Origin of the sequence: Staphylococcus sp. Marseille-Q1834 (genome assembly GCF_916858875.1) — a bacterium.
Classification (GTDB): domain Bacteria; phylum Bacillota; class Bacilli; order Staphylococcales; family Staphylococcaceae; genus Staphylococcus; species Staphylococcus pragensis.
This window is the reverse complement of record NZ_CAKASN010000001.1, coordinates 1,211,101-1,326,443: the sequence shown is the minus strand read 5'-3', so window position 1 is coordinate 1,326,443 and position 115,343 is coordinate 1,211,101. Positions and strand designations below refer to the sequence as shown.

Sequence of the window (115,343 nt, the reverse complement as noted above, 5' to 3'; positions counted from 1 at the left end):
AATGAAAATAATTTCTGCGTAGGAGATAAAATGTGCTGTTCTAATTGGTCATTGTTTGGTAGTGGAATGCCATGCTTGTGTAAGGTTGTCTGTAATGCCTCATAATCTAATTCATTAATGTAGGCAAACGTTCTTAAATGATTACGCCAAACACTTTCATAAAGTTCTTGCTTATTGATTAACATATCATTCATCCTTTCGTAGTTGGAACATATTCATGATGTCTTAAAGGATTATATTTTATAGTGATATTAAACGCTTATTTTATATTTTTGTCAATATAAAATAAGCGTTTAAAATAGAAATTTTTATTTATAAATTATTCCTATCCATTTGCCTCAAAAATTTATTTTACAAATATTTATTTTCTGTAGATAAAATCATTCTAAATTTAATATTTTGAATAGCGGACTTTCAAGTATCAAAAAAGAGAAACGAACTTTATCATCAAGCTCGTTTCTCTTTTGATATTAATTTAGATTTTATTCTTCAATTTTTAATAAGTCCTCTGTTAATTGATGCGTTTGTTGATAAATTTGTTGGTAGATTTGATAATATGCTTCGTATTGACGGTGACGTTCTTCGTTTGGTTCGAAGGTACGCTCGATATCGATAAATTGTTCGACACATTCATCAAATGAGTTAAACCACTCTAAACCGTATGCTGCAATCATTGCAGCTCCCATGCTCGGTCCTTCTTCATGTTTTAATTTTCGAATAGTAGCATTAAATATATCAGCCTGCATTTGTAACCAAAATGCACTCTTCGCGCCGCCACCAATAGAGGTTACGTGTGTAATTTCTTTACCCGCTTCTCGTATCAACTGAATAGAGTCATATAATGAATACGTAATACCTTCAAGTACGGCACGCGCAAAGTCAGCTTTTGTGTGGCTACCACTAATTCCAATGAAACTGCCACGAATAAATGGATCGCCATGAGGTATACGCTCTCCAGCTAAGTAAGGTGCAAATAAGAGACGGTTAGCCCCAACAGATGAAGTGCTAGCTTGTGCCACAATATCATCGAATGACTCATTCTCGAAGAATGTCTTCTTCAACCAACTAAGGCTATAACCTGCTGCTAATGTTACACCCATCGCATAAAAAGTTTGAGGCACACTATGGTCGAAGAAATGAATATTATTACGATATTCAGTGTAGCTATTTTTTTCAACATTAAGAACGACACCAGAAGTTCCAATACTGCATAGTGTATCGTTATCATTAATAATACCAGCACCGATAGCACCACATGCATTATCTCCACCGCCCGCAAAGACCTTCACTTGTTCAGTGAAACCAAGCTCTTGCGCTAATTCAGGACGCACATCTCCAACATAGCCTGTTGAACGAACTAAAGGAGGATAAATGTCCCCAAGACCGAAGTGATCTCCAACGTCGCGTGTCCAATCATGCGTTTGCGGACTAAGTAGTGATGTGCTTGCTGCATCTGAATATTCCATGTGCACTTGGCCAGTTAAACAATAGCGCACATAATCTTTCGGTAATACAAAGACATCTACTTGCTTCCAAATATCAGGTTCGTGTTGTTTCATCCATAACATTTTAGGCAAAGTGAAGCCTTCAAGAATAGGATTACCGTTTAAACGTTCTCCGTAGACTTCTTTGATTTGTCGACATTGTTCAGAGTTACGTGTATCATTCCATAATATGGCATGACGTACTGGCGCATGATTGGCATCCAGTGCGACTAGCCCATGCATTTGGCCTGAGAATGAAATACCTTTCACCACATAATCCGACATGTTTGATGCTTCATTGAGGTGCTTAATACCTTGTTTAACCGCTTCAAACCATTCATTAGGGTCTTGTTCACTGTACCCTGGACGCGTTTGAATCAATGTAAGTGGTTCACTTGTTGATGCAACCACCTCTCCTTGTCGAGTCACTGCAATAATTTTTACTGCACTTGTACCTAAATCTATACCTAACACAACTTCTTTCATGACTGCCCACCCTTTACTTACTTTGTTTATCAATTCGTTATATACTTCTATTCAATCAATACATTTTGTTTTCACTTTTTATAAAAATAAAATTAATTCCTTTAACCTACCCTTTTATCATATCGGTTTTATCTATAATTTCAATAGTTGCTACTACATTGATTACTTTTGATCCTAAAAAATTAATACCTAACGTACGTAAACAAAGGCTGAGACAATTTAGTTTGTCCCAGCCTCATGTACTGATTCTACATTAAATTTTTAAAATTATCTGTTACCAACGTCATGACCAATTTCTACAGTGTGATCATTTTTATTGTAAATCGCCCCTTGGACACTACCAAAGTTAGGGTCATTACGTTTTTCTTCAACGCCGTAACCAAGATTTTTAAATTCATTGATATCTTGTTCTTCCATGGCATTTTCATAAAAGATAGTACCACCATCATTATAAAAACGTGGTTTATCAATGGATTCTTGTAACGTGCCATTTCCTCTTAAATAATCGATAAGAACTTCATTAATCAACGTCGGGATTTTATTTCCTCCTGGCGTACCAATACCCATGTAGAAGTCAGGACCGACTACGATGGTTGGTGCTGTATAAGAACGTGGTGCCTTATGCTTATCACCGACGTTAGGACTATTAGGGTCATTAGAAAAGTTGGTTAATGAGTTGTTCATGTAGAATCCTTCTTTAACAAACTTACCTGAACCAAAGAAACTAGACAATGTATTCGTTGTACTTGCGAGTTTACCGCTCTTATCGATGACTACAAAGTGCGTCGTACTCGTGTTATTGATTTGTTGTGTATTGAAGTCACTTCCATTGTTAACATTTGAACTAGAATTAATACTATTCAAGCGACTCAATAGATAATCATCAGATAGATGTGTATCACTACTTGCTTCTTGACCATTAACGATATCCCTATTACGATACATCACATCACGTGATTTGATAATACCTGAAATAAAGTTAGCACGATCATTTTGAGTATCTAAACTTTCATCAATTTTAAGTCCTTGTAACATCAATGTTCCACCGAGTGGATTTGATGCTGAGTACACAGTATTATTTAAATATTTCGTACTGACTGGTTTCTTTTCTTCTGTTTTAAATGCTTTGAAGTCATCTTCATTTAGTTCACCATCAATTTGTTTCGAAATGCTTTTCCCGATATCTTTATAGAAATAGTCAGTGCCTTTATCTCGAATTTTTCTTAACGTTTTAGCTAAGGCTTCTTGTTTTACAACATCACCTTCTCTTACAGTACGTTTACCTTTAAAGAAGGGAGAGTCGCGATCAATATCAGAACCAAATAATTTTAAACTACGTTCTAATTCCGCATCAACTTCAAAACCATCTTCTGCTAATGGGATGACATAATTAAGGATTTTCTTTTCATCCATTTTACCTTCGCGTTCATGCATATCATGTAACCCTTGCACAAAGCCAGGTGTTCCTATTTCATCACCCTTTTTATAATTAAATGAAGACATGGTCTTATATTCATAAATTCTTGGTTCTTCGCCATCATTACCATTATAGGTTAAAGTAGCACCACCGCCACCTAAACCTGATGAATGGGGTTCTGTCACTGCAAGTGCATATGAAACACCTATGGCAGCGTCAACAGCGTTACCTCCGTCTTCAATAATCTTATTACCTACACTTGTTGCAATGGCATTATTAGATGCTACGCCATAAGTCTTATTATCGCCAGAGGATTTATGATTTGCAATTTTATTCTCAAATAAAGTGTCTTTATCAGGCTTATCTTCTTTTTTAAAATAATAAAATGTAAATGAAATCAGAATTGTCACTATTAAAATAATAGTGAGCATCACTTTATTATAGATATTCATACTAACTGGCCCCTTTAGATAAATATTGCTCCGTTATATTTTTTAAATCATTCTTCTCAAATTGATCAAGGCCTTCATTCGCTTTCGCAAAAGTAACCATCAATAAGATCACTACGATGATGATGGTCGTTAAGATACCTACCCAATGCTTTTTAATATTCATAGGTATATCCTCCATTCTCCTGTTTCAGTTGAATTGTTTTATCCTTGATGTTGTTGTAATAACGTTGTTCTTCTATTCTATTCATCTTATCTTTAGTAATTTTACCGTCTGCGCCTCGAACAGGTGTAAGATGGAACTTATTATGTTGTCCATCCCAATCATGTTGAACAACCATACCTTTTTGATTTTTTGACAAGAATGAATCTGATGTTAGGTTTCCTAGGCTATAAAAGATACTTGCATTTTTATATTTTTCTACTTTTTGTACTACTGTATTATGACCAACAATGACGTCTGCTCCTGCATCGACTAAAGCATGTCCATAGACCTTTTGACGGTCAGTTACATTTCGCTCATTTGGAATACCCCAGTCCACATTGACGATGACTAAATCATTGCTTTCCTTTAAATTTTTAATCAACGGAACAAAGATTTTAGGATCTAAACTAATTGATGTCGTATTTTTTAATGGATTTTCATAATTTGACTCCACATCTGTAAAGGAAACGTTAGCTATCTTTTTCCCTTTAACATTTTGTTGCACCGTTTTACTATTGATTAAATTAGAGCCATTTCCAGTTAAGAAGTTATAATCTGTTTGTGCTTCTACTTTTTTACTCAAATCTTGTGCTTGCACATTATCAATCGTATTGTTAATTAAATTCACACTCTTAATATTCTGCTTTTTCAAAAACATAATATTGTCTAAATTTTTATTTAGATTATCTGTGGCATTTTTTGAAAAGGGACTAACAATAAGTGATGCGGTCGAAAAATCACTATTACGAAGTGGTTCATTCAAGCTAGCAAATACATCGTTAAGGTTCATCTTTCTAATATGTCGATTTAATGTGATGTTTCCTAAATATGTACTGCGAATGACATTAGGATTAGACTTTGGCATTACTTCTACTGGCTCAACCTTTACAGCACGAATAGCAAAGACTAAAAGAACGACTGCAATGATTAAAACAATAAGTGTATAAATAAAGTTACGACGTTTATGACGTTTAGTTTGCTTAAGTAACCATTCGCTCGCTGTTAACCGTTTTTTCTTTTTCATTACTTTACGCTCCTTGCTCGCGATTAATTAATAAAGCTGTATAAGAATAAGATGACATATGTAATACATGTTAATAGCATTGTTGAAGCTAATGTAATTACGACACCTTGTTTTTGAATTGTGTTAGCAATAATCCCAGGAATAACGACACCAATACCTGAAACTTCAACTGTTTCAAATGGTGTTAATGGATAAACTAAGTCAAAGATAAATTTTAATACCATTCCTGTGAGTATCATGGCTGCAAATTTACGTCGTCCGTATAAAATCACCCATCTGCTAATACCATATGTAACAATAAAGAACGTTAAACAACTAATAACGAGCACAGATAATAACATAACAGGTTGATCAAATATAAGTGCTAAATAACCAGGTACTACGAGTCCTGCTGGGTTTATTCCAAATTTCTCTGCAAAGATTAAACTTAATACAATGCCAACAAATAAGGAGAAGTATAATTCTGAACCTATCATTTTATTCTATCCCTTCTATAAATTCTGCTATTCTTCCACCTGGACCATGAATATTACCTACGCAGAAAATAAGCGCATTTTGTGATTCTTGCATAATAGCTTTTTCGATATCACGAAATTCATGATTTTCAAAATTAAGATATTTCTTTTCTGGCAAACGTTGCATGACTTCTGTCACCATCTGCGTACTTTTACCTGTACAAATCAATGTGTCAAAGTCGACTTCTTCAATAAAGTCTTCAGCAAATTGTCGTGTGCGGTCTACCCTATCTGAACGACAATTTAAGATAACTACTTTTTTCGTATAAGGATAGTTATAAGACTCCACCTTATCTAAAATGGCTTTCGTAGATTGTGGTTCATTTGCTGCAAATGCATTAACAAATACATTTTGTGTGTTATTTGCATTAAAATATTTAATTTCAACGGCACCTGGATCAGGTGGGGCATTTAACATACCTCTTAAAGCCACATCTTTATCTATACCTACTGCTTGTGCTACCCCTAATACAATAGCCACATTGTCAGGAAAGACTAAATAGTCGAATTTTCTTAAATATGATTCAGGAATCTTATCTTTATCTACTACTATTAATTCCGTTTTACGTTTTTTAGCTTCTTTCGCAAAAAAATCAGTATAATCATCTTTCATGACAACCAATTTCCCTTTACGAGGAATGGTTGCAGTAAAAGCTTGCGCAACATCTTGAAGCGTTGGCCCTAATACATCCATATGGTCTTCCATTACATTGACGATAGCGCCAATATTCGCTTTAACTAAATCTTCTTGAAAGACAATCTGATAATCAGGATTAACTGCCATACATTCATTAACTAAAGCCTCTGCATCTTGTTTAACTACTTTACGAATAATATCTCGTTGCTCACCAATATTTGCGCCTTGAGGTTTCCTAATTACTGGATATTCCTTCTCTGTAAACCAATACAACATTCGAGCGTCTGTTCCTGTAGTTTTACCTATAACGCGATAACGATCCTCTCTTAATACGCTATAAATCATCCTTGTAATCGTTGACTTACCTCGAATACCGTTAATGTTGATTCGTATAGGAATCTTCTTTAATCGATTACTATGGCGTTTCTTTTCTTTAATACCTAGCCATAATATTAATACGATACAAATTATAATAAGAATCAAAATAGTGCCCTCTCTTTGATTGATTTTATATTAAGTTGTGTTTAAACCATTTTAAACATTTATGTATTTTGAAAATGAAGAAAATAAATTTATTAATATAGATTAAATTAATAGTTTCTTTTTAATTTCATTCTTAGTAATCGCTTATTAAAAAAGATAATAAGCTATGACTACTAATAAAAGTATGATAACACGTACATATATTGTCAGTTTTAAAAATGTAAATTTATTGTTAAAAGTTTTTAATGTTTGTAAATATCTTTATACTTTTTGAATATTGAATTAATTAAAATGATAATATATTTTTTTAATTTATGACAGAGATAATTTCATTTTGACAAGTAAACAAATATTTACGCTCTATTTACACTAAATTAAAATTTTGATGTTACCTTAAACATGAATAAAGCTATGATTTCAGGAGGAACTCAATGAGCAAACCGATGACTAAACCCGTTAAAATCGCTGTCAGCATTTATTTAGCATTCATATTGCTAGCGTGTTCTAGTTATTTAATCTTTATTCTTGTTGGTAGTTTACAAGGTAACGATATGAGTCGTTCTGTATTAGATACTGATCCTCATCATATTGATAACGTAACTAAAACCTCAAATGAAGATATCCGTGAATTAAATATGAACAAAGCTAATGAACTACCTAAAGATGAAATAGCTAATAATACACAATCTAAGCATTTAGATATTTATAATAAAAAAGCAAATGCACAATCATCAGAATGATAAATGATCAGCATTTGCTTTTATTTTATTTAAAATTTTTAGCATATTGAGTTTGAAATTGTTTAGGCGTAAGTTCATACTTTTGTTTAAACATTTGAATAAAATAACTCGTTGTTGAGAAACCACACGCCATCGCTACTTCTGTGACACTATGCTTCATATACATTAATTGCTTAGCGCTTTGTCCTAAACGATAATTTTGAAGATAGTTGAACGGCGTATCGCCCACAAATCGTTTAAATAATTTAATTGTTTCCGCTTCACTTATCTGTATCAATTGACTGAGCTCTTGTAACGTAATTTTTTGTGATAATGCGATTGTAAATATTCAATATATTGTTTAACTCTTGGATCAAAAAAGTAATGATTTGATTTATTATATTTTCCAAAAATTAATAATAAATAATTAAGACATCGATAAAATTCACTGAGCACTTCAAGTTGATAATATCCTTTTTGTGCAATGTAAGTCTGTCCTACTTTTTCAATACTATCCAGTAAACACACATCTTCTTCATTATGACGTTCTAATTTGATATATGGAACCACAGGTGCTTGATCAATAATATAACTCATATATTTAAAATTAATATAGTCTGTTACATCAGGTAATCCTATATTCCAGCAATAAAAACGCGAATTAGACCGAACCTCACGAATTTCATGAACAATATTTGAATTAATAAATAGCCCTTCTCCTTGTTCAATCACTATCTCATTATCTGCTATCTTAACCTTAATCATTCCCTCTGTCACATACATAAACTGTAAAGCGTAGTGCCAATGTAGCGGTATGTAACCTAGTAAAGTTTCATTTAACTTAGTATGTAAAATAACGTGAGGCCAACGTCCATCTGGATATTTAATCTTTTCTTCTAAATCATCAGTGATAATCATATATTTACTCATTCTTAAACACCTCAATATCTTGATAGTTTTTAACACTATTTGAGTATTATATTATTTAAAAACATTATATTATGAGATTTATAATTTAACAAAATAGATGGAGGTGCATTGAATGGCTCACTCACAACATAGATTAAAAGGTGTGCTCTTCGCTATTATTGGGGCTACGTTATGGGGATTGGGTGGCACCGTTTCTGACTTATTATTTAACCAACGTGGTATAGATGTAGATTGGTATGTGACTGCACGTCTTATTGTTAGCGGTATCTTCCTTCTGGGCGTTTACAAAGTATTATATCCAAAGCGTTCTATATTAGTTGTTTTTAAAAATTTAAAAACATTCATCAGTTTACTTATTTATAGTTTATTAGGCATGCTATTTGTACAATACGCCTACATGTCTTCGATTGCTACGGGGAATGTAGCCGTCGCTACTTTACTACAATACATAGCACCCGTTTACATTATTATTTGGTTTGTCATTCGCGGGTTAGATGTGTTTCGTCCTTTTGATATTTTAGCCATTGCGATGACATTAATCGGCACATTTTTATTACTCACAAATGGGTCTATTTCACATCTAGTTGTCTCCCCTACCAGCCTAATGTGGGGGATTATTTCAGGCATTGCACTAGCCTTTTATACAATTTATGCTACTGGCTTAATTGAAAAGTTTCCTTCTATCTTAGTCGTAGGTTGGGCAATGATTATTTCAGGTATTGCAATGAATTTTAAGCATCCGATTTGGCAAGTGCCCTTAACTCAAATGGCACCGTCTACGATAGGATATCTCATTTTTGGGATTATCGCTGGAACAGCTTTAGCATTCTATCTCTTTATCGATAGTTTGAAATACCTTTCTCCTAAAGAAACGACACTACTGGGTACAATTGAACCCGTTATTGCCGTGGTTACAAGTGCGTTGTGGCTTGATGTCTCATTTAAGTCTATTCAAATTATTGGTATCGTGTTGATACTGCTACTCATACTCGTCTTATCATTGAAAAAGCAACCAGAAATGTAAATATGTTAAATATAAAAGCGTGGAAATGACCTATATTAAATCATTCTCACGCCTTATTTTTTCCATGATGTATATTTAAAAATTATGAGTTTTTCCCGCCTTTTTCTCCGATTTCTTGATAAAATTCTTTATCTTGATTTTCTGCTGTTGTTTCTCCGCCCTTTTTACCCGCTTCTTCACAACTCATTTTCTTCTCTTCTGCCATGATTAATAATGCCTCCCCTAAATTAAATTTTAGATACTTTATGTATCTATAAAGCAAATTCCCACTAAACAATTAAAAAAACGGTTTTTACTTACTTTTAATAACTACACACATACAGTTTATATTTACATTAATTTCATTTGTTATGAAAATACTATTCAAATTCATAAAATAAAGGTATAAAAATAACTGCTCTCTAATTATCAATTTTTAAAGAGCAGTTAAATGTAAATATTTATTTAATAATTTTTTTAATTTGCGAGAAGAATTTTTGTTGTTCAGGTAATGGAAAGACTGGATAAATATGGAACAAATTATAGCCTGGCGTAAAATCATGGTCTATGCCTTTTTCACTTAACATTTTAGATAATTTTAATGCATCAGGATATAACGATTCTTTAGTACCAATAAAGATTGATATACGACCTAATCCTTCAAGCGTACCGTTTATTGGTGAAATTCTATAGTCTTCGATAGGTAGGTCGCCTGCCCATAATTCAATAAAGTATTTACTACCATCAATACCAAGCATTGGATCAATCTTTTCATATTCTTTTGTTTCTGGATTACTAAATGTGCCGTCTAATACTGGAGATACTAAGACAAGATGACCAGGTTGTTGTAACTGAGTCGTTTCTTTTAAATATTGTGCAAATGATAAGGTAATTTGTCCACCAGCAGAATCACCCATAATTGTAAGTTGACTCGCACTCTCTACTAACATAAGTTGTTTTTCATAAAGTTCTTTTAATAATTGGAATGTAGTACGATAATCGCGATGAGGCACCTTAGGATAGATTGGCATTACGATTTTAGCATTTAACTCTCCAGCTAATTTATCAATAAATTGGAAATGTTCTTCCAATGGATCTTGGAACCAAGCACCACCATGGACGTATAGCACTACTTTTTGTTGACGATCACGTTTGTCATTTAAGATGTAAGTTAAAGAACCATGCCAGTCTTTGATTCTAACACCGTGTTCAAACTCATAACTCGTGCCATCATATTTGCCTGCAGTCATCTCCTTAGTTGCTTCGAGTGCTTTTTTCGCATCGTCTATATTCTCGAAAGTTTTTTTCATACCTGATAGGCGAATAAATTTCTCTCTTAAATAACTTTGATAACTGCGTTTTTCTTTAATTTTAATATAAGCAAGCCAGCCTAATACACCTGAAGTCATGACTGATAATAATCTTTTTTTCATTTTTTAATGCCCTCCTATACATTAATTAATTATAAACCTTTATATTGCATTATTTTAGTAAAAAACATTTCATAATAACGAACGATTCATGGGTTTTCTTTTGTTAACAAAATGGTATTCTTATACTAAATTATAAGAATTTTCAAAATATAAGAAGGAAGTAGGTTCTTGATTGTGACACGAAATAAAATTGTGCTTATTGGTAGTGGATACGTAGGCTCTGCGTTTGCACACGCTTTAGTAGCAAAAGGATTAGTTGACGAACTCGCCATTATTGATATTGATGAAGATAAAGCCAAAGCTGATGTATGGGATTTAAATCATGCTACACCTTTTAGTGACAGCTTTGTCGATGTTCATCTAGGAACATACTCTGATTGTGCAGATGCTGATATTGTAGTTATTTGTGCTAGCGCTAAACTAGACAAAGGAGAAACACGCCTTAAACTTCTTGAAGATAACGTGAATATCTTTGTACCTATGGTTCAACAAATTATCGATAACGGCTTTGATGGTTATTTTGTATTACCTTCAAATCCAGTTGATATTATGAGCTATGTCATTAAAAATGTATCTAACTTCCCTAAAAACCGAGTCATTGGTTCAGGTACATCTCTTGACACTGCTCGCTTCGAATTCTTCTTAAGCCGTACTTTTGATGTAGCTCCTCATAACGTATATGCTCCGGTTATAGGTGAACATGGTGATTCGCAAGTTCATGTTTGGTCACACGCTCAAATAGCAGGTGAACCAGTATTAAAATTGCTTGGCAATGACACAGATATCACATCATTCAAGAATTCAATTTCATCACAAACTACTCAAGTAGGTTACGATATTTATGTGCGAAAAGGAACAACCAATTTTGGTATTTCTTTAAGTTTAGTTCGCATAGTAGAAGCAATTCTTTTTAATAAAAATATTATTATGAATGTATCAAGTTATGTTGAAGGAGAATACGGTTTAAACAATATATATTGGCACTCCTACAATTATAAATGGAGCCGATCGAATTATCGAATTAGCACTATCAAAAGAAGAATTGTCAAAACTAAAAAAATCTGGCGAAATTATTACAGAATACCAACAACGTGCTGATGGAATTATAGATAATCTCATGTAAAAAGAAAGGGAGCGGGACAGACATTAAAATAATTTGGTTGTATCCCCAGCTTGCTTTGTTTGTAGACTTTCTTTGCGAAAATCTCTATGTTAGGGCCCCGCCCGCCAGGCAAGGATGACTAGGTTTGAAAAAAGCTTGATTTACGCGCATTTTCAAAACAGTCAGCTACTGTCAAATATTAACGAAGGCTGAGACATTTTATTATTGTCCCAGCAATGGCTTCTACTTCAGATTGATTAATGACGCCAAACGCAGCATGATTATATTCGTTTACGATATCTTGAATTTGAGGTAGCACAGCATGACATACTGAACAGTGGTCACGCATAACATGAATGACAGCTAACGGATGCGTCTCTATAAATTGTTGATATTGTTCTATATTGTTAAGTTGTTCTATCATTATGTTCACCTCTGATTCAAGTATTTAATCTTTTTTAAGAATATTTTGGAATACTTCTGGCATTTTAGTAATCTTTTGCTGTTCTAAATCAAAGAAGCCGCCTGTTTGATAACCTACACAGTGTACTTTATCTCCAGATGCAATTTCAAATTTAAAGACCCATTTTAAACGACTACCTTTAACATACCAACAGCGTCCTACAGGTTTGTCGTGAATTGTAATAGGCACTTTATAGTCTATTTCAGTTCTCATTAATATTGGAGAAATGTGCTGTTTCATCATTTCAGAGAATGTCATATATTCATTAATGAATATTGTACGTAAATCCTCGAACCAACGCACATATACAATATTGCTTACTATACCCATCGCATCAATATCATAATTATTCACTTCTATTTCTGTTTCAGCTACTAATAAGCCTTCATGTTCCATAAATATAATCTCCTTTAAGTCATTATTCAATCTTATTATATATTATTTCCCTTAAATAAATAAACTTACAGGATGTATTAGTTGGCGGCACAACTGCTAATTTAGATGAATATGATTTCAGTGCATTTGGTATTGATAAATGATAAGTCATAGAATACACTTTCAATTATCAGAATTATCTAATTTTTGTTACATTTATATATTCAATAGTGCTAGAATAGTCCTATTCACTATTTTTGAGAGGAGAAATGCGGATTGTTCTCTTACTTACTTTTTATTACTACAATGTCATTCACACCTGGTCCAAATACTATCATGGCAATGTCTGAAGGTCAGCGTAAAGGTTTTATACGATCATTACCTTTTAATTTAGGTGTTTTTATAGGTATTTTATTTACATTGACTATTGCTTTAATATTCTCCGAACCTTTAAAACATAATCATAATTTTATTTTTATTATGAAAATAATCGGTACGCTTTACCTACTTTATCTTGCATACCATGTTTTGATCTCAAAGCCTGATAGCGCTAAAGAAGCATTAAAACGTCCTGTACTTAAAGGAATACTTATTCAAGCTACTAATGTCAAAGCGATGTTATATTTTTTAACTGGTTTGACCACGTTCACATTACCTAATGCTTGGAATTCTACATACATACGCTCTATTTTACTTATTATCATCGGTATTGCTGGTGCAATCGTATGGAGTCTTTTAGGACAAATGATGAATCGAATCTATCAACTACATTATAAAGTGATCAATGTAATTATCACGATTCTATTACTCTATAGTGCTATAGAACTTTGGTAAATTATTTTTCACAAAAATAAACCTCCTGCCATTATTGCTGACAAGAGGTTTATCTATAAATTATTTAACTTTCATGATTGCTTTACCAGGATCAACTGACTTCACATCTTCAACTGTTAATGTTTTATCGCCTAAATTTGTAATAATCACTGGTGTTACGATGCTAGGTGCATGTTCTTGTAAGTACGCTAAGTTAATCTTCATTAACGGTTGACCTTGTGTTACAGGCTCATCCGCATTAACTAAACTTTCGAAACCTTCACCGTTTAATTTCACTGTATCAATTCCAATGTGAATTAATACTTCTACGCCAGTATCTGACTCTAATCCAATGGCATGTTTAGTTGGGAAAATGGTCTTAACCGTACCATCAAATGGTGCTACGATTTCTCCTTTTTCTGGAACAAATCCAACGCCATCACCCATCATTTTTTCAGAGAACACTTTATCAGGCACTTCTGATAATGGAATAATGTGACCCGTACCTGGTGCATAAATTTCTGTTTCTTTCACGTCTTCAAGATGAACTGGTTCATCTGAAACTTCTTCAGTCACAGTTGTCTCACTAGGTTTAGTGATTTCACCCTTCATGATTAACGCCATATCGTGTTTAATCTGGTCAGATTTAGGACCAAAGATAGCTTGCATATTATTTCCAACTTCAAGTACACCTGAAGCACCTAATGCTTTTAATCCTTGAACATCTACTTTAGATTTATCATTTACTTCAACACGTAAACGTGTGATACATGCGTCTAAATGTTTGATGTTTTCTTTACCACCCATTGCGTCTAAAACGTCGAATGGTAATTTCGCAACACTTGAGTTACGGATTTCTTGTTCTTGGTCTTCACGACCTGGTGTTTTAAGATTAAATTTCTTAATTGCAAAGCTAAATAAGAAGTAGTAAACAACCGCATAAACTAAACCTACTGGAATGACTAATAATGCGTATGTTCGATCCCAGTTTAATAAACCATAAAGGATATAATCGATAAATCCACCAGAGAATGTCATACCAATCTTCACATCTAGAAGGTGCATGACTAAGAATGATGTACCCGCTAACAATACGTGAATGACATATAATAATGGTGCCACAAATAAGAATGAGAATTCTAATGGCTCAGTGATACCAGTTAAGAATGATGTTAAAGCTGCTGATAACATTAAACCACCAACAACTTTTTTACGTTCTGGACGTGCATTTCTGTAGATTGCGAAAGCTGCAGCTGGAAGACCGAACATCATAAATGGATATTTACCAGTTGTGAATGCCCCTGCTGTAAATGGTACGCCATCTTTTAATTGTGCCATCCAAATACGTTGGTCACCACGAATTAAGTCACCTGCATGATCTTTATATTGACCAAATTCAAACCAGAATGGTGCATAGAAGATGTGGTGTAAACCAAATGGAATTAATGAACGTTCAATAATACCAAAGATAAATGTTGTTAATGTTAAGTTCTTATTTAATAAGAACTTAGATAAACCGTTTAAACCATCTTGGATTGGTGGCCAAACGAAACTTAATACGATACCTGTGATGATTGCTACGACTGACGTAACAATTGGTACGAAACGTTTACCTGCAAAGAAGCCTAAGAATGCTGGTAACGTAATATTGTAATATTTATTGTAACACCATGCTGCAAGTGCCCCCATGATGATACCACCAAACACACCTGTTTGAAGTGTTGGAATACCTAAGATTAAAGCGTTCGCTGGTAATTTATTAGCTTGGCTTAATTCTTTTGCGCCATTTGCGTAGCTATAAATATCATCAATTGTGATATTCATTACTTTACCCATTGTCGCATTCATAATTAAGTAACCTACTAAAGCAGCTAAAGCGGCAACCCCGTCACCACCAGCTAGTCCAAGTGCTGTACCGACTGCAAATAGCAACGGCAAGTTATCAAAGATAATTTGTCCAGCTGCTTCCATGACAGATGAAATCATGACGAAGACATCCATTTTTAACCATGGCGCTAGTTTAACTAATTGTTCGTTATGCATTGCATTACCGAACGCAAGTAAAATACCAGCAGCTGGTAAAATCGCAACTGGTAACATTAACGCTTTACCAATACGTTGCAATTGACCGAAAAACTTCTTAAACATAAGCCCTATTCCCTTCTAAACTAATTTTACGAACTTTATGACAACAAAGAAGACATAAGCAAATAGAGGAAAGTATGTTTAAGACAACGCAATCGCAATTCATACTCATTTTAATGAGCGTAAATCTCTCCCGTCATCTTTTCTACTTTCAAGGATACAAATTACAGAGCCTTATAATTAACCTATTACTAATATGTAAAGTAATCATCATAGCTATTTTGTATCCTAATTAAGACGTTTAATATATCTTAATCTCTAATTTGCTTATGCCTAATTTAATAGTAACACGCAGTTCTTTTTTTAATTATTTTTTATTATATACACATAGTAAAACGTTTTCAATACTTTTTTCCCACTTTATCGTTTTTTAAAATTATTTCTACAAAACTTAAATATTACATAAAAACTATCGTTATATTAATTCCTCATTAGAAAAGAAGTCTTAAAAATTAAGTTCTTACATACTAAAAAATAATCTTACGATAAATTACGAACAGAAGTTGTGAAATTGCATTTATTATTAATTTAATACCTCTAAACGCTAAAGTTTCTTATGTAAGTAGTTCTAAGATAGAAAATGAAACGTAGTTGAGTGACGCCTGAGGGATTTAAGTTTATTAACAAACGTAAGTGTTCAAACACTTACGTAAGTAGTTCTAAGGTAGATTACGAAGTGTAGTTGTGAAGACTCCTGTATTGATTATTAATGAACATAAGTGCTATGGCACTTATGTAAGAAATTCTAAAGATGAACTACGAATGACGTTGTGTGACGCCTGAGGGAGCAGGATGAGTGTCGAGACCAAGGCTCGACCCAGCCCCCTAGGCAAGCATCTCAACTTAAGTGAGTGAGTATCTATCTTAGAACTACTTTAATTATGTACACATAAAAAAGAAGCTTACCTGTTAAGGTAAGCTTCCCTAAAGAATTGATATTATAAGAAACGTTTAGCTGCTACTGAAATTGGTGGAATTTCATCGAAGTCTAATTTTTTATCTTCAGTGATTGATCTGTAAGCCCATTTACCATAGTTGATTGCTTCTTCATTAACAATTTTACCTGGTAATGGCGCAGCATTTGGATCAACATGTACGTCAACGATAGTTGGTACATTTTCATTTAATGCAGCTTCTACAACTTCATCGATACGGTTAGGGTCTTTTAAGACATAACCTTTACCGCCTGCAGCTTCAGCGAATTTAGCGTGATCCATATCAGAGAAATCAATCGCATATTCTAATTCACCGGCAGCTTGTTGTTCATATTTAATGAATGATAATTGTTTGTTGTTCATAACAAAGATTGTCATTGGTAAATCATATTGAACAGCAGTTGCAAAGTCTTGCATTACCATTTGGAAGGCACCGTCACCAGTGATTGAAATTGCTTGACGTTTAGGGTAAGCAATTTTAGAAGCGATAGCACCTGGAAGACCGCAACCCATTGTACCTAACCATGATGAAATAATGAATTTATTATTTACAGATAAGTTTAAGTAACGAGTTGACCAAACTGTTGAAGTACCAACGTCAATTGAGAATACAGCATCGTCAGTGCTGAATTTACTAATTGATTTCATTAAGCGTTCTGGACGAATTGGAGAACTTTCGTTGCTCATATCTTGTTCCATCCATTTATCCCAAACAGCTTTACGTTGTAAAGTTTTCTCTAAGAATGGGCGATTTGGAACGTGTCTAATGCTTTCAGTTAATTGATGGAAAGCAACTTTAGTGTCACCAACGATACCAACGTTAATATTGAAACGTTTACCAATTACATCTGGGTTAGTATCGATTTGAATTGCTTTGATATTTTTCTTAGGTAGGTAATCTACGTAAGGGTAGTTTGTACCTGCCATGATTAATAAGTCAGCATCTTGAATTGTTTGGTAAGATGTTTTCGTACCGATTTTACCTAAGTTACCAATGCTGTATGGGTGGTCATCAGGTAAAATTGTTTTAGCTGGTAATGTGTGAATTACTGGAATTTTTGCCGCTTCGATAAATTCACGTAATTCTTCTTTAGCATTTTGAGCACCTACACCGATAAGCATAACTGGTTTTTTACTTTTATCGATTAATTTAGTTGCTTTTTTAATACTACGGAATGTTGGTGATGGTGCTTTAGGTTTGATTGTATCTACTGGGCGATTCGTTGTATCTTTGATTTTTTGAGTTAATAAGTCGTTAGGACAGATAACTACAGCAACACCGCGTTTTTCATAAGCAGTACGGATTGCATCATTAACAACGTCGAATACGTTATCGCCTTTTTGAATTTGGTGATGGAATACTGCTACGTCATCAACCATTTTAGAAATATTTGTTTCTTGGAATGCTTTAGTACCTAATAATGTGCTGTTAGTTTGACCAGCAATAATAAGTTGAGGTACACGGTCCATTTTAGCGTCATACATACCGTTTAATAAGTGAACAACACCAGGACCACCGATACTTAATGCTACACCAATTTTCCCTGTAATTTTAGTGTATGAAGCAGCTGCTAAACTTGCTACTTCTTCGTGACGTACGTGATAGAATTTAAATGAATCTCTTACTGTACGTAAGCTATCTACTACTGCGTCAACAGAGTCCCCTGGGATACCATATAGGTGATCAATTTTCCATGCTTCTAATGCTTTGACTAATGCTTCATTTGCTTTAATTTTCGCCATTTTAACAAATAGCTCCTTTCCTAACTTGTACGAGTACTTATTTCATATTCCCATTAATAAAATAAAATAATCATAATTGGAATAAGTATTGAACTAATTACAGCTGTTAATATCATTCCAATTGAACTAAACGCGCCAGATTCAATATCATGTTCTAACGCTTTTGCCGTGCCAAACGCATGTGATGCGTTACCGTATGTTAAGCCTCTTGCGATCGATGTTTTGAAATTACCTACTTTCAATAACATTGAACCCATCATACTCCCTATTAGCCCTGTAGTAATAATGAATAATACGGTAATCGTATCTGTACCACCTAATTCATGAGATACTTCGATGCCTACAGCAGCTGTGATGGAACGAGGTAATATTGTCACAATCGTTTTTTCAGAGTAACCTAACAACTTTAACGAACTAAACACTAACACAAAATTAAGAATGACTCCAGCCATTACGCTTGAAAATATGATACTCATATTCTCAATGATTTTATGTCGATTCTTATAAAGTGGATACGCTAAACACACAACAGTCGCGTTTAGTAAATGATTAATCCATTTACCACCAGCCATATAATCATGATAATTTTGATGTGTAGCTAATAAAACGATAATCACACCAATAGAACCGATTAAGGCAGGGTTTAACAATGGATTGTTATATTTAAATTGTAACCTTTTTGCCAATAGGTACATTACGACGGTTAACAATATCATAAAAATTGCTTTTAATATCATCTTAACTCATTACCTTTCTTGGTATTAGGTTCTTTTACCATTTTTTCAGCGATATAACCTGAAACAAGGGCAACACAACTTGTACCTACTATAATTAATAAGAAGAAGATGATATAGCTCTTAGTAATATTAGAAAAAACATCCATAATACCGACAACTGATGGGATAAAGAAGAACACCATCGTCGATAATAAAAATTCTGCACCTTCTGATATCCAGTTAATGCGAAGGATTTTAAATTCTAATAAAAGATATAGCAAAATCATACCTACAATACTGCCAGCAAGTGGAATGTGTAAGAGATCTTGCAGCAAACTTCCTATATAACTAATGACTATAATAATGGCAACTTGAACGATAATTTGTGCAATTATGAGCGCTTTTTTCAAGGTGACTGAACCTCCACTAAAATATGTCTAAATTGTTACAGCTAAATTTAAAACTATATTCATAATTGTAATTTATGTTGAAAAACTATAAAAATACTCATTTTAAATGTTATCTATAGTTTTTTTCTATGTAACCGTTTTATTTTAGAAAAAGTCAGTTTTGTTTGCGCTATGCCATATTGTTTTCATTTTCAAATAAAAGAAAAGCAGGCCAATGAAATCTACTGTAATTAGAAGATTTCACTTTCCCGCTTCTCAGCGAATGATTCAAATAATCAGTCGTATTTTAAGCGTTCACTCATAAATTCAATCCACTTTGAAGTGGCATGACTTAGTAATTTATCTTTCTTCCATATTGCGCCAAGTTCCCAACGCATACCTGGATCTTCAATCTTGATGCTTTTAATATTATCTTTTAACATGCTCGCAATATGTTCCGGTAAAATACTTACCCCTAACTGCGCCAACAATAGATACTCTATAAAATTCCATTGCGACACATTTGAAACTGTATTGGGTATGAAGCCAGAATTCTTAGCAGCCGCAATAATCTTATCGTTAAGATAGAAATCTTCATTGAACATGATGAAGTCTTCATTCTTCAAATCAGCCATCGTCACTGAATCGCGCATCGCCAACTCATGTTCACCGCTGACTACTAATCTTAAATCCTCACTATATAATGACAAATAGTCAAAGACATTCTCATTAATAGGAATTGTCGTAATACCGATATCGATTTGGTCGTTAATCAAACGCGTTTCAATTGACTTACCGCCACTTTCATTCAAATTGTATGTCACGTTCGGATAGAGTTTATGGAACTCACCTAGAATATATATAAAGTGTTGCATGTCCATCACGGCAGACATACCAATATTAATATGACCTGTTTCAAGCCCAAGTAGCCCATTGATTTCATAAGGAATATTATCATATAATGCGATAATTTCTTCACACTTTTTATAGAATACCTTACCTGCATCAGTAAGCACTAAATAACGTTTTTGACGATCAAATAACGTCATCTTGAGCTCATTTTCTATATCTTTAATCGCTTTACTGATTGTCGGTTGGGCGATATATAAAGACTTTGAAGCATTTGTCATACCACCTTGATTTACAACTTCCATAAAGTACTTCATATGTTTGATATCCAAATGCTCACCCTCTTTGCTTTTACTTCTACTAATATTATACACAAATTTATTTTTTGGAAAATTAAAATCCATTACGGTACGCTTACATAAAATGATAAATATAAAAAATATGACTTTGATAACATATACACGCACACGCTATACGTTATACAAAATCATATTTTCATTACTATAAAATACTCAATTAATCTAAAATAATATATTTGTATTCAATTTAAATTAAACTCATTGGTATTTTTATTTTGCAAAAAATGTTGTAATCGTAACGGCTTAAATTGAATATCGAGGTGAGGCATTGAGCTTTTACGAATTTATGCAAAATTTTGTTGGTGATGACACACCATTAGGTGAATTGGTAAATTGGATTAATCAAGATAACAATTTCCCTAGAGACGTGAAGAGCCAAATCGAAATATTGACATACTTTCGACATAATCCGTGTCTAGAAAACATACCGGTGACTATTGTTAAAAGAGCTTTGTCTGTTTTTAACCAATTCACAAATGTATGATTTCTAATAATGTAGTTATACATTCATGGAAGTATCATCTCAGATGACGGACGCCTTTCGGGGCGTTCGTTTTCTTTTTCTTTTTACAACATACCCCTTTTACTTTACTAAAATCACAAATTTGTAAAATTAGTTACAAAACTTAATGGAATATTTCATACATATTACATTTACTTGTATAATTGATTTCTTATATTGTATTACACCTTTTTAGCGAATATGATAAATACAGTTTTTAAGTATTTTATATTTTGGGGAGAACAAAATGAAATTCAAAAAATTATTATCACGTCTTTTATTAGCTACTGGAATCATGTTCGCTGGAACTTTCACATATCAAAATATTGAACACACGCACGTTTCTCACGCTGCATCATATAACTATTACAATAGAGGGCAATGTACTTGGTGGGCATACTAACGTCGCGCTCAATTAGGTAAACCTGTTTCAAATAGATGGGGCAACGCAAAGAACTGGTATTACAATGCACAACGTTCAAGATATAGAACAGGCCACGTTCCTCGTCGCTACGCAGTAATGCAATCAACTGCAGGATATTATGGCCACGTAGCCGTTGTAGAACGCGTTTATAATAATGGAAGCATTTTAGTATCAGAATATAACTATAACGTACCACTTGGATACGGCACACGTTACTTAAGCAGAAGTGCTGCACGCAGTTATAACTACATTTACTAAATTTAATGATCTTTAAATATATAAGAATCCCTTAATGAGATAAGTACCAATGTCTTACTTACCTCATTAAGGGATTTTTTCTTTTCATTAAAAAAGTAGGCTTAACATTCGCATGCTAAACCTACATTCTATTCATACTTTATTATTAATTTCTTAATTCTTCTAAAATACGTTGTGCAGCAGCAGTATTGGCTTTAGGTTCTTGTTTTAAAGCGTCTGCTACTTTAGCAATTTCATCACCTTGAGCACCTACAACAATCGCTAATGATTTATATTGTAAGCTCATATGGCCTTTTTGAATACCTTCAGAGACTAAGGCTCTGCATGCTGAAAAGTTTTGTGCTAATCCTACGGCAGCAACGACTTGTCCAAGTTCTTGTGCCGTTTCTACATTTAATAGATCTAATGAAGCCTTAGCGATTGGCAATACTTTCGTGCCACCACCGACAATCGCTAAAGTCATCGGTACTTCAATGGTACCCACAAGACGACCGCGGTCTTCATCATATTTCCATGTAGCAATACCTCGGTATTGACCATCACGACCCGCATACGCATGTGCACTTGCTTCTGCACCACGTGTATCATTACCTGTGGCTAATACTACTGCATGAATACCGTTCATGACACCTTTATTATGTGTCGCTGCACGATGAATATCTACTTGTGCAAGTACTGAAGCACGTTCCATACGTTTAGCTACTTTTTCACCTGAACGTTCTCCTCTATTTAGATCTTCGACTTTGATTTCACCTTGTACACGTACAACAGACGCTGTAGCATGATTTGATAAAATACTCATTAACACGTCGCGGTTGGGGAACTCATTTTTCAAATGAGCTGTAATCGCTTCTAAAATTGTGTTAAGCATATTGGCGCCCATCGCATCTTTCGTATCTACAAAGACCTTTAGAGATAGCAATTGTTGCTCAGGGAATGTATCAATATCAATACGACGATAACCGCCACCGCGTTCAATGATAGATGGATACGCTTCATCAGCGATTTGTTTAATTTGAGGCTCAATATTTTTAATATCCTGCGCTAAGGCCTCTGTATCTTCTACTGCATCAAAGACGATTTGTCCAATCATCAAACGCTCACTCTTAACCGTTTTGAAACCGCCAGTATTGTTAACTAGTTTCGCACCATAACTTGCTGCTGCAACCACAGAAGGTTCTTCCACCATCATTGGCACAACATATTCTTTGTCATCAACAATAATTTTAGGTAATAACCCTACTGGTAATGTGCCTTGTCCAATCACATTTTCGATTAAACTATTGGCTACTTCTTCATTAATCATCGGATTGTTGCGTAATACCCCATAATTATCGTCATTTAACCAACCGTATTCGACTAATTGTTTCAACTTATCTTCACGTGATAAATGACGAAACGCTTTGTCTAAACTCTTCATTTTACTGTGCCCCTTTTTCAACCATTAATGCGATACCTAAACCGCCACCGATACAAGCAGTTGCGATACCTGTTTGTTTGTCTTCTTGTTCAAGCGCGTTCACTAATGTTGTTACTAAGCGTGCACCACTTGCGCCAATTGGATGACCTAAAGCAATCGCTCCACCGTAGATGTTCAACTTCTCATCAGTAATATGTAAATTGTCTTTAACTGGAATACTTTGAGCTGCAAATGCTTCCGTCATTTCTACGATATCAACGTTGTCGATTTTGCTATTCGTTTTTTCTAATAACTTTTCAACTGCGTAGAATGGTGCATATCCCATGAATTGTGGATCACAACCAACTTCTGCGTAATCGCCAATAATACCAAGAATTTCGAAACCATGTTCTTTCGCATATGATTCTTCCATTAAGATTAACGCAGATGAACCATCATTAATGCTTGAAGCATTCCCACCAGTCACTGTACCGTTCTCTTTGAAAATGGTCTTTAACGTCGCAAGTTTCTCTACACTTGTATTTGGACGCACACCTTCATCTGATGTCATCGCTTCGCCTTCAGCGTCTTTCATCGTGATAATTTCGTTATCAAACTTACCTGCTTCTGTCGCTTTAGCAGCTTTAAGTTGTGAATTATTCGCAAATTCATCTTGCATTTCACGCGTGATGTCATATTTCTCAGCAATATTTTCAGCAGTCACGCCCATTGGTACGTAATGGAAAGCATCTGTTAAGCCGTCATGCATGAAGCTCTCAACAGGTTCTTCGCCTTCTTTTAAAATAAGTTGTGGTGCATTTGTCATACTTTCTACACCACCAACTGCTACTACGTCCGCTTCACCTAATTGAATCAATTGTTTACCTAAGATAATGGCTTTTAATCCTGAGCCACATACTTCATTGATTGTCATTGCTGGCGTCGCATCTGGAATACCTGCTTTAATAGCGATTTGACGCGCTGGGTTTTGTCCAACACCACTTTGTAACACATTACCAAAGATGACTTGTTGGATTGTGCTAGGGTCGATATCAATGGCATCGATTGCACCTTTTAATGCAGTCGTACCTAGTTCTACTGCTGAATAGTTTCTCAATTTCCCTTTATATCTGCCAATTGGTGTTCTTTTGGCACTTACAATAGCGATTTTTTTCATTCTTTATCTCCTTGTATGTAGTTTATATATAATTGTATTTTAGTTATTGATTTTGGTAAAATGATTACTAATATGATTGTTAATAATAGCAATGAAATAAACGTTTCATTCAATGTTGGTTCAAGCATTACTATTACATTTAATAGCATTAAACAATATTTAATTATGCATTTCAACACTTTGAATGAAAACGCTTCCCGAAATTTTATAATATTTTGATTATTTATATAACGTTTCTATTATTAATATGATTAATACTACTATTTTGAAAGGATGTAATGCCCGTGAGTATAGGTATCGATAAAATTAATTTTTACGTCCCTAAATACTATGTAGACATGGCTAAACTTGCAGAAGCACGCCAAGTTGATCCAAATAAATTTTTAATAGGTATTGGACAAACCCAAATGGCTGTAAGTCCAGTATCACAAGATATCGTATCTATGGGAGCTAATGCTGCTAAGGATATTATAACAGAAGATGATAAAAAACATATCGGAATGGTTATCGTCGCTACTGAATCAGCAATTGATAATGCAAAAGCAGCTACTGTTCAAATTCACAACTTATTAGATATTCAACCATTTGCTCGTTGTTTCGAAATGAAAGAAGCATGTTACGCGGCAACACCAGCGATTCAACTTGCAAAAGATTATCTTGAGAAACGTCCTAACGAGAAAGTGTTAGTCATCGCGAGCGATACAGCACGTTATGGTATCCAATCAGGCGGTGAACCCACTCAAGGTGCCGGTGCAGTTGCAATGGTGATTTCTCATAATCCTAGCATTTTAGAATTAAATGATGATGCTGTGGCATACACTGAAGATGTGTATGATTTCTGGCGACCAACAGGCCATAAATATCCACTTGTAGCTGGTGCATTATCTAAAGATGCTTATATTAAATCTTTCCAAGAAAGTTGGGGAGAATATGCACGTCGTGAAGGTAAATCATTATCTGATTTCGAATCATTATGTTTCCATGTTCCATTCACTAAGATGGGTAAAAAAGCATTAGATTCAATTATTAATGATGCGGACGAAACGACACAAGAGCGTTTAACTGCTGGTTATGAAGATGCTGTATACTATAACCGTTATGTAGGTAACATTTATACTGGTTCTTTATATTTAAGTTTAATTTCTTTACTTGAAAATAGAGACTTAAAAGCTGGACAAACGATTGGTTTATTCAGTTATGGTTCTGGTTCAGTTGGCGAATTCTTTAGTGCTACGTTAGTTGATGGCTTTGAAAATCATTTAGATAAAGAAGGTCATAAAGCATTATTGAATCATCGTGAAGAAGTTTCAGTGGAAACGTATGAAGCATACTTTAACCGTTTTGATGAGTTAGAGTTTGATCATGTTGCTGAGAAATCTGAAGACGACAAGGATATCTTCTATTTAGAAAGTATTGAAGAAGATATTAGACAATATCATCGTCCTGAATAATCTATAAATGGATTTTCATTGCGCTCTAGTTGTTAAGAAATTCTTAGATGGACAGCCACTAGTTTCGTTGTGATGCTTGCCTAGGGGGCTGGGTCGAGCCTTGGTCTCGACACTCATCCTGCTCCCTCAGGCGTCACACAACGTCATTCGTAGTTCATCTTTAGAATATCTTACATAAGTGCCATAGCACTTATGTTCATTAATAATCAATACAGGAGTCTTCACAACTACACTTCGTAATCTATCTTAGAACTACTTACTTAAGTGTGTAAGCACTTAAGTCCATTAAATCGCTGCTCCCTCGGGCGTCACACAACGTCACTTGTTGTTCATCTCTCGAATTTCTTTCCTAAGTGGTGTAGTCCTGAGGCTCATAATGATTATGTTTTATTAAGCTTCAAACAAAGTCATTTTATGATTTATGTTTTAATTTATAGTCAAAATAATATGTTAAATGGAAGTCGTGTTAGTACGGCTTCTTTTTTATGGTTTTGTGGAATGGGATGGTCTGTATAGGTTTGTCATATCGGCTTTTTCGATTTCTAATAATTTAATTTTGTTATCAATTGTACCTCCATACCCTGTTAAACTTCCGTCTTTTCCTACTACACGGTGACATGGAATGATAATTGAAATTGGATTTTTACCTACTGCGCCCCCTACTGCTTGGGCTGACATTTTAGGCTTATTTAGTGTTTTACCTACTTGTTTAGCAACATCTCCATACGTTACAAACTCACCGTATTCAATACCTTGTAAAACTTTCCAAACGAGTCGTTGAAATTCAGTTCCTTGAGGTTTTAATGGAAAATCAATTGTAGGGTTATTTCCTAAGAAATAGTCGTCCAACCATTGCTTTACTTTTCCGAAAATAGCTAAATTCGAATGTGTCGGATACTCTAAATCTGAAGAATTATATTTGTACAATACGTGTGTAATTGCAGTACCATCACTAATAATTTCTAAATTCTGCACGGGCGATGTATATAGCATTGAATAAGGCATGACTCTCACTCCTTTGTGGTTATTATGACGAAGTTTGGAATGAATGTACAACGGGAAACTTCAATTATTAAAGTAATGGAGGAATTGCTGATGGCAGGTTTGAATAAAGATGACGTTGATTTACATTTCAATACGAATAAATTTAATGAAGATGACCACGCTAAACAAATATCATTCTTTTATAAAGCTTTATATCAAATTAATGATATTGTATTAGGTTTAATCTTTTTAGTGGGAAGTTTTTTTTTAGTGACAATACTGTATTTGCAGGGACAGTGCTTTTTGTAATTGGAAGTATCCAAATGATGATTAGACCGCTGATTTCATTTATTCACGATTTGAAACTTTCAAGCTATTATAAACATAAATACAGAAATACTAAAAAAGAAACTAAACATCTTTAACATAAAAAGAGAGTGCACTATAACTTAATATAGTGCACTCCCTTGTTTATTATATTAGAAATTATATAATTCATAACCTTTGTCTTTAGCATATTCTAAAGCTAAAATTTCTAAAACGTTAATAAATGCTGGTTCATCTTTGACGTTTACATATTGGAATTTTAATCCATATTCTTCAGCAGTAATATTTTTAATATCATCTTCGCTTACGCCTTTTTCTTGAGCTAAAGCTTTTTTGAACTTAGTAGTTCCAACGCCAGATTTTAAATTATATTGTCCTAATTTATTGAATAAATCTTTAGTAATTGGTTGGTATCCTGTAGAAAAACCACCAGTTTGTCCGACAAAGATTGGTGTTTTTTTATCGAAAATCACATATACACCGTATTTGTCTTGAACTTTTTCACGGTCTTCTTTACTAAATGATAATGCGTTACTTTTATCATATTTAAATAATTTTTTTAGTTGTTTTTTGTTATCTTCTTTAATTTGATCTAATCTTTTACTACCTTTCATCGTACTTAATCCTCCCATATAGAGTATTTTTATAAAAACCATAGATAATATTGAAAAATTTTATAAAAAATACTATATTACTAAAATTTGTTAAATAATTTTTCATATTTATAATGATTATTTTAAATAATATACCCTTTGTGACAATTTTGAAACCCACGTTTCTTTCGCACACTTATATATTATTTTAATAAATGAATTATTTATATTTTATTATTAATTCACAAAATATTTGGTATCATTGGTTTATTTGTGTATAAATATAACTTATAATTATATAATATGTATTACTTCTATTTTTTATATTGTGTACATGTTTGGGGAATATAACATGAACGATATAGATTTAAGAGTGATTAAAACTAAAAAGGCATTAACTCGAAGCTTGTATCTTTTACTTGAAAAAGAAATGTTCTCTAACATTTCTGTTAATAAAATTTGCGAAAATGCACAAATACATCGTACGACGTTTTATAAGCATTTTTATGATAAATATGAATTATTAAATTACTTATTAAAGTTAACGCATAATGCTTATTTTTCTGTAGATATTAAAGAGCGCTTAAATAATCCTTTTTATACCTTAGCCACTACTTTCAATAGAGAGGAAATTTCTCGTATTGAAGTGAAACAACAAGAAGATAAAGAATTTGAGAAGGCTCGAAATAATTATTTAATTGAATTTTTAAAAAATGAATTTAAAGATAATATGCACCGAATGCTATAGATAATTCAATACCATCAAGTTTAGTGTTTTATGTCTTTGGCGCAGTATTAACTAGCTTTCTAGAATGGGAACGAAATGAAAATTCGACGTTTAGTCCTAAAGAGATGGATGAGATGTTTCACAAGCTCGTTAATATAAAAGTTAAGTAGTCAGTAAATCATCGACTTTCACGTTGGAATTTTATAAAATTGTACTTGTAAGCCATTAATTTTAAAAGGGGAAGTAAAATGACTGAATTACATCCATATTTGTCTTTTGAAAAAGCTAAAGATGCACTTGAGTATTATGAAAATGTGTTTGGTGCCACTAAAATCAATCGATTAAAAGTAGGAGAAAACCAAGCAGAAGATTTCGGAATGACTAAAGAACAAGTTGAAGATTCTACTATGCATGCTGAATTCGAAGTTCTAGGCGTTAAAATTCTGTGTTCTGACTCATTTGGACGCGTAGCAAATATTAATAACGGCATTTCTCTATTAATTGATTTCGACGTTAATGATCAAGAAGATGCAGAAAAAGTTCAACAATTCTACAATAAGATTAAAGATCATGAATCACTTAATATCGAATTACCATTTGCAGAACAATTTTGGGGTGGTAAAATGGGCGTATTTACTGACAAATACGGTGTACGTTGGATGTTGAATGGCCAAGATTATTCTAAAATGTCATAACATATAGCAAATGGGAGCACTCTACTACGAGAGGCTCCCATTTAAATTTATAATTTAGAACATTTCTGAAACGACTTTTTGTTCTAAGAAGTTTAATAAGTAGTCTGGGCTACCAGTTTTAGCATCTGTACCTGACATTTTGAAACCACCGAATGGATGGTAACCTACAACTGCTGCAGTACAACCACGATTTAAGTATAAGTTACCTACATCGAATTCATTTACTGCTTTAATCCAGTTTTCACGGTTATTAGTGATGACTGCACCTGTTAAACCGTAATCTGTATCGTTAGCAATTTCGATTGCTTCTTCAAAGTTATCAAATTTAGTAAAGCCAACGACTGGACCGAAGATTTCTTCTTGCATCACTTGGTCAGAAGATTTTAAGCCTGAAATAATGGTTGGTTTAATGAAGTAACCTGTTGAATCGTCAGCTTCGCCACCGATTTCAATTTTACCTTCTTCACCACCAATTTCGATATATTTTTTAATTTTATCAAATTGTTTTTTATTAATAACTGGACCCATAAAAGTATTATCTACAGTATTACCTACTGTAAGGTCTTTTGTTAATTCAATTGCTTTTTCTAATACTTCATCATATACAGAGCTGTGTACGATGGCACGTGAACATGCTGAACATTTTTGACCTGAGAAGCCAAATGCAGATGTTACGATTGATTGTGCTGCTAAGTCAGTATCAATATTCTCATCTACAACAATCGCATCTTTACCGCCCATTTCAGCGATGACACGTTTTAAGAATGTTTGGCCTTCTTGAACAACAGCACTGCGTTCATAGATGCGTGTACCAGTTGCACGTGAACCAGTAAATGTTACAAAGTGTGTATGCACTGAATCTACTAAGTAATCACCGATTTCTTTAGGATCACCAGGTACAAAGTTTACTACCCCTTTAGGAAGACCTGCTTCTTCTAAGATTTCGATTAATTTGTAAGCTGTTAAAACTGTATCTTCAGCTGGTTTTAATAATACTGTGTTACCTGCAACTACAGGTGCCATTGTTGTACCAGCCATAATTGCGAATGGGAAGTTCCATGGCGGAATCGTTACACCAGTACCAATAGGTTTGTAGAAATATCTATTATGTTCGCCTTCACGGTCTAATACTGGTTTACCTTCAGCTAAATCCATCATTGAACGTGCATAATATTCAAGGAAATCAATACCTTCTGCAGCGTCACCAACCGCTTCATCCCATGGTTTACCTGCTTCATATACCATAACAGCAGAAATTTCTTCTTTACGACGACGAATGATTGCTGCTACACGTAATAATAATTCTGCACGATCTCTGTGTGACCATTTACGCCACTCTTTATAGGCTTTATTTGAAGATTCAAATGCTTTGTCCACGTCTTCTTTAGTTGCTTTTGAAACTTTAGCAATCACTTCAGAAGTATTCGCTGGATTAATTGAATCGAATGTATCATCTTTAGTAATATGCTCCCCATCAATAACAATTGGAAGTGTTTGACCTAACTCACTTTTTACTTGTTCTAATGTTTTTTGAAATCTTTCCACATTTTCTTGTACTGAAAAATCAATCCCAGGTTCATTTTTGAAAGGTACTACCATTCTTAATTACCCCCTATGTATTTGTAAGAATTTAAAACACTTGATTTAAAACTTGCCTTACATGAAATGATAATTCGTATCATTACCTTCATTTTACTATGTAGTTACTCCATTTTGCAATCGCTTACACTCAGTTTTCTGAAAAGTTTTACTTGTCTAAATAATGGACACTTTTCTTTCACATTTACATTTTGTAAAATAATATTATTTTATATTCAATTCATAATTTTATAAAAATGCAGTATAATATAATCAGCACAAATTACCGACATCTAGAGAAAAGGAAGTATATTTATGAAAGTATTAATTACAGGGGGAGCAGGTTTTATTGGCTCTCATGTAGTAGAAAAATTTATTAATGAAAACATCGACGTTCATGTTATAGATAATCTTAGCACTGGCTTTTTGGAAAATATCCCTTTTGTTAAAAAAGAAAATATTTATATAAAAGATATCACTGATTTCAACTTTGTAACGCATTTAATCAAAAAAGAACAATTTGATTATATTATTCATCTAGCAGCTATGGTAAGCGTCGTTGAAACGATAGAAAAACCTCAACTTTCTAATGAAGTAAACATTAAAGCGACAGTCAATTTATTAGAAGCGACACGTAAATGGAATCCAAATATTAAAAAATTAATATTTGCTTCTTCAGCAGCAGTTTATGGTAATCTACCTGGTTTGCCAAAGTCAGTTTCTGAATCAAAAGTTTTCCCACTTTCTCCGTACGCGATACAGAAATTTTCAGGAGAACAATATGCTAAAATTTATAATAATCTCTATCAAATTCCTTGTGCTTGTTTAAGATTCTTTAATGTTTATGGTCCTAGACAAAACCCAAATTCTGATTATTCGGGTGTTTTATCAATTATGAATAATAAATTCATCCATCAATCCGAGTTTACTTTCTATGGAGATGGCGAACAAACGCGTGATTTTGTTTATATTGATGATTTAATTTCTGCATTATGGTTAGCCGTTCAATCTTCTGAAACAAACGGTCAAATTTATAACGTAGGCACTGGATCACAAACCAATTTGAAAGCGGTCTTTAGTGCTTTTGAAAAGGGCTTCGGATATAGCATTCCATATACATTTAAAGCACCACGACTTGGCGATATTAAGCATTCTTGTGCTGACATTACGCCACTTCAAGCCTTAGGATATGCACCTCAATATACTATTGATGAAGGTATTAAAGCCTATCTAGCTTATAATAATAAAAATTGTATATATAATTAAATTAACAATTTAAAACCTCTAAGTTGTATTTATATCATACGCTTAGAGGTTTTATAGTTATCACAAGTCACTTATTTTAGGTGTATCGTCTTCAGTAATTGTTCGTATCACTTTGGCTGGAACGCCAGCGACTAAACTATTCTCTGGTACATCTTTTGTTACTACACTCCCAGCTGCAATAACTGAACCATCACCAATAGTGACCCCAGGCGTCACTACGACATTTCCGCCAAACCAAATATTATTACCAATTGTAATAGGCTGTGCTAGTTCAAGACCTTTATTACGTTCTTTGTATGTAAGTGGATGATGCGCGGTATAAAAACCACATGAAGGACCAATAAAGACGTCATTACCAATAGTGATACCTCCGCCATCCATAAAGTAGCAATTGCTATTTACAAATACATTTCGTCCTAGTTTCACATTCCAACCATAATCCGTATCAAATGGACTCATTAGCGCTAAGTTCTCCGCTTCGTATCCAAATAATTCGGTTAGTATTTCTTTTCTTTTTTCTTTATTGCTTGGGTGCGTATGATTGAGTTCAAAGCATAAGTCTTTTGCACGAACACGATCCGCGTCTAATGCTTCATCGAAATTAGCATCATACCATTGATGCGCTAACATTTTATCTTTTTCAGTCATATGTCTCACCTACTTTTATATTTAGTTAAAGTTTAAACAATCTTTGCTCATTTAGCACGAAAAGTCCATTACTTATTAATAGTAAAAAATTAAAAAGCCCCTAGAAGCAAATTCACTTCCAGGGACTTTAATCTTTATAATTATGTCATATTATGACGTAATATAATCTCCACCATTTACATGGATAATTTGACCTGTAATATAAGAGCTATCTGCATTAGTAGCTAAGAATACATAGGCAGGTGCAAGTTCTGCTGGTTGGCCACGTCTACCCATTGGTGTGTCGCCACCTTGATTTTCCACTTTATCTTCATCAAATGTAGATGGAATAAGTGGTGTATAAATTGGACCAGGAGCGACGCCGTTTACACGAATATTTTTCTCCATTAATGTAGTCGCTAATGAACGAGTGAATGATACAATCGCACCTTTAGTTGAAGAATAATCAATTAAGTGACCTGAACCACGATAAGCCGTAACACTTGTTGTGTTAATGATTGTATCATTTTCATGTAAGTGAGGCACAGCTGCTTGTGATAAGAAGAACATACCAAAGATATTTGTATCAAATGTTTCTTTGAATTGTTCTGGCGTAATATCTAAGAAATCATCTTGTGGAAATTGAACTGCACCGTTATTAACTAAGATATTTAAACCGCCAAAGTCATTAACTACATTTTCCACTAAATCTTTAGATTGTTGTTCATCTTTTAAATCATGTGCGTAAGCTTTCGCTTCTACGCCGATGTCTTTAAGATGATTAACTGTTTCTTCAGCATCTTCATGTTCATTATAATAACCGATAGCAACATTTGCGCCTTCTTTCGCAAATAAGATTGCTACTGAGCGACCAATACCTGAGTCACCACCAGTAATAAGTGCTACTTTACCTTTTAATTTACCTGCAGCTTTATATTCATCTAATTCTGATACTGGTCTTGGATCCATATCCTTCTCACTGCCAGGTTGTTTCGATTGAGTATAGCCTTTTATTTTTTTATGAAATTCTAATAAATTCATTCATGCTCACTCCTTTGTTATTTACTTAACCGTTCCCATTTATTGAAGTTTTAAAACAATTACCGAGAGTAAGACAGAAATTAAAATATTTTAGTTTTCACATCCAATTTGAGTTAGATATCATCAATTTTGAACATAAGAAATTTGTCTCATCTCATTCAATTTATTTACAACTTTTGAATGATAGTAAATCCGTACTAAGGACGCATGAAATTTATTCAATAACCTTATATAATAAAGTTAAATTAAAGAGAAAATGAATTATCCTCAGTAATTTGTCCTAAAAGAGAGAAAGACAAGGAGTGCGATAACACATGAAAGGTATATTCAAAGGCATTATTACTTTGCTAATTATCTTGGGCATTGTAAAAACGTTCCAAGATCACGATATTATTAACGAAGCCAATCACTATTACGATGAAGTCAGAAATGGTCAATTTGTGCAAACAATTTCAAATTACGATTTCAATAATTTAAAAGATTTACATTTAGAACACTTCAATCCTTCAGATTTTTTCTAAAATGAATACTGTGTAAGTGAGCGCACGCATGTTAGATTCCCTTCTGACATGTGTGCTTTTTTAATGTGTAAACAGAGTCATTGACTGAAATACCCTTAGGGGGTATATTAAACATGAACATCCGAGGAGGTGCAAAAAATGAGTCAAGATAGTAAAACCACGTTAGCCATTACTGGTATGACGTGTGCTGCATGCTCTAATAGAATAGAGAAACGTCTTAATAAAATGGATCATGTTGATGCTCAAGTTAATTTAACGACTGAACAAGCCAACATTAAGTATGATTCCAGTGAATATAAAGTGGATGATTTTGTCGAGATTGTTCAAAAGTTAGGCTATGATGTAGCCACTGATAAAGCAGAATTAGATATTACTGGGATGACCTGCGTTGCGTGTTCTAACCGTATTGAAAAGGTGCTAAATAAAACGGCAGGTGTGAAACAAGCTACTGTCAATTTAACAACTGAACAAGCATCCATTGATTATTATCCTGGACAAACAGATGTTGATTCATTGATGGGTCGTATTCAAAAGTTGGGTTATGATGCTGAACCAAAACAAACCGAGGAAGAACAAACCTCACGTAAAGAACGAGAATTAAAGCATAAACGTAACAAATTAATGATTTCTGCAATCCTTTCTTTTCCGCTCTTAATGACCATGTTCGTTCATTTATTCAATATGTACTTGCCTGATATTTTAATGAATCCTTGGTTTCAATTTATTTTAGCGACGCCTATCCAATTTATTATCGGTTGGCAATTCTATGTAGGCGCATATAAGAACTTGCGTAATGGGGGCGCCAATATGGATGTGTTAGTCGCTTTGGGTACAAGTGCTGCTTACTTTTATAGCATTTATGAAATGATTAAGTGGCTAGTTGGCACTACTACCACGCCTCATCTATATTTCGAAACGAGTGCCGTATTAATTACGCTAATTCTGTTCGGAAAATATTTAGAAGCACGTGCGAAATCACAAACAACCAATGCATTAAGTGAGTTATTAAACTTACAAGCGAAAGAAGCACGTATTGTTAATGATGATGGTACACAGCGGATGGTGCCTTTAGATCAAGTCAATGTGAACGATACATTGTTGATTAAACCTGGTGAAAAAATACCGGTAGATGGTCAAATTATTAAAGGCGAAACGGCTATAGACGAATCGATGTTAACTGGTGAATCAATGCCAATTGACAAGCAAGTCGATGATACGGTCATCGGTTCGACAATGAATACAAATGGTGTTATTACGATTAAAGCGACTAAAGTGGGTAAAGACACTGCGTTGTCTAACATTATTAAAGTTGTCGAAGATGCACAAAGTTCTAAAGCCCCTATTCAACGTTTAGCTGATATTATTTCTGGCTATTTTGTGCCAATTGTTATTGGTATTGCTGCCCTTACATTTTTAATTTGGATTGTATTTGTTCATCCTGGGCAATTTGAAGATGCCTTAGTCGCAGCCATCTCTGTGTTGGTCATTGCTTGCCCATGTGCGCTGGGTCTTGCTACACCTACGTCTATCATGGTCGGGACTGGACGCACTGCTGAACATGGTATTTTATTTAAAGGTGGCGAATATGTAGAACGTACTCACCAGGTTGATACAGTGGTGTTTGATAAAACGGGTACGTTAACACATGGGAAACCTGAGGTAACCTATTTTCAAGGAGCAAAAGACATATTGTCATTTATGGCGTCTGTTGAAAGTAATTCAGAGCACCCGTTGGCTTATGCGATTGTTAGTTATGCGCGTGAACAAGGCGCGGTGACTTCTGAGGTTACTGATTACCGCACGTTACCTGGTCATGGGGTGCAAGCAGAGGTTGAAGGTAAAACGTTATATGTGGGCAATCGTAAATTAATGACAGACAATAATATTGATATGAGTGATGTGCGTTCTGAGATGGCATCGCTTGAGGCGCGAGGTCAAACGGTTATGTTAGCTGCTTATGACAATGAGTTGAAAGGCATGATTGCTGTCGCGGATACGGTGAAGGCTTCTGCGAAAGAAGCGATTCAACAGTTTAATGAGATGCATATTCGTACGGTGATGCTGACTGGGGATAATGAACGTACGGCGCGTGCGATTGCTGATGAGGTTGGTATTGACCAAGTCATCGCGAATGTCTTACCGGAAGATAAAGCGCAACACATTGCCAACTTACAAGCAGACCATCATAAAGTGGCGATGGTTGGTGATGGTATTAATGATGCGCCTGCATTAGTGAAAGCGGATATTGGTATAGCGATGGGCACAGGAACAGAAGTGGCGATTGAAGCGGCTGACATTACTATTTTAGGTGGCGACATTCATTTAGTTCCTAAAGCGATTCATGCGAGTGATAAGACGATTCGTAATATTAAGCAGAATCTATTCTGGGCGTTTGGATATAATGTCGCAGGTATTCCGATTGCAGCTATGGGCTTATTAGCACCGTGGATTGCTGGTGCCGCAATGGCGTTAAGTTCTGTGAGTGTTGTAAGTAATGCCTTACGTTTGAAACGCATGAAATTATAAATGTAATTCGTTAACATCATTCTATTTTATTTTGTTTCATTTAATGAAAAGGAGTAAAATGTGGGTATATATAGAGTAAGTTCTTGGAGGTGACGTGACATGATTAATGATGTAATCAAAGTAGATGGTATGAGTTGTGACCATTGCAGAAATGCTATTGAATCAGCATTAGCCAAAATTAATGGTGTAAGAACTGCTGAAGTAGATTTAGATAAAAATGAAGTTAGAGTTGATTACGATGACAATAAAGTTTCAATGCAAGAAATGAAAGATGCCATCGAAGATCAAGGTTATGATGTAAAATAATTTATAACTTCAATCATTTGAGTATGAAACTCCTAGAGAGCGCTATAGTGTTCCTCTCTAGGAGTTTTTTATTAGTTCACTCTTAATTTAGTGGTGCCTGTCGTTAATACATCTATAGTAGCGTCTAATGCGTCTACAATTAAGTTTTTCACCGCTGCGTCAGTGTAAAAGGCAATGTGTGGTGTGAGAATAATATCTTCTCTTGCAATGAGCTCATCTAGTAGCGCATCATTATAAGCTTTTTCGCGATAATCTCCAGGGAATACTCCTCTTTCATGTTCATAAGTATCTAGTGCTGCGCCTTTAATATGACCTTCGTTAATGGCGCTAAGCAATGCTTTAGTATCCACGATTGAACCTCTTGCTGCATTAACAAAGACAGCCCCTTGCTTGAATTGTGCGAAGCGGGACGCATCAAATAAGTGATGATTGTATTTAGTCGCAGGCATATGTACCGTAACGATATCAGCTTCTTTTATTGCGTCTTCTAACGTATTTTTATATTCTACATCATGTGCGACCTGTTCATTTGGAAAAGGATCATATGCAACGACACGACTGTTATATCCTTTCGTAAATATCTTTGCAGTAATTGAACCAATACGACCAGTACCAATCACCGCCACAGTTAATTCGCTAATTGAACGAGATAATATTGAAGGCTCCCATCTAAAATCATGTGCACGTACTTTACGCTGAATGTCATTTTGATTTCTCACAATATTAATGGCTTGCGTTACTGCAAATTCAGCAATTGAACTTGGTGAATACGATGGAACATTAGAAACAATGATGTTATATTTCGAAGCTAAAGTTAAATCGTACGTATCAAATCCTGCGCTACGTTGTGCGATTTGTTTGATACCATATTGTTGTAATTTCGCAAACACTTCTTCTGACAGAGGATGTTGTTGTGATAAAGATAATCCATCAAAACCTTGAACACTATCAACGTTTTCTTCCGTTAAGAAGTCTTTATTCAATTCTACTTCAACTTTATTTTCTGTTGCCCATTCTTCAATAAATGGAATATCTTCTTCTCGAACACTCATTATTTTGATTTTAGTCATGATATCTCATCTCTTTTCTTCTTAGTTATTAATCTTGATATAAATGTGATAAAGAGGCCAATCTATCAGCCGCTTCGGCTAATTGTTTATCATCAAGTGCTAATGATATACGGACGTAATGGCGTCCATTCTCCCCAAAAGGAATACCTGGTGCTACTAATATAGATTGTTCTTGTAATAAATATTGTTCGAACGTTTCACTGTCATAACCAGGTGGTGTTTGAAGCCATGAATAAATACCACCTTTAGAATGTACAAGTGGTAACTTTACTTCACTTAAACGTTGTTCAAAGGCATCACGGCGACGTTTAAATGTTTCATTTTGTTGATCTAAAAAGTCATCATAATGATTTAATGCATAGGTTGCGGCATCTTGTAAGGCACCAAACATTCCTGCATTAGTATGCGTTTGATATTTTTTAAGGGCTTGAATCATCTCTTTATTGCCAACTGCAAATCCTACACGGAAACCTGACATATTATATCCTTTTGATAATGAGAAGATTTCGATAGCAACGTCTTTGCCATTTTCAGAAGCAAGAATACTCGGATTCTTAGCATCAAATCCGAAAGCACTATAAGCAAAGTCATGAACAATCTTAGTGCGTGTACCTTTAAATTTCTGAATTGCTTCGTCAAATACTTCTTTCGTCGCTGTAGAACCTGTAGGATTGTTCGGATACGTTAAATAAATGAGGGTAGTATTCTCTAATGTGGCTTGGTCTACTTTATCCCAATCTGGCAAATAATCGGGAGGATCTAAATGAAGCGGTACTGGATGAGCATCTGCAAGCATGACGCCTGCTAAATAATCTGTGTAACCTGGATCAGGCAATAAGACATTCTCTCCAGGATTGACGATACATGTAGGTAAGGCGACTAATCCATTCTTTGTACCATAAAGAATACAAACTTCGTCATCTTTATCTAGCGTGACATTGTACTGACGTTGATAAAAATTAACAATCGCTTCTTTGAAAGATTCTTTACCATGGAAGGCACCGTATTTCTGATTCTCCGGTATACGTATAGCCTCTGCGAAGTGGTCGACAATGCCTTGAGGTGTTTCTCCGTCTGGAATACCTACTGCCATATTTATCAGTGGAAGGGGACCATGTTCAACTTTACGCCCCATCGTTTTACCAAAGTAACTTTCCGGTATCGCTGCTAATCGTTTTGACATTACCATTTACGTCCATCCCCCTTTTAAAAATAAAAAAGCTATATGTCATTCTTAGTTAAAAGTGACATATAGCCAAAAAATCATATATGACACTACCGTTTCTCTAAATAAGTTCTATCGAATTAATTTTATTCTATCAGTTCGATAAGTATTGTCAATATTGAGAATTTTCTGAATTATTGTTTGTATTAAAAATTAATGGCCACGTGCGATATCGTCTAACATTGCTTCTGCTGTAATCTTCGCGCTTGTAAGGACAATCGGCACGCCGGCACCTGGATGAGTACTTGCGCCAGCGAAATATAAATCTTTATAATCTCTAGATACATTAGGTGGACGATAATAATTACTTTGCGCTAATGTTGGCATTAAGCCAAATGCTGTACCAAATTTAGCATTATAGCGACTCTCGAAATCTAATGGTGTAAAGATGGTTTCTGAAATCACATCTTCTCGTACATCTTTTAATGCTTCAATCGTTTGGATTTTATTGTAAACGACGTCTTTAGCTCGTTCTATTGTCGCTGGGTCGCGCCAATCGATATTCCCTGTTTTCAATTCAGGGACAGGCATCAAGACATACATTCCTGTTTGTCCTTCTGGTGCTAATGAATCATTTTCTACAGCCGGGAATACAGATATAGTGATGGATCGTTAGGCATTTTACCGCTAAATATATCATCAATATTACCTCTAAAGTCTTCAGCGAACACCACATTGTGTACATGAACTTTATCACGTAAGTCGCGATTTATGCCGGCATAGATTAGAAACGCAGAACATGAATAATCCATGTTATCTACCTTTTCAGAAGAATATTTTTTAAGTGGCGAATGAGATGGCATCAAATGTTGTGCAGCATATGGGAAATCAGCCGTACAAAGTACTTTATCGAAGCGATGAATTTCATCATTCACGCGTAAACCGTCTGCGCGTTTAAATTTAGGGTCGATAATAATTTCTTGAACGTCTGAATTCAAACGTACTTCTACGCCAAGATCTTGACCTAGTTTCAATAATCCTTTAGCCAAACTATACATGCCGCCTTTAATGTAATACACGCCATGTACCATTTCAATCATCGGAATAATCGAATAAATTGAAGGGCCCTGTTTTGGATCAATGCCTATGTATAACGTTTGAAAAGCTAACAATTTACGAATTTTATCATTAGATACATAATTATCAATGAGTTGATCCGCTTTGCTAATGGTACGTAATTTCAAGCCTCGATATAAAGAGAGCGGATTATAGAACTCACTCGGTTTGCGGAAAGTACGTTCCAAGAAGTACTTACGCGCCACTACATAGCGTTTATATACATCAGTAAGAAATGACATAAATCCTTGTGTCGAACCTGGTTCAATCGCTTCTAATGCTTGACTAAGCTGTGGCAAATCAGTAGAGACACTTACTTTATCCTTATCTGAGAAATAGATGTCAAAGATGTGCGTTAACTGTCTCATATCTATATAATCTTCTTAACGTTTACCACTTTCTTCAAATACTGCTTTATATACATCGGGAACCATGACAATCGTTGGTCCCATATCAAATGTGAAACCATCTTTTTTGAATTGACTCATGCGTCCGCCAACTTGTTCATTTTTCTCAAATATGGTGACCTGATGGCCATGTGCGGCCAACCTTGCAGCCGCTGCTAATCCTGTTACGCCTGCACCTACTACGGCTATTTTCATACCATTACCACCTAAGCTTTATATTTTTTCTTTAAACTACGGTAAATTTTGTTCTTCTTCCAAGTTGACACGTAGACACGTTTATCAAGTGTATAATCTGCTTTTCTCACTTCATTTAGAATGCCTCGATACACTTCAGCAGCTAATTCAATAATCATACGTGATTCTTTATTGTACACTTCTAAATTGTTAAGTACAGCATCATAGTTATCATCAGCTAGCTTGGCGTAAAATTCCCAAATACGTTGATAATTCTCTGATGGCTTGTCACGCTCAATTTCTTGTTCAATCGAAACGTCAAATTCATTCAAGCGTTCAACACTAAAGTAAATGCGACCATTACGATAGTCTTCTCCTACGTCACGCAAGATATTTGTAAGTTGTAATGCTTCACCTAACTGTTTACCGTTATCATAAGCCGCTTGTGTTGGTGGTGTAGATAAGATTGGAATGAGTAATACCCCTACCGTGCCTGCTACACCGTAACAATAATCTAGTAGCCCTTGGTCTGTTTCAAACATTTCAAAGTGTTGATCCGCTTCAACCGTATCAATCAAGTCATAGAGGGCCTGATAATTCATTTGAAAATGTTTACTCGTATCGGCAAAGGCCAACATAATCTGTTCATCACTTTCAAATACCTCAGGTATACTAGCGTGATGTTCAATCAACTGAACATCACGGCGGATTTTATGTAAATACTCAACATCTTGATGTATATCGATACTATCATCAACAATACGACACACGGCATAAATTGCCCAAACCGCTTGGCGTTGTTGTTCTGGTAACATATCAAATGCATATGAAAAACTTTTAGAATAATCCTTCATAATTTGATGACAATATTGATAACTTTCCTCTATAGTTCTCATGGAGAGCCCCCTGTTTATGCGTTAATAATTAATATTAAAAGTACGTCCTTTCCATTGTACCGTTTTTGTAAAATGAATATGACGATAGGAATTCATAAAAATGAAAATAAACACAAAAAATAGTATTGGACTTAACAATAAAGATAATACTGAAAACGAACCAATACGTTTATGTAATTGAATAAATTGTAGCGTAGCTAAGCCATAGGATAAACTAATACGCTTAAAAGAAATAGATTTCGATAAAAAGCTAAGCGTTAAGATAAATGGCATAAGCATATGTCCAATCATCCATATGATAACCAACATCATGATGCGTCCCTGTGTCTGAGAGGCACCTACTGCTAAATGTTTGGTCCAACCTCCAATTAAACTAATTGGACCTTCTTCATACATTCTAAATCCTACATAGTTTTGTCCTTCATAACAAGTGACAGGCAATTGTTGTTGTTTGAAAGCTTGACCTAACGCGAAACCTTCAATAATATGGTTGCGAGCATTGTGATGTCCTTGTGTTAAAACGTAATCTGCTTGATTCATCACCGTTACAGGACCAAATGCTAACGATTGTGGCTCTTTCTTTGCCACACTCGAGAATTGATTCATCCCCACCACTGTCATCAAATTAAATAAAGGTGATAACTGTTCATATGGCTTCTTAACGGTATGATACGGTTGAATACTTAATAACCCACGATATCGTTGTTGCTCATAACTTTGTAAAATAGTCTCCAAAGCATGATTATCCAATAATACGACATCTGCATCTATAAACATGATGATATCTGCAGTCGCATAATTCACACCTTGATAACAGGCAAAGGATTTACCATACCATCTTTTATTGTTCTCATCTTCAGTGACAGCGTAGACGTTCGCACCCCATTGTCTTGCAACTTGAACCGTATCATCTTGGGAACCATCATCCATTACGATGACTTCCGCTTGTATCGTTTGTCGGTTCAAACTTTCAAGCAAATGCGGTAATCGTTGTGCTTCATCTCTTGCAGGTATAATAATACTGACAGATTGAGAGGCGCTAGCAGTATTATCATTTTGAAAATGAAGTAAATGACGTCGATTGTACATTAAATATCCACTTAATAAAGAGGTTCCTATCACTCCATGCAATAGTGGTTCTAATACTTTCACTAGCGTCCCCCCCTTTCAATTATTCATGTAAATGAGCCTGTTCTTTAGCATTAATTTTATCAGCCACTTGTTGTCCGCTTAACGTTACCATTGGCATGCCGCCACCAGGATTAACAGAACCACCTACAAAATAAAGATTATCAAAATAATGACTTTGTTTAGGAAATTTGAAACCTTTATTCTTCTTACGATCAGCTACCACACCGTAAATGGCACCTTTATTTGAAGCATAATAACGCTCAATATCATGCGGTGTCCATATATCTTCATAAACAATATGTTGTCTTAAATTCGTTAAGCCCATTCGTTCTAATTTATCTAATACACGTTCACGAAATTCATTATATTGCGCTTCGGTAAACGGTTTATCTTGAATATATGGAATGTGTGGTAATACTTTCAAATTCTCGTAACCTGCAGGTGCTTGTGTTTCATCCGTTTTGTTGCTATTTACGAGATAAATTGTAGGATCTTGTGGTAAGACCTTTTCATGGAACACTTCATGATAATTACGCTTAGAATCACTTGAGAATAGGAAATTATGATGTGCTAAGTGCGGATATTCTTTATTCACACCTAGATGCATAACGTATCCTGAACTAGCAGGTTCAAATGTTTTCTCTAATTTCTCTAGCTTTTTCTCTGAAAAGTACAACAAGTCTCGGTAAGTTGGAATCACTTCTCTATTAGAAACAATGTAATCTGCATTAATATGTGTCCCATTATCTAATCTCACGCCAGTTACATGATTAAAATATGTATCAATACTTTGCACACTCACACCTGTATGAATGGTTACGCCTTCTTCTCGAGCAAGTCGTTCTAAAGCTTGTGCTAAATGATGAATGCCACCTTTAACGTACCATAAACCCTGTTCATATTGCATATGAATAAGCAATGTTAATACAGCTGGTGCATCATAAGAAGAAGAGCCTACATATTTAATAAAGTAGCCCAACATATCTCTCAATTCATGCTTATCAACATATCGATTAATAGCTTCTTGCATTGTTGAAAAGTAATCAACACCTTTTAAAGAATTGAAAGGACCTTGATATTTAATAATTTCGCTTACCGTATCTAAGCCTAACGCAAAATAACCTTCTTCTGTAAAACGGTGAATGCTTTCCGCATATTGTAGAAATCGATGTAACTGTTGGACATCTTCTTCATTTAAACTTGGATTCAAATGCGCCATTGCGGTTAAATCTTCGTATAAATCAATCACTTCACCATTAGTAAAGAAACTTCGCCATTCCAATGACAAACGCTCAATCGTGACATAGTCTGACATTCTTTTATGACTATGCCTAAATAAATTTTCAAAGATATAAGGCATGGTTAAAATAGAAGGTCCTAAATCAAAACCAAAGCCTTGTTCTTCAAGACGATTTACCTTTCCACCGATATGATTATTTTTCTCATAAAGATTCACTTCGAAACCGCTTTGCGCTAAACGAATAGCCGCCGATATACCACCTAAACCGCCACCAATAACTATTATTTTTTTCTTAGTCACGATGGGCACCTCTTTTCAATTTTAATTGATACACTTTTTCTAATCTCGGACAATTATAACGTTGGGTGACTATAATTGGAAGATTCGCCAACAACACATATATGACATTAATTATTTTAATATAAGCGGGTGCTTTAAGAAACGCTAGCACAGGTATCATTGATAGCCAATGGACTAATTCTGCACGTCTCATTTCTATTATCATTGTATGTAAGTCATTAAGTTTAAATGATGTTAATTGTTTTTTATTGTAAATATTTTGATTTAATTGACTGCCTTCAGGTATGTAACGTTTCCATTTATTAATTTTAAATAAGGTGTTCCACATTTTGCCGTCCTTTTCCCTGGAAAATGGCTTAAAAAATTGGCTATACTTTATAAAGAAAGTTTGAGAAACCTTTGTTCCTAAAGAGGCTATAACCATTTGACTCGCAAACCAATATACACTATGAATAATTCCAAGTTTTAATAATTTTTTAATGTTATTTCACCCAACACTTTCCCATTATTTCACTTTATATATAGTTTTAAATTATTCCCTATATGGAAATAAGCTAAACTATTTAAAAATGGGCATAAAAAAAGAGGACGACTAATGTCATCCTCTCTTCCCGATAACTCGATGTGCTATCCAGTTATCTTAGTAAATCTTACCACCAACCGTGAGAAGCACGGAAAGCAATAGCGTTATCTAATGAACCGTAACGGTTGTTAGCGTAGTTAATCATACCTTTAGTTTGTTGAGCTACTGAACCAGTACCCCATGATTCCATAGTTTGACCTAAACCTCTGTAACCGTATGGGTTAACAGCGTTAGGGTTACCGCCTGATTCAGGCATTACGATAGCGTTCCAAGCAGCTTCAGTACCACCGTTAGCTAAGAATTGTGATTTAACTGATCCACCAGTTGATGATGCAGCTGGTGCTGAGTATGAAGTTGTGTTGTTGCTGTATGATGGAGCAGATACTCTTTTAACTTGAGTTTGGTTAGCTTGTTGGTTAGAGCTTACTGATTGGTTTGAACCTTGGTTGTAAGATGCTGAGTAGTTAGTTGCTTGAGCTTTTTGAACTGGAGCAACTTGTGTAGTTGTAGCTGCTTGAGTTGTAGCTGCAGCTGTGTCAGCACCACCAGTGTAGTAGTAGTTCCAAGACCAAGTTGAACCGTTTGAAGTGAAGTTGTATTTGAAACCATCTTTAACGAATGAAATGTTGTAAGCGCCAGCTTGTACTGGGTGAGCATTTAATTCAGATGGGTTGTTTTGAGCTAAGTTAGCTAATTGTGCGTAGTTTGAAGTTTGTTCAGATGCATGTGCACTGTAATCTGTAGTTAATGAGTAACCTGTTACTCCTAATGCTACTGCTAATGACGAAGCGATAACTGTTTTTTTCATAAAATAATTCCTCCAAGAATTTAGTTTATATTTTTCGATTTGTTAATTTCTTTAGTGTTAATGTGTTTGTGTTTTTTGTTTAACTTTTGACAATAGCTACTATAACACAAAAAAATACGAATAATATTACGCTTATCTTACAAAAAATTACAATAGAGAATATATTTTGTAACATTGAAATATTACTGAAGTGTGTTGTAACAATACATTTTTAGGTTTTAAGTTTAAAATTTCATTATGAAATAAGGAATTACATTACTCTTTTAAAAAATTTACAATTGTTTTACATAGTTCATAATATTACAAATTACTGTTTTGTTACATACCTGTAATATTTCTAACATATTATTTTCCATTGATTTTTTCTATTTAAAATAAAAAATTCAAGAAACTATTCTATAAAATAGTCTCTTGAATTGATTCATCAAGTTAAAAAAAGTAAAGTCAACTACTCATTTTTAATAATCTTTAACGCCCCATAATACTTTTTCACATTTACGAATGATGTATTTAAGTATTTCGATGCGTGACGTTTTTTTATGATCTGCTGGAACTACTAGCCAAGGTGCATAAGAAGTATTCGTTTTTTCAATCATATCGTGACTCGCTTCGACGTATAAATCCCATTTTTCACGATTGCGCCAATCTTCGTCAGTAATCTTCCATTGTTTATCGACATTTTGTTCACGATCTTTAAAACGTTTCAATTGTTCATCTTTATCCAATGTAAGGAAGAATTTTAAAAGAATTGCCCCTTCATCTGTCCACATTTTCTCAAAAGAATTAATTTCATCGTACGCACGTTGCCATTCATTTGTAGTCGCAAAGCCTTCAATTCGTTCTACAAGTACACGACCGTACCAACTGCGGTCAAATAGTTCAATGTGTCCACTTCTTGGCATATCTTTCGCAAAACGCCATAAATAATGATGTTTTAGTTCTACATCTGTTGGCGCACTAATTCCATTTACTTCATAACCGGTCGGGTCAAGCTTTTCTCTAATACGTTTGATATTACCACCTTTACCGGCTGCATCCATACCTTCAAATACTAAGATAAGTGGAATCTTTCTATCATATAAAGCAAATTGAATTTCTCTCATGCGTTGTTGTAATTCTGTAATCAACTGTTTATATTCATCTTTTGATACTTTATCTACATTAATATCGAATAAATCCGTTTTAAAGTCTGGTGTGAACTCTCCATCAACATGGTTTTCTTGTTGTTGATGTTTATCAATCGCATGTTCTAAACGTTCTATAATATGATTGTACATTTTTTCAATCGCATTTTGACGTTCAGTGTAATCAATAATCTTCCATTGTTTATCCTTTTTAATAAATTGGTGCATGTCATCTAAGTATGTTTCAGTCGGTAGTACATTACCATATTCTTGTACTTTCCAACGCATTAAAGGATTCTCTTTTGTTTGTTTAATGTGCTCTTGACGCTTTTCTTCATTAATTTCAATGAAGAATTTAATAATTTCATAGTTATCTTTTTTCAGCATCTTTTCAAAAGAAGCAATCTGTTCTTTCAAAACATCATAATTTTTATATCTATTATGTTTAATTTCGTTCTCACGATAATCTAAATAATGTGAATACCAGCTACGGAAATAAATATTAATATCGCCTTTAGCAGGTAAAGTGTTCCAGTACTTTTGTAAGAATTGATATCTTAAGTCGTCGGGTTGTGGTGATTGCGTGGCAATAAAGCGCGTATATTTCGCATCAAAATTTAATAGTAATTCATTTGATAAACGCGTTTTACCTGATGCCGGAACTCCTTCAAACAATATCATGACAGGAATGCCTAACTCATGCGTTTGTCTTGTTAACTCTGCTGTTCTTAGTGCTAATGTTTCAATTTTATTAGCCATATACCATCCATCCTTTTGTTTAATCACTATTTATTTTATTGTAACATTATTTACTCACAAGCTATTTTATAATTAATTTATTTTTCGAAAAATGAGGAACCAATACTTTGTCATAAAGACGTCATTATCAATTCCTCACAAACTGTTATTTCAAAAATTTATAACCTTTTATAAATATCGTTAGTATATAATTTTAAAACTTTGCGTAAAACAATATCTAGAATAAACGCAGTTAATAATGGTACAACGAAGAATCCTAAAACGATTAAGATAATACTCATCATCGCTGAATCGACATGTAAAAACTTAAACGCACTGATAGGTCCAATCATACCGATGAATCCAAAACCTGCTGATTCTTTTGTACCGGCAATACCAATTAAACTTCCCGCGATACCAGAAACGGCGGCCGTAATTAAAATTGGTAACATAATAATTGGATATTTAACCATATTTGGCATCATCATTTTTACTCCACCGAAGAAGATAGAAATTGGTACGGCAACACGATTCACTTGGCTTGTACCGATTAACAATACCGCTTCAGTAGCTGAAATCCCAATTGAAGCTGATCCTGCAGCTAATCCTGTAATTCCAATCGCAATCGCAATTGCTACTGTTGATAATGGTGAAATAATAATAAAACTAAATACCATTGAAATTAACATACACATTAACACTGGTTGTAATTCAGTGAAACTATTGACCATATTTCCAATCCCAGTGGTAATCATATGGACATAAGGTAAGATTAACACGCCAATTGTCGCGGACACTCCACCCACTACAGTTGGATAAACGATGAGCGCCATACTGCCTACACGTTTTTCAACTAATAAGATGAATAATACTGCAATGGCCGCAGTTATCATCGTATTAATTAAGTCCCCAATACCTGCGATAAGCCAAACACCATTCTTAAATTGTGCCGCGCCACTTCCCACATATGATGCACATGCCACGACAGCTATTGCAAGTGGTGTCATTTCAAATTTTAAAGCGATAAGTGCTCCGATTAAAGCAGGAACAGTAAATTGCATGGCTTGTACGACATGTAGAAAAGTCGCAAACACGGGATGATGATGCATGAGTGCTTTAAAAATTTCACCTAAAATAGCATTCGGCACTAAACCTACAACGATTCCAATTGCTACGCCGGAAAGTACCCTAAATGTAAAATCTTTGACTCCTATATTTCTAAGCTCTGATGTCATATTGAAACCTCCTAAGATGTTGATACACGCTTAAATAAGTGATGATGCATCTTACTATAACATAATATCTAAATTTTCAGAATATTTATTTAAAATTTTATTTTTAAATAGTACAATTTAAGTACAAAATGAAGAAACCGAAGTACAAATATTTAATTTTTTAGCCCTATCACTTTATTAAATGGAATTTAATAATAGAAGAAAACAATAAAATAGAATAATAAAGAAACGCGTTTCTACTATTATAATAGTAAAAACACGTCAATATAATTGTCTAACTTTTATTCGCCTATTGCTGGGTCTTTTTTTGGTTCGTCTAAATCAATACCTTCTTTGCGTTTCTCTTTTTTATAACGTAAGAACATTAAGCATAATACTGCTAACCATACCGGTGCAACTAGTACACCAATTCTGATGTCTTTATCTAGTGCAAGTACGATAAAGATAAAGACGAAGAACGTTAGAATGAGATATGCGCTTACCTTACCACCTGGTAGTCTAAATTTACTTTGCTCATGTAATTCTGGTTTACTTTTCAAGAAACCGAGATATGCAATCATAATAATGGTCCAAATAATGATGTTGAGCACGGTAGAAACCGTTGTAATATATACAAATACTTCAGTAGCGTTCGGAATAACGTAGTTTAATACCACGGCGATAAGTAATAAGCCACATGTGATTAAGATTGAGTAATATGGCACGCCGTGTTTATTCGTTCTTTGTAAAAATGGAGGTGCCTGTTTACGTGCAGCTAAGCCATACATTGTTCTACTATCTGCAAAGATACCACTATTACAAGCAGATGCTGCAGCCGTTAATACAACAAAGTTAATGACACCAGCCGCAAATGGAATTCCTACCAAGCCAAACAATTTTACATATGGACTGTCAGCAGGATTCAATTTATCCCATGGAACTACTGACATTACTACTGCTAAAGAACCTACATAGAAAATGAGAATTCTATAAGGAACATTATTGATCGCTTGTGGAATGGTTTTATGAGGGTTTTTAGTTTCCCCAGCGGTAATACCAATGAGCTCAATTCCAATGAATGAAAAGATAGCCATTTGGAATGAGAGTAAAAACCCTGTCATCCCGTTTGGGAAGAAACCACCGTGACTCCAAATATTAGATAATTTCGCTGTGCCACTTGCTGTATGCGTCCCCATCACAATCATGACAATCCCTACTACGATTAATGCGATAATAGTTGTTACTTTAATTAATGCGAACCAAAACTCTAACTCCCCAAATATTTTAGCACTCATTAAATTTAACGCCATCAACACTAATACTGTAAATAAAGCCGTTAACCAACTTGGAATGGTCGGCCACCAAAAGTTAACATACTTTGCAACTGCTGTTACCTCTGCCATACCTGCTACAATCTACGTAAACCAATACGTCCAACCTACAATAAATCCTGCTAATGGTCCGATATACGTATGTGCAATATCAGCAAATGACTTAAATCCTAAATTCGAAAGTAGCATTTCTCCCATTGCTCTCATGAATAAGAATAATACCAAGCCTACAACAATGTAGGTTAATAAAATCGATGGTCCAGCCAAATGAATGGATTGACCTGCCCCTAAAAATAAACCCGTCCCTATTGCTCCGCCAATTGCAGTTAATTGAATATGCCTGTTAGACAATCCTCTTTGTAGTTTATCTTCCATAGTCTTCTCTCCATCCTATGGAGTAAGCTATTCAGTTTGATCAATTCTAGTTGTACAGTTAAACAACATACCCCTTTATTTTTTAAAATGCTGAGTAACAAGTAACTTTTTGAATATTTATACTTCTTAATTTAATAATATACTTTAATTTGTCTGAAAAATCAAATTATTTTAAATAAAATATAGCACCTTCTCAGAAAATACAGTATAATTATTTTTATTATTATATAAATAAAAAATAATATATTTATTATTGAGAGTTATGGATTACTTTATAAAGGAGGTTCAAGAAAATGAATATAGACCATATCAATCTTCAATTTAATAAGACAGTGACGAACTATGATTCTGTGTTACTTGTCTTAACCTATCAAGGTCAATTCGTTTTTGTAAAGAATAAAAAAAGAGCATGGGAATTGACTGGCGGAAAGGTTGATAATAATGAAACTATGAACGAGACTGCTATTAGAGAAGCTTATGAAGAATCTGGTGCTATTATCAATGAGAGTGATATTGAATATATAGGATACTATGTACTTCCTAACGGTCATACTACTACAATTGTGAAAGCTGAAGTAAGTTATTTTAAAGATATTCCTAAAGAATCAGAAACTACTGGAAGAATACTTACGAAAGAACCATTAGATAAAAATTTATTATCGTTTCAAGATGGATTATATGAAGAAATATTTAAATATTTAGAGGCGCGTCATGAATAATGCTAATAAAGGTTATTTATTTAATATCATTTCCGTAGCTATCATGTCTTTGACGCCTATATTAAATAAAGTTTCACTCACTGATTTGTCACCTATCCAAGCGAGTTTTTTAAATGCTTTATTTTCAACATTAATATTATTAATAACTGTATTACTTGCTAAAAGTAAAATTAAAATACATCACAATAAGTTTATTTGGCTATTAGGTATTACTAATACAATAGGTATTCTACTCCAATATATAAGTTTAAGTTTGTTAGATCCAGTTAGTGTAGGATTATTAGGAAGATTTTATATTATATTTGCGTTACTTCTTTCAGTACTCTTTCTAAATGAAACGTTATCCAAACATGATGCACTTCCTATTGTGTTTGCTATCATAGGTTCATTTTTGATTACTCATTTTTCAGGTGATTTCAACAGTATATTAGGTGTGATTGCCGCCCTATCCTATACTTTCTTTTTTGCGCTGACTAATATGTTAGCTAAAAAGACCGTCAAAGACATTGATTCTAAAACCATTCTGCTATACAATCAAGCAATTTCTACTTTGTTGCTAGGTATCATATTAATTGTGACTAATCATCTACATACCATACATATAGGCATTGGTTTGTTCTCTATTTTACTTTCTGCTTTATGTAGTGGCGTAATAGGACTCTTATTATTTTATGAAGGTCTGAAATACATTTCGTTTCGTGAAGCGAATATTATAAGAACCCTTAATCCTATATTTGTGTTTATATTTTCTTTTCCGTTTTTCCCTTTACCATTAACACCTAAATTTATAACCGGCGCAATATTAATCATTATTTCAATAATTTATATGAATCTATATAAAGATAAAAAAACGTCTTCCTGATAACTTCTTTTCATTAAATATACACCCCAAAATTAGATTTCCTTCTAACTTTGGGGTGCATATAAATTGGTATACTTTATAAAATTTATTTAACTAGCAAACTATGAAATTATATTTATGTCCATCTGGATCTGCAAAAGTTGCACCATAATAGCCTTGGTATTTACCAGGTTCATCTATAACTTTGCCACCTAACTCTACAACTTTCTTCATTAAATTATCTACTTCGTCATTTGTTTTAACTCCTAATGAAATGATTACTTCATTAGGTTGCGAAGCTACCGGATCATGCGTCACTTTCTCAAAATGATGATTTTCAATTAATATAATAATCGTTTGACCTATTTGAATTCCTACCATCTTATCTAACATATCTGGATTTTTATTTATTTCAAATCCTAAATTTTTATAAAACTGTTCACTACGTTCCAAATCTTCTACGTGCAAATTAAACCACATTGATTGAATCATATGCATTACCTCATTTTCAAAATGAAATTAGAAACCTACTTTATTAATCCATTGTTCTAACGTTAAACGATTAGGATTGATGTCGTCCATTTGCTTGAAATCAACGACGAAACCTTTCTCTTCAAGCCAGCCACGTTCAGCAGTGCCACTAGAGAATGATCCTTTAATTTCAGTTGGTTTACCTGTAACTGTAGCAAATGTTCTTACTACTTCATTTAAAGTAAGTTCATCTGAAGCAATTTCGATCGCTTGATGATTAAAGCGTTCTGTATGAGCAAAAATGTTAGCAGCAATTCTAGCAATATCGATAGATGAAATCATAGCAAATTTCACATCTCGATTAATAAATTCTGGGATAGTAATTTCACCATCTTCAACTTTTGTAATTCTTAAGAAATTGTCCATAAAGAACGACGGTTTAATGATTGTATAATTTAAAGTGCTTGCTTTAAGTTCATTCTCAATCTCAGCAAGTGCTTCAAAGTGAGGGCCTGTGCGATCACGGTTCACGCCACCTGCTGTACTGTAAACTATATACTTAATACCTTGTTGTTCTGCTGTATGAATAATCATTTTACCTTGGCGTAATTCTTCTTCTACATTTTCAGCAATAATAGGTTGAACACTATAAATACCGTATTGACCGTCCAATGCTTGTTCCAAATTATCTTCATTACTTAAGTCGCCTTCGAAGATTTCTAAATTTGCATTATCAATAGATGTTAATTTGTCATTATTTTTATTACGTGTAAAGGCACGTACTTTCCAACCATCTTCTAATAATTGTTTGACTACTGCATTACCTTGTTTACCTGTAGCGCCAATCACTAAGATACTTTTATCCATTACTTATCTCTCCTATTGTAAGAACCAATAATCTTCTTTTTCGCCTTTTAAGTACGTATATTCTTTAGGTGTATCACCATTCATTTTTATATCATTATTAATTAAGTCACGGATGTCCCACACCAAATGAATAAATTGTTGTAATTTATTTCCAAAGAAGCCATTAGGCGCATCCATGTTCAATACCTTTTCCACATCTTCCACTGAAATATTCATCTCTTCAGCAATATTTTCTAAACTTAATGTTGATTCATGAAAATGCGCCTTAAGTTCTTCACTTGTCACACGTCTTTGTTCTTTATTTAATGACATCTTCATCCACTCTTTTCTATAAATTATTCAATGTTCAAAACTTAAATATTTGAATTACTATTTAGCACGTTTTATAATAAACGGAGCATTATCCGTTTGTCAATTATATAAATTTTAAAGAGGTGAAGTCATGCGTAAAGATGCATTAAAAAATCGACAACGTATTGAAGGTAAAGCGATTGAATTATTTCGTACAGAAGGCGTAAGTAATGTGAGTATGAATCGATTATCTAAAGAACTCAATATTGGCATGGGTACCCTTTATCGTCATTTTAATGATAAAGGAGATTTATGTTATCACATTATTGAACACGACTTCGATGACATTATGAACCAAATGCTTGAAGTTAAACAACGCTATACTTCAAAAAGAGATATTATGAGCCATTCACTCGACATATTTTTACAATTTAAAACGGATAATAGTGATTTACTTACTTGTATTGAAGGTAACGATAATGCTGAATTATTTAGATCAAGCAACTTTTTCAAGAATTTAAATCAGTATTATTATGACTTATTTAATGATTGCGATAACGATGCATGGGCTATATTCAAAACAGACATGCTTTTAAAATCATTAACAACAGAAACATTTGAATTTCAAAAAAATGTAAGACAATTATCAAACGAAACATTTCGTGATAATTTAATTCGACTATATTTACCTGATGAGGTGACAGAATAATGGAAAGAATCACTTTAATTACTGGTGGAAATAAAGGTTTAGGCTTTGAAACGGCGAAAGAATTAAAAGAACAAGGACACAAGGTTTATATTGGCTCTCGTGATGAAGCACGTGGTCAACAAGCTGCTGAAGAACTTGGCGTGGATTACGTGCAACTAGATGTTACTGAAAACACTTCAGTTCAACATGCTTATAAAACGATTGAAGAGAAAGAAGGACGTTTAGACGTATTAGCGAATAATGCGGGTATCTCTGGTGGTTTCGCTAAACCTGAAGATATGACTGTGCAAGACGTAGAGAAAGTTTATAACACAAACGTCTTCGGTATTGTAAGAATGATGCATACATTTGTTCCACTTCTTGAAAAGTCAGAACAACCCGTTGTAGTAAACGTAAGTAGTGGTTTAGGTTCATTTGGCATGGTAACTAATCCAGATACTCAAGAATCTAAAGTTAATTCACTCGCTTATTGTTCATCTAAATCAGCAGTAACGATGCTAACATTACAATACTCTAAAGGCTTACCACACATGCAAATCAACGCTGCAGACCCAGGTTCAACAAACACTGATTTAGTTGGTGATTTCAGCAATAACTCTAAACCAGCGTCTGAAGGTGTGATTCCAATTGTGAAACTTGCAACGATTGATAAAGATGGCCCAACTGGTACATTCATCGATGGTAACGGCACAATGCCTTGGTAATTATATATTTTCGAATAATTAATATTTAGGAGGCTTTTCAAATGAAAAGTATTAACTTTGAAGAACATTATGTAGTAGATGAGATTCAAAAAGAAACTATGAAATATATGTCATCTGATCCTAAAGGTGTACCTATGAAAACAATGCTTGATGGCTTAGAACAAAAATCAGGTTTCACGGATGCAGATGAAATTACTCACCATGATAAACGTATTAAATTTATGGATGAACATGATGTTGAAATGCAAGTTTTATCATACGGTAACGGGGCCCCTTCTAACTTAGAAGGCGAACGTGCTATCGAATTATGTAAGAAAGCTAATGATACGTTAGCAGAATACGTACAAGAACATCCAGACCGTTTCGTTGGTTTCGCTACATTACCTATTAATGAGCCAGAAGCGACAGTTGAAGAATTTAAACGTTGCATTAATGAATTAAACTTCAAAGGTGCTTTGATTATGGGTCACCCTAAAAGTGGTTTCTTAGACCAAGACGAATATGAAGGGTTATTTGCAGTAGCTGAAGAACTTAACGCACCTATTTACTTACACCCTTCTCCAGTACAAAGGGATGTTTATCAAGCATATTATAAAGGGAATTACCCAGATGTCACTGCCGCAACATTCGCTTGCTTCGGTTATGGTTGGCATGTTGACGTAGGTATTCACGCTATCCATTTAGTTCTATCTGGTGTATTTGATCGTCATCCTCACTTAAATGTCATTATTGGACATTGGGGCGAGTTCGTACCATTCTTCTTAGAACGTATGGACAATATTTTATTTGCAGATCACCTAGAACATCCAATTAGTTATTATTTCAAAAATAATTTCTACATTACACCAAGTGGTATGTTAACTAAACCACAATTCGACTTAGTAAAAGCAGAAGTCGGCGTAGATAGAATTCTTTACTCAGCAGACTATCCTTATGTTGAACCTGAAGAATTAGGCACATTCCTAAGCGAATTAGGACTAACTGAAGAAGAACAAGAAAAAATTAGTTACAAAAACGGCGCAAAACTATTAGGCCTAGATAAATAAAGAATGACGTTGGATGACGCCTGAGGGAACAGTACAAGTTGAAGACCTTAGAAATTCCCACAAATTTATTTGTGAGGAATTTCTAAGGTCTTCAACTTGTACCCTGGGCAAGCGTCACAACAAAATTAGTAAATGTTCATCTAAGAATTTCTTTACAACTAAAGTAAGTGACTCTCTATCTTAGAACTACTTAAAATATACATTAATCGGAGGTTTTATATATGGAAACTTTAGAATTAAAAGGTGCTAAATTACGTTATCACAAAGTAGGCAATGGTCCTGTATTAATCTGCATCCCTGGTGCTAATGGCACAGGCGACATCTACATGCCACTTGCACAACAATTAAAAGGCAAATTCACAGTCGTTGCTGTTGATCGTCGTGGCTATGGTCAAAGCGAATTAACAGAACCACTACCTGACGAAGTATCAAACCCAGACAGTCGCTACCGTGTGAAACGCGACGCTCAGGATATCGCAGAATTAGCAAAACACTTAAGCGACGAACCTGTGTATGTATTAGGCTCAAGTTCAGGTGCAATCGTAGCAATGCACGTATTAAAAGAACACGCTGATATTGTTAAACGTATTGCATTCCACGAACCACCAATCAACACATTCTTACCAAACGCTAAATATTGGCAAGATAAAAACGCTGAAATCATTGATATTGCAGTTAACGAAGGTATGCCTCAAGCAATGAAATTATTCGGCGAAACATTAAATACTAGTCAACTTGACCAACAATATATGTCTAAACCAGCACAAGCTGAAGATGATGCTGAAAGTAAAAAACGCTTTGAAGAAATGTTAGGTTGGTTTAAATACGAAATCCGTCAATATACTGAATCAGATATCTCAATTGAAGACTTAAACCAACATAAAAATATCATTACATTATTAAATGGTACCGCTTCTAGAGATTCATTCCCTCAAGAAGTTAACTTCTACATTTCTGAACAAACTGGCATCGAAATCGTTGATATTCCAGGTGGTCACCTTGGTTATGTTCAAGAGCCAGAAGGCTTCGCAAAAGTATTACTTGAAATCTGGGGATAATTAACCTAAAGGAGTGTTCGGACTGTGCTTTTCACAAGAAATAAGCCGTATACGAATGAAACGTTATTAGCGAAAGAAGACATTCTAGAACTGATTCAATTTGAGCGTTTCTGCCGTGATAATTCACTATGGGATAGCATGGAGTCATGTTTCGCTGAGGATTCTTACGTTAATATTTCATGGTTTAAAGGGACGGGGCATGAATTTGTAGTATCATCTAGGGAAATGAATCGCTATGCACCTCATCAAATTCACAATTCACAAATTTGGATTAACGACACACGTGCAATAGCCATCATGCAAGCTACGATTCAAACTCGTTTACCTATTCAGAATGTGGAGATGGAATTACAATCTGATGCCAAATTAGTTTATTGCGTTGAAAAAGATGACCAAGGTGTTTGGTACATTACACGTCTTGAATGTATTTATGAGAAAGATAGCTTAACACCGGTCAAACCAACGACAATTAATTTACCGAAACAAGATTTTGAAGGGTATCGACAAAGTTATGCATGCTTATCCTATGCTTTAAATGAAATTGGTTATGACGTAAACAGTGAACTTCAAGGTATCGATCGACCAGATGAGGTCAACGCATATTATGAAGACATCGACAGTTGGTTAACTTTTAAAGAAAAGGAAGCGTCAATAGATATGAAGAAAATTGATTTACACGCACACTATATTTCTCCGAGATTCTCAAAATTCCTAGATAAATATTTCAACGGTAAAGGTGACGGTGTAGCGACACCACCGTTCTCTCCTGAAGGATATTTAGATTTAATGAATCGTATGGAAATTGAATATGGTGTACTATCTATTTCAAGCCCTCACATCAGTGCTGCCCCTGACAATGAGATGGTGGAATTAGCGAAAGAAGTCAATGACTATGCCTCTTCTTTCATTCATAAATATCCTGAGCAATTAGGATTCTTTGCAACATTGCCATTACCGTTAGTAGATGAAAGTATTGCGACTATAGATGAAGCGTTGGACCAACAAGGTGCATTAGGCTTCACTTTACCTACTAACGCACGCGGTGTCTATATTGGTGATGACCGCTTAGACAGCGTGTTAGCTAAGTTGAATGAACGTCATGCACTCGTTGCATTGCATCCTAATGAACCAAAGCCAAATATTGAGGCAATGAGTGAAGTCGTTCCTGCGCCATTAATGGAATTCATCTTTGATACAACACGTACTATTATTTATATGAGTCAAAACAACGTGTTCAGTAAGTATCCAAATATTAAATGGATTGTGCCTCATTGTGGCGCACTATTACCAGTCATCGCACAACGTGTCGCTATGGGTAATAAGATGTTTGGTAGCGAACGTCAACCTGATGATTTAGAACAAGTGATGAAAGAACTTTATTTCGATTTAGCTGGAAAAGTATTACCATACCAACTTCCAAATCTCGCACAATGTGTAGATATGGACAAAATCGTCTATGGTTCAGATGCGCCTTACACAACAGATCAAGTGGTTACGTTGTTAGCCGATGAACTTGAATCGACTGAGTTAATCTCACGTCACGAACTTGAGACAATGTTATATGACAATGGCAAACAATTAATTAAAACAGTTACTGATAGATAATGAATAAATATAAAGGAGGCACAGGTACATTGATACCTAATGCCTCCTTAATTTTTTGTCATTATGCTAATATTTCATCCATTGAGCGATTGACGCTGCTTGCATACATATTTCCGAATTTAAGTAAGTGCACCATAAAGAGATACAGTCTATAAAATTCTAAACGTTTGCGCGCGCCTTTTCCTAAAGGATAGTGTTTCTCATATTCATCATAAAATTCTTGGGTAAATCCACCAAAGACAGTGGTGATGCCTAAATCAAACTCTCTGTCTCCGTAAAATGGCGATGGATCAAATAACGCTGGTCGACCATCCGTTAAGAACATATAATTGCCACCCCATAAATCACCATGCAATAGCGAAGGTTTACTATTATGTGCTTCTAATTCGTGCATCATTACAGTACGGACTTGTTCATATACTTTATTGTCTTCTTCGTTCCATAGACCTTTGCGCATCAATTCATCACGTAAATGGTCCATACGATCTTCTACAAAGATTTTAATCCATGACTCTGACCATCCACTCTCAAAGGAGAAATCTCCACCCTCATGGGGTAAATCAAATCCAAACATACCATCTGGCTGTTGTTGGCTATGCATCTTAGCTACAAGTTGACCTAACTCACGTTGGCTTCCACTTGTCCCCTCATCTAAATAACTTAAGATGAGATACGCGTCGCCGTTAATTTCACCATTCGCAATAACACGTGGGGCTGTCACACCTGCTTCTTCAAACGCGTTAAGTCCCGCAATTTCTGCTGCATAAAATGATTTATCACGATTACGTTGGACTAACAAGAAATATGTGTCATCTTGTGTCGTTACTTTAAACGCTTCGTTCACGTCCCCACCACTAACTGATGTAATGTCTTGTATATGATCTAACGGTAATTGGTCTTGCCATTCTTTTTTCATGACGTCATCCTCCTTAAATTGTTTATCAGTATTTAATTATTATATTTCCTGAAAATGCCTCCGTTAATCTTTCACGAAAATCTCTTTACTCAATTTTGTGATTTAAGTTAAGGCAAATTTTCAAACACTAAAGAATTTAACTATGCAATTACTAGTGAAAATGCTAGTCTAATATAAGAATGTTTTTCAATGATATTAAATGAGGATAGTAAGCCTCAAATACAATGAAATAGGAGCATTATTATGTACAAATTAATTAAACCACTTTTATTCAAATTTGATCCTGAAAAAGCACACGGCATGACAATTGACGCTTTGAAGTTTGCACAAAAACAACCTTTCTTATTACCAATCATCCACAAATTATTTACATATGACAACCCTTCACTATCTCAAACAATCAAAGGTATTACATTTAATAACCCTGTTGGCTTAGCTGCAGGATTCGATAAATCATGTGAAGTACCTAAAGCACTTCAACATGCTGGATTCGGTGCCTTAGAGTTAGGCGGTATTACACCTAAACCTCAAGACGGTAACCCAAAACCACGTATGTATCGTTTAATTGAAGATGAGGCTTTAATTAATCGCATGGGCTTCAACAATATTGGTATGAATAGAGCTTTATGGAACTTACGTCGTCATGCATACAATATTCCAGTTGGCTTAAATGTAGGCGTTAATAAAACAACACCTTATAATGAGCGCTATCAAGACTACATCAAAGTGATTGATACATTTAAAGCCGATGTTTCATTCTTTACGGTTAACATTAGTTCTCCAAATACTGAGAATTTACAAAGTTTCCATGATAAAGATGAATTTTCAATGTTATGTCAAGCATTGAAAGATTTTAAAGCTCATACAGAAGTTAATGTTCCTATTTTCTTAAAATTAACTTCCGATTTAGAACTCGATGGTTTTAAAAATATTTTACCGGCAATTACTGAAACATTTGATGGTATGATCTTAGCAAATACGACACGTAAACGTGATGGTTTAACATCATCTAATAAAGTGGAAGATGGCGGACTAAGTGGTAGACCCCTTTTCAAAAGAAACTTAGAGTTAGTGAAATGGGCATACCAACAAACAAACGGTGAATTCTTAATTATTGGTACAGGGGGTATCTTTAGTGCCAAAGATGCAATTCAAATGATGCGAAATGGTGCATCATTAGTACAAATTTATTCATCTTTAGTCATTGAAGGTCCTGGATTAACTAAAAAAATCAACAAAGACATTGCGGCTTATTTAAAACAACATAATTATAATAATGTAAGTGAGATTATTGGTTTAGACGCCAAATAATTATAAATGTACTTTACTTCCCGACAAAAAGTAATATACTGAAACCAAAGATAAAAAGGTTTATCGGAGGAGTATAGCATGACTATAGAAGATAAAGATAAAGAACAAAAAAACCAACAATTATCGACAAAAGAAAGCGAAACTTCTACGCAAAATAAAAAACAACATAATGATGACGATAACAGCATCGGCTATAACGGAGAGAAAAAGACTGCCCTCGATCTTGAAATCGAACGTGAATTATTAGAAATGATGGAGAATGAAGACCCTAAACCTGAAAAACAGAAAAAAGGTTTAAAAATAGTCGGTCTTCTTTCTACAGGAATTATCGCAGTTTTAGCAATTATTCGTTTCATCAATCGCACATTATAAAATATGACTCCTAATTTGAAAGGTTGAACTTCAAATTAGGAGTCATTTTTAATTAAAATTCTTGTAGAAATGCTTTAGCTTCTTGATTGATTTGTTTAAAATCAATACCTTGTGCCATCGCAGCAAAGACGCACCCGCAATAACATTGTCTAAAGATATGATAGTCATTACACATTTCAATAGAACGCTCATAACCTATATTCTTCTTGAAATCACTAGGTAAATAATTAACATCATATAGATTTTGAACTTCCATACCTAATTGATTAATCAATTGTGCATTCTTTTTCGGTGATAACGTTAATGCACTACCGAAGTAGTCATATCCATATTTTACTGCTGCTTCTGCCACTAATTCTAAACGCATTTCGAAACATGCTGTACAACGCAATCCACCTTCTGGCTCATCCGTTAATCCTCGTGATTTAGCCATTTTCATAAATTCGTGTGGCTTATATTCTGCTTCAATATATTTAACATTTTTCCCAGTTCGATCATTAAAATCTTTAACGAATTGTTCTTGTACTTTTGCGCGTCTTAAATATTCATTTTTGGGATGAATATTAGGATTTGCAAAGTAGATGGCTACGTCTGCATACTGCGTTAAATATTCTAGAGTGTACGTACTACATGGCGCACAACAACTATGAAGTAGAATTTTAGGACGTAATTCTTGGCGTTCCCATTGATGAATTAACTTTTTCAGTACTCTATCATAGTTAATTTTTTGATTCTTCATTTTCGCTATAATCGGATCAGCTTTTAACATAAGAACGCTCCTTAAATATTTTATAAATTAATTATATAATATTTAAGGAGTTTAATATATTAATATTATTTCTTTAATATAATCATATATTAAGCAAATCGTATTGCTAATTTGTACTCAATTACTTTTTACTCGTTTTCATTATACTCTTTAACAATTTTACTTTTACCTATAAAGTAACTTAACACTCCAAACATTAAACCTGAAATAAGATTTATTGCTATAAAAAATCCTAATTCAATTGTTTCACCAGAAAAGTATAGTCGTATTAAATTAAGTAAGCTCATTATGACACCAAACATAATTCCAGCGAATAAACAGCTCACTTTATGTTTTTTTAATAAACGTTTGTATTCTTCTTTAGAATAAACACGATTTTCATCTAAATTATTTTTTCGAATACCTATCATTAAAGAAATATTAGCAATAAAGAATAAAATAAATACGCCAATGGTAGGTATGTTAACTCGTTGCGTCACATAATCATTAATCAAACTAATGAACGCTAAAATAAGTAACCCAAAATAAGTGATAAGAAATGTTGTTGTAAAATGCGAGTAAAGCTCCTCTTTCTCTCGTTCATCACGATCAGTCGTTGTACCAATGACCCGATTAATCATTTTGTCTCTAAAATCGGCCATCTTTAATCACCTCTTAATTATTGATAACTTCTTATGTCAAATATAAACGACATATATACTTGTGTCAAATATAGACGACACGAACAATAATTTATTACTTTTAAAGTGTTATCCAAATTAAATGTAATAAAAAACGGCTCTATAATAAATTGGACTGATGACTAAAAATCATCAGTCAAATTTTTATGTTTTGAATACAAAAATAGCGCAATTACCTCTATAATTATTAGCTACCACACCAAATAAAAAAGAAAGGTAATGCGCCTATGTGTAAGTCTATATTAAATACATTAAGAATTAAAGATAAAAATCTAAATTTTTCAGATGAAGTGACTGAGAAAAAATATAAAGGACGAAAGAGTTTGTTTTACTATGCAGAGCTTACTTATCAACCTACACATTGTGAAAACTGTTTAACTAAAAACGAAAATTTCTCTATAGTGAAAAATGGGAAGAAAACTTCAATGATTACTTTACTTAAAATTATGGAAATGCCTGCTTATTTAAAGCTTCAAAAACAAAGATTTTATTGTAAAACATGTGATAGTTATTTTACTGCTAAATCTAATATTGTCGACGATTATTGTTTTATTTCTAACAAAACAAAACTTGCAGTTTTAGATAAAGTACAAGAATACCGCTCTCAAAAATCTATCGCTAAGTCATGCTTAGTATCATCAATGACTGTATCTAGAGTGATTAATCAAGCGGCAAGCGACGTAGGTCAGTCTTCTTTTGATGCTTTACCTGAACACTTAATGATGGACGAATTTAAAAGTGTTAAAAATGTAATTGGAAAAATGAGTTTTATTTATGCAGATGCTGTATCACACCGCATCGTAGATGTGGTAGCGGATCGTAAGTTAAAATCGCTGAAAGATCATTTTTATCGTTATTCTTTGAAACTAAGACAAAAAGTCAAAACTGTAACGATTGATATGTATGAACCCTATATGTCGCTAATCAAACAATTATTTCCTAATGCGAAGATTATTATTGATCGTTTCCATATTGTTCAATCTTTAAATCGAGCGTTAAATATGTCTAGAGTTCATATAATGAATTGTTATAGAACCTCTAATAGACCGCTTTACAATAAATATAAAAGTTATTGGAAACTATTTCTTAAACCTTTTGAAACGCTAGAGGCATTTAATTATCGTAAAGTCCGTTTATTTAAAGAGTGGAAAACCGAAAAAGGAATTATGAATTACTTATTAAGTGTAGACGTTGAATTATTTAATACATATCACTACGTTCATGAGCTAAGACGATTATTAAAAGAAAACCAAATAGAGAAATTTACTCATAAACTCTTTTCTATTCATCTTTCAGATGTGTGTCCTAGATTACGCCCAGTCATTAGAACTTTAAGAAGATTAACAGCTTTCATTGAAAACTCCATGATATATTCTAACCTGACCAACGGTCCGTTAGAAGGAATTAATAATAAAATCAAACTCATTAAAAGGGTATCTTTTGGTTATAGAAATTATGATAATTTACGTAATCGAATTATTATAACTTCGCGACTATTTGCCTCAACAACAAAAAAAGAGATTAAACAACCTAAGGTTGCTTAATCTCAATATTAGGACTCATCAGTCCGATTTGACGTAGAGCCTAAAAAACACCTAGATTCTTTTCAAAAGTAGACTAGGTGTAAAAAAGGACTTATGACTGACTTTAGCAAGCCAATATCTATCATTGGTTAGACATTTTCTTGAATGCACTTAAGAAAACGTTACTTTTTATTCATTTATTAATTTCTCTTTGTATAATTGTGGCTGGACCATGATTAACAATGTCATAGAAGTAATTAATTAAATCTTCTTTAGGTATGCGTTGATTGTCTTCTACCCAATGTCTTAAAAAGGATAATCCCGCTCCCGAAACATAGCTCATAAAATATGAAAATGGTATACCACTTATTTCCCCTTTCATACTTGTAAAACTATTTAAGTAATTATTTAGCAAGCTATATAATTTTTCATGTAATGTAGAGTCTTTACCTACTTTAAACATTAATTGGTAGAATTCAATATTCTCTTCAATATGCGAAATTAGAAATTCCATTATTTCTCGTAAATCATCCGTAGTAAATTTGCCACCACTATTTTGTTTACTCTCTTCAATGAACAATTTCACTTTTTCAACTTGTTCGTCTTCCATTTTTTCTAATAAGTCATATTTATCTAAATAATGTGTATAGAATGTACCACGATTAATATCTGCTAAGTCAGTAATTTGTTATACTGTGATTACGTTAAATTCATGTTTTTTTAACAGATCAATGAAAGCTGATTTAATAGCATTTTGTGATTTTCTAATTCTACGATCTTGAATCATAGTTTATACCTCTTTCTATACGGTATGTTTTTATACAATTATATCGGTTTTGTTGGTTTTCGTACAATTGACATAGGATTGAAGGTGAATCATTAGTAGTGGTTATTAAAGGTAATAGCAAACTATTACATAATATGAAAAAGAGAATAATACTAAATAAAGCAAGTAGGATTTCTATTTACATCATAGATTTCCTTACTTGCTTTTTTAGTTTTAAATGAAATGTTAACTATGCATTAACTCATCTAGTTTTTTAGATTTATAATCACTTATTTCTTTTGAATCAAATTCTAAAGAAATATCAATAACATCATCTAAATTAGATTCATCAAATTTATCGTTTAAGTTAACTACTTTTGACTTAAACGTTTTATTGTCTTCAGTTTTCCCAATGGCGTAAATTTTCACATTATCCTCTTTAGTATAAGGACCATATTCTTCTGATAAATTTGAATGTTTGTCAATTTTTTTATCATTAACGTAAATATCATATTTACCGTCATCTAAAAATGCAGTCCCTAAGACAGAATAAATTTTAAATCGTTTTTCATTAAATTTTTCCGTAGTATCTACCCCATTGTTACTCATATCAATATTTATCTTTCCTTTATGAACACGATGATCTATTTTTTTAGAAGCACTAAGCGTATAGTTTCCTATTGGGAACTTACCTAAATAGTTATCTTCGCCCTTTTTCAATTGAACTTCATGATCTTTCCCATTCAAAGTGTAAGTGAGTATGGCATCATCTTTACCTTTTAATTTCACTTCTTCTTGAGGAATTTCATAGGCGTATTTATCAAATAATAAAAATTGTTTCCCCCTCTTCTTTTACGCTAAAGATGGTATGTGTTCCATAACCATATACTGAAGAAGTATCTTTAGTATGATGAACTATTTGTTTAATCGAGTTCTGAATTTCATCCGCATAATTTTGCAAATCACCATGTGCTTTCAACATTTTAATGTAAGCTTTTAATTCATCATCTGTTAAATGCTTTCCATTCGTAGTTAAATATTTCGACAAAGTTTTTGTATCTTCAGATGTTAGCGTTTGTGCAATATGTGCACCATCTTTTTCTGGTAATAATTGATGTTTCGCCACAAAGTAAGCGCCTACTAATACAACTATTAATACAGCTACTAAGATTTTAATGAGCACATGTACCTTTTTCGATTTTCTCGGTTCATTTTGAAAAGGCGGAGCCGAACTAGCCTCTGTGACTAGTCGAGTTCCACATTGAGTACACACTCTTTGGCCTGGAACGATTTTACTTCCACAATGTTTACAATAAGCCATGACGTGCATTTCCTAAAATATCCCATAAATACTTCGTATTCCAGAATTGATCAATCAGTGATGAACCATAGAAATAAAACACCAAGCTCACGATAATAATAAGAATAATTGAGCTATAGAAACTTGGTACACGTAATAATTGATGTGCACTATATTTAGAAATCAAATAAATTCCTGAACTAATTAACACAAAGAAAGACAATACTATAAGAAGGCCTCCAACTTTATATAATTGAAGGAAAATTGAAATTAATCCTAACAATAATATCGAAACTGTAAGTGTATTCACTAATACGAAATCAGAAACTACTTTCTTAAATGGTATAGGTTGCACTACTGTTAAACGTATAACAGCAAACGTTGCAATGCTTACTACACCCGTTAAAATCGCTACCCCTACAACGATTCGTGTAGTAATTGATGTACGCGTAATACCAAATTATTCAATTGCATCAGGTATAAATGAATGTACAAATAATCCTACAATCAATAATCCTAAAATAATTAAAGAAACTAACAAAGTATAAATAAAGGCATGTGGACTTTTAATAGTAGCATCATGGCTACTAAACGCTTGTCTGAAGAACTGTTTACTTTCATTTATTACTGCTCTGACTTTAAAAGTAAACGGACCTGGGGCATAGCGTTGTTGATATGAAGGATAACCTTGCGCATATTGTGATTGGTAATGTTCATTTTGATTTACGCTTTGAGATTGAGCATTTTGATTTGAATGTGATTCGCTTGAACTTTCAGCATTAGGTGTAGCGTGCGTTGTTGATGTCACTACTTGCTGAGTATTACTTTGATTATTATCCAAGTTTAATGATTCTGATGTTGATGGCGTTGACTGTGAAGTTGCAGCTGGCAATTTTGTTCCACACTCTCCGCAGAATAAATCTCCTAGTTGATATGTCTGACCACAATTTGGACATTGCATCTTGATGTACCTCCGAAATATGAAATTTTAAGTTATTATACCATTAAACCATATTGCATAAAATATTATTATATAAATTTTAAATTCAAAAAAGAGACAGGCTACGAATTCTTGCCTGTCTCTCTGACATCTTACAAATTATTCAGCTTCTCTAATTTCATCATGCACATCTGCATAATCGATTTCAGTTTCTGTAAATGTCTTATTATCAACTGGGAAATGTTGTTCGAATGTTTCAAAGTTTTGAATTTCTACTTTAACATCATCCACTTCAAAATCTAATACGTGACCACCAAAGTTACGGTCATCGTTCGCAAAGTGAATATGGAAACCTGCAGAACCAATACCATGGAATAATTCTGGTGTGAAGAAACCAATAATTGTTCCTTTAATGTCTTCACGTGTCTCTTCAGGTTGACGACGTGCAGAATCAATTAAACGTGTATAAGGTGGTTCTTGTTTAGGCATCATACGTACATGCATTTTTTTGAATGTACCACTAATTTTTACAGCTGAGAATAAGTTATCACTTAACATCTGTTCTTTAACTTCGTTTAACACTGTTTCAGAATCTTTATCAGCTGTTTGGTACGTATGGTCCGCTTCGAAACGCGTAATTGTAGCATATGGTGTCATTTCGTCACCATTTAATTTCTTAAATTCTTTGTGCTCATTCGCATGATAAGCTTCGCCGTTAAGGAAGATAACTTCGCCATTAGAACCAGTTAATGTCGCTAGTCCTGAATCACCATGTTCTAATAACTCATTAATTGTAGCAGTACCTTCTAATAAACCTGCCATCAATGTACCTAATGTACCGTGTTGATATAATACGTGACTCATTTTAATATTCACTCCTATTATTTTTGAAAATTAGTTTAAAGAATCAGGTAATACATTTGTAGATAACTTAATATTATCTTTGTAGTTCACTGGAATATCGATTAATACTGGACCTTCTGTTTCATATCCTTCTTTAAGTGCAGCTTCAAGTTCTTCTTGGCTTGTTACACGAAGTCCTTTAGCACCAAATGATTCAGCATATTTCACATAGTCAACTGGTCCAAAGTCAACACCAGATGAACGGTTATATTTCATTTCTTCTTGGAATTCTACCATGTTGTATTTACCATCATTCCAAATTAATTGGATGATGTTTAATTTTTTACGGACAGCTGTTTCAAGATCTTGACCTGAGAATAAGAAACCACCGTCACCAGCAACTGAAACAACTTGTGTATTAGGACGTACAAGTGCAGCAGCAATTGCCCATGGTAAAGCCACACCAAGTGTTTGCATACCATTACTGAATAATAAATGTCTTGGATTATAGCTTCTAAATTTACGAGCCATCCAAATATAGTGACTACCTACGTCTACAGTAACAGTTGTATCATCAGTTAAAGTGTTTTGCATTGTTTCAATGATTTCTAACGGATGCATCACACCATCTTCATGTGTGTATTTAATTCCAGTTGCTTCAATAATATCCGCTCTTAATTGTTCTAAATCATCTAAATGTTTTTGATCAATGATTGTACCATCAATATGTTCTGATAATAATTGAATTGTACCAGCGATATTACCAACTAATTCTTTTTTAGGACGTAAGAAGTTAGTAATTTCTGCTTGAACTTCATCAATCGCAATGATGTCAGTATCTAACTCTTTATTCCAGTTACTTGCTTCATATTCAATTGGGTCATAGCCGATAGTTACTACTAAATCAGCTTTACGTAATAATTCATCCCCAACTTGGTTACGGAATAAACCTACACGTCCGAAAAAGTGATTTTCTAATTCACGATTTAATACACCAGCACCTTGGAAAGTTTCAACTACTGGTAAGTTTGTTTTCTGAACTAATTGGCGAATAGCTTCCGTTTCTTTCTCACTAGAACTTCTCATTCCAGCAAGTAGTACTGGGAATTTTGCTTCTTTAATTGCTTCAATAACTTCTTTAACATCTTCTAAAGCAGGAACACCTAAACGTGGTTGTTCACATAAATCAATTGCTTTAGATTCCACTGGTGCTGAAATAACATCTTGAGGAATACTGATGAAACTTGCACCGTTTTTACCCGAAGTAGCTGTGCGAATAGCATTTGTCATTACTTCTGATAGTGATTCTGGATCTTGAACTTCTGCGCTATATTTAGTTGATGATCTTAATAAAGAAGCGTTATCTACCGCTTGATGAGTTAAACGTAATAAATCATTTCGTTTAACTTGACCACCAATTGCAAGCACAGGGTCACCTTCTGAAGTCGCTGTTAATAATCCTGTAGTCAAGTTACTAACCCCAGGACCACTTGTTACTAACGCTACACCTGGTTTACCTGTAATACGTCCTACACCTTGCGCCATCATAGCAGCATTTTGTTCGTGACGTGTAACGATAAGTTCTGGACCATCATCTTCTAATGCATTGAAGAGATAGTCAATCTTAGCGCCAGGAATACCAAACACGTAATCCACATTATTATTTTTCAAAGTATCAATGACCATATCCGCAGCAGAATAATTTTTTTTAGTCATTTATATTCATATCCTTTCACATAACCTTTTAGTTTTATATAAAAAAGAAGCCACATACACATGTCTATTTTTTAAGGGAAAAAGAGGGAAAGACTTAGTCACATGTTGATTGCGGCTTCTTTTTATTTAAGTTACTTCATTATTTCAATGTTGCATTGTAATCTCAGTTAAATAAACATATACAAATGTGAGATGGGAGTCTTCTATTTTATATGTCGTCTTGTGTAAACAATTCACTTCTATATAGTGACTATTGCCTCTTACAACCTTTTAGGGGAATGATTGTAACACACATGAATAGAAACATTTGAATATGATGTAACTTCATTACGTTTTTTATTATAGTACGCTTTGAGTTATTAATAAAATACATATTTTCGATAGAAACCATTCCATTTCGGAATAGGCCAACTAACTTTAAACAATTTATGAGTCTTTTTACACTTTAAAAGGTCTAATTACTTGACTTATCGGTCATTATTTGAGAGCGATAAGGGACAACAATTCTACTTTTTATCTTTTTGGTGTTATTTTATACTTTTTTATTGTTTTTATTTCTTTCATATCTGATATAATCAAGTCTATCATTTAAAATTTTCTTGTTAGGCTAAATCATTTTATAAAAAGTAAGAAAACTTAAAATTTTCAGAAATTTTAGACAAAATATTGAGTTTTTGTGCTATGATATTAAATGTCAATTAATCAACAAGTTATTAAATAGAGAGAATAAAATATTCAGTGGAGGTTCATCATTATGCCCAGTGTTTTCAAAAAATTTACCAGAAAAGAAGATCCCACTATCTATCAAAGTAAAGATGGACACTTAAAACGTACTTTACGCGTTCGAGATTTTCTTGCATTAGGTGTAGGTACTATTGTATCAACAGCTATCTTCACTCTACCTGGAGTTGTAGCTGCTGAACATGCAGGACCTGCAGTATCATTATCATTCTTATTAGCTGCTATCGTAGCTGGTTTAGTAGCTTTCTCATATGCAGAAATGGCGTCAACTATGCCATTTGCTGGTTCAGCTTATTCATGGATTAACGTTTTATTTGGAGAATTTGCTGGATGGGTAGCCGGTTGGGCGCTTCTAGCCGAGTACTTTATTGCCGTCGCCTTTGTAGCTTCCGGTTTTTCCGCAAACTTACGCGGGCTTATTTCACCATTAGGTATTGTCTTACCTAAATCATTGTCTAATCCTTTTGGTGCTGACGGAGGCGTGATTGATATTATCGCAGCACTCGTGATTATCATTACAGCGGTTATTTTATCTCGTGGTGTGACAGAAGCAGCACGTGTGGAAAATGTTTTAGTTATTTTAAAAGTATTTGCAATTGTTTTATTCGTTATCGTTGGTTTAACAGCTATCCATGCTTCAAACTATGTCCCATTTATTCCTGAACATAAAGTGACAGAAAACGGTGACTTCGGTGGATGGCAAGGTATTTATGCTGGGGTTTCAATGATCTTCTTAGCATATATCGGATTTGACTCAATCGCTGCAAACTCTGCAGAAGCAATCAATCCAGAGAAAACAATGCCTCGTGGTATCCTAGGTTCTTTAGCAGTTGCGGTAGTATTATTCGTAGCCGTAGCATTAGTATTAGTAGGTATGTTCCACTATTCTAGATACGCTGGTAACGCTGAACCTGTAGGTTGGGCATTACGTCAAAGTGGACACGTTATTATCGCTGAAGTTATCCAAGCGATTTCAGTTATTGGTATGTTTACTGCCTTAATCGGTATGATGTTAGCTGGTTCACGTTTACTTTATTCATTTGGACGTGACGGCTTATTACCACCTTGGTTATCAAAATTAAATCACAATCATTTACCAAACAGAGCACTTTTAATCTTAACAATTATTGGTGTATTAATTGGTTCAATGTTCCCATTCGCATTCTTAGCACAATTAATTTCAGCAGGTACATTAGTAGCATTCATGTTCGTATCACTTGCAATGTATAGCCTAAGAAAACGCGAAGGTAAAGACTTACCAGTACCAGCATTTAAAGTACCAGGTTTCCCAGTATTACCGGTTATCACATTTATTCTTGTTGTACTTGTATTCTGGGGCTTAAGCTTCGATGCTAAACTTTATACTTTAATTTGGTTCCTTGTAGGTATAGTGATTTACACATTCTATGGTGTAAGACACTCTAAGAAAAATGAAGAGAAAGATTACGTAGTACCTAAAGATTAATATCATTTTAAAACGGTAGGCATTTCGCCTACCGTTATTTATATATAAAAGCCTATCTCTAAATTTGAGATAGGCTTTTGTACTGTCTTAGGGCCACTTACCAGCCTTGACCTTCGATACTATAATTATCTAATTGTCCTTCTTCCAATGCTTGTAGTGCTGCTTCAATTACATCTAAAGCATGGTCAAGTTGTTCGTACGTAATAACTAATGGCGGTTGGAAACGTAGTACATTCCCTGCTACTGCGATAATCACGACACCATGGTCAAAACAGTAATTGCAGATTTTCAATGCTTCTTCAGAGGCTCTTGTCTTCGCTTGTTTATCTGACACAATGTCGATGCCAATCGATAAACCAATGCCTCGTTCATCGCCTACGTAATGATATTTCTCTACCCATTGATTCATGCGCTGACGTACGTGGTGTCCCTTTTCAGAAGCAGCAGTTAGTAAATCATCTTCTTCAATCATCCCTATTGTAGCTAAAGCCGCTTCGCAACTTACCGGATTTGCACCGGTTGTAAACAAGTGAGCTGGAGCTTCAAGACTTTCGATGATTTCTTTGCGTCCCACAATAGCTGACATTGGTAAACCGCCAGCCAATGACTTACCAAACGTAATTAAATCCGGTGTAAAGTTGAAATGATCGACAGAACTCCAAGTTCCTGTACGACCAAGACCTTGTTGAATATCGTCTACCACTAGTAAAATACCATGTTCGTGACATAAAGCTTCAAGTGCTTCGAAATAACCTTCTACCGGTTCTAATAAACCACCATCACCTTGAATCGTTTCAACAACGATACAAGCCACTTCTTCAGCCGGCACATACTTCGCAAACATTTCTTTAAGTGGCGCAAGGTATTCTTCGATGGTATTCGCATGAGGTTGTTCATACATCCCTCTATATTTATCTGGAAAAGGAATATGGTAAAAGCCATTAAGCAATGGTCCATAGTGTTTACGCATATTCAAACTAATCGCTGACATAGAGAGTGAGCCAAACGTTGACCCATGATACGCATTTGTAAAGCTAATGATATAGGGGCGTCCTGTGTACGCGCGTGCAAATTTAATAATTCCATCATTTGCATCTGAGCCGCTTAATCCAAATGTGACACGCTTCTCATAATCCCCTGGCGCAATCTCACACAATTTTTTAGATAACTTAACGGCTGGTTCATGGTACATGTTAGCAGGCGTATAATGAATAAACTTATCTACCTGTTTCTTAATCGCATCAGTAACGCGTTTCGGTGCATGCCCTACATTTTGAGAACTGGCACTTGAAAGTAAATCAATGTACGCTTTCCCATCCACATCAACTAATGTTGCCCCGTATCCATGATCAATCGCTAACGGGTAATATTTTATTCTCCCAGATGTTGCAAAATATCGTCCGTCTTCTTTAATTAATTCCTCTGCCTTACTCATGATTACTCATCCTCCCATAACGTGCCTTCCCTTATACATTTATTTTTTGAAAAGTTTTGGCCCTCGCAATAAACTTCATTTAATAATAGTAATCAATATCTTACTAATAATTATCAGATTTGTAAATATTTTCTGAATATTTAAAATATAAAAAGTTTTGAAGAGAGTGGAGATAATGAATATAAATGACTCAACAGCTTTCTTTAAGACAAGACCTTAGATACCAAGTTCGACTAAACTTTCTTGTGGTAAATTTATATTCGAATAGATAAATAATTAGCATTAATTCTCGAAAGAATTGTACAACCAATCAATAAATGCATTCAAAAAATGACCCACAAAGCAGTAGCTTTGAGAGTCATTTCTATAAATAATTATTTGCTATCATATGGAATTACATCGTCTCCATATTCTTTTTTAATATAATCTTTTATTTCTTTCGATTGCATTACTTTTAACAATTCTTGGAACTTTTTATCTTTTTTATGCCCTTCTTGTACAGCAATAATATTAGCAAACGGAGATGATTTACCTTCCATAACAATCGCGTCTTTAGATGGTTTCAAACCATTATCGATGGCATAGTTAGAATTCATAATCACTGCTGCTCCTTCGCCATTTTTGTATGTCTTAGGTAAAAATTCAGCACCTTGCTGATGATTAAATTTTAAATTCTTTTTATTTTCAGCAATATCTTCAAACTTTGCATCTTCAATTTTGACACCTTTTTTCAACTTAATGAGACCTTCGTCTACAAAGAATGATAAAAATCGTCCTTCTTCCGCTGGGTTATTTGAAACATAAATCGTTGAACCTTCAGGAATATCTTTCAGTTTTTTGTATTTTTTACTGTATACACCCATAGGTGTTGTAAATACTTTACCTAATTCTTCTATTTTATATCCATGACTTTTCCTTTCAGCTTTTAAATAAGGCACATGTTGGAAGAAATTCGCATCTACATCACCTTTATCTAATAATTTATTTGGCACTTTATAATCATTTACTTCTTTAACTTCTAAATCATAACCTTTTTTCTTTAATTGTTCTTTTGCTTTCTTCAACACATCTCCATGTGGTGCAGGTGAAGCAGCAACCGTGATTTTTTTATTATCCTCTTTATCTTTGCCACATCCTGCTAATACAATAACTAAAACTAAAATACTTATCACACTTAACCATTTTTTCATGTATATCGACACCTCTTTTTTAATAATGATTCAATTACACCTCAACTCTTAAATAGTTAGAAGACATAAAAAAATACTTTCTATTATTTAAGAGAAAGTATCGATACACTTTCTCTCATCTCTTAAAGTATTGTTTACTTTATGTGAATTAGCACCATTTCGTTAAACGACGGTTGCTGGGCTTCTTAGGGCACATCCCTCCACCACTCTTGATAAGAGTTAATAAGTCTTATTGAATTGTTATCATATTAGCATTGGATAGCATTTAGGTCAATATTTTTCTAAACATTCTAAATTTTTAAAATGTGTGATTTACTTTGCCATAGGGAATAGCTTGGTAAACACATTTGAAGGATGGATGATTATGGTACGGTATGGCTACCACTTTCTTAGTGCATTGCTTATTAGCGTTTTATTATTACTGATCATGTTTATTATGGATGTATTAGTACAGTCGACTCATTTAACTTTATTGCTAATTAATATAGATTTTCTTGCAGATCCTAGCAAAACACCATTAATTCTTGAATTATTGATTCATGTATTCATCGGTTTTATCATTTATATTATTTTCTTAGCGATTTATCATATTTCTAAACCGTTTTATAGAATCAGTTATTTCTTATTATTGATTGTTTTTGCAGTATTATATCCCCTATTAATTGTTATGGCTCAACGCTCATTTTTCCACTTTAGTTGGGGTGAATATGGATTATGGATGATTGCGCACTTGATTTTTACAGTTTTAATGGCTTGTGCAATTCCTTACTTTTCAAAAAAGAGCTTCTAAAAAGTCATTTGAAAATCTTAAAAAAATCTTTACTATCATTAACTAATATTTACAAACTATCATTTCTTTAAATTAGATTAAAAATTCAATATTGTTTATTTTAAACCCCTATTCAATTGTTATTTCAATGCTACACTAAAGCTGTAATTGATAATAAATGAAATGGGGTTTTCATTGTGAAGAAGGTCTCTTTAATTGCATCAACTGTTTTAACAAGTACAGTATTGCTATCTGTAGCAAATCCAGCACATGCATCTGCTGCAGAAGTTGTAACGCAAGATAATGCCCAACAAGTTGCAACTACGGCGATGTCAAACAGTGGAGGCAACCCTAATTTACAAAACTTCAAAAAAGCAGTAGATAAAGGCGATTACTTTGAAATCGTTAGTCAAAATAAATTAAATGCTGGTAATGGTGTTTACAGAGTTTATAAGAATGGTGAAGTTGACTATAAAAATGATAAATATAGTCAATTTAGTAGACTTCAAGATGAGGAAACACATGCAGAACATGGTATAGCTAAAGCAGCTGAAGTAGAACCTCAACATAAAAAAGCACCGAAAGTCGCTTCAGTAGATTGTGCACGCGAGCTCAACGCGTATTATGTGGGAAATGTAGATTCTTCAGAAGTACCTTCTGTAAAACAAATCAAAGCACATAAATCAAAGCAGCATGCCTCAGATAAATCTTTACCTCAAACAGGTGAAGCGCAACATGAACCAACAAGTCAAATATTCGGTGGCTTATTCCTTTTATTAGGAAGCGCCTTTATGATTAATAGAAGAAATAAAAAAGCGTCATAATATAAAAAGTTACGCCTTTCAACCTATAGTGTTGAAAGGCGTAATTTTATTATTATTGATTATCTTGATTGTTTTGTTTGTCTTTGTTGTTATCTTGGCTATTTTTATTATCAGAACCTTTATTATTATCGTTTGATTCTTGTTCTACACCTTCAGGATCTTGATCTTTCGCATTACCTTTTTCAGGGTTATAGTTAGCGCCTTCAGTGTATTCATTACCAGCGTTCCATAATAAGAATTCATTTACACCATTATCTTTCAATGCTTGTACTTGGTCTGAGACTTGCTTAGCATCGTAATCGATATAATTACCATTACCTAAATATGAAGCAGTGAAATCTTGAATCCATGGACGAGAAATTGGTTTATCTTTACCAAGTGTATCCAATAAGTTATTTTCTTTTTGGATGTAACGGTTAATTGTTGTGTATGGTTCAGTATCTGGTGCTTGTAAACCGAAATCACCATTACTCCAGTGAGATGGATAAATCATTGATGAAATTGCATCTACATTTTTAGAGATTTTAGGGAAACTTTGACCAATACCTGGTGCATTTTTAACTAATGCAGAGTAACCAAATACGTCAGCTGATACGTTTACACCCATTGGTTTCAATTCTTTATTCGCATGCTCTAAGAATTTAGTAATCGTATCAACACGTTGATCTCCAGAGCTTAACTTACTATTTTTATAATCACCCTTATTATAAGTTAAACTATCTGCTTCATTCTCAAATCCTTCTGGGAAACGAACATAGTCAAATTGGATGTCTTGGAATCCTGCTTTAGCAGCCGCTTTAGCTACTGCGATATCATAATCCCAAACTTCTTTCATGAATGGATTGATAAAGCTATCGCCTTTACCATTTGTCCATACTGAACCATCACTGTTTTTAAATGACCATTCAGGATGTTCGTTCGCCAATTTAGTATCTTTAAATGTTACGATACGTGCAATTGGATAAATATCGTTATCATGTAATTTTTTTAATAATTTCTTACCGTCAACAATATCTAAAGTGTTTTTATCCACATTTTTGTTGCCAGTATTTAATTTCATCGTAATGTTACCTTCGTCATCTTTCACGTCGATAACCATTGTATTCAACTTAGAATCTTTAATGAATTTAATTAACTCATCTAATTTGTTACCTTGTGTTGAATTACTAGTTACATAAATACCTTTAACGCCATCTTTAGGATAATCCACTTTGTTAGAGTTATCATTCTTCTCATTATTCTTTTTCAACTTGTCACTTTGACTATTGCTAGATGATTGTTCATTCTTTTGGCTGTCCCCTTTTTGCCCACTATCAGAAGAATTATCTCCATTACTGCAAGCAGCGAGTAACAAAGCACTTGTTGTTAATACAGCAAATATTTTGTTCTTTTTCATTCCCTTAGCCTCCGAAACTTCTTTATATGTATAATTAGGCTCTCATTATTTAGAATAGTAAGCGATTTGTAAGGTTTAAAAATTCTAAATAAGAGAACCTAACTTCCCTCTAGAATAGCATACTTTAAGTACTATTAATCAATATGACAAAATGACAAAATTTTATAAAATAAATTATCTAATATTTGTATATATTTAAATTTTAAATTGGATAATTATCATGATTAGTATGTGACAAGATAGAGGTGTGTAATACGTTTTATGTAAGAGATATACTAATATCGATTTTCTAGCTCTTGAACTTCCAATAATTAAGATACGTTGTTCCATTTTCTTCTCATTAAATATGATTTATTAACCTCATTATCACGAAATAAGTACAATTTGTTGAACTATAAACTGTTAATTAAGAATTTTCAATAAATATAAGTTATTTAACTTGAGAATGTAGTTAATTTTTATCATAATAAATGTGAAAGTTAATTAAAGGAGTGGAAAGAGTAATGAATAAAGAACAATTAGAAAAAGTATCTAAAGGAAAAGGATTTATCGCAGCATTAGACCAAAGTGGCGGTAGTACTCCTAAAGCTTTAAAAGAATATGGTGTCAATGAAGATCAATACAGCAATGACGACGAAATGTTCCAACTTGTACACGATATGCGTACTAGAGTTGTTACTTCACCTTCATTCTCTGCAGACAAAATTTTAGGTGCGATTCTTTTCGAACAAACTATGGATCGCGAAGTTGAAGGCAAATATACTGGCGACTACTTAGCTGACAAAGGCGTTGTTCCTTTCTTAAAAGTAGACAAAGGTTTAGCTGAACAACAAAATGGTGTTCAATTAATGAAACCTATCGATAACTTAGATGAGACTTTAGATCGTGCGGTTGAACGTCATATCTTTGGTACTAAAATGCGTTCTAATATCTTAGAATTAAATGAACAAGGTATCAAAGACGTTGTTGAACAACAATTTGAAATCGCTAAAAGAATCATCGCTAAAGGTTTAGTACCAATCATTGAACCTGAAGTAAACATTAATGCTAAAGACAAAGCTAAAATCGAAGAAGTATTAAAAGACGAACTTAAAAAAGGCTTAGATGCTTTAAACGATGATGAATTAGTAATGTTAAAATTAACTATTCCTACAAATGCTAACTTATACAAAGAATTAGCAGATCATCCAAATGTTGTACGCGTAGTTGTATTATCAGGCGGTTACAGCAGAGATGAAGCTAACAAATTATTAAAAGATAACGATGAATTAATCGCAAGCTTCTCACGTGCATTAGCAAGTGACTTACGCGCTAGCCAATCACAAGAAGAATTCGACAAAGCATTAGGCGAAGCAGTAGATTCAATCTACGACGCATCAGTAAATAAAAACTAAGGTGCGAAAGTGAGCGTTTAGGTCGCGAGCAATAACTAGCTATGAGCAAAAATCGTTCTTTGATTTTAGCGATTAGCGTATTATTGTCGAACGACCTGCTTCTCGTAGCCCGTTTATTATTCCAACGAAGTTCAATTACTATTTCGCTCGAAAGTAAGTAAAATGGGCTCTACGTCAAATCGGACTGATGAGTCCTAATATTGAGATTAAGCAACCTTAGGTTGTTTAATCTCTTTTTTTGTTGTTGAGGCAAATAGTCGCGAAGTTATAATAATTCGATTACGTAAATTATCATAATTTCTATAACCAAAAGATACCCTTTTAATGAGTTTGATTTTATTATTAATTCCTTCTAACGGACCGTTGGTCAGGTTAGAATATATCATGGAGTTTTCAATGAAAGCTGTTAATCTTCTTAAAGTTCTAATGACTGGACGTAATCTAGGACACACATCTGAAAGATGAATAGAAAAGAGTTTATGAGTAAATTTCTCTATTTGGTTTTCTTTTAATAATCGTCTTAGCTCATGAACGTAGTGATATGTATTAAATAATTCAACGTCTACACTTAATAAGTAATTCATAATTCCTTTTTCGGTTTTCCACTCTTTAAATAAACGGACTTTACGATAATTAAATGCCTCTAGCGTTTCAAAAGGTTTAAGAAATAGTTTCCAATAACTTTTATATTTATTGTAAAGCGGTCTATTAGAGGTTCTATAACAATTCATTATATGAACTCTAGACATATTTAACGCTCGATTTAAAGATTGAACAATATGGAAACGATCAATAATAATCTTCGCATTAGGAAATAATTGTTTGATTAGCGACATATAGGGTTCATACATATCAATCGTTACAGTTTTGACTTTTTGTCTTAGTTTCAAAGAATAACGATAAAAATGATCTTTCAGCGATTTTAACTTACGATCCGCTACCACATCTACGATGCGGTGTGATACAGCATCTGCATAAATAAAACTCATTTTTCCAATTACATTTTTAACACTTTTAAATTCGTCCATCATTAAGTGTTCAGGTAAAGCATCAAAAGAAGACTGACCTACGTCGCTTGCCGCTTGATTAATCACTCTAGATACAGTCATTGATGATACTAAGCATGACTTAGCGATAGATTTTTGAGAGCGGTATTCTTGTGCTTTATCTAAAACTGCAAGTTTTGTTTTGTTAGAAATAAAACAATAATCGTCGACAATATTAGATTTAGCAGTAAAATAACTATCACATGTTTTACAATAAAATCTTTGTTTTTGAAGCTTTAAATAAGCAGGTATTTCCATAATTTTAAGTAAAGTAATCGTTGAAGTTTTCTTCCCATTTTTCACTATAGAGAAATTTTCGTTTTTAGTTAAACAGTTTTCACAATGTGTAGGTTGATAAGTAAGCTCTGCATAGTAAAACAAACTCTTTCGTCCTTTATATTTTTTCTCAGTCACTTCATCTGAAAAATTTAGATTTTTATCTTTAATTCTTAATGTATTTAATATAGACTTACACATAGGCGCATTACCTTTCTTTTTTATTTGGTGTGGTAGCTAATAATTATAGAGGTAATTGCGCTATTTTTGTATTCAAAACATAAAAATTGGACTGATGATTTTTAGTCATCAGTCCAATTTATTATAGAGCCGTAAAATGCCGACTGGTTCAATGGGACCAGCCGGCATTTTTTATATCAATTTTGTTGATTTTGTGATTGATGCTCTTCGAATAATTCACCTATTTGGTTAAAGAAATCACCAAATTTTTGGGCTGCATTGTCATCAAACATTTCCTCTAAATTAGCTTGTGATTCTCTATACATGAATCAATACTTTTCCAAATTTGCCGCCAGTAACTACAGGTACCGTATCATCATATTTATCTTGTAAGTATTGTTCCACACTCTTACGTTGTTGTTCATCTAGTGCTACTTCTACTTCTTTTAACCATTGCGGTAATTGTTGCATCACATCTTCAATTGGTTTGTCATTGTATTGCGTATGGCGCTCGATTAATGTTTCATACGTATAGTCGTTGAAATAGAGTAATTGAAGTAAGTAATACATATCTGCTGTCATGGCCTGACTTTCCACCCCTAAAAATGCTACCACTTCATCGACAATTGAATTTTCCTTAGGACCTGCGATTAAACTTACATAAACATATTTCTGTGCAATATCAATGGCTTTCTTAACCGCTTCCCACGTCGTCACTGCTGGACACATTGACGCAAATACTAAATCATACTGTCCCAAATCCTCAACTGAGGTATCTTCAAATGATTGATTAACCGTTGCTACTTCTACACCATAGTGTTGGGCATTATCTTTCAACATATCATGTAATATAGGTGATGGTTCTAAACTTGTAACTTTAGCGCCTTCTTTCGCAAATGGAATACTAAACACACCAGAAGCCGCCCCTACATCTAATATACTTAAATTACTAAATGAACCTGTTTGTTTTTCGACCCAATCCATAATACGTCTTGTACGTTTCTGGCTTTCTTCAGTAAATGAGTTTTTATTAAAGTTTTCTGCCCATTTTTTAAATCCAGGTGCATGTGGATCGCCTAAACCTGCACGTTTCATTCTTTTATCTTGTGTGTTCTCGTCATTTTCCCAAGCTTCTTCCCAGAATTGATTGCTAAATATATTTTTTTGCATGAGGAAACTCCTTTTCAAATTATAGTTCCATCTTACCCTCTCATTTCCCATTCATAAACTCATACACTTTCTATTAAAAAAGCTTTTAACCACTTAAAATTAAGAGAACGTCTCTCTCCTAAAAGTGATTAAAAGCTAAGTTTTTAATTCACAATTTCTAATAAAATTTTAAAATTATAGTTCTTCACCATTTGATTCGATTACTTTACGGTACCAATCAAATGAGTCTTTCTTCGTACGTTCTAATGAGCCGTTACCATCATTATCACGATCAACATGAATAAGACCATAACGTTTCTTCATTTCACCAGTTGTAAATGACACAATATCAATAATACCCCATGGTGTGTAACCCATTAAGTCCACACCATCTTGATCTACAGCATCAATGGCTGCTTCAATATGTTCGCGTAAATACTCAATACGGTAATCATCATGGATGTTGCCATTCTCATCAAACTCATCTACAGCACCAAAGCCATTTTCAACAATAAATAAAGGAATTTGATAACGATTATATAACGTATTCAATGTATAACGTAAACCGACTGGGTCAATCGCCCAACCCCAATCACTCTTCTTAATATAAGGATTGTCTACTGAATTTGGTAAACCACCATTCATGATATTATCTTCAACGCTCGCTTCGTTATCATGTTTAACAACGGTAGACATATAATAACTGAAACCAATGTAATCGACTTTACCATCACGTAGAATTTCATCATCACCATCTTGCCAGCCAATATTGAAACCTTCACGTTCAAACATCTTCTTAGCATAACCTGGGTAATAACCACGTGCTTGTACATCTGGGAAGAAGAAACGCAAACGACTAGCCACTTCTGCTTCCATAATATCTTGAGGATTACAGCTATACGGATAAATTGGCACGTGAGATATCATAGCCCCTATTTCAAATTCTGGATTAATTTCTTTTCCGATTTTGATCGCTTTCGCACTAGCAATTAATTCATTATGTGCTACTTGATATAATACTTCTTCACGGTTATCCTCCTCTGTTAAAGAGACACCTGAATTTGTCCATAAGAAGATTGGATTGTTAATGTCCATTTGGTTGTTAATTTCATTAAATGTCATCCAATATTTCACTTTATCTTTATAACGTTTAAATACAGTTTCTGCAAAATGAGCAAAAAAGTCTGCCACTTTTCGATTTCTAAAACCACCATATTCGCGAGCTAAATGTAACGGCATTTCAAAATGTGAAAGTGTGATAACAGGTTGAATATCATATTTTAATAATTCATCAAATAAATCATCATAGAATTTTAAACCTTCTTCATTAGGTTCAGTTTCGTCACCATTTGGGAAAATACGTGTCCATGCAATAGATGTTCTTAAACATTTTAAGCCCATTTCGCTAAACAGTTTCACATCGTCTTTGTAACGATGATAGAAATCAATACCTACATGGTTAGGGTAATATTTATCAGGTTCCACGTCTTGCGTAATCTCACGTGTTTTACCATGTTCACCTGCAGTCATAACGTCAATAACGCTTAAACCTTTACCACCTTGATCATAGCCACCTTCAAATTGATTCGCTGCTAAAGCGCCACCCCATAAAAAATCTTTCGATAATTTAGACATCATTAAAACCCCTTTATTTTTCTTTAAATATATCAAATAACTATGATTTATAGTAACGAATATAGAAAAAGCCACTCCATAGAAATGATGGAGTGGCTAATTTTATATTACTTATCGTCATAAAAACCTAATTGAAGGTCTTTAGAAGTTTGACGACGGATTTTTCTCATTAAATCAACGTCAGTAATTAATGATTCACCATATGAAGGAATCATTTCTTTAATTTTTGGTTTCCATTCACCCATTTGCTCTGCGAAGTTCTTTTCAATTACTTCTAAAGCTACTGATACTGAAGTAGAAGCCCCTGGTGATTCACCAAGTAAAGCGATTACTGAATGGTCTTCAGAGTTAACCACTTCTGTACCGAATTGGATAAATCCTTTACCTTCTTTTTCAGTATCTTTAATTACTTGAACACGTTTACCTGCAGTGTATAATTCCCAATCTTCATCACGTGCTTCAGGGTAGAATGTACGTAAGTGGTTCATACAACCCTCTTTAGTCATGATGATTTGATCAAATGAATATTTAATCAATGGTAAGTTTTTAACAGCTGCAGCTAACATAGTTGTAATATTGTAAGGTTTAATAGATTTGAATAAATCTAAGTTTGAACCATTTTTAAGGAATTTAGGTCCAACGTTAGCGAATGGTCCAAATAATAATGTTCTTTCACCTTCAATATAACGTGCATCTAAGTGAGGCACCGTCATTGGTGGTGTGCCTGGTGGTTCTTTACCATATACTTTCGTATCATGTTGTTCAATAACTTGTGGATTAGTACAAGCTAAGAATTGGCCTGTAATTGGGAAACCACCTAAATGTTTACTTTCAGGAATGCCTGTTTTTTGAAGTAATGGGATTGCTGCACCACCAGCACCGATGAATACATAATCTGTTTCTTCTTCAAATACATTACCTGTTTGAAGATCTTTAATTTTAACTGACCATTTACCGTTTGATAAACGTTCAAAGTCTAAAACTTGATGGCTATATTTTACTTCAACATTTTCATCTTGTTCTAAGTGTTTAGCCATTTTACGAGTTAATTCACCGAAGTTAACGTCAGTACCTTCGTCGATTTTACTAGCAGCCATTTTGCCATCATCAACGCGGCCTTTCATCATTAATGGAATCCATTTTCTCATTACTTCGATATCTTCAGTATATTCGATGTTATCGAACATTGGCGCTTCTTTCATCGCTTCGTAACGTTTTTTCAAGAATGTTTTATTATTAACGCCTCTAACAAAACTAATGTGAGGTAGAGGATTAATAAATTCTCTTGGGTTAGCAATATGTCCTGCTTTTACTAAATGACCCCAGAATTGTTTAGAAATCTCGAATTCTTCGTTGATTTCTTTCGCTTTTTCAATATCAATTGAACCATCTGGTTGTTCTACAGTGTAGTTCAATTCACATAATGCAGCGTGACCAGTACCTGCATTATGGCGTTCGTTAGAACTTTCAAGACCTGGACGGTCCATACGTTCATAAAGCATGATGTTCCAATTAGGCTCAAGCTCGTTTAACATTGAACCAAATGTTGTACTTAGAACACCAGCACCAATTAAAATCACACTTTTTGATTCTGACATGGTTGTACACCTCTTCAAAGTTATTTAATAAATATTACTTACTTTCCCTATCTTTAAGTAACATTTAATTGTAAGAATTATTTGTTAAGCCTTTCACTATTATGTTAAAACAAATACGGTCAATTGTAAATCTTATAAACTTAAATAAAATTATAATCTAATTTATTCTTGATTAAATCGGCTTGATAGACTCGATTCTCATTCATCCTAGAAAGAATAAAGGGCTTAATTGTCTTCTAGACAATTAAACACCTTTATTCTTCTCGTTCATTTTACATTACTGTTTAGGTTGTAAGAACTTTTCAATATAAAAAGCGGATTCTTCAATCGACTTATATTCTGTATTAATTACGGTCGCATTTAATTTCTTAAAGATTTCCTCCGCATATGCAAGTTCTTTTTTAATACGATCAAGGTTGTTATATCGTGATTCACTGGATAAGCCTAATGTTTCTGCACGATTTTTACGGATATTTGCGATGTACTGTGGACTTGCTGTTAACCCAAACACTTTTAGTCCTTTTTGTTTAAAAACATTATCAGGAATATTAATTTCTGGAACTAATGGAATATTGGCAATTTTGTAGCCTTTATTCGCTAAATACATACTTAATGGTGTTTTAGATGTACGAGATACACCAACGATTAATGCATCCGCTTCACCTATATCAGTAAAGTGTTTACCATCATCATATTTAACAGAATACTCAATAGCTTCAATACGTTTGAAATATTCTTCATTCAGTTTACGTAAAGCACCACTTTCCATTAATGGTTCATGGTTAGTTACCCTTCCAATAATACTAATTAAATCAGACATATAGTCGACATAAGGTACATCATGTTCACGTGCAAATTCATGACCTAATGTATTGAACGATTCACTAACAAGCGTTGTTGCAACAATCGCATGCTGTTCACGTGCTAAATTTAAAATATTTAAGAATTCTTCTTCATCCTTAATATATGGAAATTTCTTAATTTCTACATTTGTTAAGTCTGGATATTGCGTTAAGGTCGCATGAATCATTCGTTGTGCTGTTTCTCCAATAGAATCAGATACTATAAATAACTTTAATACTTGTTCATTAGATTGCGTTTCGTTCACGTTATTACTCGCTTTCCTCCACTTGACTCTGAGCTGTCGCTAAAATTGCACCCGGCACACGGAATGGTGAACATGAAACATAATCAATAGCTAATTGATTGAAACGACGAATTGACTTCGCATCGCCACCTAATTCACCACATACGCCAATTTTAATATTAGGATTAACCTTTTTCGCTTGGTCAACTGCAATTTCGATTAATTTTCCAACACCATCTTTATCCAATGTTTGGAATGGGTCAAGCTTCAATATATTACTTTCAGTATACACATTTATGAATTTACCTGCATCATCTCTAGAGAAGCCATATGTCAATTGTGTTAAATCATTTGTACCGAAACTGAAGAAGTCACAATGCTTAGCCAACTCGTCTGCTACTAAGCATGCACGTGGTGTTTCAATCATCGTACCGATTAAGTAATCGACTTTATCACCTTTTTCTTCTTCCAACTTCTCAATCGTTTTCACAAGTTTATCTTTTAACGTTGTAAACTCTTCCACTGTTGACACTAATGGAATCATGATTTCAGGTTTACATGCTATACCCTCTTTTTTAAGTTTTAATACGCTACCCATAATGGCTTCAACTTGCATTTCATATAATTCTGGATATGTGATAGCTAGACGACAGCCGCGGTGACCTAACATTGGGTTTACTTCATGTAAGTCTACAATACGCTTATTCAATGTTTCTTTAGGAATGTCGAGTTGTTGTGCTACATTTTCAATATCTTCATCCGAATTTGGCAAGAATTCATGTAATGGTGGATCAAGCAAACGCACAATCGTAGGACGTTCTCCTGACAATCTGAAGATGGCTTCAAAATCTTCAATTTGATATTTGCGAATATTATTCAATGCTTCTACGCGCTGTTCATATGAAGAAGATAAGATGAAACGACGCATCTCAACAAGACGTTCAGCACCAAAGAACATATGCTCAGTTCGCACTAAACCAATGCCTTTCGCATTAAAGTTATAGCCCGCTTCAATATCTTGAGGTGTTTCAGCATTCATACGCACATCTAAACGTGCTACATCTTCAGACCATTTCATAAAGTTCGCAAATTCTTCACTATGCTCTGCACTTACTGTTTTGATTTCACCTTGATAAATATCCCCGTTAGCGCCGTCGACAGAAATGATATCGCCCTCATGTAATTCGCCGCCATCGTAATATACTGTCTTAGCCATAGTATTGATTTCTAAATTAGAACATCCTGTAACACAACATTTACCCATACCACGCGCTACAACCGCTGCATGAGATGTCATACCACCATGCGTCGTTACAATCGCTTCACTCGCTACCATACCTTCAATATCTTCAGGTGACGTTTCTGGACGCATTAAGATGACTTTCTTGCCTGCTTCTGCTTGCGCTTTGGCATCTTCAGCTGAGAAGACGATTTGTCCTGTTGCCGCCCCTGGACTTGCTGGTAATCCCATTTTCGAAATAGGTGTTGCTTCTTTTAAAGCTTTTTCTTCAAAATTAGGATGCAATAACTGGTCGATAGATTTCGCTTCTACTTTAGTTACCGCTTCTTCTTTCGTAAGTAACCCTTCTTCTACTAAATCAACTGCGATTTTAATTGCAGCACGTGCAGTACGTTTACCATTACGCGTTTGTAGTAGATATAGTTTACCATTTTCAATCGTAAATTCGATATCTTGCATATCTTTATAATGCTGTTCTAGTTGCTTCGTCACATCTACAAATTCTTGATGCACCTCTGGCATTTGATCATTTAATGTTGAAATATCTTTAGGTGTGCGAATACCCGCAACCACGTCTTCACCTTGAGCGTTTAATAAGTATTCACCAAATAATTTATTCTCACCACTCACTGGATTACGCGTAAATGCAACCCCTGTACCACTATTATCACCGCTGTTACCAAAGACCATCTCTTGAATGTTTACTGCCGTACCAATATCGTGTGGAATATCATTTAAATCACGATAGATACGTGCGCGGTCGTTGTCCCAAGATTTAAATACAGCTTCAATGGCTTCTTCCAATTGTTTTAATGGTTCTTGTGGGAAAGGTTTATACACTTCTTCAACATAAATTTCTTTGAAACGTTCACAAATTTCTTGTAAGCCCTCAGCTGTAATAGCAGCATCATTGTCAAATTTATGTTGTTGTTTATAGTCTTCAAAGTATGTATCAAATGCTTGCATCGGCACATTATATACGACTTCACCAAACATTTGTAATAAACGTCTGTAACAGTCATATGCGAAACGTGCGTCTCCTGTTTTCTCGGCTAATTTCTTCACGTTGTCATCATTTAAACCTAAGTTAAGAATCGTATCCATCATACCTGGCATTGAAATTTTCGCACCACTACGTACAGATACTAATAACAAGTTACTGTCTGAAGAGAATGTTTTACCTGTTCTCTCTGAAAATGCCGCAAGATGATCAACCAATTGTGTTTTAACTTCCGTCGATAGCGATTGACCTTGGCTTAAATAATCAATACACGCTTCCGTTGTAATTGTAAAACCATCAGGTACAGGTAAACCTAACCGTTTCATTTCAGAAAGGTTAGCACCTTTACCTCCAAGTAGATCTTTCATCGATTTTTGTCCTTCATCAAAAGCATATATATATTTAGTCATATATGTCACCTCAATTAATTATTATGTCATACTAATTAATATAAAGTATGTCATATAATTAATTTGAATACAAATAAAATCATAATCATTCAGTAAATTTTTACAAAAAAGACACAATTAGTGCTATATATCAGTGAATAAATTTGAGTACATACCACTAATACATGCAATTAATTGTGTCATACTATTTCTTAACATTAATTTATACTGAGCTATATTTTTCAAAATAATCTATTGAGAATTGCTTAAATGAATCTGCGACTTTTGTAAAATAATGAGATGTTTTAAAACCTATCCCTATCATACGATAACAATTGGGATTGTTTATAGGTATCGCTACGATGTTATTGTCGTCATGAATTAAAGCTTGTTTTGGTGTGAATGAAATACCAATATTCATTGCTACAAGTTTTAAAATGGCACTTGAATCTTCCACTTCAACTTGATAGTGCGGTGTAATGCCCTCCTGTTCCAAAATAGTATCTATGATATCACGAAAGCCATAACCTCTAATCTGACCAATTAGTCTTTCATTACTAATCTCTTGCAACGAAACGATATTACGTGTAGCTAAATGATGTTGTTTGCTTACTGTCAAATAAATATCATCTTGAAGCAGTGGTATCCATGTAATGTCTTGATGTGCAATGGGTATTGTTGAAATTGCGAAATCTACTTTATCCTCTAATATAAGTTGAGTAGCAAGTTCTGAGGTTGCTTGATATTGTCTAATTTTTATCCTAGGATGTTTTTTTAAATATTGTTGAATCAAATTGGGCATTACATGCGGAAATGTTACCGCAAAGGTCACTTGCCCTTGCTCTATTCCAGTAATATTTTTTAAGATTCGTTCACCTTCATTAAGAGCATTAAATGCTTTATCAACCTGTACTTTCATAAGTTCACCATATTGATTTAAATGAATTTGACGTCCTTTACGATCAAATAACTTTACTCCCAATTCCTCTTCTAATGAGTGTATTGCTTTGCTTAATGCAGGTTGAGAAATATTAAGTTGTTTTGCAGCTTTAGTTATATTATTGACTTCAGCTACCACTTTAAAGTAATTAAGTTTCGTTATTTCCATATAAATATCCCTTTCAATTAATAACTTCAAGTTATTAATACATGCTTATTATGAATTATACATTATCAATTTCTGATGCTACCATAAAATTGTACGTTATTTATTTTTTAAATTTTCAAAAAGAGGGATAATTATGAGATTAGAAAATAAAGTTGCATTAATTACAGGTTCTGGCGGTGGTATGGGATACGAAACTGCTAAACGTTTTGTCGAAGAAGGCGCAATAGTCATCGTGTCAGATTTAAAAGAAGATGTCGTTAACGAGGCAGTTCAATCACTCTCAAAATCTACTAATAATAATGTTTATGGTTATGTGCTAGATGTATCAAAGGAAACAAGCGTGGAAGAGACTTTTAATCATATTAAACAAGATATTGGTAAATTAGATATTCTAATTAATTGTGCAGGCATTACTGGTGCAGATAAAACCACAGATCAATTAACTGAAGAAGAATGGGATCAAGTCTTTGCAGTTGATGTCAAAGGCGTATTCTTCTGTACTAAACATGCAGTACCTTTATTACGTGATAATGGTGGCGGTTCAATCGTCAACTTCTCTTCTATCTTAGGATTAGTGGGTACAGACGAATTAACGCCATACGCTGCCGCTAAAGGTGCAGTCACAAATATGACACGTCAAGATGCCATTAGCTTTGGTAAAGATCATATTCGCGTTAACTCTGTACATCCAGGAACTATTTTAACGCCATTAGTTAAAAAGTTAGGTGAAGAAACTGAAGGTGGTTTAGAAGCTTATACAGCTAAAATGTCTGAACGCCATCCTATCGGCTACTTAGGAGAACCAGTAGATGTTGCTAATGCAGTATTATTCTTAGCTAGTGATGAAGCACGTTTTATTACAGGTGCAGCACTAACAGTTGATGGTGGATACACAGCTAGATAGTGTCTCATCGCTAACCTTTAATTTAACCAAATTAAATACTATTAAATACACTAAACAAGGCTGAGACATTCGTCCCAGCCTTATTTTCATAATATTATTTATTATTTTAATAACCAGATTTAATTATTCACCGTGTTCTGCGCGATACTTCTCAACTTCTGCATCACGTAATTCCACACGACGAATTTTACCTGAATTAGTTTTTGGTAAATCTTCTACAAACTCGATTGCACGCGGATATTTATATGGTGCTACTTCTTGTTTCGCAAATGTTTGTAATTCTTTCACTAATGCATCATCACCAGTATACTCATCTTGTAAAATCACAAATGCTTTTACTATATTACCACGAATAGCATGAGGACTTGCCACTACTGCACATTCTTTTACAGCTGGGTGGTTAGTTAACGCGTCCTCTACTTCAAACGGTCCAATCGTATATCCTGAACTAATGATGATATCGTCACGACGGCCTTCAAACCAGAAATAACCATCTTCATCAATATGGGCTAAATCACCAGTGATGTAATAGTCGCCAGCTTGAGCCGCTTTCGTACGTTCTTCATCTTTATAATAACCTTTGAAAAGTCCAGGGAAATCTAGTGGCAATGCAATATTACCTTTGACACTAGTATCCACTTTATTACCATCGTCATCTACTACAGTTACATGACTTCCTGGAATTTCTTTACCCATTGAGCCTGGACGTGGGTCTGTATCTTTTAAGAAACCAATGAGTAACGTACTTTCCGTTTGACCATAACCGTCGCGTACCGTTAAGTTAAAGTTTTTACGGAATTGTTCTACAACTTCACGGTTTAACGGTTCACCGGCTGATACAGCACTATGCAGATGCTCTAAGTTATAATCTTGTAAATTATTTAATTTCGCCATCATACGATATTCCGTTGGTGTACAGCAAAGCACATTAATTTTAAAATCTTGTAATAATTCTAAGTAACGTGATGGATTGAATTTACCATTATAAACGAAAGCAGTAGCGCCTGAACCCATAATAGATAAGAATGGACTCCATACCCATTTTTGCCAACCAGGTGCAGCAGTTGCCCACACTAAGTCATCTTCTTTGATGCATAACCAATGTTCTGGTGCCATTTTCATATGGGCGTAACCCCATCCATGAGAATGTGTTACAGCTTTGGGGTTACCTGTCGTACCAGAAGTATATGACAAAATAGCGATATCGTCTCTAGTTGTATCAGCCATTTCTAGTGATGTATTTTGTCCTTCTTTTTCATCTTCAATACTAATCCAATCTGTTTCATGTCCATCTACAATAAATTTAGTTAAGTTATCATATTCTTTAATATTTTTAAATTCTTTGATGAAATCTGCTTTAGCGATAACCGCATTAATTTCCCCATGGGTAATACGATATTGTAAATCTTTCGTTCTTAACATTTCAGAACTTGGAATAATCGCAATGCCTAATTTTAATGCTGCAATATAAAGTTCATATGTCATGATGGAACGTGGCATCATAATTAATACTTTATCGCCTTTTTTTAACCCATGTTTTAACAATACATGGCCTACTTTATTCGCATTATTGATTAATTCAGAATATGTAACGGTGATAGGTTCATCGATTCCATTTTCATAAATCAGTGCTTTTTTAGTTGCATCTGAAGCGTGTTTCTCAATTTCAGAAACAATGTTATACGTTTCCGGTGCAAGTAAGTTTGAATTCTTCATATTAAACTTCCTTTCCCTTCTCATTCGTGCTTGCTTTCAATTTCTTTAACGCATTAAAATATACCACTTATGGTAATGATTTTAAATAGTACAGCCTGTGTAAATTAAAAAGATTAAGTCTCTAAACCCAAAGTGACAGGTCTCAAGAAACTTAATCTTATCATGTTAGAAAATATCGTTTACGTCTATTGTAGCTTCTAATCCAGCCAACTCAATACGTACATTATATGATAAATCTCGATTCACTATATTACGGTCTACCCCTTCTTTAGTGCCTCTTTTTTTATGTGTTTTACTATAAGCTTCAGAGTTCTGCCAATCATAAAACGCTTGGCGATCTTCCCATAATGTCAAAATAATATAATGACGGTGTGCAATATGAGGACGTAAAAAGCGCAAAGCTTTAAATCCTAGTTCATCTTGCAAATATTTAGGACGTTCTAAGAATTTCTTCTCAAATTCTTCTTCCATACCTTCATTAACAAATAAATGATTTAGCACGCAAAATGAATTATTAGATAATTCATTAATTTCTTCTAAAATACTATAATTTTGCGTATCATTATTTTTTGGAATTGTCATTAATTGGTGATCTACTTCTTCAATTACATATGTTTTATAACTGTCTTCTAAAATCATATCTGTTATTCCTTCATTTCTAAACTAGTATTAAGTTTTTAATATCTTTCTAGCTTCGACCTTGTTGTTCATATAATGAAATTGAGCGTTTTACAATTTCCAAAAATTCATGATCTAAAGTTGGAAAGTTTATAAAATAATCTAATATATTAGCTGAGAGACGTTCTTGCTTTGGGAAAGAATGATCTTCATTAATCCATTGCGCAAGTTCACCTAACGGGGTTTGGTCGTCCACAAATCCTTGCATAAAATCATAAAAACTCATTATCTCACCCCAGTCTTCCAATATATGCTTATACTATCATGAAAAATAACCTCAAAACTAGTGGTGCAATAGAGACAGTTTTGCCGAAAGTGTAGATTAGATGTAATTATTTTCCTATATTGGACTAAGAATTTAAGTAGTCTAACACGACTGCGCCAACCGCTTCAGCTGCTACAAGCATAGATGATTCATCAATTTTAAATTTAGGATGATGATGTGTGTATGCTTTACCGTCTTGTGGCGCTGCACCTGAGTAAATAAATGTACTTGGTAATTCTTTCGCATAAAACGCAAAGTCTTCAGATGGTGGTTGTGCTTCACATTCTTCGACACCTTTAACATCTGCTAAATCTGCATTTTCAATCGTTTTCGCTACATATTCCGTAAACTCTGGATCGTTATACAATGCTGGGTAATCTTTACTAAATTCAAAGTCGCATTTGACACCGAACGTTGCTTCAAGTCCTTTAACTAACTGGTTTAATTCCTCTTCAATACGGTCACGCGTAGCATCTGTAAGTGCACGTACATCGCCTTCAAGTACAATCTTATCTTTAATTACATTGAATTGCCCTTTTCCATCAAAAGAACCAATTGTAATTACACCAGTTTCAAACGGATTAAGTCGGCGTGATACTACAGTTTGAGCAGTAGTCACAAAGTTAGCACCCGCTACAATCGCATCATTAGCTGTATGCGGTGATGAGCCGTGTCCACCTTTGCCTTGAACTGTTAATTTAAAATATGAACGTCCTGTTTGGACATTCTCTGTACGGTAATACACTTTACCAGGCTCCATATTCGTCATCACATGCGTGCCTAGTACATGATCTACGCCCTCTAAAACGCCATCTTCAATCATACCTTTTGCACCACCAGGAGGCATTTCTTCTGCTGGTTGATGAATGACAATGACCTTACCTTTAAATTGGTCTTTCATCTCAATTAGAGTTTCTGCCAAAATAAGCATGTACGCAGTGTGAGCATCGTGACCACATGCATGCATGACACCATCGTTTTTAGAGGCGAAAGAAAGACCTGTATCTTCTTGAATAGGAAGTGCATCAAAGTCAGCGCGAATAGCGATTGTTTTACCAGGTTCACCACTGTCGATCGTGACTTTCACACCATTTTCTCCTACATTCGTTTCTACCTTACAATCTTTATCTTTATAGAAATCAGCAATATATTTAGGCGTTTCTTTTTCTTCAAATGAAAGTTCTGGATGTTCATGTAAATGACGACGTATTTCAATCATACGTTCTTCTTTATCTTGTAAACGTTTCACTAAATCTTTTGTCATCTCTTCTCCCACTCCTTCTTCATTTCTTTCCTTCATTATATTCCTTTAAAAATTAAAATTGTTGCTAGGAGGTTTGACTTAAAGGTTCAAATATAAAAATGAGAGGAGAGCAGAAATCGAATTTATAAAAAAATTTCATGTCTCCTATAATAATGACTATATTTGAAAACCTAATTGAAACGCATTTTTAAACCAGTCAGTACTTGCCAATATGCTAAATAAGGCTGAGATATTTAATAATATCCCAGCCTACTGACTATAAATATTTAGTGTGTATAATAAGGGTCAAATTCCATTGCGCCTGCTTTTTCATCGCTCACGCCATGTTTATAGTAGTCCACGTATTGTGGTTCAAGTGGTTCTTTGCCACGAATAATGTCTGCTGCTTTTTCAGCAAGCATTAATACAGGTGCGTGAATATTGCCATTTGTTGTTCTTGGCATAGCTGAAGCATCGACAACACGTAAATTTTCCATACCATGTACTTTCATTGTTAATGGGTCAACCACTGACATTGGATCTGATGCAGGTCCCATTTTCGCACTGCATGAAGGGTGTAAGGCAGTTTCGCCATCTTTACGTACCCAATCCAATATTTCTTCATCTGTTTGAACAGATGGTCCTGGTGAGATTTCGCCGCCATTGTAAGGATCCATTGCATGTTGAGATAAAATATTTCTTGCTACGCGGATTGCTTCTACCCATTCTTGCTCATCTTCTTTTGTTGATAGGTAATTAAATACAATGCTTGGTTTTTCAAAAGGATCTTTTGATTTAATCTTCAAGCTACCGCGAGAATTAGAATACATAGGTCCCACATGCACTTGGTAACCGTGTGCAACTGGTGCTTTTTGTCCGTCATATCTTACTGCAATTGGTAAGAAATGGAACATTAAGTTTGGATAATCAACTTGATCATTTGATCTTACAAATGCGCCACCTTCGAAATGGTTAGACGCTGCGGCACCTTTACGTGCAAATATCCATTGTAATCCAATCCAAGGCATGCGTTTGATATCTAAACTTGGTTGTAATGATACCGGTTCTTTACATTTATGTTGAATGTAAACTTCAAGGTGGTCTTCAAAGTTTTCGCCTACACCTGGTAAATGCATACGAGGTTCAATACCTTTAGATTTTAAGAATTCAGCATCACCAATACCTGATAATTGTAATAATTGTGGTGTGTTAAACGCACCACCAGATAAAATCACTTCACCAGCTTCAACTGTATGATATCTACCATTACGTTTAAATGTTACGCCTGTTGCTTTATTACCATCAAAATGAATTTTAGTAACGAATGAACGTGTCTTAACCGTTAAATTTTTGCGTTTCATTGCTGGATGTAAGTACGCTCTTGAAGCTGACACACGACGACCATTATGCACTTGGCTATCAAATGGTCCAAAGCCTTCTTGTCTATAACCATTCACGTCTTTTGTTTTATGATAACCTGCTTCAACACCAGCATCGAAGAATGATTTGAATAAAGGATTTGTTGCTGGACCACGTTTTAATTTCACTGGTCCTTGATGTCCTCTATATTGATCATATGGTGCTGCACCATATGTTTTTTCTAAACGTTTAAAATATGGTAAACAGTGTGCAAAGTCCCATGTTTCCATACCTTCTGGCTCTGCCCAACCTTCATAATCCATTGGGTTACCACGTTGATAAATCATACCGTTGATAGAACTTGAACCACCTAGTACTTTACCACGGGCATGGTCTACTTTACGTCCCATATGTGGTTCTTCTTCCGTTTGATAAATCCAATCGTAAAATGGATTACCTGATGGGAACATTAATGCTGCAGGCATTTGAATAAATAGGTCCCATGGATAGTCACTGCGTCCAGCTTCTAATACTAATACATTTTTATCTTTATCCTCAGTTAAACGATTACCTAGTACTGATCCAGCACTACCGCCACCAATAATGACGTAATCATATGCTTTTTTATTACTCATATTGAATTCGTCCTCCCTTAAAATGTCACTCTGTTTATCTCATTTGTCTTTAAGTTCGATACGCTTATTTCACAATCCATATAAACAGGACCGTTATAGCTTGTAATTAACGGTCCCTTACTTCTAACATTACGCTTTACTTACTAAAGAAATTTACTGGTTCTGGTTGTGTATTAGTTAAAATATGTTTACTTACTAAGTACTCTTCTAAGCCTTCTTTACCTAATTCACGACCAATACCTGATTGTTTGTATCCACCCCATGGTGCTTGAGCGAAATAAGGATGGAAATCATTAATCCAAACTGTGCCAAGTTTAAGTTTGTTTGCGACACGTTGCGCTTTTCCAATGTCTCTTGAGAACACTGCGCCAGCTAAACCATAAATAGAATCATTAGCTAAGCGAATCGCTTCTTCTTCATCTGAGAAGCCTTCAATAGTTACAACTGGACCAAATACTTCTTCTTGAACAATACGCATTGATGTATCACAATCCGTAATAACTGTTGGTTCAAAGAATAATCCCTCTTGTAAATCTTCTCTGTCAGGGCGTTTACCGCCAATCGCGATTGTTGCCCCTTCTTCTTTAGCAATTTCCATATATTTTTCAATTTTATCGCGATGTTCTGTTGAAATGACTGGACCCATTTCAGTTTCATCATCGAAACCATTACCTAATTTAATTTTACCTACACGTTCGATAAGTGCTTTTTCAAAGTCATCTTTAATATCGTTATGAACTAAGATACGTGAACCTGCTGAGCACACTTGTCCTGCGTGGAAGTAACCACCATTTAACGCTTGATCTACAGCTAATTCAAAGTCAGCATCATCAAAGATAATATTTGGATTTTTACCACCAAGTTCTAATGCCACATTAGTAACATTGTTGGCCGCATTCTTCATAATGTGTTTACCAGTTTCAATACCGCCTGTAAATGATACTAAATCGACTTCTTTATGACCTGATAATGTATCACCAATTTCCTCACCACTACTTAATACAAGGTTAATGACACCTTTAGGGAAACCTACTTCTTCCATTAATTCGAATACACGAATTGTAGTAAGCGGTGTGATTTCACTTGGTTTCATTACTAATGAACAACCTGTAGCCAATGCTGGTGCAATCTTCCAAGATGCTTGAAGCAATGGATAATTCCATGGTGTAATTTGTGTAACAACACCAACCGGTTCTTTAAGTACTTTACTCTCTGTATTTGGAATAGGTGTATTAATAATTTCGCCACCGTCTTTATCAGCTAGGCCTGCGAAATACGTAAATACGTTCGCAATATCATCCATATCTGCATAAGACTCTTCTAATGTCTTACCAGTATCTAATGTTTCTAATTTTGCTAGTTCATCACGATGCTCCGTAATTTTATCAGCAATTGCTCTTACTTTTTTACCTTTGACTTCACTTGTTTCTAATGACCACTCGCCATCCTCAAGCGCACGACGCGCTGCTAGAATAGCTTGTTCTGCATCCTCAGCTGTGCCTTCTGCAACAGTGAAAATAACTTCTTGATTATAAGGATTTAGAATTTCTCTAGTATTTTTATTTGAACTTTCAACCCATTCACCATCGATATATTGACGATTAGACAATTTTTCTACAAGTTCCATCATTCGACCTCCGTTAAGTTTGTTAAATTTTTATTTAACGAATTTTACAGAACTAGCGTAGCACACTTTTCTAAGCCATGCAAACTCTAACCTCGTTCACAATTTCTTGATTTTTTATGAAAATGAAAGACCAAAAACTCTTTAAATGAAAATGTACTTTTGAAACTTTCAATAAAACAATTTATAATGATTGAGAATTAGAAAATGCGAGTATTAATTTAATTATTTCGTAGTAATAAACAAGTAAGAATAGAGGTGCACTATGACACGTTCAGTTAATTACGAGCAAAAGATTGAAGAAGCAAAAGATTTAGTGATTAACTCTATCGGAGAAACAATGGATTTGTATGGAACGAATAGAAGCGTCGGCAATTTATACGGCACAATGGTATTCGAAGGTAGTATGACATTAGATGAAATGAGAGAACACCTTCAAATGAGTAAACCTAGTATGAGTGCTGGTGTTAAAAAATTACAGGAATTCGATATTGTTAAACAACAATTCACGCGTGGAAGTCGTAAACAGCATTTTATCGCCGAAAAGAACTTCTTCAACTTCTTCCGTAACTTCTTCACCCAAAAATGGGAACGTGAAGTAGATACAAATTTAGAGGCAGTCGAAAAAGCAGAAGCCTTACTTCAAGAAACGAAACAGAATTATGAACTAGATGAAACTGCCCAGTTAGAAGTTGACAAGGTTCAAGCTCAACTTGATCATACTAAACAATATTGTAAGTGGTTAGAAAATCTAAGCTATGCCATTGAGTCAGGTCAAATTTTTGAACATTATCCTATTCCTGAAGAGGACTAATATACTTATAAAAACTTATAGTTTTTAGATTCAATAAAAAAGCACCTTACCATGTTAAATCAATTTAACGTGATAAGGTGCTTTTAATTTAGACTTTTTTTAACTATAAATTATCGTCTTCTGGTTTCTCTTTTACTTGAACGATACGTAATGAGCGTCGTTCAATTTCTTTATGTTTATCCGCTCGAGTTTCAAGCTTAATACGATCTCGATTAAGCGTGATAATAAAGGAAATCATCATAAAGATAAATATGACTATAAGTGGCACACTGGCAAGTATCGATGCCGTTTTAAGTACTTCCAATGCACGTTCCCCACCTACTAACATTAATGAGAACGGTAATAAACATAATGCAAATGCCCAGAATAAACGGTTAGCTTTTAAAGGTTCACCTAATACTTTTTTCTGTGAAGCTGCTGCTAAAATATATGAACCTGAATCAAACGTAGTAGCTAAGAATAAGAATGCTGAAATTAAGAATAAAATAATTGTAATAGTTGGGAATGGTAGTTGATGCATTACTTCAATAATCGCCGCTTCAGTACCATGCGCATTTAAGAAATTAATTACATTAAATTCACCAGTAATTTGTAAATAAACTGCGTAGTTACCGAAAATACCGAAGAATAATAAACATCCTAAAGTACCATAAATGATAGTACCTAAAATTACTTCTTTAAGACGACGACCTTTTGAAATACGTGCGATAAATAAGCCAATAAACGGCGCATATACTAACCACCATGACCAATAGAATACAGTCCAATCTTGTGGGAAGTTTGTTTCTTTTCGTCCTTTAATACCTCCAAATGGTTCCATCCAAGTAGCCATATGGAAGAAATCTCTTATCATATTACCGAAACTTGTAATCGTTGTTTCCATAATAAAAATTGTCGGTCCCACAATAAAAACAAAGGCTAATAAAAGAAATGATAACCATACGTTCACGTCACTTAACTTTTGTATGCCCTTTTTCAAACCAGTATAAGAACTGATCGCAAAGATGACAGTAATCGTTAATAAAATAATTGAACGCATAACCATATTTTCTCCATCAATACCTGTTAATTTCTCAATACCAGCTGAAATCATAGGTACGCCAAGTGCTAATGATGTTGCAGCACCACCAAGCAAGCCAAAGATAAAGAGTATATCTACAACTTTACCTAAAAATTTATCCGTTTGCCCTTTTAATACTGGACGGCATGCTTGGCTAATTTTATACACAGGCTGTTTTTTGACGAAGACTAGATAACCGATTGGTAATGCAGGTAAAACATAAATTGCCCAAGCTATAGGACCCCAATGGAACATACCATATTGCGTTGCGTATGTAAGTGCCTCATCTGTCATGCCTTTCGCACCATTAGGTGGTACTTGGTAATAGAATGCCCATTCAATGACACCCCAATACAGAATATCCGAACCGATACCAGCACAAAATAGCATTGAAGCCCAACTAAAGTTGTTAAATTCAGGCTTGTCTGTAGCTTTACCTAAAGTGACATTGCCATATCTCCCAAATGCAATGTATAACACGAAAAATAAAATGGCTAGCCCCATAAATAAGTATACCGAGCCAATAGAATTAGATATTGCACTATTGATGTCTGTAATAACAGTTTCACTGGCTTGTGGAAATACCATCATGGGTATAACTGCAACTAGTAATACAATCACCGTGCCTATAAAGGTTGGCCAGTCCATAATTTTTTCTTTTTTCAAGATTATGTTCCTCCTCTTTATAAAATGAATCAATCATTCAACTTGTGATTTTCTTACGTTTAATGCACATCAAGACAATATCTAAAATTAAATAAAAATGCAAATTACATTCAGTTAAACTACACTGTATGCCTGAATAAATATATATTAAGCGTCAAAAATTCAAGCTCTATAAATTGCCACCACAACAGTGTTAAGTTTAAATTTAACGAATTGAATGAATTTTACATTGTATTAATAATGTATATTTATAACTTATAAATGAATTTTTATTTTTTATAAAAAAACTATTAAGCTCAAACAAAAGTTTAAACTTAATAGTTTTTTAATTATATTAATATCCTAATATTGTTTTCATCGTAAATCCGACGATGACTGAAATTGCAATGGCGAAGAAGCCTGGGATGATAAAGCTAGTCGGTCGTGTTCGTCCTGTCTCATCTAAGCTAACCGCAAAGAGGATCGTCGGTTGTGCTGGAATAACGAAGTTAACGTTCAATGTTTGGACCATTGCGATGAAGTACAATGGTGGAATGCCCATACTCATCACAATCGGCACCATAATTGAAGCAGTAGCTGTTTGTGAAATAACAATCATTGCTACCACCGCTACTAAGATAATAACTAACCAAGGTACAGATTGTATTGTTTTACCAATGTCATCTCTGATAATTTTTAAATTTTGAGGTGCATTAAAGATAGTTGCTCCTAGCCATCCTGGTCCTAATACGGCGAAGAGTGCACCGATGGCTGATTGCGTAATATTAGAAGATAAAATATCGCTTGTATTAATTTTTTGTAGCAATAAGTTAACTGCCACACTTAAATACATAAAGAATTGCACAATTTCAGTCATTGTGAGCGTTACTTCTTTGCCATCAACTTTGAAAGTAGGCATTAAATCTGGGAAGATGCCAAATGTTAAAATACCTACAACACATAATAAGAATGCGATAACACCAATTTTTACTTTTTTTGAAAATGAAGGCGCCACTTCAACGTCAGGTGTATGTGCAATTTCACTTTCAGTTACTGTTGTTTTACGTCCTACAAATGTACAGAAAACACTTAACAGTAATATCGTAATAATAGCGGTTGGTAGTACAATACTTAAATATTTGCCCATTGAAATATCATAGCCTGCCATAACTGAAATAATATATGCTGTCGCAGAAGCTGCAGGACTACATAATAATGCTAAGTTCGCTGTCAGTACTGAAGCCGTTAACGGTCGTTTAGGCTGTATATTCGCTTTTACTGCTGTTTTAGCGATAATTGGTTCTAATGATAAGGCAATATTCGCTGTTCCTACGCCAAATACAAATAGAAAGACAATGATTGGTGCAATAAAGATAATTGATCTAGGAAATCGTTCGATAATTTTTGAAGCGAGATAGACTAGATAATCTATGCCTCCTGTAGCTTGTAAGGTACCACCAGCGATACCAATAGATAAAATGATTAATACTGCAGTAACAGGTGCTGATCCCGGAGGTAATTGAAATCCAAATATCATGATAAGTTGCGCGACGATAGCGAAGATGCCACATCCTAAAGCTCCAGCTGTTCTAAGTCCTAGTAATATGGCCAATATCATGATGGCAATTTCTACTACAAATAGTAGCATGATGAAAGCTCCTAACTAATTCTAAAAATTATTGTGATTTTTTTAACATACTTATTCTAACACTTTAATATGCCAAACGTATATAACTATACTAATTTTTGAAAATTAACTTTATTATAAATGATAATGATTATCAATTATATAGTCAAATAAAAATACCCTTGAAAGTAAACATCCAATTTACTTTCAAGAGCAATTCATTTATTTATATTTATTGTCTTTGAGTTTTTTAGTTTTAGTTGAAACATCTTTTAAATCGTCATTAGTTTCTTCATCATCTGTATGACCTTTAGCCATGTCTAAGTTTTTTTCTAAATTTTTCTTTTTCTCTTTTTTAGAACGTTTATCATAAGCACGTTCTTCAAATAATGAACCCCATATTAATCCAAAAATAACGCCAATTGTTACAACAACAATTAAGATTAATATGATCCATTTAAAGATATCAAGTGCCATGTTAACTCACCTTCTTTCAACATTAGGCAATCATGTATTTATATTGTTGTATTTCTTTATATATATATGTTTCCCGTTCTGTTTCGGCTTCAATCATAAAGTGAGAAAACGTGCCTTGGCCTTTTTCCAAAACAAAAGAAAACCACGAGACCCTATTGTAAGGTATCGTGGTTAAATTGACTTCGGATTATGAAATATAGTTGTATGAACCTGCTTGGCTAGCTGAGATTGTACGTGTTGAAACAACACCAGGACCACCATTGTAGTTCATTTCTGAAACGTTAACTGAGCCGTCATTGTTTACGTTCTCTACGTATGCAACGTGGCCATAAGCGCCTTGAGTTGTTTGCATAATAGCGCCTGCTTTAGGTGTGTTGTTTACTGTGTAACCGCTTTGTGCTGCTGCATTTGCCCAGTTATTTGCGTTGCCCCATGTGCTACCGATTGAGCCGCCTACTTTATCGTATACGTAGTAAGTACATTGGCCAGCTGTGTAAAGGTTAGCGCCTGAGCTTGATTTACCTGCGAATGCTTTACTGCTTGATGTGTTTGCTGATTGTGTTGTTGGGGCTTTTTGAGTTATTACTTGAACGTTGCGGTTTGATGTTGAATAATTTGAACCTAAGCCGCCACCGTTGTTGTTAGCAGTATATGATTGAGTATTGTTGTTTGTATTATATGATTGTGTGTTATTGTTTGTAGTTTGGTTTTGAGTGTAGCCATTATTATAGTTATAGCTGTAGTTATAATTGTAGTTTTGAGTTTGGTTGTTTGCAGTTTGTTGACCACCTTGTTGCGCTTGTGCTGGGCTCCAGTTACCTTGCCAGTTATAGTGATAGTTACCTTGTTGGTCAATTGTATAAGTGTAGCTATATGAATAAGGATCGTTAGGGTTATATCCATTATTGTTTTCCGCTGCATCTGCATCGTGATTTGCTAGTCCGAAAGTTGCGATACCTGCTGTTGCGATTGTAGCTGTAGCGATTTTTTTCATAATTAAATATCCTCCTAGATTTGTTTGAAAATGATTTTTCTCGTGGCTACCTGCAATTTACATTTATTAACATATTTAAGTAATGTTTAAGAATTTTTTCTCGTTAATTAACGACAAGACACACTCTAACAGACATACAAGGGTTTGTGTGCAATGTTAAACTTTTGTAAATGAATCATAATAATGTGACGGCGTTTGTAAAAAAAGTCAGAGTTTATTACAACTTCTATAACCAAGCCATGCCAGTGGGTTTATGCTTTTTTTCAACAGTGTCTCTCTAAAGCTTGTAATTTATCTGATTATTTCAAAGATGTTTTATTTCAGTAAAATAGGATAAAGCAGTGCTTTATCCTATTAATATTTATTAAATTGTTACTGTGCCAATTAACATTGCGATGATAAGCAAGACTATCGCAAAGCCCCATATCCAAAAAAAAGCATATTTAATATAAGTACCCATATTCGCTTCAGCAAGTCCAATTGCTAACCAAAGTGCAGGTGAGAATGGACTTACGAATGTACCTACAATATTACCGATAACCATTGAATATGCTGTAGAAACTGGATTAACCCCAAACTGACTTGCTGTTTGTTCTACTATAGGAAGTAATGCGAAATAATAAGCATCTGTACTTGTTAATAAATCAAGAGGCACACCAAAGATACCTACAATAATATGTAAATATGGCCCTACCCCATCTGGAATGATTTTAATAAGATTGATTGCGATAGCTTTTAACATTCCTGTTTCATTCAATACTCCTAAAAACATCCCCGCCGCAATAATAACAGCCGCCATCATTAGAGCATTGGGCGCATGTGCCTTTAATCGATTCATCTGATCGTCTACATTTGGGAAGTTAATAATTAATGCAACTGCTACACCAATCATAAATGCAAATTCTGGTGGTGCGATATTCGTAAACATCATTAAAATAACTAAGACAGTCAACAACATATTAACCCAAATGACCCAACCATGTTTCACTGCACGACCTCTTACTGGAAATTTAATATCTTGATCACGTTCGTAATTTCTCACAAGTTTATGAATATCAATATCAATAGTTGGTTCTAATTCTCCTTTATCAATAGCCTTTTTAATTCTTTTTTGCTCTCTAAAGCCTAAATACATCGCGAACATGAGGACTAAAATGAAACCAATAATCTGTACTGGTATTAAGCCATACCACAATTCATTGACACTTTTAACTTTTAATACAGAAGCCACACGTGCCATTGGTCCGCCCCAAGGTACCATATTCATAATAGCTGCACTAATTGCTAGTAATAAAATTAATAAATACTTATTCATGTTTAACGCTTTATATAGTGGTAATAATGCTGGAATTGAGAGTAAAAAAGTTACCGCACCAGCGCCGTCTAACTGTGCAAACATTCCAATAACTGCCGTAATAACACTTACAATGACAACATTACCTCTTGTCATTAAAATCAAGCGTTTAACAATGGGCTTAAATAAGCCACTATCTGTCATCAAGCCGAAGAATATAATAGCAAAGATAAACATAATGACTACGTTTATTACAGATTCTAAACCACTGTTAAAAAACTTTACTAAATCCCCTATGCCATAACCTAAAATCAATGCCCCAACACTTGGAATTAAAATCATACCTACTACTGGACTGATTTTCTTCGCAATCAATAATCTCACGATAGTCCCTATGATTAAAATCCCCATAACCGTTAACCACATACTATTATCATGCATGAAATCCCCCCAAATTCATTCAGTTGCATTCTCCCAATATTCCCATTTATCAAAAGAAAGCGTTTACACAATTATATCAAATCTACCCTTTTTAAATATTAAGTTTTATTTATAATATAAAATAAGTTCTGTATATAATTAAAAAAACGCATTATCAACATCATTTAATGTCGATAATGCGTTTAAATCATTTAATTAAATATATTGTTTCTCTTTTAAGTAGTTAAGAATCACTTCTACAGATTCTTCTACACTTTGCTGTTCTGTATTAATAGTAATTTCTGGTTTTTTAGGTGCTTCATATGGCGCACTAATACCAGTAAATTCTTTGATTTCGCCTGAACGTGCTTTTTGATAAAGACCTTTAGGGTCTCTTTTCTCACATTCTTCAACGCTGCATTCTGTATAAACTTCGATAAATTCGTCATCTTCTAAGATAGCGCGTACGTCATCACGGTCTTCTCTATATGGAGAGATGAACGCTGTAATCGCAATTGTACCAGCGTCTACTAAGAGTTTACTTACTTCACCAATACGACGAATGTTTTCTTTACGATCTCCAGGACTAAATCCTAGATTCTTGTTTAAACCATGACGTACATTATCGCCGTCTAAACGATAGGCATGTTTCCCTTGTTCAAATAATGCTTGTTCAAGTGCAACTGAAACGGTTGATTTACCAGAACCTGATAAACCTGTAAACCAAATCACTACACTTTTATGACCATTCTGTTGTTGTCTTTCTGCTTTCGTTACTTCAGAATCGTGCCATGTAATATTACTTGATTGACTCATGCTTTTCCCTCCACTTATTGTTGTTTCAAACCTCTAATTAATACTTCTGCTACTTCTGGTCTTGAGAATTTAGTTGGTAATGATTCACCATTACGTAATTTTTCTCTTACTTTTGTACCGCTTAAATGAACATGTTCTGATGCATCATGTGGGCATGTTTTAGCTGTAGCCATGTTGCCACATTTTTCACAATAAAAAGCATGTTCAAATTTCAAGATTTGAATATCTAATTCATCTTCAAATTGAGAGATAAGTTCTTGAGCTTCGTACGTACCATAGTAATCGCCTACACCTGCATGGTCACGGCCGACGATGAAATGTGTACAACCATAATTTTTACGGACTGTCGCATGTAAGATGGCTTCACGTGGTCCTGCATAACGCATTGCTGCTGGATAAATCACTAAGCGTGCTCTATCTTTCGGGAAGTAATTTTTAAGAATCGCTTGATAACTTTCCATACGTACATCTGCTGGAATATCATCCGCTTTTGTTTCACCTACTAATGGATTTAATAATAATCCATCTACAATTTCTAACGCTGATTTTTGAATATATTCATGTGCACAGTGAACAGGGTTACGTGTTTGAAAACCTACAACTGTTTTCCAGCCAAGATCATGGAATAATTGACGTGTTTCAGCTGGATCTAAATGATAATCTGAGAATTCATCATGTTTCGGACGATCCACTAATTGAATAGGACCAGCTAAATAAACGTTACCTTTGTCATAAACTTTTTTAACACCAGGATGTGCTTCGTCAGTTGTACCATAAACATTTTGCGCTTCTTTTTCTTTGTCATACGTATATTTTTCTTCAAGTTTTAACGTACCGTATAATTCGCCATCTTCCCCGTAAATCGCCACGTCATCGCCAACTTCTAATTTGGCTGCTTCATCTTCAGTTACTGGCAATGTGATTGGAATACTCCATACTAAACCATTCTCAAGATGTGTGTCTTCAACAACTTTAGTGTAATCCGCTTCGCCCATGAAACCAGTTAATGGACTGAAACCGCCAATACCAATTAATTCTAAATCAGAAATTGCCCATGGGTTTAACGTAATCTTCTTGAAAGACTTTGCAGCTTCGATTAAAGTTTCTCTTTCTGCACCTTCAACTACACGATTAATTAATTCACCACCATGTGGTTGGATTGTATAATTATTAATTGTTTCATTTGCTGCCATAATTTCATAACCCTTTTTTCTAATTAAATTGATTAGTTTACTCGGTTTTACTTATAAGAAAAAGACAATTTTTTGTTGCGAATAAGTGTGATAATCACTAAAATCACAATCGCACAAATAATTGCGAATCTAATAATATTAGTTATTGTGGCATCACTATCAAAGTATTTTAGCAATGCATTACTATTTGTGAAAATGATTAACCCACCTACACAAATAGCTAAAATATTAATTGGTAATATTTTAGTAAGATACGCAGAAATAGGTGCTGCTAACATACCGCCAACACTTAACGCGATGACAAACCACCAATTAATTTGTGTGATCCCTAAAAAGAGAATAAAACTTAACGATGTTGACAATGTAACGAAAAACTCACTCGCTGACACGGTACCAATAGCATAACGCGGTTGAATCTTATGACTTGCCAATAATAAAGGTGTATTGACAGGTCCCCATCCGCCACCACCAATGGCATCTAAAAAACCAGCGATAGCGCCTTGTGGCACAAGTTTTGCACTACTTAACTTTCCAACATGCGTGTGAAGTTCCTTATGTCGTTTAATGAGGAATTGATATAAAATATAAATTCCCATTGAAAGTAAAAATAGAGCGATATATGGTTTGATATAGTCGCCATGTATTCGCGTCAATAATGCAGCGCCAATGAACCCACTGATTGCACCAGGAATCGCTAGCTTTAACATGGTCGGTTTATGTACATTTTCAAATTTCCAATGCGATGTCCCTGAAGCTGCTGTCGTTGCAATTTCAGAAAAGTGCACAGTGGCTGATACAATCGCAGGTGCAATACCATACGTTAACAAAATAGATGATGATGAGGCCCCGAAACCCATTCCGAGTGATCCATCAACAAGTTGGGCTAAAAATCCAGCTAATGCAAATATAAATAATTTCCTCATATATCACACGCCCCTTCATATTAAACTTGTGATTGGAGCCATCGCATGAATTCTCGTTGCTGATCTTCATTTAAATATGTTTCAGATAATATCTGTTGTAATAAGTTTTGTTTTTCAGATGGCTCAATTGATAAAGCTTTAATGCGCTGTCTGCTTTGATACAAAAATTCTATATAGGTGTTATAACGTTCATCGTACATCTCACTTAATGTAGAGATGATGTGCGCCCCTAGTTTAGGACTTGCGCCGTTCGTTGAAACACTCATCGTCAGTCGTCCACGTTTTAAAATACTAGGAAATGTGACATCTCCTGCCTGTGCGTCTGCTGCATGATTAAGTAAGACGCCTTTAGGCAAACTTTCTTTCACTTGGGTGTTCACTTTAGGCTCATTTGTCGCAACGACTACAAGGTAAGCGCCCTCTAAGTCGCTTGGTTCAAAGGCTTTCTTACTCCATGAAATGCGACCTTCAGTCACTAAAGTATGTAAGGCTGGTGTAAGTGAAGGACTCACAATATGAATATTAGGACAATACGCTATTAATGTAGTGGCCCGTCTTGTTGCAACTTTTCCGCCACCAACAATAACAATATGTTTATCAGTTAAATCAATCATGAGTGGCATACTATTCATACTGTTTCCCCCATTCACTTCGCCTCTATGCCGATTTACTTACCTACATTATAACTAAGGTAAGGTCATTTCTAATTCAGCAACTTGTTCTTTAAACCAGCTAATCTTCTGTCTCATTTGCACTACATCGCCAATCACAATCATCGCCGGATTCTTGATTGAAGATGCTTGTTCGACGATGGTGCCTAATGTGCCGGTAACAGTCTTCTGGGAAGTAGTCGTTCCTAAATGTACTAACGCAACAGGTGTATCTATCGATTTACCATGACGGATAAGCAATTCACAAATTTCAGGTAAACGTTTCACACCCATATAAACGCATAATGTTTCTGGTCCATGTGCAAGATGTTCCCAGTACGCTTCCTTCGACATACCAGGCTTATTCACCGCCGTGACAAACGCCACGGAAGAGCTATAATCTCTATGCGTAACTGGAATGCCCGCATATGCTGGTGCTGCAATACCTGATGTGATACCGGGGACGATTTCAAACGGGATTTGGTGTTGCGCTAAGATTTCCGCTTCTTCACCACCACGACCGAAGACAAACGGGTCGCCCCCTTTTAGACGCGTAATCGTATGTCCTTTCTTAGCTAAACTGACTAACATTCGATTCGTTTCCTCTTGCGGTAAGGAATATTTATTCGGGTCTTTACCACAATAGAAGAATTTTGTTGATGGTTTCGCTAATTCTAAGATTTCTTTGTTCACTAAACGATCATACAGAATCACGTCTGCCGCTTGAATCGCCTTCATACCTTTAATCGTCAATAAATCAGGATCACCAGGTCCTGCGCCTACTAGATAAACATTTCCCATCCTGTCACCCCCCGTTCTTTCTTTTTTTGAAAATTAACTATGGAAATCTTGGCCACCATGAACCTTAGCTACTACACCAGAGCGAATCACGAAGTCGCCGAAATGTTCACCTTCAAGGCGTTCTTTACCATAATCAATAAGAATAGGACGTAAGCTTTCAAGAATTTCTTGTTCGCCAATATTCTCTTTATACAATTTATTTAAGCGTTCACCTTTAAAACCGCCACCTAAATACATGTTGTATTTACCAGGCGCTTTACCGATAAATGCAATTTCAGCAAGTGCTGGTCTAGCACAGCCATTTGGACAACCTGTCATACGAATCGTAATTTCCTCATCATTAAGACCCGCTTCATCCAATAAATCTTCAATCTTAGTAATTAATGATGGTAGGTAACGTTCTGATTCTGCCATGGCTAAGCCACATGTTGGAAAGGCTACACAAGCCATTGAATTACGTCGTAAGCCTGTATAATTCTTGCCATCTGTTAAACCATATTGGTCAATAAGACTTTGGATTTCTTCTTTTTTCTCAGAAGTTACATTTGCAATAATTAAATTTTGGTTTGGAGATAATCTGAAGTCGCCCGTATGTGTTTCTGCGATTTTTCGCAATGCCGTTTTTAATTGATAATCTTCGGTATCTTTGACGCGTCCATTTTGAATAAATAGCGTATAATTCCAAACGCCTTCTTCGCCTTCAATCCAACCTAAACGGTCGCCGTTATGTTCAAATTCAAAGTCACGTGCCTCTTCAATGTCCCATCCTAAGCGTGAATTAAGTTCTTCAACTACCTTTTCTACACCTAAGCGGTCCACAGTATATTTGAAACGTGCATTTTTACGATTCTCACGGTTACCGTAGTCACGTTGAATCGTTAAAATTTTCTCACAAACGTCAACAGCTTTATCTTTAGGGATAAATCCAGCTAAGCGTCCTACTTGAGGATACGTATCAGGATTACCATGCGTCATACCCATACCGCCACCAATTGTGACATTGAATCCGATAAGTTCTTCGTTCTCAACAATAGCGATAAGACCAATATCTTGAGAGTAGACGTCAATGTCATTTGAAGGTGGAACTGCGATACCAATTTTAAATTTACGTGGTAAATATTTCTTACCGTACATTGGTTCCACTTCTTCAGCTGAATCTAAAACTTTCTCTCCATCTAACCAAATTTCATGATAAGCATTTGTTTTAGGTAATAAATGATCACTAATTGCTGTCGCATAATCATTAATTTCTTTATGAATACTTGATTGATATGGGTTAGGGTTACACATCGTATTACGATTGACGTCCCCACACGCTGCAATTGTATCAAGTACTGCTTCATTAATCTTTTGCATTGAAGTTTTTAAATTACGTTTTAAAATACCATGGAATTGGAACGTTTGACGTGTCGTTAATTTCAACGTTTGATTGCCATAACGCTCTGAAATGTCATCCATTGCTAACCATTGTTCCGGTGTCGCTTTACCTCCTGGTAGACGAACACGAATCATAAAGCTGTATGCCGGTTCAAGCTTCTGTTTACGACGTTCGTCACGTATATCTCTATCGTCTTGTTGATAGCTACCATGGAACTTTAATAATTTCGTATCATCGTCAGAAATAGCACCAGTTAAAGGATCTGCTAAGCCTTGTTCAATCGTTCCACGTAAATAATTACTATCGTCTTTGAGATATTCTAAGGCATCAAGCTTTTGGTTTAATTCATCAGATAATTGCTTATTAGTTTTAGCCATTAAATACCACCCCTTCTTTAGTACACATCACGTTGATAACGTTTTTCTTTTTTCATTTGTTTAAGATATGCTTCAGCGTCTTCTTCAGATAAGTTTTGTTCTTTAATTAAGACGTTGCGAATCGCTTGATGTACGTCTTTAGCCATGTTTTTTTCATCGCCACAAATATAAATTGAAGCGCCATTTTGTAGCCATTCATTAAACTGTGCACTATGTTCTGAAATACGATGTTGCACATAAACTTTTTCATCTGTATCGCGTGAGAATGCGACATCCATCTTGCCTAATGTACCGTCTTTCAACCATTCTTGCCATTCAGTTTGATATAAGAAATCAGTTGTAAAGTGCTGATCGCCAAAGAATAACCAAGTATTGCCTTTATAGCCATTTTCTTCGCGTTCTTGCATATAAGCTCTAAATGGCGCAACACCTGTACCAGGACCAATCATAATCACTGGTGTGTCACCATCTGTTGGGAACTTAAAGTTTGGATTACGTTTTAAATAAATCGGTACTGTATCGCCTGGTTGAATACGTTCAGCGAATTGTACAGAACATACGCCTGAGCGATCACGGCCATGCGCATTGTATCTCACAGCACCTACTGTAATATGTACTTCATCTGGCAAAGCTTTATAACTACTTGAAATTGAGTATTCTCTTGGTGGTAATTTTCTAAGTAATTGATATAGATTTTCTGGTTGTAATTCTGTTGTATCGAAATCATTTAATAAGTCGATTAAGTCACGACCTTCGATATAACTTTGAACCCATTCGTTATCTTCTACTTTTTCTTTTAACTCATCATTATCAAATAATGTAGCTGCATTAATAAGTAGTGGTTTGGTTAATTTTGTGATTTCAAAATGAGTTGTTAAGGCATCTTCAAGTGATAAAGTATCACCTTCATCAGAAATTTGTACTTGGTCTTCTGGGTCCCAGCCTAATGTACTGATAAGTAAATCAACTAAAGCTGGATCGTTTTGTGGTAAGACGACTAAACAATCCCCTACTTCATATTCTTCACCAAAGTTATCTAATAAGAATTCAATATGACGTGTTTCTTTATTAGAACCTCGACCATTTAAGTTAATATTTTCTAATACTTCTGCTTGATACGGATTTGATTTTGAGAATTTCTTCTCTTTTGCCGATTTAATAGATTCACTTACAACTTGTTCATTTTGTGTGCCGTCTGGTGCTGTATCGATAGCATTAATAACGTTAGCCATCCACTTTTCAGCGTCTTCTTCATAATCAACATCGCAGTCTACACGATCATAAATTCTTTCAGCACCTAATTCGCCAAGCTTTCTATCAAAGTCACGACCTGTTTGACAGAAGAATTCATAAGTTTGATCACCAAGCGCTAATACAGAGAAGCGCACGCCTTCAAGCTTCGGTGCTTTGCGCCCATGAAGGAACTCATGAAGTTCAGCTGCGTTATCTGGTGGATCCCCTTCACCTTGTGTAGATGTAATAATAAATAAGTCTTCAACATTTTTAAGATTTTTAGGTTTAAATTCATCCATTGCTTTTAAAGTAACGTTATGACCAATGTTTGATAAACGTTCTTCAAAGATTTCTGCCAAACCTTGCGCATTACCTGTTTCTGAACCATAAAGTAATGTGATACTACGTTTCTCTGGTGTAATAGCAGGTTCTTTGTCTTGCAACATCGCTTCTGTGTTGGCAGATAGTTCGCCTTGAGCTGTTGCTTGATTTGATGCCGCAGTTTGAGATTGAGCTGGCGCACCATTCGCTGTAAACTGTTGATTCGCAACTAAGTAACCACTTAACCATACTTTTTGCTCTGGTGTAAGCGTCTGTAGTAATTCATTAATTTGTGTGGCTTGACCTTCTGTAAAAGGACTATTTGTGACACTTAAATTCAATGTTATCCACCTCTTGTTCCGTAAAAGTTCAATTCAATATTATTTTAAATACTATCTTTATTATGTAAGAAATATATCCGGATTTACAATAAAATTCGGATATATTTTTGTTCCCAAAAACCTACCAAAACACTAAGCTTTATACTTAAAAAATTTTCACCTTAATGATTAAGGTTTATCTGCAACGTGAAGACCACATTCAGTCTTTTCAAAATTAGACCAACGACCTGTACGAGAATCTTCAGAATCAAAAACAGGTGCAGTACATGGAATACAACCAATACTTGGATAATGTTGATCATGTAATTCGTTGTATGGTAAATCATGCGCTTTGATATAATCCCAAACTTCATCTTCAGTCCAATAAATTAATGGACAAACTTTAATTGATTTAAAACGCTCATCTTTATTAATGAAATTAGTATGTGCACGTGTAGGAGATTGGTCACGACGTAGCCCTGAGATCCAAGCAACTGCGCCACCTAAAACCTCTTCTAACGGTTTAATCTTTCTAATGTAACAACATTGGTTAGGATTATTCTTCCAAAGTGCTGGATTATATTTCTCCGCTTGTTCTTCAAGTGTTAAGTCCGGTTGTTTCATTTCAATACGAAGTTGTGGAAAGCGTTCTTTCACTCTATCAATTAAATCATACGTCTCTTGAAAATGTAGATTAGTATCTAAAAATACAATTTGAGCATCTGGTTTAATTTGTGAAATCAAATTAATAAGCACCATACTCTCTGCTCCGAAACTACATGAATAAACAATAGAGTCACCATATGTGCGGTATGCCCATTCTAAAATTTCGTAAGCGCCCTTTGTAGCGTCATCTGTGGAAATAGAGTCAATAAATGGATCGCCATTAAAGCTCTCATATGTAATCTTCGGTACTGACATAAACTTATGGTGCCCCCTCAGTGTTCACAAATTTATTTATCTAATACCTATCGGAATTGTCAGAATAATATGTTAATACTTTATCGAGTTTTGCGTAGAAAGTCAAGGGAATTTAGGGAGTATCTTTGATAAAGAAGAAATGATAGATAAACAAAAACCACTTTAGCCTTAACCTAAAGTGGTTTCTAATTTTTAATATTCTGGAATACACTCTACTAATACAACTTTACCATTCTCTGGAGTTACTAAAATTTCAAAACCGTTATTTTTGACATTGTTGTAAATATACTGGCCTGAAGCTGAGTGTTGATCGTAATTATTATATTTACGTATAAATTCTTTTTCACTTACATTATCTGGAGCTATAGCTATACCCCATACTGTATTATCATGAGTTCTTGGATTATAAATGACAGCTATATTACCATATTTTATATAATCATCATCAAAACCATTAATATGAGGCATTATTTTTCCTTTTCCAAAACGTTTTTCTACTTCGTCTTTAGTCATCCCTATTTTTATCCCCATAAATGAA

General features: G+C 34.4%; 102 protein-coding genes, 9 pseudogenes and 1 riboswitch (2 of these 112 only partly in view). Of the genes and pseudogenes, 31 read left to right on the top strand and 80 right to left on the bottom strand.

Annotated elements, in window-relative coordinates:
* The 7 genes from LIX58_RS06535 to pgsB form a co-directional block, all read right to left on the bottom strand.
* Window positions 1–185, bottom strand: partial view of a hypothetical protein gene (locus tag LIX58_RS06535; protein WP_154837334.1) — the 5' portion only. It extends 850 nt beyond the left edge of the window; 185 of the gene's 1,035 nt are visible here — the first part of the coding sequence; its start codon is at window positions 183–185; the stop codon falls past the left edge of the window.
* A gap of 297 nt (window positions 186–482) precedes the next feature.
* Window positions 483–1,970, bottom strand: a complete 1,488-nt coding sequence (xylB, locus tag LIX58_RS06530) for a xylulokinase (RefSeq protein WP_154837336.1) — start codon at window positions 1,968–1,970, stop codon at window positions 483–485.
* 267 nt (window positions 1,971–2,237) lie between these two features.
* Entirely contained in the window at window positions 2,238–3,839 is a 1,602-nt protein-coding gene (locus tag LIX58_RS06525; RefSeq protein WP_226386185.1) for a gamma-glutamyltransferase, read from the bottom strand.
* 1 nt (window position 3,840) lies between these two features.
* On the bottom strand, window positions 3,841–4,002 hold the full coding sequence (locus tag LIX58_RS06520) for a hypothetical protein (protein WP_168210221.1): 162 nt from the start codon (window positions 4,000–4,002) through the stop codon (window positions 3,841–3,843).
* Window positions 3,992–5,065 carry a CapA family protein gene (locus tag LIX58_RS06515; protein WP_154837340.1) on the bottom strand — a complete coding sequence of 358 codons (1,074 nt, stop codon included), beginning with the start codon at window positions 5,063–5,065 and terminating at the stop codon, window positions 3,992–3,994. The genes LIX58_RS06520 and LIX58_RS06515 overlap by 11 nt, the downstream gene beginning before the upstream one ends.
* Window positions 5,066–5,088: 23 nt before the next feature.
* Window positions 5,089–5,541 carry a poly-gamma-glutamate biosynthesis protein PgsC gene (pgsC, locus tag LIX58_RS06510; protein WP_126565489.1) on the bottom strand — a complete coding sequence of 151 codons (453 nt, stop codon included), beginning with the start codon at window positions 5,539–5,541 and terminating at the stop codon, window positions 5,089–5,091.
* 1 nt (window position 5,542) lies between these two features.
* A complete protein-coding gene (pgsB, locus tag LIX58_RS06505) occupies window positions 5,543–6,700 on the bottom strand; it encodes a poly-gamma-glutamate synthase PgsB (protein ID WP_126565488.1) in 1,158 nt (385 codons plus the stop codon).
* A gap of 431 nt (window positions 6,701–7,131) precedes the next feature.
* On the opposite strand from pgsB, the gene LIX58_RS06500 reads away from it, so the two are divergent.
* On the top strand, window positions 7,132–7,440 hold the full coding sequence (locus tag LIX58_RS06500) for a hypothetical protein (RefSeq protein ID WP_226386184.1): 309 nt from the start codon (window positions 7,132–7,134) through the stop codon (window positions 7,438–7,440).
* Window positions 7,441–7,465: 25 nt separating this feature from the next.
* Here the strand turns inward: LIX58_RS06500 and LIX58_RS06495 are convergent, their stop codons facing one another.
* Both LIX58_RS06495 and LIX58_RS06490 read right to left on the bottom strand, forming a co-directional pair.
* Entirely contained in the window at window positions 7,466–7,717 is a 252-nt protein-coding gene (locus LIX58_RS06495; protein WP_226386183.1) for a helix-turn-helix transcriptional regulator, read from the bottom strand.
* Complete coding sequence (locus tag LIX58_RS06490) at window positions 7,714–8,349, bottom strand: cupin domain-containing protein (protein ID WP_226386182.1); 636 nt, start codon at window positions 8,347–8,349, stop codon at window positions 7,714–7,716. The genes LIX58_RS06495 and LIX58_RS06490 overlap by 4 nt, the downstream gene beginning before the upstream one ends.
* Window positions 8,350–8,461: 112 nt before the next feature.
* On the opposite strand from LIX58_RS06490, the gene LIX58_RS06485 reads away from it, so the two are divergent.
* Window positions 8,462–9,373, top strand: a complete 912-nt coding sequence (locus LIX58_RS06485; protein ID WP_226386181.1) for an EamA family transporter — start codon at window positions 8,462–8,464, stop codon at window positions 9,371–9,373.
* Between the two features lie 82 nt (window positions 9,374–9,455).
* Here the strand turns inward: LIX58_RS06485 and LIX58_RS06480 are convergent, their stop codons facing one another.
* Window positions 9,456–9,578 carry a KGG domain-containing protein gene (locus LIX58_RS06480; protein WP_154837348.1) on the bottom strand — a complete coding sequence of 41 codons (123 nt, stop codon included), beginning with the start codon at window positions 9,576–9,578 and terminating at the stop codon, window positions 9,456–9,458.
* A gap of 235 nt (window positions 9,579–9,813) precedes the next feature.
* Window positions 9,814–10,785, bottom strand: coding sequence for an alpha/beta hydrolase fold domain-containing protein (locus LIX58_RS06475; RefSeq protein ID WP_154837350.1), 972 nt, complete (start codon window positions 10,783–10,785; stop codon window positions 9,814–9,816).
* Between the two features lie 174 nt (window positions 10,786–10,959).
* Between LIX58_RS06475 and LIX58_RS06470 the strand changes: the two are divergent.
* Window positions 10,960–11,908: pseudogene (locus LIX58_RS06470) on the top strand (L-lactate dehydrogenase).
* Between the two features lie 202 nt (window positions 11,909–12,110).
* Here LIX58_RS06470 and LIX58_RS06465 read toward each other — a convergent pair.
* Together LIX58_RS06465 and LIX58_RS06460 are read right to left on the bottom strand one after the other, a co-directional pair.
* Window positions 12,111–12,311 (bottom strand): annotated as a pseudogene (locus LIX58_RS06465) (thioredoxin family protein); the annotation flags it as partial.
* 24 nt (window positions 12,312–12,335) lie between these two features.
* Window positions 12,336–12,746, bottom strand: a complete 411-nt coding sequence (locus LIX58_RS06460; protein WP_126565480.1) for an acyl-CoA thioesterase — start codon at window positions 12,744–12,746, stop codon at window positions 12,336–12,338.
* A gap of 255 nt (window positions 12,747–13,001) precedes the next feature.
* On the opposite strand from LIX58_RS06460, the gene LIX58_RS06455 reads away from it, so the two are divergent.
* A complete protein-coding gene (locus LIX58_RS06455) occupies window positions 13,002–13,559 on the top strand; it encodes a LysE family translocator (RefSeq protein ID WP_226386180.1) in 558 nt (185 codons plus the stop codon).
* Window positions 13,560–13,619: 60 nt separating this feature from the next.
* Here the strand turns inward: LIX58_RS06455 and ptsG are convergent, their stop codons facing one another.
* From ptsG to cidR, 5 genes are all read right to left on the bottom strand, one after another.
* Window positions 13,620–15,686 carry a glucose-specific PTS transporter subunit IIBC gene (gene ptsG / locus LIX58_RS06450; RefSeq protein ID WP_154837354.1) on the bottom strand — a complete coding sequence of 689 codons (2,067 nt, stop codon included), beginning with the start codon at window positions 15,684–15,686 and terminating at the stop codon, window positions 13,620–13,622.
* Between the two features lie 935 nt (window positions 15,687–16,621).
* A complete protein-coding gene (locus LIX58_RS06445; protein ID WP_154837356.1) occupies window positions 16,622–18,361 on the bottom strand; it encodes a pyruvate oxidase in 1,740 nt (579 codons plus the stop codon).
* A gap of 53 nt (window positions 18,362–18,414) precedes the next feature.
* Window positions 18,415–19,098 (bottom strand): LrgB family protein, encoded by a 684-nt coding sequence (locus tag LIX58_RS06440; protein ID WP_154837358.1) that lies wholly within the window; start codon window positions 19,096–19,098, stop codon window positions 18,415–18,417.
* Window positions 19,095–19,487 (bottom strand): CidA/LrgA family protein, encoded by a 393-nt coding sequence (locus LIX58_RS06435; protein WP_126565476.1) that lies wholly within the window; start codon window positions 19,485–19,487, stop codon window positions 19,095–19,097. The genes LIX58_RS06440 and LIX58_RS06435 overlap by 4 nt, the downstream gene beginning before the upstream one ends.
* Before the next feature lie 275 nt (window positions 19,488–19,762).
* Window positions 19,763–20,647: a cidABC operon transcriptional activator CidR gene (gene cidR, locus LIX58_RS06430; protein ID WP_154837360.1), complete on the bottom strand. Its 885-nt coding sequence runs from the start codon at window positions 20,645–20,647 to the stop codon at window positions 19,763–19,765.
* A 295-nt stretch (window positions 20,648–20,942) separates the two neighbouring features.
* On the opposite strand from cidR, the gene LIX58_RS06425 reads away from it, so the two are divergent.
* Window positions 20,943–21,158, top strand: a complete 216-nt coding sequence (locus tag LIX58_RS06425) for a sterile alpha motif-like domain-containing protein (protein ID WP_154837362.1) — start codon at window positions 20,943–20,945, stop codon at window positions 21,156–21,158.
* Window positions 21,159–21,423: 265 nt separating this feature from the next.
* Window positions 21,424–21,858 (top strand): annotated as a pseudogene (locus LIX58_RS06420) (CHAP domain-containing protein).
* A gap of 145 nt (window positions 21,859–22,003) precedes the next feature.
* Here the strand turns inward: LIX58_RS06420 and LIX58_RS06415 are convergent.
* Window positions 22,004–23,278, bottom strand: a complete 1,275-nt coding sequence (locus tag LIX58_RS06415; RefSeq protein ID WP_154837364.1) for a hydroxymethylglutaryl-CoA reductase, degradative — start codon at window positions 23,276–23,278, stop codon at window positions 22,004–22,006.
* Window position 23,279: 1 nt separating this feature from the next.
* The gene (locus tag LIX58_RS06410) at window positions 23,280–24,434 is read right to left on the bottom strand and encodes a thiolase family protein (protein WP_154837366.1); all 1,155 of its coding nucleotides are present in this window, start codon (window positions 24,432–24,434) and stop codon (window positions 23,280–23,282) included.
* 284 nt (window positions 24,435–24,718) lie between these two features.
* On the opposite strand from LIX58_RS06410, the gene LIX58_RS06405 reads away from it, so the two are divergent.
* Window positions 24,719–25,885: a hydroxymethylglutaryl-CoA synthase gene (locus LIX58_RS06405; protein WP_154837368.1), complete on the top strand. Its 1,167-nt coding sequence runs from the start codon at window positions 24,719–24,721 to the stop codon at window positions 25,883–25,885.
* A 483-nt stretch (window positions 25,886–26,368) separates the two neighbouring features.
* Here the strand turns inward: LIX58_RS06405 and LIX58_RS06400 are convergent, their stop codons facing one another.
* On the bottom strand, window positions 26,369–26,890 hold the full coding sequence (locus LIX58_RS06400; protein ID WP_154837370.1) for a methylated-DNA--[protein]-cysteine S-methyltransferase: 522 nt from the start codon (window positions 26,888–26,890) through the stop codon (window positions 26,369–26,371).
* Between the two features lie 90 nt (window positions 26,891–26,980).
* Here LIX58_RS06400 and LIX58_RS06395 point away from each other — a divergent pair.
* Window positions 26,981–27,294 (top strand): annotated as a pseudogene (locus LIX58_RS06395) (YrhK family protein).
* A gap of 54 nt (window positions 27,295–27,348) precedes the next feature.
* Here LIX58_RS06395 and LIX58_RS06390 read toward each other — a convergent pair.
* Window positions 27,349–27,810: a hypothetical protein gene (locus tag LIX58_RS06390; protein WP_126565467.1), complete on the bottom strand. Its 462-nt coding sequence runs from the start codon at window positions 27,808–27,810 to the stop codon at window positions 27,349–27,351.
* 331 nt (window positions 27,811–28,141) lie between these two features.
* Here LIX58_RS06390 and LIX58_RS06385 point away from each other — a divergent pair.
* Both LIX58_RS06385 and LIX58_RS06380 read left to right on the top strand, forming a co-directional pair.
* Window positions 28,142–28,686: pseudogene (locus tag LIX58_RS06385) on the top strand (TetR/AcrR family transcriptional regulator).
* A 78-nt stretch (window positions 28,687–28,764) separates the two neighbouring features.
* Window positions 28,765–29,211 carry a VOC family protein gene (locus tag LIX58_RS06380; RefSeq protein ID WP_154837372.1) on the top strand — a complete coding sequence of 149 codons (447 nt, stop codon included), beginning with the start codon at window positions 28,765–28,767 and terminating at the stop codon, window positions 29,209–29,211.
* 54 nt (window positions 29,212–29,265) lie between these two features.
* On the opposite strand, the gene pruA is transcribed toward LIX58_RS06380, so the two are convergent.
* Window positions 29,266–30,810, bottom strand: coding sequence for an L-glutamate gamma-semialdehyde dehydrogenase (gene pruA, locus LIX58_RS06375; protein WP_154837374.1), 1,545 nt, complete (start codon window positions 30,808–30,810; stop codon window positions 29,266–29,268).
* Between the two features lie 294 nt (window positions 30,811–31,104).
* Here pruA and LIX58_RS06370 point away from each other — a divergent pair, with 294 nt between their 5' ends.
* The gene (locus LIX58_RS06370) at window positions 31,105–32,055 is read left to right on the top strand and encodes an NAD-dependent epimerase/dehydratase family protein (RefSeq protein ID WP_154837376.1); all 951 of its coding nucleotides are present in this window, start codon (window positions 31,105–31,107) and stop codon (window positions 32,053–32,055) included.
* A 60-nt stretch (window positions 32,056–32,115) separates the two neighbouring features.
* On the opposite strand, the gene LIX58_RS06365 is transcribed toward LIX58_RS06370, so the two are convergent.
* Together LIX58_RS06365 and LIX58_RS06360 are read right to left on the bottom strand one after the other, a co-directional pair.
* Complete coding sequence (locus LIX58_RS06365) at window positions 32,116–32,703, bottom strand: sugar O-acetyltransferase (protein ID WP_226386179.1); 588 nt, start codon at window positions 32,701–32,703, stop codon at window positions 32,116–32,118.
* A 150-nt stretch (window positions 32,704–32,853) separates the two neighbouring features.
* The gene (locus LIX58_RS06360; RefSeq protein ID WP_226386178.1) at window positions 32,854–33,723 is read right to left on the bottom strand and encodes an SDR family oxidoreductase; all 870 of its coding nucleotides are present in this window, start codon (window positions 33,721–33,723) and stop codon (window positions 32,854–32,856) included.
* A gap of 314 nt (window positions 33,724–34,037) precedes the next feature.
* Between LIX58_RS06360 and LIX58_RS06355 the strand changes: the two genes are divergently transcribed.
* The 3 genes from LIX58_RS06355 (at window position 34,038) to copZ (ending at window position 37,076) form a co-directional block, all read left to right on the top strand.
* Window positions 34,038–34,244, top strand: a complete 207-nt coding sequence (locus LIX58_RS06355; RefSeq protein ID WP_126565462.1) for a hypothetical protein — start codon at window positions 34,038–34,040, stop codon at window positions 34,242–34,244.
* Window positions 34,245–34,382: 138 nt separating this feature from the next.
* On the top strand, window positions 34,383–36,770 hold the full coding sequence (locus LIX58_RS06350) for a heavy metal translocating P-type ATPase (protein WP_154837382.1): 2,388 nt from the start codon (window positions 34,383–34,385) through the stop codon (window positions 36,768–36,770).
* A 99-nt stretch (window positions 36,771–36,869) separates the two neighbouring features.
* The gene (gene copZ / locus LIX58_RS06345; protein ID WP_126565460.1) at window positions 36,870–37,076 is read left to right on the top strand and encodes a copper chaperone CopZ; all 207 of its coding nucleotides are present in this window, start codon (window positions 36,870–36,872) and stop codon (window positions 37,074–37,076) included.
* A gap of 71 nt (window positions 37,077–37,147) precedes the next feature.
* Here copZ and LIX58_RS06340 read toward each other — a convergent pair whose 3' ends face one another.
* The 11 genes and pseudogenes from LIX58_RS06340 to LIX58_RS06290 all read right to left on the bottom strand — a co-directional run bounded on the left by LIX58_RS06340 (window position 37,148) and on the right by LIX58_RS06290 (window position 50,748).
* Complete coding sequence (locus LIX58_RS06340; protein ID WP_154837384.1) at window positions 37,148–38,146, bottom strand: D-lactate dehydrogenase; 999 nt, start codon at window positions 38,144–38,146, stop codon at window positions 37,148–37,150.
* A gap of 28 nt (window positions 38,147–38,174) precedes the next feature.
* Window positions 38,175–39,335, bottom strand: coding sequence for an aminotransferase class I/II-fold pyridoxal phosphate-dependent enzyme (locus LIX58_RS06335; protein ID WP_154837386.1), 1,161 nt, complete (start codon window positions 39,333–39,335; stop codon window positions 38,175–38,177).
* A 189-nt stretch (window positions 39,336–39,524) separates the two neighbouring features.
* Window positions 39,525–41,029 (bottom strand): annotated as a pseudogene (locus tag LIX58_RS06330) (phytoene desaturase family protein).
* A gap of 11 nt (window positions 41,030–41,040) precedes the next feature.
* Window positions 41,041–41,904 carry a phytoene/squalene synthase family protein gene (locus LIX58_RS06325; RefSeq protein ID WP_154837388.1) on the bottom strand — a complete coding sequence of 288 codons (864 nt, stop codon included), beginning with the start codon at window positions 41,902–41,904 and terminating at the stop codon, window positions 41,041–41,043.
* Window positions 41,905–41,925: 21 nt separating this feature from the next.
* Complete coding sequence (locus LIX58_RS06320; protein WP_154837390.1) at window positions 41,926–43,056, bottom strand: glycosyltransferase family 2 protein; 1,131 nt, start codon at window positions 43,054–43,056, stop codon at window positions 41,926–41,928.
* Between the two features lie 19 nt (window positions 43,057–43,075).
* Entirely contained in the window at window positions 43,076–44,575 is a 1,500-nt protein-coding gene (locus LIX58_RS06315) for a phytoene desaturase family protein (protein WP_154837392.1), read from the bottom strand.
* Window positions 44,568–44,999, bottom strand: coding sequence for a glycosyl-4,4'-diaponeurosporenoate acyltransferase (locus LIX58_RS06310; RefSeq protein WP_222590521.1), 432 nt, complete (start codon window positions 44,997–44,999; stop codon window positions 44,568–44,570). The genes LIX58_RS06315 and LIX58_RS06310 overlap by 8 nt, the downstream gene beginning before the upstream one ends.
* A gap of 226 nt (window positions 45,000–45,225) precedes the next feature.
* Entirely contained in the window at window positions 45,226–45,966 is a 741-nt protein-coding gene (locus LIX58_RS06305) for a lytic transglycosylase domain-containing protein (protein ID WP_154837396.1), read from the bottom strand.
* 458 nt (window positions 45,967–46,424) lie between these two features.
* On the bottom strand, window positions 46,425–47,849 hold the full coding sequence (locus LIX58_RS06300) for a phosphate--AMP phosphotransferase (protein ID WP_126565452.1): 1,425 nt from the start codon (window positions 47,847–47,849) through the stop codon (window positions 46,425–46,427).
* Between the two features lie 158 nt (window positions 47,850–48,007).
* Complete coding sequence (locus LIX58_RS06295; RefSeq protein WP_126565451.1) at window positions 48,008–49,063, bottom strand: PTS transporter subunit IIC; 1,056 nt, start codon at window positions 49,061–49,063, stop codon at window positions 48,008–48,010.
* 281 nt (window positions 49,064–49,344) lie between these two features.
* Window positions 49,345–50,748: pseudogene (locus LIX58_RS06290) on the bottom strand (amino acid permease).
* A gap of 293 nt (window positions 50,749–51,041) precedes the next feature.
* Between LIX58_RS06290 and LIX58_RS06285 the strand changes: the two are divergent.
* Together LIX58_RS06285 and LIX58_RS06280 are read left to right on the top strand one after the other, a co-directional pair.
* Window positions 51,042–51,467, top strand: a complete 426-nt coding sequence (locus tag LIX58_RS06285) for an NUDIX domain-containing protein (RefSeq protein ID WP_154837397.1) — start codon at window positions 51,042–51,044, stop codon at window positions 51,465–51,467.
* Window positions 51,460–52,329: a DMT family transporter gene (locus LIX58_RS06280; RefSeq protein ID WP_154837399.1), complete on the top strand. Its 870-nt coding sequence runs from the start codon at window positions 51,460–51,462 to the stop codon at window positions 52,327–52,329. Before LIX58_RS06285 ends, LIX58_RS06280 begins: the two co-directional genes overlap by 8 nt.
* Before the next feature lie 93 nt (window positions 52,330–52,422).
* Here LIX58_RS06280 and LIX58_RS06275 read toward each other — a convergent pair whose 3' ends face one another.
* From LIX58_RS06275 to LIX58_RS06265, 3 genes are read right to left on the bottom strand one after another with little or no spacing between them, the layout of a single operon-like run.
* Window positions 52,423–52,800, bottom strand: a complete 378-nt coding sequence (locus tag LIX58_RS06275; protein WP_154837401.1) for a VOC family protein — start codon at window positions 52,798–52,800, stop codon at window positions 52,423–52,425.
* 27 nt (window positions 52,801–52,827) lie between these two features.
* Window positions 52,828–53,646 (bottom strand): NmrA/HSCARG family protein, encoded by an 819-nt coding sequence (locus LIX58_RS06270; RefSeq protein WP_154837403.1) that lies wholly within the window; start codon window positions 53,644–53,646, stop codon window positions 52,828–52,830.
* 12 nt (window positions 53,647–53,658) lie between these two features.
* Window positions 53,659–53,958 (bottom strand): DUF2316 family protein, encoded by a 300-nt coding sequence (locus LIX58_RS06265; RefSeq protein WP_154837405.1) that lies wholly within the window; start codon window positions 53,956–53,958, stop codon window positions 53,659–53,661.
* Window positions 53,959–54,088: 130 nt separating this feature from the next.
* On the opposite strand from LIX58_RS06265, the gene LIX58_RS06260 reads away from it, so the two are divergent.
* From LIX58_RS06260 to LIX58_RS06235, 6 genes and pseudogenes are all read left to right on the top strand, one after another.
* On the top strand, window positions 54,089–54,646 hold the full coding sequence (locus tag LIX58_RS06260) for a TetR/AcrR family transcriptional regulator (RefSeq protein ID WP_154837407.1): 558 nt from the start codon (window positions 54,089–54,091) through the stop codon (window positions 54,644–54,646).
* Window positions 54,646–55,350 carry an SDR family NAD(P)-dependent oxidoreductase gene (locus tag LIX58_RS06255; RefSeq protein WP_154837409.1) on the top strand — a complete coding sequence of 235 codons (705 nt, stop codon included), beginning with the start codon at window positions 54,646–54,648 and terminating at the stop codon, window positions 55,348–55,350. The genes LIX58_RS06260 and LIX58_RS06255 overlap by 1 nt, the downstream gene beginning before the upstream one ends.
* A gap of 41 nt (window positions 55,351–55,391) precedes the next feature.
* Window positions 55,392–56,396 carry an amidohydrolase family protein gene (locus tag LIX58_RS06250; RefSeq protein WP_154837411.1) on the top strand — a complete coding sequence of 335 codons (1,005 nt, stop codon included), beginning with the start codon at window positions 55,392–55,394 and terminating at the stop codon, window positions 56,394–56,396.
* 221 nt (window positions 56,397–56,617) lie between these two features.
* Entirely contained in the window at window positions 56,618–57,454 is an 837-nt protein-coding gene (locus LIX58_RS06245; RefSeq protein ID WP_226386177.1) for an alpha/beta fold hydrolase, read from the top strand.
* A 24-nt stretch (window positions 57,455–57,478) separates the two neighbouring features.
* Window positions 57,479–58,081: pseudogene (locus tag LIX58_RS06240) on the top strand (nuclear transport factor 2 family protein); the annotation flags it as partial.
* A gap of 30 nt (window positions 58,082–58,111) precedes the next feature.
* Window positions 58,112–59,059 carry an amidohydrolase family protein gene (locus tag LIX58_RS06235; protein WP_154837430.1) on the top strand — a complete coding sequence of 316 codons (948 nt, stop codon included), beginning with the start codon at window positions 58,112–58,114 and terminating at the stop codon, window positions 59,057–59,059.
* 61 nt (window positions 59,060–59,120) lie between these two features.
* Here the strand turns inward: LIX58_RS06235 and LIX58_RS06230 are convergent, their stop codons facing one another.
* Window positions 59,121–59,975 carry a fructosamine kinase family protein gene (locus LIX58_RS06230; protein ID WP_126565449.1) on the bottom strand — a complete coding sequence of 285 codons (855 nt, stop codon included), beginning with the start codon at window positions 59,973–59,975 and terminating at the stop codon, window positions 59,121–59,123.
* A gap of 243 nt (window positions 59,976–60,218) precedes the next feature.
* Between LIX58_RS06230 and LIX58_RS06225 the strand changes: the two genes are divergently transcribed.
* Complete coding sequence (locus tag LIX58_RS06225) at window positions 60,219–61,286, top strand: quinone-dependent dihydroorotate dehydrogenase (RefSeq protein WP_154837415.1); 1,068 nt, start codon at window positions 60,219–60,221, stop codon at window positions 61,284–61,286.
* Window positions 61,287–61,364: 78 nt separating this feature from the next.
* Window positions 61,365–61,658, top strand: a complete 294-nt coding sequence (locus LIX58_RS06220) for a hypothetical protein (RefSeq protein WP_154837417.1) — start codon at window positions 61,365–61,367, stop codon at window positions 61,656–61,658.
* Between the two features lie 52 nt (window positions 61,659–61,710).
* On the opposite strand, the gene LIX58_RS06215 is transcribed toward LIX58_RS06220, so the two are convergent.
* Both LIX58_RS06215 and LIX58_RS06210 read right to left on the bottom strand, forming a co-directional pair.
* Entirely contained in the window at window positions 61,711–62,427 is a 717-nt protein-coding gene (locus tag LIX58_RS06215) for an epoxyqueuosine reductase QueH (protein ID WP_154837419.1), read from the bottom strand.
* A gap of 128 nt (window positions 62,428–62,555) precedes the next feature.
* Complete coding sequence (locus LIX58_RS06210) at window positions 62,556–63,068, bottom strand: DUF3278 domain-containing protein (protein ID WP_186805192.1); 513 nt, start codon at window positions 63,066–63,068, stop codon at window positions 62,556–62,558.
* Between the two features lie 266 nt (window positions 63,069–63,334).
* On the opposite strand from LIX58_RS06210, the gene LIX58_RS06205 reads away from it, so the two are divergent.
* The gene (locus LIX58_RS06205; protein ID WP_226386176.1) at window positions 63,335–64,651 is read left to right on the top strand and encodes an ISL3 family transposase; all 1,317 of its coding nucleotides are present in this window, start codon (window positions 63,335–63,337) and stop codon (window positions 64,649–64,651) included.
* Between the two features lie 172 nt (window positions 64,652–64,823).
* Here LIX58_RS06205 and LIX58_RS06200 read toward each other — a convergent pair.
* From LIX58_RS06200 to alsS, 7 genes and pseudogenes are all read right to left on the bottom strand, one after another.
* A pseudogene (locus LIX58_RS06200) lies at window positions 64,824–65,417 on the bottom strand (TetR/AcrR family transcriptional regulator).
* A 225-nt stretch (window positions 65,418–65,642) separates the two neighbouring features.
* Window positions 65,643–66,185 (bottom strand): TcaA 3rd/4th domain-containing protein, encoded by a 543-nt coding sequence (locus LIX58_RS06195; RefSeq protein ID WP_154838487.1) that lies wholly within the window; start codon window positions 66,183–66,185, stop codon window positions 65,643–65,645.
* A 31-nt stretch (window positions 66,186–66,216) separates the two neighbouring features.
* The gene (locus LIX58_RS06190) at window positions 66,217–66,717 is read right to left on the bottom strand and encodes a TcaA second domain-containing protein (protein ID WP_186805215.1); all 501 of its coding nucleotides are present in this window, start codon (window positions 66,715–66,717) and stop codon (window positions 66,217–66,219) included.
* A complete protein-coding gene (locus tag LIX58_RS06185) occupies window positions 66,704–66,919 on the bottom strand; it encodes a hypothetical protein (protein WP_226386175.1) in 216 nt (71 codons plus the stop codon). Before LIX58_RS06185 ends, LIX58_RS06190 begins: the two co-directional genes overlap by 14 nt.
* A gap of 237 nt (window positions 66,920–67,156) precedes the next feature.
* Window positions 67,157–67,657 carry a TFIIB-type zinc ribbon-containing protein gene (locus LIX58_RS06180; protein WP_226386174.1) on the bottom strand — a complete coding sequence of 167 codons (501 nt, stop codon included), beginning with the start codon at window positions 67,655–67,657 and terminating at the stop codon, window positions 67,157–67,159.
* Between the two features lie 138 nt (window positions 67,658–67,795).
* Window positions 67,796–68,500: an acetolactate decarboxylase gene (budA, locus tag LIX58_RS06175; protein WP_226386173.1), complete on the bottom strand. Its 705-nt coding sequence runs from the start codon at window positions 68,498–68,500 to the stop codon at window positions 67,796–67,798.
* A gap of 30 nt (window positions 68,501–68,530) precedes the next feature.
* The gene (alsS, locus tag LIX58_RS06170) at window positions 68,531–70,195 is read right to left on the bottom strand and encodes an acetolactate synthase AlsS (RefSeq protein WP_126565974.1); all 1,665 of its coding nucleotides are present in this window, start codon (window positions 70,193–70,195) and stop codon (window positions 68,531–68,533) included.
* 754 nt (window positions 70,196–70,949) lie between these two features.
* Between alsS and LIX58_RS06165 the strand changes: the two genes are divergently transcribed.
* Window positions 70,950–72,401, top strand: a complete 1,452-nt coding sequence (locus LIX58_RS06165; protein WP_154838485.1) for an APC family permease — start codon at window positions 70,950–70,952, stop codon at window positions 72,399–72,401.
* Between the two features lie 97 nt (window positions 72,402–72,498).
* Here LIX58_RS06165 and LIX58_RS06160 read toward each other — a convergent pair whose 3' ends face one another.
* Together LIX58_RS06160 and LIX58_RS06155 are read right to left on the bottom strand one after the other, a co-directional pair.
* Entirely contained in the window at window positions 72,499–73,836 is a 1,338-nt protein-coding gene (locus tag LIX58_RS06160; RefSeq protein ID WP_226386172.1) for an aspartate aminotransferase family protein, read from the bottom strand.
* A 374-nt stretch (window positions 73,837–74,210) separates the two neighbouring features.
* Complete coding sequence (locus LIX58_RS06155; RefSeq protein ID WP_154838483.1) at window positions 74,211–75,026, bottom strand: MetQ/NlpA family ABC transporter substrate-binding protein; 816 nt, start codon at window positions 75,024–75,026, stop codon at window positions 74,211–74,213.
* Window positions 75,027–75,138: 112 nt separating this feature from the next.
* Window positions 75,139–75,245: riboswitch (SAM riboswitch) on the bottom strand.
* Between the two features lie 145 nt (window positions 75,246–75,390).
* Here LIX58_RS06155 and LIX58_RS06150 point away from each other — a divergent pair.
* Both LIX58_RS06150 and LIX58_RS06145 read left to right on the top strand, forming a co-directional pair.
* Window positions 75,391–75,816 (top strand): hypothetical protein, encoded by a 426-nt coding sequence (locus LIX58_RS06150; RefSeq protein WP_154838482.1) that lies wholly within the window; start codon window positions 75,391–75,393, stop codon window positions 75,814–75,816.
* 176 nt (window positions 75,817–75,992) lie between these two features.
* Window positions 75,993–76,619, top strand: a complete 627-nt coding sequence (locus LIX58_RS06145) for an LPXTG cell wall anchor domain-containing protein (RefSeq protein ID WP_135789040.1) — start codon at window positions 75,993–75,995, stop codon at window positions 76,617–76,619.
* 52 nt (window positions 76,620–76,671) lie between these two features.
* Here LIX58_RS06145 and LIX58_RS06140 read toward each other — a convergent pair whose 3' ends face one another.
* Entirely contained in the window at window positions 76,672–78,015 is a 1,344-nt protein-coding gene (locus LIX58_RS06140; protein WP_154838481.1) for a putative glycoside hydrolase, read from the bottom strand.
* Window positions 78,016–78,518: 503 nt separating this feature from the next.
* Between LIX58_RS06140 and LIX58_RS06135 the strand changes: the two genes are divergently transcribed.
* On the top strand, window positions 78,519–79,409 hold the full coding sequence (locus LIX58_RS06135) for a fructose bisphosphate aldolase (RefSeq protein ID WP_126566376.1): 891 nt from the start codon (window positions 78,519–78,521) through the stop codon (window positions 79,407–79,409).
* A gap of 206 nt (window positions 79,410–79,615) precedes the next feature.
* Here LIX58_RS06135 and LIX58_RS06130 read toward each other — a convergent pair whose 3' ends face one another.
* From LIX58_RS06130 to LIX58_RS06100, 8 genes are all read right to left on the bottom strand, one after another.
* Complete coding sequence (locus LIX58_RS06130) at window positions 79,616–80,932, bottom strand: ISL3 family transposase (protein ID WP_226386171.1); 1,317 nt, start codon at window positions 80,930–80,932, stop codon at window positions 79,616–79,618.
* Window positions 80,933–81,108: 176 nt separating this feature from the next.
* Window positions 81,109–81,237 (bottom strand): hypothetical protein, encoded by a 129-nt coding sequence (locus tag LIX58_RS12570; protein WP_261763228.1) that lies wholly within the window; start codon window positions 81,235–81,237, stop codon window positions 81,109–81,111.
* Entirely contained in the window at window positions 81,230–82,081 is an 852-nt protein-coding gene (locus LIX58_RS06125) for a class I SAM-dependent methyltransferase (RefSeq protein ID WP_126565664.1), read from the bottom strand. The genes LIX58_RS12570 and LIX58_RS06125 overlap by 8 nt, the downstream gene beginning before the upstream one ends.
* A gap of 174 nt (window positions 82,082–82,255) precedes the next feature.
* Window positions 82,256–83,695 carry a 6-phospho-beta-glucosidase gene (locus LIX58_RS06120; RefSeq protein WP_226386170.1) on the bottom strand — a complete coding sequence of 480 codons (1,440 nt, stop codon included), beginning with the start codon at window positions 83,693–83,695 and terminating at the stop codon, window positions 82,256–82,258.
* 107 nt (window positions 83,696–83,802) lie between these two features.
* Complete coding sequence (gene lqo / locus LIX58_RS06115; protein WP_154838098.1) at window positions 83,803–85,293, bottom strand: L-lactate dehydrogenase (quinone); 1,491 nt, start codon at window positions 85,291–85,293, stop codon at window positions 83,803–83,805.
* Between the two features lie 277 nt (window positions 85,294–85,570).
* Window positions 85,571–86,401 (bottom strand): pyruvate, water dikinase regulatory protein, encoded by an 831-nt coding sequence (locus LIX58_RS06110; protein WP_126565667.1) that lies wholly within the window; start codon window positions 86,399–86,401, stop codon window positions 85,571–85,573.
* Between the two features lie 4 nt (window positions 86,402–86,405).
* On the bottom strand, window positions 86,406–89,030 hold the full coding sequence (gene ppdK / locus LIX58_RS06105; protein WP_126565668.1) for a pyruvate, phosphate dikinase: 2,625 nt from the start codon (window positions 89,028–89,030) through the stop codon (window positions 86,406–86,408).
* A gap of 202 nt (window positions 89,031–89,232) precedes the next feature.
* On the bottom strand, window positions 89,233–90,117 hold the full coding sequence (locus LIX58_RS06100) for a LysR family transcriptional regulator (RefSeq protein WP_154838100.1): 885 nt from the start codon (window positions 90,115–90,117) through the stop codon (window positions 89,233–89,235).
* A gap of 133 nt (window positions 90,118–90,250) precedes the next feature.
* Between LIX58_RS06100 and LIX58_RS06095 the strand changes: the two genes are divergently transcribed.
* Window positions 90,251–91,021, top strand: a complete 771-nt coding sequence (locus LIX58_RS06095; protein ID WP_222590522.1) for an SDR family NAD(P)-dependent oxidoreductase — start codon at window positions 90,251–90,253, stop codon at window positions 91,019–91,021.
* A gap of 123 nt (window positions 91,022–91,144) precedes the next feature.
* Here LIX58_RS06095 and mbcS read toward each other — a convergent pair whose 3' ends face one another.
* From mbcS to betB, 6 genes are all read right to left on the bottom strand, one after another.
* Window positions 91,145–92,737, bottom strand: a complete 1,593-nt coding sequence (mbcS, locus tag LIX58_RS06090) for an acyl-CoA synthetase MbcS (protein ID WP_126565673.1) — start codon at window positions 92,735–92,737, stop codon at window positions 91,145–91,147.
* A gap of 165 nt (window positions 92,738–92,902) precedes the next feature.
* Window positions 92,903–93,376 (bottom strand): antibiotic biosynthesis monooxygenase family protein, encoded by a 474-nt coding sequence (locus LIX58_RS06085; protein ID WP_154838104.1) that lies wholly within the window; start codon window positions 93,374–93,376, stop codon window positions 92,903–92,905.
* 49 nt (window positions 93,377–93,425) lie between these two features.
* On the bottom strand, window positions 93,426–93,641 hold the full coding sequence (locus LIX58_RS06080; protein WP_126565675.1) for a sterile alpha motif-like domain-containing protein: 216 nt from the start codon (window positions 93,639–93,641) through the stop codon (window positions 93,426–93,428).
* Between the two features lie 124 nt (window positions 93,642–93,765).
* Window positions 93,766–94,944: an amidohydrolase gene (locus LIX58_RS06075; RefSeq protein ID WP_154838106.1), complete on the bottom strand. Its 1,179-nt coding sequence runs from the start codon at window positions 94,942–94,944 to the stop codon at window positions 93,766–93,768.
* Between the two features lie 266 nt (window positions 94,945–95,210).
* Window positions 95,211–96,917, bottom strand: coding sequence for a choline dehydrogenase (betA, locus tag LIX58_RS06070; RefSeq protein WP_126565677.1), 1,707 nt, complete (start codon window positions 96,915–96,917; stop codon window positions 95,211–95,213).
* A gap of 136 nt (window positions 96,918–97,053) precedes the next feature.
* Window positions 97,054–98,544, bottom strand: a complete 1,491-nt coding sequence (gene betB, locus LIX58_RS06065) for a betaine-aldehyde dehydrogenase (RefSeq protein ID WP_154838108.1) — start codon at window positions 98,542–98,544, stop codon at window positions 97,054–97,056.
* 262 nt (window positions 98,545–98,806) lie between these two features.
* On the opposite strand from betB, the gene cudC reads away from it, so the two are divergent.
* Window positions 98,807–99,355, top strand: coding sequence for a choline uptake/conversion transcriptional regulator CudC (gene cudC / locus LIX58_RS06060; RefSeq protein ID WP_126565679.1), 549 nt, complete (start codon window positions 98,807–98,809; stop codon window positions 99,353–99,355).
* 103 nt (window positions 99,356–99,458) lie between these two features.
* On the opposite strand, the gene LIX58_RS06055 is transcribed toward cudC, so the two are convergent.
* From LIX58_RS06055 to LIX58_RS05990, 14 genes are all read right to left on the bottom strand, one after another.
* Window positions 99,459–101,081, bottom strand: a complete 1,623-nt coding sequence (locus LIX58_RS06055) for a BCCT family transporter (RefSeq protein WP_154838110.1) — start codon at window positions 101,079–101,081, stop codon at window positions 99,459–99,461.
* 334 nt (window positions 101,082–101,415) lie between these two features.
* Window positions 101,416–102,708, bottom strand: a complete 1,293-nt coding sequence (locus tag LIX58_RS06050; protein WP_126565681.1) for an anaerobic C4-dicarboxylate transporter family protein — start codon at window positions 102,706–102,708, stop codon at window positions 101,416–101,418.
* A 201-nt stretch (window positions 102,709–102,909) separates the two neighbouring features.
* Window positions 102,910–103,164 carry a hypothetical protein gene (locus tag LIX58_RS06045; protein WP_126565682.1) on the bottom strand — a complete coding sequence of 85 codons (255 nt, stop codon included), beginning with the start codon at window positions 103,162–103,164 and terminating at the stop codon, window positions 102,910–102,912.
* 187 nt (window positions 103,165–103,351) lie between these two features.
* Entirely contained in the window at window positions 103,352–104,158 is an 807-nt protein-coding gene (locus LIX58_RS06040; RefSeq protein WP_126565683.1) for a CHAP domain-containing protein, read from the bottom strand.
* A 364-nt stretch (window positions 104,159–104,522) separates the two neighbouring features.
* Window positions 104,523–105,893 (bottom strand): CitMHS family transporter, encoded by a 1,371-nt coding sequence (locus LIX58_RS06035; RefSeq protein WP_154838112.1) that lies wholly within the window; start codon window positions 105,891–105,893, stop codon window positions 104,523–104,525.
* A gap of 195 nt (window positions 105,894–106,088) precedes the next feature.
* Complete coding sequence (gene cysC / locus LIX58_RS06030) at window positions 106,089–106,688, bottom strand: adenylyl-sulfate kinase (protein ID WP_126565685.1); 600 nt, start codon at window positions 106,686–106,688, stop codon at window positions 106,089–106,091.
* 14 nt (window positions 106,689–106,702) lie between these two features.
* Window positions 106,703–107,881 (bottom strand): sulfate adenylyltransferase, encoded by a 1,179-nt coding sequence (gene sat, locus LIX58_RS06025; protein ID WP_226386169.1) that lies wholly within the window; start codon window positions 107,879–107,881, stop codon window positions 106,703–106,705.
* 47 nt (window positions 107,882–107,928) lie between these two features.
* Window positions 107,929–108,804, bottom strand: coding sequence for a sulfite exporter TauE/SafE family protein (locus tag LIX58_RS06020; RefSeq protein WP_154838116.1), 876 nt, complete (start codon window positions 108,802–108,804; stop codon window positions 107,929–107,931).
* A 20-nt stretch (window positions 108,805–108,824) separates the two neighbouring features.
* The gene (locus LIX58_RS06015; protein WP_154838118.1) at window positions 108,825–109,436 is read right to left on the bottom strand and encodes an NAD(P)-binding protein; all 612 of its coding nucleotides are present in this window, start codon (window positions 109,434–109,436) and stop codon (window positions 108,825–108,827) included.
* Window positions 109,437–109,490: 54 nt separating this feature from the next.
* A complete protein-coding gene (gene cobA / locus LIX58_RS06010; RefSeq protein ID WP_126565688.1) occupies window positions 109,491–110,255 on the bottom strand; it encodes a uroporphyrinogen-III C-methyltransferase in 765 nt (254 codons plus the stop codon).
* A 33-nt stretch (window positions 110,256–110,288) separates the two neighbouring features.
* A complete protein-coding gene (gene cysI / locus LIX58_RS06005) occupies window positions 110,289–112,010 on the bottom strand; it encodes an assimilatory sulfite reductase (NADPH) hemoprotein subunit (RefSeq protein ID WP_154838120.1) in 1,722 nt (573 codons plus the stop codon).
* 17 nt (window positions 112,011–112,027) lie between these two features.
* Window positions 112,028–113,905 carry an assimilatory sulfite reductase (NADPH) flavoprotein subunit gene (locus LIX58_RS06000; protein WP_126565690.1) on the bottom strand — a complete coding sequence of 626 codons (1,878 nt, stop codon included), beginning with the start codon at window positions 113,903–113,905 and terminating at the stop codon, window positions 112,028–112,030.
* Between the two features lie 168 nt (window positions 113,906–114,073).
* Window positions 114,074–114,805 carry a phosphoadenylyl-sulfate reductase gene (locus LIX58_RS05995; protein ID WP_226386168.1) on the bottom strand — a complete coding sequence of 244 codons (732 nt, stop codon included), beginning with the start codon at window positions 114,803–114,805 and terminating at the stop codon, window positions 114,074–114,076.
* Between the two features lie 192 nt (window positions 114,806–114,997).
* Window positions 114,998–115,343, bottom strand: partial view of a zinc ribbon domain-containing protein gene (locus LIX58_RS05990; protein WP_154838126.1) — the end only. Its footprint extends 455 nt past the window's final position; the window shows 346 of its 801 coding nt (coding positions 456–801); the start codon falls outside the window, past its right edge; the stop codon is at window positions 114,998–115,000.

What these genes read in the sequence shown, in the direction of transcription:
- xylB (WP_154837336.1), bottom strand. Translation starts at nt 1,970, where the DNA reads ATGAAAGAAGTTGTGTTAGGTATAGATTTAGGTACAAGTGCAGTAAAA.
- LIX58_RS06525 (WP_226386185.1), bottom strand. Translation starts at nt 3,839, where the DNA reads ATGAATATCTATAATAAAGTGATGCTCACTATTATTTTAATAGTGACA.
- LIX58_RS06520 (WP_168210221.1), bottom strand. Translation starts at nt 4,002, where the DNA reads ATGAATATTAAAAAGCATTGGGTAGGTATCTTAACGACCATCATCATC.
- LIX58_RS06515 (WP_154837340.1), bottom strand. Translation starts at nt 5,065, where the DNA reads ATGAAAAAGAAAAAACGGTTAACAGCGAGCGAATGGTTACTTAAGCAA.
- pgsC (WP_126565489.1), bottom strand. Translation starts at nt 5,541, where the DNA reads ATGATAGGTTCAGAATTATACTTCTCCTTATTTGTTGGCATTGTATTA.
- LIX58_RS06500 (WP_226386184.1), top strand. Translation starts at nt 7,132, where the DNA reads ATGAGCAAACCGATGACTAAACCCGTTAAAATCGCTGTCAGCATTTAT.
- LIX58_RS06490 (WP_226386182.1), bottom strand. Translation starts at nt 8,349, where the DNA reads ATGAGTAAATATATGATTATCACTGATGATTTAGAAGAAAAGATTAAA.
- LIX58_RS06485 (WP_226386181.1), top strand. Translation starts at nt 8,462, where the DNA reads ATGGCTCACTCACAACATAGATTAAAAGGTGTGCTCTTCGCTATTATT.
- LIX58_RS06480 (WP_154837348.1), bottom strand. Translation starts at nt 9,578, where the DNA reads ATGGCAGAAGAGAAGAAAATGAGTTGTGAAGAAGCGGGTAAAAAGGGC.
- LIX58_RS06475 (WP_154837350.1), bottom strand. Translation starts at nt 10,785, where the DNA reads ATGAAAAAAAGATTATTATCAGTCATGACTTCAGGTGTATTAGGCTGG.
- LIX58_RS06460 (WP_126565480.1), bottom strand. Translation starts at nt 12,746, where the DNA reads ATGGAACATGAAGGCTTATTAGTAGCTGAAACAGAAATAGAAGTGAAT.
- ptsG (WP_154837354.1), bottom strand. Translation starts at nt 15,686, where the DNA reads ATGTTTAAGAAGTTTTTCGGTCAATTGCAACGTATTGGTAAAGCGTTA.
- LIX58_RS06445 (WP_154837356.1), bottom strand. Translation starts at nt 18,361, where the DNA reads ATGGCGAAAATTAAAGCAAATGAAGCATTAGTCAAAGCATTAGAAGCA.
- LIX58_RS06440 (WP_154837358.1), bottom strand. Translation starts at nt 19,098, where the DNA reads ATGATATTAAAAGCAATTTTTATGATATTGTTAACCGTCGTAATGTAC.
- LIX58_RS06415 (WP_154837364.1), bottom strand. Translation starts at nt 23,278, where the DNA reads ATGAAGAGTTTAGACAAAGCGTTTCGTCATTTATCACGTGAAGATAAG.
- LIX58_RS06410 (WP_154837366.1), bottom strand. Translation starts at nt 24,434, where the DNA reads ATGAAAAAAATCGCTATTGTAAGTGCCAAAAGAACACCAATTGGCAGA.
- LIX58_RS06400 (WP_154837370.1), bottom strand. Translation starts at nt 26,890, where the DNA reads ATGCCTTATTCAATGCTATATACATCGCCCGTGCAGAATTTAGAAATT.
- LIX58_RS06390 (WP_126565467.1), bottom strand. Translation starts at nt 27,810, where the DNA reads ATGAAAGGTAGTAAAAGATTAGATCAAATTAAAGAAGATAACAAAAAA.
- LIX58_RS06380 (WP_154837372.1), top strand. Translation starts at nt 28,765, where the DNA reads ATGACTGAATTACATCCATATTTGTCTTTTGAAAAAGCTAAAGATGCA.
- pruA (WP_154837374.1), bottom strand. Translation starts at nt 30,810, where the DNA reads ATGGTAGTACCTTTCAAAAATGAACCTGGGATTGATTTTTCAGTACAA.
- LIX58_RS06370 (WP_154837376.1), top strand. Translation starts at nt 31,105, where the DNA reads ATGAAAGTATTAATTACAGGGGGAGCAGGTTTTATTGGCTCTCATGTA.
- LIX58_RS06365 (WP_226386179.1), bottom strand. Translation starts at nt 32,703, where the DNA reads ATGACTGAAAAAGATAAAATGTTAGCGCATCAATGGTATGATGCTAAT.
- LIX58_RS06360 (WP_226386178.1), bottom strand. Translation starts at nt 33,723, where the DNA reads ATGAATTTATTAGAATTTCATAAAAAAATAAAAGGCTATACTCAATCG.
- LIX58_RS06355 (WP_126565462.1), top strand. Translation starts at nt 34,038, where the DNA reads ATGAAAGGTATATTCAAAGGCATTATTACTTTGCTAATTATCTTGGGC.
- LIX58_RS06350 (WP_154837382.1), top strand. Translation starts at nt 34,383, where the DNA reads ATGAGTCAAGATAGTAAAACCACGTTAGCCATTACTGGTATGACGTGT.
- copZ (WP_126565460.1), top strand. Translation starts at nt 36,870, where the DNA reads ATGATTAATGATGTAATCAAAGTAGATGGTATGAGTTGTGACCATTGC.
- LIX58_RS06340 (WP_154837384.1), bottom strand. Translation starts at nt 38,146, where the DNA reads ATGACTAAAATCAAAATAATGAGTGTTCGAGAAGAAGATATTCCATTT.
- LIX58_RS06335 (WP_154837386.1), bottom strand. Translation starts at nt 39,335, where the DNA reads ATGGTAATGTCAAAACGATTAGCAGCGATACCGGAAAGTTACTTTGGT.
- LIX58_RS06325 (WP_154837388.1), bottom strand. Translation starts at nt 41,904, where the DNA reads ATGAGAACTATAGAGGAAAGTTATCAATATTGTCATCAAATTATGAAG.
- LIX58_RS06310 (WP_222590521.1), bottom strand. Translation starts at nt 44,999, where the DNA reads ATGGTTATAGCCTCTTTAGGAACAAAGGTTTCTCAAACTTTCTTTATA.
- LIX58_RS06305 (WP_154837396.1), bottom strand. Translation starts at nt 45,966, where the DNA reads ATGAAAAAAACAGTTATCGCTTCGTCATTAGCAGTAGCATTAGGAGTA.
- LIX58_RS06300 (WP_126565452.1), bottom strand. Translation starts at nt 47,849, where the DNA reads ATGGCTAATAAAATTGAAACATTAGCACTAAGAACAGCAGAGTTAACA.
- LIX58_RS06295 (WP_126565451.1), bottom strand. Translation starts at nt 49,063, where the DNA reads ATGACATCAGAGCTTAGAAATATAGGAGTCAAAGATTTTACATTTAGG.
- LIX58_RS06285 (WP_154837397.1), top strand. Translation starts at nt 51,042, where the DNA reads ATGAATATAGACCATATCAATCTTCAATTTAATAAGACAGTGACGAAC.
- LIX58_RS06280 (WP_154837399.1), top strand. Translation starts at nt 51,460, where the DNA reads ATGAATAATGCTAATAAAGGTTATTTATTTAATATCATTTCCGTAGCT.
- LIX58_RS06275 (WP_154837401.1), bottom strand. Translation starts at nt 52,800, where the DNA reads ATGATTCAATCAATGTGGTTTAATTTGCACGTAGAAGATTTGGAACGT.
- LIX58_RS06270 (WP_154837403.1), bottom strand. Translation starts at nt 53,646, where the DNA reads ATGGATAAAAGTATCTTAGTGATTGGCGCTACAGGTAAACAAGGTAAT.
- LIX58_RS06265 (WP_154837405.1), bottom strand. Translation starts at nt 53,958, where the DNA reads ATGTCATTAAATAAAGAACAAAGACGTGTGACAAGTGAAGAACTTAAG.
- LIX58_RS06260 (WP_154837407.1), top strand. Translation starts at nt 54,089, where the DNA reads ATGCGTAAAGATGCATTAAAAAATCGACAACGTATTGAAGGTAAAGCG.
- LIX58_RS06255 (WP_154837409.1), top strand. Translation starts at nt 54,646, where the DNA reads ATGGAAAGAATCACTTTAATTACTGGTGGAAATAAAGGTTTAGGCTTT.
- LIX58_RS06250 (WP_154837411.1), top strand. Translation starts at nt 55,392, where the DNA reads ATGAAAAGTATTAACTTTGAAGAACATTATGTAGTAGATGAGATTCAA.
- LIX58_RS06245 (WP_226386177.1), top strand. Translation starts at nt 56,618, where the DNA reads ATGGAAACTTTAGAATTAAAAGGTGCTAAATTACGTTATCACAAAGTA.
- LIX58_RS06235 (WP_154837430.1), top strand. Translation starts at nt 58,112, where the DNA reads ATGAAGAAAATTGATTTACACGCACACTATATTTCTCCGAGATTCTCA.
- LIX58_RS06230 (WP_126565449.1), bottom strand. Translation starts at nt 59,975, where the DNA reads ATGAAAAAAGAATGGCAAGACCAATTACCGTTAGATCATATACAAGAC.
- LIX58_RS06225 (WP_154837415.1), top strand. Translation starts at nt 60,219, where the DNA reads ATGTACAAATTAATTAAACCACTTTTATTCAAATTTGATCCTGAAAAA.
- LIX58_RS06220 (WP_154837417.1), top strand. Translation starts at nt 61,365, where the DNA reads ATGACTATAGAAGATAAAGATAAAGAACAAAAAAACCAACAATTATCG.
- LIX58_RS06215 (WP_154837419.1), bottom strand. Translation starts at nt 62,427, where the DNA reads ATGTTAAAAGCTGATCCGATTATAGCGAAAATGAAGAATCAAAAAATT.
- LIX58_RS06210 (WP_186805192.1), bottom strand. Translation starts at nt 63,068, where the DNA reads ATGGCCGATTTTAGAGACAAAATGATTAATCGGGTCATTGGTACAACG.
- LIX58_RS06205 (WP_226386176.1), top strand. Translation starts at nt 63,335, where the DNA reads ATGTGTAAGTCTATATTAAATACATTAAGAATTAAAGATAAAAATCTA.
- LIX58_RS06190 (WP_186805215.1), bottom strand. Translation starts at nt 66,717, where the DNA reads ATGGCTTATTGTAAACATTGTGGAAGTAAAATCGTTCCAGGCCAAAGA.
- LIX58_RS06180 (WP_226386174.1), bottom strand. Translation starts at nt 67,657, where the DNA reads ATGCAATGTCCAAATTGTGGTCAGACATATCAACTAGGAGATTTATTC.
- budA (WP_226386173.1), bottom strand. Translation starts at nt 68,500, where the DNA reads ATGAGTCACGTATTATATCAACACGGTACATTAGGTACATTGATGGCA.
- alsS (WP_126565974.1), bottom strand. Translation starts at nt 70,195, where the DNA reads ATGACTAAAAAAAATTATTCTGCTGCGGATATGGTCATTGATACTTTG.
- LIX58_RS06165 (WP_154838485.1), top strand. Translation starts at nt 70,950, where the DNA reads ATGCCCAGTGTTTTCAAAAAATTTACCAGAAAAGAAGATCCCACTATC.
- LIX58_RS06160 (WP_226386172.1), bottom strand. Translation starts at nt 73,836, where the DNA reads ATGAGTAAGGCAGAGGAATTAATTAAAGAAGACGGACGATATTTTGCA.
- LIX58_RS06155 (WP_154838483.1), bottom strand. Translation starts at nt 75,026, where the DNA reads ATGAAAAAATGGTTAAGTGTGATAAGTATTTTAGTTTTAGTTATTGTA.
- LIX58_RS06150 (WP_154838482.1), top strand. Translation starts at nt 75,391, where the DNA reads ATGGTACGGTATGGCTACCACTTTCTTAGTGCATTGCTTATTAGCGTT.
- LIX58_RS06140 (WP_154838481.1), bottom strand. Translation starts at nt 78,015, where the DNA reads ATGAAAAAGAACAAAATATTTGCTGTATTAACAACAAGTGCTTTGTTA.
- LIX58_RS06135 (WP_126566376.1), top strand. Translation starts at nt 78,519, where the DNA reads ATGAATAAAGAACAATTAGAAAAAGTATCTAAAGGAAAAGGATTTATC.
- LIX58_RS06130 (WP_226386171.1), bottom strand. Translation starts at nt 80,932, where the DNA reads ATGTGTAAGTCTATATTAAATACATTAAGAATTAAAGATAAAAATCTA.
- LIX58_RS12570 (WP_261763228.1), bottom strand. Translation starts at nt 81,237, where the DNA reads ATGTATAGAGAATCACAAGCTAATTTAGAGGAAATGTTTGATGACAAT.
- LIX58_RS06125 (WP_126565664.1), bottom strand. Translation starts at nt 82,081, where the DNA reads ATGCAAAAAAATATATTTAGCAATCAATTCTGGGAAGAAGCTTGGGAA.
- LIX58_RS06120 (WP_226386170.1), bottom strand. Translation starts at nt 83,695, where the DNA reads ATGTCTAAATTATCGAAAGATTTTTTATGGGGTGGCGCTTTAGCAGCG.
- lqo (WP_154838098.1), bottom strand. Translation starts at nt 85,293, where the DNA reads ATGTCAGAATCAAAAAGTGTGATTTTAATTGGTGCTGGTGTTCTAAGT.
- ppdK (WP_126565668.1), bottom strand. Translation starts at nt 89,030, where the DNA reads ATGACTAAATATATATATGCTTTTGATGAAGGACAAAAATCGATGAAA.
- LIX58_RS06100 (WP_154838100.1), bottom strand. Translation starts at nt 90,117, where the DNA reads ATGGAAATAACGAAACTTAATTACTTTAAAGTGGTAGCTGAAGTCAAT.
- LIX58_RS06095 (WP_222590522.1), top strand. Translation starts at nt 90,251, where the DNA reads ATGAGATTAGAAAATAAAGTTGCATTAATTACAGGTTCTGGCGGTGGT.
- mbcS (WP_126565673.1), bottom strand. Translation starts at nt 92,737, where the DNA reads ATGAAGAATTCAAACTTACTTGCACCGGAAACGTATAACATTGTTTCT.
- LIX58_RS06085 (WP_154838104.1), bottom strand. Translation starts at nt 93,376, where the DNA reads ATGATTTTAGAAGACAGTTATAAAACATATGTAATTGAAGAAGTAGAT.
- LIX58_RS06080 (WP_126565675.1), bottom strand. Translation starts at nt 93,641, where the DNA reads ATGAGTTTTTATGATTTTATGCAAGGATTTGTGGACGACCAAACCCCG.
- LIX58_RS06075 (WP_154838106.1), bottom strand. Translation starts at nt 94,944, where the DNA reads ATGACAAAAGATTTAGTGAAACGTTTACAAGATAAAGAAGAACGTATG.
- betA (WP_126565677.1), bottom strand. Translation starts at nt 96,917, where the DNA reads ATGAGTAATAAAAAAGCATATGATTACGTCATTATTGGTGGCGGTAGT.
- betB (WP_154838108.1), bottom strand. Translation starts at nt 98,544, where the DNA reads ATGGAACTTGTAGAAAAATTGTCTAATCGTCAATATATCGATGGTGAA.
- cudC (WP_126565679.1), top strand. Translation starts at nt 98,807, where the DNA reads ATGACACGTTCAGTTAATTACGAGCAAAAGATTGAAGAAGCAAAAGAT.
- LIX58_RS06050 (WP_126565681.1), bottom strand. Translation starts at nt 102,708, where the DNA reads ATGCTACTATTTGTAGTAGAAATTGCCATCATGATATTGGCCATATTA.
- LIX58_RS06045 (WP_126565682.1), bottom strand. Translation starts at nt 103,164, where the DNA reads ATGGCACTTGATATCTTTAAATGGATCATATTAATCTTAATTGTTGTT.
- LIX58_RS06040 (WP_126565683.1), bottom strand. Translation starts at nt 104,158, where the DNA reads ATGAAAAAAATCGCTACAGCTACAATCGCAACAGCAGGTATCGCAACT.
- LIX58_RS06035 (WP_154838112.1), bottom strand. Translation starts at nt 105,893, where the DNA reads ATGCATGATAATAGTATGTGGTTAACGGTTATGGGGATTTTAATCATA.
- cysC (WP_126565685.1), bottom strand. Translation starts at nt 106,688, where the DNA reads ATGAGTCAATCAAGTAATATTACATGGCACGATTCTGAAGTAACGAAA.
- sat (WP_226386169.1), bottom strand. Translation starts at nt 107,881, where the DNA reads ATGGCAGCAAATGAAACAATTAATAATTATACAATCCAACCACATGGT.
- LIX58_RS06020 (WP_154838116.1), bottom strand. Translation starts at nt 108,804, where the DNA reads ATGAGGAAATTATTTATATTTGCATTAGCTGGATTTTTAGCCCAACTT.
- LIX58_RS06015 (WP_154838118.1), bottom strand. Translation starts at nt 109,436, where the DNA reads ATGAATAGTATGCCACTCATGATTGATTTAACTGATAAACATATTGTT.
- cobA (WP_126565688.1), bottom strand. Translation starts at nt 110,255, where the DNA reads ATGGGAAATGTTTATCTAGTAGGCGCAGGACCTGGTGATCCTGATTTA.
- cysI (WP_154838120.1), bottom strand. Translation starts at nt 112,010, where the DNA reads ATGGCTAAAACTAATAAGCAATTATCTGATGAATTAAACCAAAAGCTT.
- LIX58_RS05995 (WP_226386168.1), bottom strand. Translation starts at nt 114,805, where the DNA reads ATGTCAGTACCGAAGATTACATATGAGAGCTTTAATGGCGATCCATTT.